The following is a 98,950-nucleotide window of genomic DNA, read 5'->3' on the forward strand; positions in this document are numbered from 1 at the left end:
GGGGGGGGTGGGGGGGGGGGGGATGCATCGCGTGCCTTCCCAAAAGTCCCGCCACGCATCCCCCTCACCCTCCCCACCGCTTTGCGGCGGGTCCCCTCCCTCTCCCCGGGGGAGAGCGGGCGATCCGGGGGAAGAGGGCCCCTCAACTCCCCGGCGCCCGCGGCGCGCTCCAGTTGCGCAGAACGCTGACGACGCGCAGCACGAACACGGCGAGCGCGCCGGCCACCGCGACCGGCACCGGCGGCAGATCCAGACGATTGCCGGCGATCACCACCGCGGCCCCCAGCAGCGAGGCCATGGCATAGATCTCCTCGCGCAGCACCCGCGGCACCTCGGCGACCAGCAGGTCGCGCACCGCCCCGCCGCCGCAGGCGGTCATCACGCCCAAGAGGGCGGCCGGCAGCGGGCTGAGGCCATAGGCCAGCGCCTTGCCGCAGCCGGCGACGGTGAACAGCCCGAGCCCGGCGGCATCCAGCACCATCACCGGCTTGCCCAGCCGGTTGATCGGGCCGTGGAACAGGAAGGCGGCCATCCCGGCGGCGAGCGCCACCATCAGATAGCGGTCGTCCTGTAGGCTGGCCGGCGGCAGCGCGCCGATCAGCAGGTCGCGGACCACGCCGCCCGCCAGCGCCGCCGCCAGCGACAGCACCATCACCCCGAACAGGTCCAGCCGCTTGCGCACCGCCAGCGTGCCGCCGCTGAGCCCGAAGACGAACACGCCGATGAAATCCATCACCGTCAGTAGGGCGGAGAGGTCGGTCGGCATCGGAATGGGAAGCGGCGGCATGGTCGGGCTCTGCTGAGAACGTCTGCCCACCGATTGAGCACAGCCGCCCCCACCGCGCCAAGCGAAACCTCCGCTACACCGTGTCGGGCGCTGACAGCCGGATGCCCATCCGGCGCGCTTCCAGCATGAAGGCGCGGGTCATCTGCAGCAGGTCCGTGCGCCAATAGAGCTGGGTCAGCGGTTCGTCCAGGAAGCCTTCCGGCAGCATGGCATAGCAATAGGTCTCCACCACCCGCAGGTCATGGTCCCAGGGATCGACGCCGTCGCGCCAGCCGATGGTCCAGCCGGCATGGCCGGCGCCGATGGCCCAGCGTTCGAAATGCGGGGCGATGGTGTTGCTGTCGATCGGGTCCTTCACCGGCACCTGATAGATGGCGACGAACCGCCAGACATTCAGCTGAAGCCGCATCAGCAGCGAATCGCCGAAGGCGCCGATGCGGTACAGGCAGTCGGGCGAGCCGGGGGCGTGGCTGAAGCTGACCTCCGCCCGCCGCAATTCGGCCAATGGCGTGGCGGACGGGGCATCGGCCAGCGGCGGCGTCTCATACTCCACGGCACGCAGATCTTCGACCACGTCATGGGTCAGCATATGGGAAACGCGGCTCTGCGCCTCGGCGATGGTCAGGCGGGTCAAGGGGGCGGTCCCTTTCTGCTGGTGGCTGACGGTCAGGACACGAACGCCCCGTCGGCTGTTTTGTTCATGGGGCACGACTATGCGTCGATTGGGCCCTTGACCTTCCAATGACTGGAAGCCCCATATCACTCCATGCCGAGCGGAATCGAAGGAGAACCGGCATGACCACGACCCAGCACAGCATCAGCCCAACGACGGCCCCCGTCGGTGCCCCGGCCGAACTCGACCTCGGCGTATCGGGCATGACCTGCGCCTCCTGCGTCCGCCGGGTGGAGAAGGCGCTGGGCCGGGTGCCGGGCGTCACCGCCGTCTCGGTCAATCTGGCGACGGAGCGGGCGCGCCTGACCTTCGCCGGTCCGCTGGACGTCAAGGCCGCGGCGGACGCGGTCGAGGCCGCCGGCTACCATGCCGAGAAGCGGGAGTTCGACCTGTCGGTCACCGGCATGACCTGCGCCTCCTGTTCCGGCCGGGTGGAGAAGGCGCTGAGCCGGCTTCCGGGCGTGGAGTCGGCTTCGGTCAATCTGGCGACCGAGCGCGCCCATGTCGTCGCCTTCGCCGGCAGCGTCGACACTGCCGATCTGATCGCGGCGGTGGAGAAGGTCGGCTATGGCGCCGCTCCCGTCGGCCAGGGCGGCGAACAGGCGGAGGAGGAGGCGCGGGCCGACCGCAGCCGGCGCGAGCTGCACCATGTATTGATCGCCGCGGCTCTGTCGCTGCCGCTGCTGGCCGGCATGGTCGGCGACCTGTTCGGGGCGGACTGGATGCTGCCGGGCTGGGTCCAGCTGATCCTCGCCAGCATCGTGCAGTTCTGGCTCGGCGCCCGCTTCTACCGCGCCGGCTGGAACGCGGTGCGGGCAGGGGCCGGCAACATGGATTTGCTGGTGGCGCTCGGCACCTCGGCGGCCTGGGGGCTCAGCCTCTACCTGATGCTGACCGCGCATGACGGGCACGAGCCGCACCTCTATTTCGAAGCCTCCTCGGTCCTCATCACCTTCGTGCTGTTCGGCAAATGGCTGGAGGCGCGGGCCAAGGGCCAGACCGCGGCGGCGATCCGCGCGCTGATGGATTTGCGCCCGGCCACCGCCCGCCTGCGCCGCGACGGGGTGGAGACCGAGGTGCCGGTGGAGCGTGTCCATGTCGGCGACCATGTGGTGGTCCGCCCCGGCGAGCGGGTGCCGGTCGACGGCCGGGTGGTCGAGGGCAGCGGCGGCGTCGACGAATCGATGCTGACCGGCGAGAGCCTGCCGGTGGACAAGGAGCCGGGCGCCCGCGTCACCGGCGGTTCGATCAACGGCGACGGCCTGCTGGTGGTGGAGACCACGGCAGTCGGCACCGAAACCATGCTGGCGCAGATCGTCCGCATGGTGGAGGGCGCCCAGGCGTCGAAGGCGCCGATCCAGCGGCTGGTCGACCGGGTCAGCGCGGTCTTCGTCCCGGCGGTGCTGGCGGTGGCGGCGCTGACGCTCATCGGCTGGTGGATCGTCGGCGGCGACCTGGAGGTGGCCATCGTCGCCGCCGTTTCGGTTCTGGTCATCGCCTGCCCCTGTGCGTTGGGTCTGGCGACGCCGACCGCCATCATGGTCGGCACCGGCGTCGCCGCCCGCCACGGCATCCTCATCAAGGACGCCGAGGCGCTGGAGCGCGCCCATGCCCTGACCGCCGTCGCCTTCGACAAGACCGGCACGCTGACGGAGGGCAAGCCCCGCGTCACCGACCTGATCCCCGCCGAGGATACCGATGGCGAGACCCTGCTCCGCCTCGCCGCCGCGCTCCAGGCCGGCAGCGAGCATCCGCTCGCCCATGCGCTGCGCGACCGCGCCAAGGCGGCGGGCATGGCGGCGGAGGCGGTCACGGACTTCCGTGCTCTGGCCGGCCGTGGCGTTTCCGGCACGGTGGCGGGGCGCCGCCTGCAACTCGGCAACGCCCGTGCGGTGGAAGAGGCCGGCCTGCAGCCGGGTCCGCTGGCCGAACCGGCCGAGGCGCTGGCGGCGACCGGCCGCACCCTGTCCTGGCTGATCGAACTCGGGGAGACGCCGCATCTGCTCGGACTCGTCGCCTTCGGCGATACGGTGAAGGACAGCGCGATCACCGCCGTCGCCTCGTTGAAGGCGCAGGGGGTGGAGCCGGTGATGGTGACCGGTGACGGCCAGGGCGCCGCCCGCTCCGTCGCCGCAGCGCTGGGCATCGAGCGGGTGTTCGCCGAGGTGCTGCCCGGCGACAAGGCTGCCGTCGTCGCGACGCTGAAGGGGGAGGGCAAGGTCGTCGGCATGGTCGGCGACGGCATCAACGACGCACCGGCGCTGGCCGCCGCCGATGTCGGCATCGCCATGGCGACCGGCACCGACGTGGCGATGCACAGCGCCGGCGTCACCCTGATGCGCGGCGATCCGCGTCTGGTCGCCGGGTCCATCGACGTGTCGCGCCGGACCTATTCGAAGATCCGGCAGGGGCTGTTCTGGGCCTTCGCCTACAACGTGGTCGGCATTCCGCTGGCGGCGTCGGGCAATCTCAGCCCGGTGCTGGCGGGAGCGGCGATGGCGCTCAGTTCGGTCAGCGTGGTGGTGAACGCCCTGACCCTGCGCGGCTGGGCTCCGCCGAAGAACGGAGACGCATGATGAAGGACGGCATGACCATCGGCGACGCCGCCAAGGCGTCGGGCGTCAACGCCAAGCTGATCCGCTATTACGAATCCATCGGTTTGATTCCGGAGGCCGGGCGGACGGCGTCGGGCTATCGCGTCTACAGCGACCGCGACGTGAATGTGCTGCGCTTCGTCAAGCGGGCGCGGACGCTGGGCTTCGGGATCGAACGGATCCAGAAGCTGGTCGGGCTGTGGCAGGACCGCTCCCGCTGCAGTTCGGAGGTGAAGCGGATCGCCATGCAGCACATCGACGAGCTGGAGGCGAAGATCTCCGAGTTGCAGGCGATGCGCGACACCCTGCACGAGCTTGCCGACGCCTGCCACGGCGACCACCGCCCGGACTGCCCGATCTTGAAGGATTTGGCGTCGTGAAGTGAACTCTCCCACGCACGTTGTCCCCTCTCCCCCCCGGGGAGAGGGTTAGGGTGAGGGGGGAGCGCGGCGAGGATTTTCAAAAGCCGCGCACTTCCGTCTCCGAGTGACTCCACCCCATGCATCCCCCTCACCCCGACCCTCTCCCCGGGGGGGAGAGGGGGAGATCCCGGGGTTGGAAGGGAGGGACGGGAGAGGGCGCTACAACGCCCCTACCGCTTCGTCTTCGGGTCGTGCGTGTGGTGGAGGTCGCGTTCGCCGCCGCCGCTGGAGCTGCCGGAGTGGCGGGTGTTGGTGGGTTCGCCCGGATGCGGGTGCTTTTCCGGACTGGCCGCCGGCTTGTCGGCGTTCTGCTGGCTGCTGCCGGGGCCGCCATGGTGGCGGTCGGTCGCGTCACTATGCTTGCTCATGCCTCACCGATCCTGCTGATAGCCCTGGTGGGTGGTGTTCTGCCGGGTGTTGCCCTGCTGGCCCTGTTCCTTGGTGTTCGGGGCGCCGCGGTTGCTGACGCCGTCGTCGGGGGTCGCGCTGGTCGCCGGTTCGCCGGGACCCTTGTCGCTGCGGCCCTCGGGCGGGACGGGCGGGATGTGCTTGGTCATGGTGGCGCTCCTTGCTGTTGGCTCGCGTTTTCTTCCAACAGGAGGGCGGGGGAGGGGTTCCGGTTGGATAGAGACCCAGCCCTGCGCTCGGCTGTCGCAATGCTTTCATGCGAAATTGCTGCGACCGCACAGAGTGGATCGGACTCTATGCTGATCCCCATGCCAGATCTTCCCGTCCAGTCTCTCGCCTCCGCAGCATCCGCCGTTCGCCAGCCGCCCGTCGCGGCGTCGGACGGGCTGCCGACCCCGCAGCGCTATTGGGCGATGGCGGCGATGACCGTCGCGCTGATCATGGCGGTGCTGGACGGGGTGGTCGCAAACATCGCCCTGCCGACGATCCAGCGCGAGTTCGCGGTCGATGCCGCCGGTGCCATCTGGGTGGTCAACGCCTATCAGCTGGCGGTCACCGTCGCGCTCTTCCCGCTGGCCTCGCTGGGCGACATCATCGGCTACCGCAAGGTCTACTGGTTTGGTCTGGCGGTCTTCACCGCGGCCTCGCTCGCCTGCGCGCTGTCGCCGAACCTGCCGGTTCTCACCGCCGCCCGCGTGTTGCAGGGCATCGGCGGCGCCGGGATCATGAGCGTCAATCTGGCGCTGGTCCGCCACATCTACCCCTCCACCCATCTCGGGCGCGGCGTCGGCTACAACGCGATGATCGTCGCGGTGTCCTCGGCGGCGGGACCGAGCCTTGCGGCGCTGATCCTGTCGGTGGCCTCCTGGCCCTGGCTGTTCGCGGTCAATGTGCCGCTGGGGCTGGCGGCGCTGGCGGTGGCGGCGCGGTCGATGCCGGTGTCCAACCCGGCCGGGCACCGCTTCGACTGGCTGAGCGCGGCGCTGAACGCCGCCACGCTCGGCCTGCTGATCGTCGGCTTCAAGGGGGTGGACGGCAGCCAGCCCATTTGGCAGGTCGGGGTGGAACTGGCGGCGGCCCTGGCGCTCGGCGCGACGCTGGTGCGGCGCGAACTGGCGCAGGCCGCCCCCTTGCTGCCGGTGGATCTGCTGCGCCGGCCGGTCTTCGCCCTGTCGGTGGTGACCTCGGTCTGCTCCTTCGCGTCGCAGAACATCGTGTTCGTCGCCATGCCCTTCTTTTTCGAGGACGTGCTGCACCGCTCGCTGGCCGAATCTGGTCTGTTGATGACGCCCTGGCCGCTGGTGGTGGCGTTGGTCGCCCCGATTTCCGGCCGGCTGGCCGACCGTTACGAGCCGACGCGGCTGGCGGCGGCCGGGCTGGCGCTGTTCGCCACCGGCCTTGCCCTGATGGCGCTGTTGCCGCCCGATCCGTCGACGTTGGATATGGTCTGGCGGATGGCGCTGGCCGGCTTCGGCTTCGGCCTGTTCCAGACCCCGAACAACAAGGTGCTCGTCAGCAGCGCGCCGAAGGAGCGCAGCGGCGGTGCCAGCGGCATCCAGGCGACCGGTCGCCTGCTGGGCCAGACGCTGGGCGCCGCCACCGTCGGTCTGGTCTTCACCGCCATCGGCAAGGCGGACGGCAGCGTCGTGGTGCTGTGGCTGGGCGCCGGTCTGTGCCTCGTCGCCTGCCTGACCGGCATCTTCCGCCGCCGCCCGGCCGCCGCCTGACCGGCTTGTTGCCTGACCGGTCTATTGCTTGTCGGGCTGCTGGCTTTCGGGCCGGGTCAGCGTCGGCTCGTCGCCGTAGGCGAAGGTCGGCGCCTTGGCGAAATCCGCCTGTCCGATGTTCAGCACCGGCCCGCTCGGACCATTGCCCAGCATGTCGGCCGGAAGCGCCACCAGCTTCTCGCCCAGCCCCAGCACCTCGTTCGGTGCCACGACGATGCGATCCACCCGGTCGCCGGTCTGGTCCATGGTGAAGTCGAGGATGCGGCCGGCCGGCTGGCCGTCATTGGTGCGCAACTCATTCCCCACCATCGCCCGCGCCTGATCGGGGTTGAGCGCGGCCGGCGGCAGGGCCGCCACCGGCGGCGACGAGCCCTGTCCACCGGTTACCGGTGGCGCGGGGTTCTGCACCTCGTGAGAGGGAGCCTCGCCGCTGACCCCCGGCGGGGAGGTGATCGCTCCGGTCGCCGGCTGGTCGTCCGGCCGCGGCGCGGTCATCAGCGGCGGCGAGGCGGTGGCGCCCGGTGCCGGTGTGGTCTGGGCAATGGCGGTGCCGGTCAGCAGCAGCGCCGCGGCCGGCAGGAGCAACAGGGGGCGGAGCATAAGGGCGACCCTTCCGTTCGGATTCGGTATCGCCCTGATTAACAGCGGAACATGCCCAGGGGTTGCCGGCGGGGTTTTGCATATGACTCCCTCTCCCGTCCCGGGAGAGGGAAGGGGCCCACCGCAAAGCGGTGGGAAGGGTGAGGGGTTATACAAGGAACCATGCGCTTCAGGATTCTTGGATCACCCCTCACCCTCCCCGCTTCGCGGGTCCCCTCCCTCTCCCGGGGCGGGAGAGTGCGCATATCCCTACCCCCTTACTTCCCGCGCCCGGTCTTGTCCTGCAGTGCGTCGATCCGCTTCGACGCTTCCGCCTTGGACAGCCCGTCGTCGAAGGACTCGCCGGCTTCCTCGCTCAGCGTCTTCAGGTAGGACGCCTGGGCGCCGGTCATCGGCTCGTCGCCGGTGGTCCAGTCGTCGGGGTTCTTGTCGCGGTTGGAGTGGTCCTCGCCGGTCTTCGGGTTCTCGTGCTCGGAATGGGTCCGGCGGTCGTCGGTGTGCTTGCTGGTCATGATCCGTGCCTCTTAAAAAGGAACGTATCAAGAACAGGCTAGGAGGCGGGAAGTTCCCGCCCTCACCGGAAAACCGTCACCCGCCGTTGCCGCGCAGCAGGAAGACGCCCTGTTCGCCCAGCAGGTTGGCGAGGCCGGAATGGGCATGGCTGGTCACCCGGCCGGCGCGGTCGATGATGCGGGTCTGCTCGATGGTGATGCCCATCTCTTCCGTCAGCACGACGAAGTCGCGCAGCGTGCAGAAATGGATGTTGGGCGTTTCCCACCACTGGTAGCCCAGCTTTTCCGTCACCGGCATGCGGCCGGTCAGCATCAGCTGCAACCGCACCCGCCAATAGCCGAAATTCGGGACGGACACGATGGCGCGGCGGCCGATGCGGCACATCATCTGCAGCACGTCGCGCGGCTGCCGCATCGCCTGCAGGGTCTGGCCCAGGATGACGTAGTCGAAGGCGCCGGCGGGATAGTCCTTCAGGTCGGTCTCGGCATCGCCCTGGATCACCGACAGGCCGTGCGCCACGCATTGCCGCACGCCGTCCATGCTGAGTTCGATGCCGCGCCCGTCGACGTTCTTGGCATGGGTCAGATAGTCCAGCAGGGCACCGTCGCCGCAGCCGACGTCCAGCACGCGGCTGTTCGGCTCCACCATCTCGGCGATCAGCTTCAGGTCGTCGCGAATGTCCACCATGGTCGGTCGTTCTGTCCCAATCAGCGCGCGCGGCGGCGGGCGGACAGGCCGCGATGCTCGGCGCAGCCCTCCAGGAAGCCGTGGATGACCTGATGGAACTCCGGCTCGTCCAGCAGGAAGGCGTCGTGGCCCTTGTCGGTCTCGATCTCCACGAAGCTGACATTGGCGGCGACGGCGTTCAGCGCATGCACGATGGCCCGCGATTCCGAGGTCGGGAACAGCCAGTCGCTGGAGAAGCTGGCAAGGCAGAAGCGCACCGGCGTCGTCTTGCCCCCCGGCCGGAAGGCGTTGGCCAGCGTGCCCCCGGCATCGGCGGCGAGGTCGAAATAATCCATCGCCCGCGTGATGTAGAGGTAGGAGTTGGCGTCGAACCGCTCGACGAAGGCCGCCCCCTGGTAGCGCAGATAGCTTTCCACCTGGAAATCGGCGTCGAAGCCGTAGGTGACCGCCTTGCGGTCCTGCAGGTTGCGGCCGAACTTGCGGTGCAGCGCCGCTTCCGACAGGTAGGTGATGTGGGCGGCCATGCGGGCGACGGCCAGACCGGCCTCCGGCTTGGTGCCTTCCAGCAGATAGTTGCCGCCGCGCCAGTTCGGGTCGGCCATGATCGCCTGGCGCCCGACCTCGTGGAAGGCGATGTTCTGCGCCGAATGGCGGGCGGCGGTGGCGATGGGCACCGCGGCGAACACCGATTCGGGATAGGCCACCGCCCATTGCAGAACCTGCATCCCGCCCATCGAGCCGCCGACGACGCAGAACAGCTTGTCGATGCCGAGATGCTCGACCAGCAGCTTCTGCGCCCGCACCATGTCGCCGATGGTCACCACCGGGAAGGACAGGCCATAGGGCTGGCCGGTGGCCGGGTCGATGTCCTTCGGCCCGGTGCTGCCCAGGCAGCCGCCCAGCACGTTGGAGCAGATGACGAAATAGCGGTCGGTGTCCACCGGCTTGCCGGGGCCGACCAGCATTTCCCACCAGCCGGGCTTGCCGGTGACGGGATGCTTCTCCACCACGAAATGGTCGCCGGTCAGCGCGTGGCAGATCATGATGGCGTTGGATTTGTCGGCGTTCAGCGTGCCGTAGGTCTGGTAGGCGATCTGGAAGCCGCCGATCTCCACCCCGCTGTCCAGCCGCATCGGCTGGTCCACCGCCAGACGCACGCGCTTGCCCGGCATGACTTGGTCATTGGGGGCCGCACTGTCGGCGGCCGGGGTGACCAGGGGAGATTGCGGCGCGGAGGTGGGCGCGGACATGTCGTTTCGTGCCTTGAAAGCGGTTCTGGCCTTCGGGATTTCCAGCCTCGCGGCGCCTTGGCGGAGACCGTCAGAGAGCTGTGGCGGAACGGGAGGGTATAGCTACGAAGCCGGCCTCAAGAGTGTCAATGTTTTCTTTGATTTCAGGGCGCATGCGGACTACTACTAACCGGCTTTGCATTCGATGGTTTTCTGACCCATGGCCGCCGCCCGGACCCCGCTAGACGATTTGCGCCGCGAGATCGACCAGATCGACGACGCGATCCATGACCTGCTGATGCGCCGCGCCGCCGTGGTGGAACGCATCGGGGCGGCGAAGGGCAATGGCGCGGCCGAAAACGGCACGCAGCCGATCATTCTGCGCCCGGCGCGGGAGGCGACGATCCTGCGCCGCCTGATGGCCCGCCATGCCGGCTCCTTCCCCGCCCAGGTCGTCGTGCGCATCTGGCGGGAGATGATCACCGCCTTCACCCGCATGCAGGGACCCTTCGCCGTCGCCGTCTATGCGCCGGAGGACCGCCGCGGATTCTGGGACGTCGCCCGCGACCATTTCGGTGGATTCGTGCCGATGACCGCCGTCAACACTCCGGCCGCCGCGCTCCGCGCCGTGTCGGAAGGGACCGCGACCGTCGCCGTGGTGCCCTATCCGGCCGAGGACGATTCGGATCCCTGGTGGCGCTTCCTGGTGTCGGCCGACGCCGGCCGGCCGCAGGTGGTGGCGCGCCTGCCCTTCGGCGGGCGCGGCAATGCCCGCGGCGAGAATCGCGACGCGCTGGCCATCGCCGCCGTCCCGCACGAGCCGACCGGCGACGACCGCACGCTGCTGAGCATCGAGATCGGCGGCGACCTCAGCCGCGGCCGGCTGAAGGATCTGCTGGAGGCCTGCGGCCTGCCGCCGGTCGGTTTCTGCACCTGGCACCCGGCCGGCCATGCCACCGGGATGAGCGGCGGCGGCCCGTCGGTCCATCTGGTCGAGATCGCCGACTTCGTCGGGCAGGCCGACCCCCGCCTCGCCAAGCTGCTGGAACGGTCGGGCGACATCCCGGTGCGGGTCAACGTCGTCGGCGGCTATGCCGTGCCGCTGCATCTGGGCTGATGCGCGCTTTTGGGGCGAGCCGCCGGGGCGGCTCCTGCCTTATCCTGCCTCCCCATTTCCTGCGATGGAACACCAGCGCTGGTTCTGTTCCATCCTGTTCCAACCCATCCCACTCTGTCGGAAGGTAAGCAGACCATGACCCAGCCGAACGGCCCGCAGCCGCGTCCGGGGATTCTCGACATCGCCGCCTATGTCGGCGGCGAGCATCAGGGTCATATCCGTCTCGCCTCCAACGAAGGGGCGCTGGGACCGAGCCCGAAGGCGATGGAGGCCTATACGGCGGCGGCGTCCACCCTGCATCGCTATCCGGACGGCGCCTCGGCGGCCCTGCGCGGCGCCATCGCCAAGCGCTTCAACCTGGATGCCGACCGCATCGTTTGCGGCGCCGGGTCCGACGAGATCATCAGCCTGCTGATCCGCTCCTATGCCGGGCCGGGCGACGAGGTGCTGTATTCGCAGTACGGCTTCCTGATGTACCCGATCGGCGCCAAGTCGGTGGGCGCCACCCCGGTTACCGCGCCCGAGGACGGGCTGACCGCCAGCGTCGACAACCTGCTTGCCCGCGTCACCCCGCGCACCCGTCTGGTCTTCCTCGCCAACCCGAACAACCCGACAGGTACCTATCTGCCCGCATCGGAGGTGGCGCGGCTGCATGCCGGCCTGCCCTCCGACGTCATCCTGGTCATCGACGCGGCTTATGCCGAATACATGAACAAGGACGACTACACCGCCGGGGAGGAATTGGTGGAGAAGTTCCCGAACGTGGTGATGACCCGCACCTTCTCGAAGATCTTCGCGCTGGGCTCGCTGCGCATCGGCTGGTGCTATGGCCCGGCCGGGATCGTCGACGTGCTGAACCGCGTGCGCGGTCCCTTCAACGTGTCGACCGCCGCCCATGTCGCCGGCATCGCCGCGGTGGAGGACGCCGAGTTCCTCGACCGCTCCCGCCGCCACAATGAGCAGTGGCGCGAGTGGTTTTCCGCCACCGTGCGGGAGTTGGGCCTGACGGTGCATCCCAGCGTCACCAACTTCGTCCTGGTCGATTTCAAGGGCCAGCCCGCCGGCAAGGACGACGCCGAGGCCGCGCGCCAGTTCCTGAAGGCCCGCGGCATCCTGGTCCGCCAGATGCCGTCCTACGGCCTGCCGAGCTGCCTGCGCGTCACCATCGGCACCGAACAGGAAATGCGCACGGTGGCCGACGCGCTGCGAGACTTTTTGAAGGCGTAACAGAGTGCGGCGTAAATCTCCCTCTCCCGCCCCGGGAGAGGGAAGGGGCCCAAGCGAAGCTTGGGAAGGGTGAGGGATTGGGCACGAAGCCATGCGCTTCGGGGCCAAGCGCTTCAGGATTCTTGGATCACCCCTCACCCTCCCCACGCCTTCGGCGCGGGTCCCCTCCCTCTCCCGGGACGGGAGAGGGCCTATTTCTACGCCTCACCCCCGGTTCAGCAGGAAATCGACCGTTTGCGGCCGGCCCGGCAGGTCGAGCTTCGCCTGCACCGGCTCGCAGCGGCTGACGATCCGGCCACGGCGCAGGACGAACAGGCGGGCGGCGCGGGTGCGGATCGCCTCCACGGCACTGCCAGCCTGGAGCACCACGAGATCGGCGTTGCAGCCGGGTTCCAACCCGTAGCCGTCCAGATGCAGCAGGCGGGCCGGGTTGACCGTCACCGCGTCGAAGGCGGCCTTGATGCCGTCCTGGCCGGTCATCTGCCCGACATGCAGGCCCATATGCGCCACCTCCAGCATGTCGCCTGAGCCCAGCGGATACCAGGGGTCCATCACGCAATCATGGCCGAAGGCGACCGTCAGCCCGGCGGCCATCAGCTCCGGCACGCGGGTCATGCCGCGGCGCTTGGGATAGGTGTCGTGGCGACCCTGGAGGACGATGTTGATCAACGGGTTGGCGATCACTCCCAGCCGAGCCTCCGCCATCAGCGGGATCAGCTTGGAGACATAGTAATTATCCATGGAATGCATGGAAGTCAGGTGCGACCCCGTCACCCGGCCGTGCAGCCCCAGCCGCTGAGTCTCGTAGGCCAGCGTCTCGACATGGCGGGACAGCGGGTCGTCGCTCTCGTCGCAATGCATGTCGACCAGCAGCCCGCGCTCCGCCGCGATCTCGCAGAGCAGGCGGACCGACGCGGCGCCGTCGGCCATGGTGCGCTCGAAATGCGGGATGCCGCCGACCACGTCGACGCCCATGTCCAGCGCGCGGCGCAGCAGTTCCTCGGTGCCGGCTGAGCGCAGGACGCCGTCCTGCGGGAAGGCGACCAACTGCAGGTCGAGATAGGGGGAGACGCGCTTCTTGACGTCCAGCAGCGCTTCGACCGCCAGGAGGCGCGGATCGCAGACGTCGACATGGCTGCGCACCGCCAGTAACCCGCGCCCGACCGCCCAGTCGCAGTAGGCGAGCGCCCGCTCGACGATGGCGTCCTGCACCAGCTGCGGCTTCAGCTCGCCCCACAGCGCGATGCCCTCCAGCAGGGTGCCGCTCTGGTTCACGCGCGGCAGGCCGTAGCTGAGCGTGCTGTCCATGTGGAAATGGGAATCGACGAAGGGCGGCGTGACCAGCCGGCCGGTGGCGTCGATTTCGGAGGCGGCCTCGCCAGCCAGATTGGCTTCCACAGCGGCGATGCGGCCACCCCGGATGCCGATGTCGATGCCGCTGCGGCCATCCGGAAGGGTGGCGCGGCGCAGGATCAGGTCGAACATCAGCGTTCTCCTTTGCGGTACGGGATCATCAGGGCGCGCGGGTAGGAGGCCCGGCGGGCCACCAGAACCAGCGCCAGGATGCTCAGCAGATAGGGCATCATCAGGAACAGCTGGTAGGGGAGGACGCCGCCGCTCGCCTGCTGCAACCGCAGTTGCAGCGCATCGAACACCGCGAACAGCATGGCGCCCAGCAGAGCCTTGCCCGGCCGCCAGGAGGCGAAGACCACCAGCGCGATGCAGATCCAGCCGCGGCCGTTGACCATGTTGAAAAAGAAGGCGTTGAAGGCCGACAGGGTCAGGAAGGCGCCGGCCAGCGCCATCAGCGCACTGCCCGCCACCACCGCGCCGATGCGGATGGCGGTGACGTTCAGCCCCTGCGCCTCGGCGGCGGCCGGATTCTCGCCGACCATCCGCACCGCCAGCCCGACCGGCGTGCGGTAGAGGACATAGGCGACGACCGCGACGAGCAGAAAGGCGAGGTAGGTCAGCGGCGTCTGGGCCAGGGCGCCGGGCAGGGCCAGTGGCTGGAACGGCTCGATGGTCGGCGGGGTGCTGGCCTGCGGCAGGACGAGGCGGTAGACGAAATAGGACAGGCTGGTGCCGAGCAGGGTCACGCCGATGCCCGTCACATGTTGCGACAGCCCGAGCGGCACGGCCAGCGCCGCATGCAGCAGGCCGAGCAGCGCGCCGCAGGCGGCAGCAGCCAGCACGCCGGTCCACAGATCGGCTCCCTGGTAGACCGCCATCCAGCCGGCCATGGCGCCCAGCGTCATGATGCCTTCGATGCCGAGATTCAGCACGCCGGCCCGCTCGCACACGAGTTCGCCCAGCGTGCCCAGCACATAGGGGGTGGCGATGCGCAGCACCGCGGTCCAGAAGGCGGCGGACAGCAGGATGTCGAGGATGGTCGACAGGAAATCCATAACCCCTTACCCCCGCCGCAGCCGGTAGCGCGCCAGCAGCCCGGCGACCAGCATGCACAGCAGGCTGGCGGCGACCAGGACGTCGGCGATGTAGTTGGGAACCGGCATGGCCCGGCTCATGGCGTCGGCACCGACGAAGATGCCGGCGATGAACAGCGCGGCCCCGACCACGCCGATGGGGTGCAACTGCGCCAGCATGGCGACGACGATGCCGCTGTAGCCGAAGCCCGGCGACAGGTCGAGCGTCAGGTAGCCCTTCAGGCCGCAGACCTCCGCGGCGCCGGCCAGCCCGGCGAGGCCACCCGACAGCAAGGCGGTGCGCAGCATCACCCGCGTCACCGGCATGCCGGCGAAGGCGGCGGCGCGCGGGTTGGCGCCGACCGCCCGGTTCTCGTAGCCCCAGATGGTCCGGGTATCGACCAGCCACAGCAGGACCGACAGGCCGAGCGCGATGGCGAACCCGGCATGCAGCCGGGTGCGCGCCACCAGCTTGGGCAGCTCCGCCGCTTCCACGACCGGCGCCGACTGCGGCCAGCCCATGCCCATCGGGTCCTTCAAGGCCCCTTCCAGCAGCATCGACACCAGCAGAAGCACGACGAAATTCAGCAGCAGGGTGGTCACCACCTCGTCGACGCCGAAGCGGACCTTCAGCACGGCGGGACCGAGCAGGGTGACGCCGCCTGCCGCCATGCCGGCGATCATCACCAGGGGGATCAGCGCCCAGGCCGGCAGGTCGAGCATGCCGCCGCCGACCACCACGGCGGCCAGGGCGCCCATATAGAGCTGGCCCTCCGCTCCGATGTTCCACAGCTTGGCGCGAAAGGCGACGGCGGCGGCGAGGCCGGTCAGGATCAGCGGGGTGGCGCGGGTCAGCGTCTCGGTCAGGGCGAAGCGGGAACCGACCGCCCCCTCGAACAGCAGGCCGTAGGCGCGCAGCACCGGGGCGCCGGTCCAGGCGACCAGCAAAGCGCAGAGCGCCAGCGCCGCGACCACGGCGCCCACCGGGGCCAGCAGCCGCAGGGCGAGCGGGGTATCGGTGCGCGGTTCAAGCCGCATTAACTGTCTCCGGCAGGATGTCGCGCAAAACGTCCCAATGCCCGGCCATCAGCAGGCCGAGTTGGCTGACCGACACCCGGTCATGCGGCAGAAGCGGGGTGAGACGCCCGTGATAGGCGACGGTGACGCAGTCGGCGAGCGCCAGGATCTCGTCCAGATCCTCGGAGATCAGCAGGACGCCGGCTCCGGCGGCACGGGCGTCGAGCAGCCGGCTGTGGACGTAGGACACCGCGCCGATGTCGAGGCCGCGCGTCGGCTGGCTCGCCAGGATCAGGTCCGGCCCGTGGGCCAGCGTGCGGCCCAGGATCAGCTTCTGCATGTTGCCGCCCGACAGCAGCTGCGTCCGGGCATCGGGGCCGGGGCAGCGGACGTCGAACTCCTCGATCACTTTGCGGGCGTAGGCCCTTGCGGCCCCGCGCCGCAGCACGCCGAAACGGGAGAAGGCGGAATCGTGATAGCGCTCGGCGATCAGGTTCTCCCACACCGCCATGGCGCCGACCAGACCGGCGCTGTGGCGATCCTCCGGGATGCGGGCGACGCCGCGCCGGACCATGTCGGCGGGGTCGCCATGCTCCACCACGCTGCCCTTCAAGGACAGCCGGCCCGAATCCGGACGGATCAACCCGCTGACCAGCTCAGCCAGCGCCGTCTGGCCGTTGCCGGACACGCCGGCGATGCCGACCACCTGATGGCGCCGCACCGTCAGGTCCACCCCGTCCAGCAGCGGGCGGCCATGGCCGGAGGCGACCGTGACGCCCGACAGCTCCAGCACCGGCTCGCCGGGGCTGAGCGGGGTGGGGGCCGGCGGCTTGACGCTGCGGCCGACCATCAGCTCGGCCAGCTTGGCGCGGTCGGTGGAGGCGGTGGCGTGGGTGGCGACCAGCTTTCCCGCGCGCAGAACGGCGACGGTGTCGCTGGCGGCGAAGACCTCGTTCATCTTGTGGCTGATGAAGACGACGGCGAGCCCATCGGCGGTCAGCCGGCGCAGCGTGTCGAACAGCCCCGCCGATTCCTGCGGCGTCAGCACCGCGGTCGGCTCGTCCAGGATCAGGATGCGGGCGTCGCGGTAGAGCGCCTTCAGAATTTCCACCCGCTGGCGCTCGCCGACCGACAGGTCGCCGACCAGCGCGTCCGGCCGGACCTCCAGCCCGAAGCGTTGCGACAGGTCGAGCAGGCGGCGGCGGGCGGCGCCCCGGTCGGAGCGCCAGCGCCACAGCGATTCGGTGCCGACGGCGATGTTGTCCAGCACCGACAGATTGTCCGCCAGCGTGAAATGCTGGTGGACCATGCCGATGCCGGCCTCCAGCGCGGCGCGGGGCGAACCCGGCGGCAAGGGACGGCCGAATGCCTCGATGGTGCCCTCGTCGGCGACGTAATGACCGAAGAGGATGTTCATCAGGGTGGTCTTGCCGGCCCCGTTCTCGCCCAGCAGCGCCAGCACCTCGCCGGCGCGCAGCGTCAGCGAGATGTCGTCGTTGGCGAGCAGCGGACCAAACCGCTTCGAAATGCCGGCGAGCCGGAGGACGACCTCCGGCCCGCCTTTCACGGGTGATGACATTGCAGATACGCCGGGCGTCACATCGTCGACTTCGGCTCGGCGTCGTTGACCTTGACGGTGAACTTGCCGTCGCGGATCTGCTGCTCGCGCTCCTTGACCTTCGCCTTGATGGCGTCGGGGACCTTCGACTCGAAGGTGCCGAGCGGCGCAAGGCTGGAGCCCTTGTGCGCCATCATGCTGTAGGGGCCGTAATCCTCGGCCTTGTAGCTGCCGGCCTTCACCGCGGCGATGGCGCGCTCCACCGACGGTTCCATGTGCCACAGGGCGCTGGCGACGACGGTCTCCGGATATTGCGGCTGGGTGTCGATGACGTTGCCGATGGCCAGAACCTTGCGCTCCTTGGCCGCATCCGACACGCCGAAGCGCTCGGCGTACATCACGTCGGCGCCGCGGTCGATCATGGCGAAGGCGGCTTCCTTGGCCTTGGGCGGGTCGAACCAGGAGCCGATGAAGCTGACCGAGAACTTGACCTGCGGGTTGACCTCCTTGGCGCCCTCCATGAAGGCATTCATCAGGCGGTTGACCTCGGGGATCGGATAGCCGCCGACCATGCCGATCACGTTCGACTTGGTCATGCCGCCGGCGACCATGCCGGACAGGTAGGCCGGCTCCTGGATGTAGTTGTCGAAGACCGAGAAGTTGGGCTCCTGCGGCTTGAAGCTGGAGCCCATGACGAAGGCGGTCTTCGGATAGTCCTTGGCGACGGCGCGGGCGGCGCGCTCCACGCCGAACACCTCGCCGAAGACCAACTGCTGGCCGGCCTCGGCATACTGGCGCATCACGCGCTCATAGTCGGTGTTGGCGACCGACTCGGCCCAGACATACTCGATGTCGCCACGGTCGGCGGCGGCCTTCAGCGCGACATGGATGCGGCTGACCCACTGCTGCTCGATCGGCACGGTGTAGATGCCGGCGACCTTCAGCTTGCCTTCCGCGAATGCCGGCAGGGAGCTGCCGGCCACCGCCGCGAAGGCCACCGCGGCGACGCCGCACAGCACCGCACGGCGCGTCATTCCCAAAACTGTCATCGCCCGATCCCCCATCCCCCGAACCGACATCGTGAGCCCCCTTTGTCGCTGAGTATCGTTGGCTGCATTTTGCTGGCAGCAGAGCGGTCGACCCGCCGGGGAATGAATACCCGGGAATGCTTCCCCAAATCCATGGACCCGTGCGAGCCGTGCATGCAAATGCAACGGAAATGCCATCGGCCGGAACCGCCGCCCGTCACACGGGCGCGGTCATCCTGCCGGTCAGAATGCTGGCATGTGATTGAAAAAGGGGCAACTCTTCTTGGCGATCCGGTCAGGATCGGGGCGTCACGTCCTCCGGCCGTTCACCGCGCCTGCGGGCGTCGCCGCGGCAGCGGTCGGAGCAGTATTTCACCTCGTCCCACACCCGCTCCCATTTCTTGCGCCAAGTGAAGGGACGGTTGCAGACCGGGCAGGTCTTGGTCGGCAGGTCGGCCTTCTTTACGCCCCTCATGCCGGGCCCCCTCCCAGAATTGCGGCGGGACGGCGCAGGACGGGGTCGAAGGGGTTCAACTGGCGGCTGATCGCAGCGGATTCGCGTTTCAGGATGTCGACCACCACCGGCAGCCGCTCCTCGTTCAGCCGCTCGCTGATCGTGCCGACGCTGAGTGCCGCCACCGCATGGCCGTCGCGGTCCAGCACCGGAACCGCCACGCCGGACATTCCCGGCAGCAGGCCGGTGGAGCGGCTGGCATAGCCCACCTCCCGCACCCGCGCGATCTCCGTGCGCAGATAGACCTCGTCGATGATGCCGACACCCTGCATGCGCGGCAGGTTGAAGCGGATGACTTCCTCCCGCTCCTCCGCATGCAGGAAGGCCATGATGGCAAGGCTGCCCTGGCCGACGCCCAGCGTCACCCGGCCGCCGATGTCGCCGGTGAAGGAGCGGATGGGGAAGGGCCCCTCGCTGCGGTCCAGGCACACCGCGTCGAAGCCGCTACGCACCAGCAGGAAGATGGTGTCGCGCAGGGTCGCCGACAGGCGCAGCAGGATCGGCCGGCAGATGTCGCGAAGGTTGTTCGGGTTTCCGGCCTGCGCCGCCAAACCGAACAGGTCGATGCCCAGCCGGTAGCGCTTGGTCGCCTTGTCCGCCTCCGCCATGCCTTCTTCCACCAGGATCTTCAGCAGTCGGTGGACGGTCGGCGGGGTGAGGTCGAGGGCGCGCGCGATGTCGGTCAGCCGAGCCCCCGTCTCGTTGGAGGAGGCCAGCAGGCGCAGGATCGCCAACCCGCGCTGCAGGCTGGATTTGCCGCCCGCCTCCTCATTGCCGGTGCCCTCGCCACCGGTGCTCTTGTCGGTCTTGCTGCGGGTGTCGGCGCTCATTTCCAGCCTCTTCCTGAAAATCGAAGAATGTTTGTTGGTCCATCTATTCCGCATATCGGAAGCTTTTGCAAAATCTTTTCTGCCAATGGAAAAAGCGGATTGACGCGACCGGGGGTGCGGCGGAACCATCGGGCAACAGGTGAGGCCCGGAGACCGAGGCCAATTGTCGCAAGAGGGAGAATTCCCCCCGTGTCGTTCCTCGAATTGAAAAACATCACCAAGCGTTACGGCCCGCTGACCGCGGTCGGCGATGTCTCGCTGTCGGTGGAAAAGGGGGAGTTCGTCTCTCTGCTCGGCCCCTCGGGCTGCGGCAAGACCACGACCCTGCAGATGATCGCCGGTTTCGTGGAACCGTCGGCCGGCACCATCCGGCTGGACGGACGCGACATCACGCGGGCCAAGGCGAACAGCCGCGGGCTGGGCATCGTGTTCCAGAGCTACGCGCTGTTCCCGCATATGACCGTGTTCGACAATGTCAGCTTCGGCCTGGAGATGCAGCGCGTGCCCAAGGGCGAGCGCAAGCCCCGCGTCGAAGAGGCGCTGTCGCTGGTCCACCTGTCCCCCTATGCCAAGCGCTATCCGCGCGAACTGTCGGGCGGCCAGCGCCAGCGCGTGGCGCTGGCCCGCGCCCTGGTCATCCGCCCGCCGGTCCTGCTGCTGGACGAGCCGCTGTCGAACCTGGACGCCAAGCTGCGCGAGGCGATGCAGTTCGAACTGCGCGAGATTCAGCGCAAGGTCGGCACCACCACGGTCATGGTCACCCACGATCAGGCCGAGGCCTTCTCGATCAGCGACCGCGTCGTGGTGATGGAGGCCGGGCGCATCACCCAGATCGACCAGCCCTATCGCATCTACGAGCATCCGGAGACGGAGTTCATCTCCCGCTTCGTCGGCAAGACCAACCTGCTGCCGGGCAAGGTGACCACGGCCACCGGTGCGGGCGCCACGGTGTCTTTGGCCGGCATCGCCGTGCCGGTCGAAGCCGCCGGCCTGTCGGTGGGCGAGACGGTGACGCTGTGCATCCGGCCGGAGAAACTGCACCTGACCGCCCCGGCGAACGGGCTGCTGACCGGCCGTGTCGCCGACCGCTTCTTCCTGGGCAGCCAGTGGCTCTATCACATCGACGGGCCGCTCGGCACGCTGATGGTGGTGACGCCGAATGACGGCTCCACCCCGGCGGAGCCGGGTGCGAGCGTTGGGCTGGACTGGTCGCCGTCGGTCGTGCGCGTCCATCGCGGCGCCATGGCGGAGGCGCCCGACGTGGCGCTCGAGGTGACGGGATGAGCGCAACCCTTCCCGATGCCGCCCCGGCCTCGCCGGGCGAGGAAACGCCTGAACGCAGTTTCCCCACCGCGCCGCTGTTCCTGTCGGCGCCGGCTGTCCTGCTGTTCTCGGCGCTGGTGCTGATTCCGCTGTTCCTGACGGCTTTGCTGTCCTTCAACCAGTTCGACTATGCGACCGGGCGCACCGGCGGCTTCACGCTGGAGCATTACCTGTCGGTCCTGACCGACGAGTATTACCTGGAAATCTTCCTGCGCACCTTCCGGATATCGGCGCTGGCGACCGCCATCTGCGTGGTAATCGGCGTGCCGGAGGCCTACATCCTCAGCCGGATGACCAACCCCTGGCGCTCGATCTTCCTGCTGGTGATCCTGGCGCCGCTGCTGGTCTCCGTCGTGGTGCGCGCCTTCGGCTGGAGCATGCTGCTGGGGCCGGAAGGGCCGGTGAACGCCGCGCTGATGGCGTTCGGCATCGGCCGCATGCGGTTGCTCTACACCGAAGGCACGGTGATCGTGGCCCTGGTCCACGTCATGCTGCCCTTCATGGTCATCCCGGTCTGGACCTCGCTGCAGAAGCTGGATCCGGCGGTGGAGCAGGCGGCGCTGTCCTTTGGCGCCTCGCGCGGCACGGCCATCGTCCGGGTGGTGGCGCCGCAGATCCTCCCCGGCATCCTGTCGGGAAGCCTGATCGTCTTCGGCCTCAGCGCCAGCGCCTTCGCCATTCCCGGCCTGCTCGGCGGGCGGCGGCTGAAGATGGTCGCGACGGTGGTCTACGACCAGTATCTCAGCGACCTGAACTGGCCGATGGGGGCCGCGGTCGCCGCATTGCTGCTGATCGCCAACCTGATCGTCATGCTGACCTACCACCGTCTGGTGGAAGGCCATTACCGCCGCCGGCTGGGGTGAGGACGCCATGACCCGCAACGGACCCGTCGCCCTGATCTTCCACACTCTGGTCGTCATCTTCATGCTGGCGCCGCTGGCGATCGTCTGCCTCGTCGCCTTCACGCCCGAGAATACGCTGTCGCTGCCGACCAACGGCTTCTCGCTGCGCTGGTTCGACGCGGTGTTCCATCACCCGGACTTCGTCCAGTCCTTCTGGAACAGCCTGTGGCTGGCGGTGCTGTCGGCGACGCTGGCGGTGGTGCTGGCGGTTCCGGCCTCCCTCGCCATCACGCGCTGGGAGTTTCCCGGCCGCGGCTTCCTCAATGCGCTGTTCCTGTCGCCGCTGATCATCCCGCATCTGGTGCTGGGCGTCGCCATGCTGCGGCTGTTCGCCATCGTCGGCGCCACGGGCAGCTTCGGCTGGCTGGTTGCGGCGCACATCGTGATCGTTACGCCCTATGTCATGCGCCTGCTGATCGCCGCGATTTCCGGCTTCGACCGCAGCGTGGAGCAGGCCGCCTTCTCGCTCGGGGCCAGCGAGGCCACCGTGTTCCGCCGCGTCACCCTGCCGATGATCCTGCCCGGCGTCACCGGCGGCTGGCTGATCGCCTTCATCAACAGCTTCGACGAGCTGACCATGTCCATCTTCATCACCTCGCCGTCCACGGTGACGCTGCCGGTGCGGATGTACATGTACGCCACCGAATCCATCGACCCGATGATGGCGGCGGTTTCGGCGCTGATCATCGGCATCACCGCGGTCGCCGTGCTTCTGCTCGACCGCGTCTATGGGTTGGACCGCATCCTGGTCGGCCAGCACTGAGTTCCCGTTCCGGCCGTCCTTTCTCTTCGGAGACCAGTCATCATGGCTTTGCTGCAGCGTGTGGCCGAACAGGGCCGGCGCGTGGTCCGATTTACCCTCGACGGGCGCCCGGTCGAGGCGCTGGAGGGCGACACCGTCATGACCGCCATGCTCACCAATGGCGAGCGGCTGCGCCGGACGGAGTTTGCCGACAGCCCGCGTGCCGGCTTCTGCATGATGGGCGCCTGCCAGGATTGCTGGGTGCGGACGGAGGAGGGCGAGCGCCTGCGCGCCTGCGGCACCTTCATCGCCGACGGCATGCGCCTTGTGAGCGGCGGGGAGTGGACGTCGTGAGCGAAACTCTCCCTCCCGTCATCGTCGGCGCCGGCCCGGCCGGCATCCGCGCCGCGGAGCGGCTGGTCGCCGCCGGACTGCGTCCGGTGGTGGTCGACGAGGCGGCGCGCTGGGGCGGCCAGATCTATCGCCAGCCACCGGATGGCGGCTTCACCCGGCCGAAGAAGGCTCTGTACGGCTTCGAAGCGGGCAAGGCCGACGCGGTCCACCGCGCCATGGCGGCCATCCGTGACCGCGTCGACTACCGCCCGCGCACGCTGGTTTGGAACTGCGAGGCGGGTGCGCTCGACCTGCTGTGCGACGGGGCGAGCGAGGCCTTGCCCTTCAGTCACCTGATCCTGGCGACGGGCGCCACCGACCGCGTGCTGCCCTTCCCCGGCTGGACGCTGCCCGGCGTCTTCACGCTGGGCGGCTCGCAGGTGGCGTTGAAGTTCCAGGGCTGCGCCGTCGGCCGGCGGGTGGCCTTCCTCGGCACCGGGCCGCTGCTCTATCTGGTCGCCTACCAGTATCTGAAGGCCGGGGTCGAGGTGGCGGGGGTGTTCGACACCACGCCCTTCGCCGTCCAGGCCCGCGCCACCGCCGGCATGCTGCGCGATGCGGCCACGCTGGCGAAGGGGCTGCTGTATGTCGGCTGGCTGCGCGCCCATGGCGTGCCGATCCACAACGGCGTCCGCCCGGTGCGTGCGGAGGGAGCCGAACGGGTCAATGCGCTGGTCTGGCGCGATGCACAGGGGCAGGAGCGGCGCACGCCCTGCGACGCCGTCGCCTTTGGCCTTGGACTGCGGTCGGAGACCCAGCTGGCTGACCTTGCCGGCTGCCGGTTCCGTTTTGATGAAGCCGACCGCGCGTGGCTGCCGGAGCGGGACGGGGCAGGGCGTAGCTCGGTTCCCGGTGTCTATCTGGCCGGTGACGGCAGCGGCATTTCCGGTGCCGATGCGGCGGAACTGGCGGGAGAGCGCGCGGCGCTGGCCGTGCTGGAGGATCTCGGCCGCCCGGTGGACGGCAAACGGGTGAAGGAGTTGGACGTTCGGCTCTTCCGCATCGCCGCCTTCCGCCGCAGCCTGTCGGCGGCCTTCCCCTTCCCGGCGGACTGGGCCGACGCCATCGCCGACGACACGATGATCTGCCGTTGCGAAGGCGTGACCGCCGGCGCCGTGCGCGAGGTCGCCCGCAGCGGACAAGCCCGCGAGATGAACCGCGCCAAGGCGCTGACCCGCGCCGGCATGGGCCGCTGTCAGGGACGCATGTGCAGCGCCACCACGGCGGAACTGCTGTCCCGCACGCTCGGCACCGGTCCTGACGGGGTGGGGCGCCTGCGGGCGCAGCCCCCGATCAAGCCTCTCCCCATCGCGGCGACCATCCCCTCTCCCCCCCGCTCACGCGCAAACGAAGTTTGCGCTGACGCGACAGGCGGACCAGAGGTCCGCCGAAAGCGGGGAGAGGGTCAGGGTGAGGGGGATGCATCGCGAGGCGCCGGTCGGATATCTGCAGCGCCCCAAACCGCCAAAGACGCTCCGCCACGCGTCCCCCTCACCCAACCCTCTCCCCGGGGGGGAGAGGGCTTGTCTGGACGGGAGGTCGCGTGATGCGGGAACGGATCGAGTGCGATGTCGCCATTGTCGGCGGCGGGATCGTCGGCGGGTCGGCGGCGCTGTTCCTGCGGCAGGCTGGCCTGTCGGTGACCTTGCTGGAGCGCGACTGGTGCGGCGCCAAGGCGAGCGGCGTCAATTTCGGCGGTGTGCGCCGACAGGGGCGCCCGCTGGAGCAGCTGCCGCTGTCCCAGCGCGCCCACGCCATCTGGGGCCGCCTGCCGGAGCTGCTGGGCACCGATGCCGAATACATCCGCTCCGGCCATCTGAAGCTGGCCCGTAGCGAGCCCGACCTTGAGTCGCTGATCGCCTATCGCGAGCGCAGCCAGGGCTTCGGCCTGGGGCTGGAGATCATCGTCGGCGAGGAGTTCCGCCGCCGCTGGCCGGCGCTGGGCGACCGCGCCATCGGCGGGTCGCTCTGTCCGGAGGATGGCCACGCCAACCCCCGCCTCGTCTCCCCCGCCTTCGCCCGCGCCGCTGCGGCGCTGGGGGCCGTGGTGCGCGAGCAGACGCCGGTCGACCGGGTGGAGAAGGACGGCGACCGCTTCGTCCTGCTGAGCGGCGATGCCCTGGAAGTCCGCGCCCGCTTCCTGCTGAACACCGCCGGCGCCTGGTCCTGGCGGGTGGCGGAGGCGTTCGGCGAGCCGGTGCCGCTGGAATCGCTCCACCCCAACATGGCGGTGACGGAGCCGCTGCCCCGCTTCCTCGACGTCAACATCGGGGTGGAGGGCGGCGGCGTCTATGGCCGGCAGGTGCCGCGCGGCAACATGGTGGTCGGCGGCGGGCGCGGCTTTGCGCTGGACGCCGACCGCGCCCGGCCGCAGCGCGACGCCGTGCTGACCCTGATGCGCGACGCGGCGGAGTTGTTCCCGCAGCTGCGCCACGCCCACGTCATCCGCTGCTGGACCGGGGTGGAGGGCTATACGCCCGACCGCAACCCGATCATCGGCCCCAGCCGCACCACGCCCGGCCTGTTCCACGCCTTCGGCTTCTCCGGCGCCGGTTTCCAGATCGGACCCGGCGTCGGCCAGACGCTGGCCGAACTGGTCACCAGCGGCGAGACGCCGATGCCGCTGGAGGCTTTCCGCATCGACCGCTTTTCACCGACCGCTTAAGACTTCACCCGAGACTTCACCCCTTGGCCCATTGGAGGACATGCATGCCCAGCTTGCGTACCCTGTCGCTCACCGGTCTCGCCACGGTTGCCATCACGGCGGCCGCCGCGCTCTCCACCCCCGCCGCCGCCCAGACCAAGACGGTCTATATCGGCATGAACGGCGGCACGATGGAGAAGACCTACACCGAGCATGTCTTCCCCGCCTTCGAGAAGGCGACCGGCATCAAGGTGGTGGTGGTTCCCGGCACCTCGTCCGACATCCTGGCCAAGTTGCAGGCGCAGAAGGACAATCCGCAGATGCACGTCGTCTTCCTGGACGACGGGCTGATGTACCGCGCGATCGGCATGGGCCTGTGCCAGAAGATGGACAGCTCGCCGGTGCTGAACGACGTCTATCCGTCGGCGCGCATGAAGGGCGACATGGCCGTCGGCGTGAACATGGGCATGACCGGGCTGGCCTATAACAAGGCGATGTTCGACGAGAAGGGCTGGGCGCCGCCGACCAGCTGGATGGATCTGGCCGATCCCAAGTACAAGGGCAAGGTCGTCGTCCAGTCGGCCGCCAGCAGTTCCTTCGGCCTGCATGCCTTTCTGATGTACAACCGCATCAAGGGCGGCACCGAGGCGAACGTCGATCCGGGCTTCACCACCTGGCGCAAGACCATCGGCCCCAACGTGCTGGAATACATCCCCAGCTCCGCCAAGATCGCCGAGATGGTGCAGACCAACGAGGCGGCGATCTTCCCGCTGACCCCGACCGGCGTCGGCAGCCTGAAGGCCAAGGGCATCCCGGTCGAATATGCCCAGCCGAAGGAAGGCTCGGTCGTGCTGATGGTCGGCGAATGCGTCGTCGCCAAGAACCCGGACAACGAGGCCGCGCAGAAGCTCGCCGCTTATCTGCTGGGGCCGGAGGCGCAGCTCGCCGCCCTGCAGTACGGCGCGCAGATTCCGTCGAACACCAAGGTCACGGCGCCGGCCGACGTCGCCGACGAGATGAACAAGTTCCAGGGCTACATGAAGAACGCCGTCACGGTGGACTGGGACGTCATCAACGAGAAGCGCCCCGACTGGAACCAGCGCTGGAACAAGGAAATCGAACGGTAATCAGGGCATGAAAAAGGGGGGCGCCGAAAGCGCCCCCCGATTTGTATTCCGCAGCTGGTTATTCGGCAGCCATCGCGGCGCGGCGCTGGGCCTCGCGGGTCTGGCGGCCTTCCTTCAGCTTTTCCGACAGCAGGAAGGCCAGTTCCAGCGACTGGCTGGCGTTCAGGCGCGGATCGCAGGCGGTGTGGTAGCGCAGCGCCAGATTGTGGTCGGTGATGGCCTGGGCGCCGCCCGTGCACTCCGTCACATCCTGGCCGGTCAGCTCGAAATGCACGCCGCCGGCATGGGTGCCTTCGGCCTGATGCACCTCGAAGAAGCCGCGCGCCTCGGCCAGCACCCGCTCGACGGGGCGGGTCTTGTAGCCGGTGGTCGACTTGATCGTGTTGCCGTGCATCGGGTCGCAGGACCACACCACGGTGCGGCCTTCGCGCTGGACCTTGCGCAGCAGTGGCGGGAACTTCTCCGCCACCTTGTCGGAGCCCATGCGCACGATCAGCGTCAGGCGCCCGGCCTCGTTGGTCGGGTTCAGGATGTCGATCAGGCGGATCAGCTCGTCCGGGTCGGTGGTCGGGCCGCACTTCAGGCCGATCGGGTTCTTCACGCCGCGCAGGAACTCGACATGGGCGCCGTCGGGCTGGCGGGTGCGGTCGCCGATCCACAGCATGTGGGCCGACACGTCGTACCAGTCGCCGGTGGTGCTGTCGACGCGGGTCAGCGCCTGCTCGAAGGGCAGCAGCAGCGCCTCGTGGCTGGTGAAGAAGTCGGTCTCGCGCAGCTGCGGCGTGGTCTCCGCGGTGATGCCGCAGGCGGCCATGAAGGCCAGCGTCTCGTCCAGGCGGTTGGCCAGCTCCTGGAAATGCTCGCCGGCCGGCGACTTCTCGACGAAGCTCAGCGTCCACTGATGGACCTTGTGCAGGTCGGCGTAACCGCCCTGGGCGAAGGCGCGCAGCAGGTTCAGCGTCGCGGCGGCCTGGGTGTAGGCCTGCATCATGCGCTCCGGATCGGGAACGCGGGCGTCGCTGGTGAAGTCGAAGCCGTTGATGATGTCGCCGCGGTAGGACGGCAGCTCAACCCCGTCGATCGCCTCCATGTCGGCCGAGCGCGGCTTGGCGAACTGGCCGGCCATGCGGCCGACCTTGATGACCGGGATCGAGGCGCCGAAGGTCAGCACCACGGCCATCTGCAGCAGGACGCGGAAGGTGTCGCGGATGTTGTTGGGGTGGAACTCGGCGAAGCTCTCGGCGCAGTCGCCGCCCTGAAGCAGGAAGGCCTGGCCGGCGGCGGCGTCGGCCAGCTTGGCCTTCAGCCGGCGGGCCTCGCCGGCGAAGACGAGCGGCGGATAGGAGGACAGGCGCTGTTCGACCGCCTCGACCTTCGACTGGTCGGGATAAGTCGGCAACTGCTTCGCCGGTTTCGTCCTCCAACTGGCGGGTGTCCAACGCTCGACCATGACGCGCCTGCTCTTCCTTGACGATTGCGGAACGGGGGCCGGGCGGGCGGCGAACGACCGGCGGCGAGACCCGTGGGGGGTACTCTATAGCGCGACTCGCGGTAACTTTTCCACAGTTTCGGCCCGCCTGCCGGCAATGCTGTGCCATCGGGACAGGTCGCCTGCCACCGTGGGTGATTTCAGATGAAAGGAACTTCGCCTCGCCCCTGAAATATATGGGCCGCTGGCGGCGCGTGGCCGCGGCCAGTATACATCGGGGGCAACCGACCACGCCCGAGAGGAGCCTCCCCGGTGAAAGCGACATCCTGGCGGGCAAAGCGCCTGTCCTCCTGGGGGCAGGCCCTGTCCGTCTACCGCGACCCGCGCGTGCTGGCGATCCTGTTCCTGGGCTTCTCCGAAGGGCTGCCGCTGGCGCTGACCGGCGCCACGCTGAATGTCTGGCTGACCGAACAGGGCGTCAGCCGCACCAACATCGGGCTGTTCGCGCTGGTCACCATGCCCTATGCGCTGAAGTTCCTGTGGGCGCCGCTGATCGACCGGTTGCGGTTGCCGGTGGTGACGCGGCTGTTCGGGCGGCGGCGCGGCTGGGCGTTGACGGCGCAGGCGGCGCTGATCGCGGCGCTGCTGGGGCTGGGCACCACCGATCCGGGGCAGGACCTGTGGTGGACGGCGATGTGCGCCGTGCTGGTCGCCTTCTGCTCGGCCAGCCAGGACATCGTCGTCGATGCCTATCGGGTCGAGGTGCTGGAGGAGCATCAGCAGGCCGCCGGTGCCGCGGTGCTGGTGCTGGGCTATCGCTTCGGCATGATGGCGGCGGGGGCGGGCGCGCTCTACATCGCGCAGTATCACGGCTGGCGCACGGCCTACGAGGTGATGGCGGCGCTGGTTCTGGTCGGCATGGCCACCATCCTGCTGTGCCGCGAGCCGAAGGAGCCGCCGCCCAGCGCCCGCGAAAGGCTGATCGCGGAGTGGCTGGGTCACCGGCCGCATCTGTCGGGCCGCAGCGCCGTCGTGCTCGCCTGGATTTACGGAGCGGTGGTGGCGCCCTTCGCCCAATTCATGGAGCGGCGCGGCTGGGTGGTGATCCTGGCCTTCATCGCCAGCTACAAGCTGGGGGAGGTGCTGGCCGGGCAGATGTCCTCGACCTTCTACATCAGCCTGGGCTTCACCAAGGTGGAGATCGCCAACGTCAGCAAGCTGTTCGGGCTGTGGGCGACCATCGCCGGCGGGTTGCTGGGCGGGTTGCTGGTGGGCAAGGTCGGGGTTCTGCGCGGCCTGATGATCGGCGGCATCCTGCAGATGGTGTCGAACCTGGGCTATGTCGTGCTGGCCTGGAACGGCAACGACGTGTCGACCCTGGCGATGACGGTGGCGGTGGAGAATGTCTGTGCCGGCATCGCGACGGCGGCCTTCGTCGCCTATCTGTCCAGCCTGTGCAACGTCGCCTACACCGCGACCCAGTACGCGCTGCTGTCCAGCCTTTACAAGCTGGGTGGCGACCTGTTCGGCGCCTCCTCCGGCTGGCTGGCGGAGCGGATGGACTGGGTCAGCTTCTTCCTGTTGTCGATGGCCGGCGCCGTTCCGGCCCTGTGCCTGCTGATCTGGCTGATGGGCCTGCACCGCCGCGAAGAAGAGGCGGCCGTCCCCGCCCAGTGACGGGGACGGCGATGCCGGAGCCGCTTAGCGGCTGCCGGTGGTCGTCTTGGTCTTGCCGGCGCCCGGGCCCGCGCCCAGGTCGGCGCCGGTGGTCGGATCGGAGTCCGGCTTCGACATGGTGCGGGCGGCCACGGCGTTGACCGCCGCCAGTTCCGACGCGGCGAGCTTGACCGTCGGGTTGCCGTCGCCGCCATTGACCGGGGCGTCGCCCATCTTGACGTCGACGAACTCCCACTGGGCGCCCTGGTTCCAGGGGCCGCGCATGTCGCCTTCGCCCTGGCTCATGTTGTAATACTTGTCGGTGTATTCCGGCTTGCCCGGCAGCTTGCCCGGCGGGAAGTTGTTGTCGATCGCGTAAAGCGCCTTCTCGAAGCTCTTCTGGTGGGCGATCTCGCGGGTCATCAGGAAGCCCAGCGCATCCTTCACGCCCGGATCGTCGGTGACGTTGATGAGGCGCTCGTAAATGATCTTGGCGCGCGCTTCCGCGGCGACGTTGGAGCGCAGGTCGGCCGTCGGCTCGCCGATGCTGTCGATGTAGCCGCCGGTCCACAGCTGCCCGGCCGAATTCACCAGCGCCGGACCGCCGCCATACAGCAGCGACAGGGTGTGGCTGCCGTTGCCCTGGGTGATGTTGGCGTACAGGTCGGCGGTCGCCTCCGCACCTTCGGCCAGCTTGCCCTTGGCGCCCTTGGTCAGCATGGCGACGATGGAGCCGATGACCTCCAGGTGGCTCAACTCCTCGGTCGCGATGTCGATCAGCATGTCCTTGCGGCCCGGATCCTCGTCGGCCAGACCCTGGGTGAAGTAGCGCATGGCCGCGGCAAGCTCGCCCTGCGGGCCGCCGAACTGCTCAAGCATGAGGCTAGCGAGCACCGGGTTCGGCTCCGACACGCGAACCGTGTACATGAGCTTTTTGTTATGCATGAACATGCGAGGGACTCCTCCTGCGTCTGATGGCCCGCTATGCAGGGGCCGCGGATCGGCGCGACCGGGTCCGGACCGGATCGCTCCCTGTCCTCAACCGAGGATCTTTAGAAGCGTTCCAGGACGAATGCCTGTTTCGGAGTGCTATGCCGGATGGATCCCAAGCGCGGCAGGAAGGACTGTCTTCCGTATAGAAGGCGGCTGTGGTGCAAGGCGCCCATCCCGGTTTTCACGTCCGGGTGGGCGCCTTGGCCGATGAATGCTGCAGAGGCTTACTGCGCCTGGGCGCGGCAGGCTTCCAGAGCGGAGATCGCCTTGCGGGTATCGTCGAGGTAATAGGTGTAGGCGTAATCGTCGCTCTTGCCGTCGATCTCCATGTAAAGCTCGCGGCCGTTCATCAGGGCCTCGATCGCCTTGGAGGTTGCCGGAATACCGACGACGGCCATCGTCTTGTCGATGGCAGCGCCCGGAACCTTGTCGCTCCACTTCTTATCGACCGACAGGGAGACGGTGAGATCTTCCTTCTCCTTCAGCTTCCAGGCGGAATCACCGAAGATCAGCACCATCGCCTGACCCTTGTTCGTGTAGGCCAGGGCGATGGTGGCGGTGTCCTTGGAATCGGTCTTCCATTCCTGGCTAATGGCGCAGTCCTTGTCGATCTTGACGTCCCACACGCCGATCTTGGTCTGAGCGTGTGCAGTACCGATCGAGGCGAATGCCGCAACGCAGGCAGCCGCTGCAAAAATTCCGCGCATGTTCACAGTCATTCCCTGGGAAAATTGTTCGTACCACCATGGTAGGTACTACAATCGGGGTAGGTCCAGGGATTTCCTGTCCTTACACTGGAATGTAACGGGGCCATGAGCGGAGGAGTCCGATCATGGCCCGTTGCGGATAGCCCGCCACTGCGTTTCGGTACGGTTGACCGCTCAGATCTTCTTTTCCGGCTCCGCCTTCTCGCGCATCAGCACGAATTCCTCCGACGTGGAGGGGTGCAGCGCGATGGTGCGGTCGAAGTCGCGCTTGGTGGCGCCGCAGTTCATGGCGATTGCCATCGGCTGCATCATCTCCGGCGCATCCATGCCCATCATGTGGCAGCCCAGCACGCGCTGGCTTTCGCCGTCCACCACCAGCTTCATCAGCACCCGCTCATCGCGGCCGGACAGGGTGTGCTTCATCGGGCGGAAGCCGGCCTTGTAGATGTCGACCTGCGGGTATTTGGCACGGGCCTGCATCTCGGTCAGGCCGACGGTGCCCAGCGGCGGCAACGAGAACACCGCGGTCGGCACGTTGTCGTAGCCGATGTGCATCGGGTTGTCGTTGTACAGCGTTTCTGCCAGTGCCCGGCCCTCGGCGATGGCGATGGGGGTCAGCGCCATGCGGTCGGTGACGTCGCCGATGGCATAGATGCTGTCGACCGAGGTCCGCGACCACTCGTCCACCGGGATCGCGCCGGCCTCGTTCAGGGTGATGCCGACCTCTTCCAGGCCGAGATTCTTGGTGTTCGGGCGACGACCGGTGGCGGCCATCACCAGACCAGCGGAATGCTCGCGGCCCATATGGTCGGTCAGGGTATAGCCGCCGGGACCCTTTTCCAGCTTCGCCGGCTTGCAGCGCGAGATGATGTTGATGCCGCGCTTGCGCATCTCCTGCGCCAGCGCGACGCGGATGTCGTCGTCGAAGCCGTTCAGCAGGTCGTCGCCGCGGATCATCAGCGTCACTTCAGCGCCCAGCCCGCGGAAAATGCTGGCGAACTCCACGGCGATGTAGCCGCCGCCGATGATCAGGACGGAGTGGGGAAGCGTTTCCAGATGCAGCGCCTCGTTGGAGGTCGCAGCATGCTCCATCCCTTCCACCTGCGGCAGGGTCGGCCAGCCGCCGGTGGCGATCAGGATGTTGCGGGCGGTGTAGCGCTTGCCGTCCACCTCGACCGTGTGGGGGTCGATGATCCGGCCGAACCCTTCATACAGGGTGACGCCGGAGTTCTTCAGCATATTGATGTAGATGCCGTTCAGCCGGTCGATCTCGCGGTCCTTGCGCGCGATCAGCGTTTCCCAGTCGAAGGTCGGCGTGTGCGAGTTCCAGCCATAGCCGCAGGAATCCTCGAAGCCGTCGCGGAACTGCGCGGCGTAGACCAGCAGCTTCTTCGGCACGCAGCCGCGGATCACGCAGGTGCCGCCGACGCGGCTGCCCTCGCAGATCGCCACCTTGGCGCCGTAGGACGCCGCGCGCCGGCTGGCGGCGACGCCCCCGGACCCCGCCCCGATGGTGAAGAGGTCGAAATCGAACTCGGCCACGGCCGTCTCCTTCCGCAACTGGACCTTTAACCCACGAACGAATGTCGTCGGGCAGGATATGGGGTCGGGGCAGGCGTTGGGAAGCGCGCCCTCAGCGCAGCAGCATGTCCTGGATCAGCACTTGCCGAAGCTTCAGCGGACGCATGGTCTTGTTGGCGACGTAGCGCAGCGCGTCCTTGACATAGACCTGCCCCTCCGCCCCACGCAGTTCGGCCGGGTCGACCTCCAGCAGGCGCCGTTCGATGGCGTCCGCGATGCGCGGCAGATGCGGCGTGACCGTCTCCATCGGGGTCGACGGGTCGAATTCCAAGACGGCGCGCAGCCGCAGTTCCTGCAGCCGGCGACCGTCGTTGAGCGTGACCGTCAGGGTGGGCAGGGCGGCATAGACGGCCGGTGCCGCCTCGATGCGGGCAGGGGAATAGGCGCCCTGGGCGGGGGCCGGGCGCAGAAGCAGCGCACTGCCGATCCCGGCGCCGGCGAAAGCCAGCATCAGCCCCAGCAATGCCAGGACGATCCTGTTTCCGGTTCCATCGAAGGAGGGCAGGCTGCCTTGGCCGGCTTCGGCAGAGACTGATGTCTTGGTCATTCCGCCCTGCTGAGTTGCTGCCGCCGAACCGGTTCGAAAACTCTAGAAGCGCGGAAGTGGTAGGTCAAATAAAGGTATTTTATCTGGTTTTTTCTTTGATTGCCGACAGATGGACGGTGATTGACTGTGGGATTGCAGGGCAGCTTTCAAAAGCATTTGAGATTTTTCCCGGAGACCGGCCGCTGAATCCCCGCCGAAAAACGCAACGCAGCCATCCGCCGCGGGTTGATAGGGTGGGAAGCCTCTTCCCCCGACCGACCGGGGCGTATAATGCTGGGATTCCAACACAACCGGCCGGCTGCCCTGTCCGGTGGCCGGACCATCCATAACGAAGCACTGCAAAGCCATGCGCAGACACAGGCGCGGACACGGGCATAGACAGGGGCGGAAGGCGAGGGTGACGGGTATGAGCGACACCGATAACCGATCAGTTGGCAGCCGGTCAGTCGATGGACGGCCGACGGCCCTCCATCCGTCCTCCGCGGCGGTGCCCGACTGGACGGACACCTATTTCCGCCGCACCAAGGAGGCGGTCGGCAAGTTCGGCGACAAGACCGTCACCTATGCGATCTTCATGCGGCGTCCGGTGGTCTGCGCCCCGCGCCTTGCGGTGGAATGGCTGGAGTCGGTGGCGCGGGAACGCAACACCAGCTTCCAGATCGAACTGAACTACCCCGAGGGCAAGTGGGTCGGCGCCGGCGAGCCGATCATGTACATCACCGGCTCCTTCTACCATCTGGTCGATTGCGAAACGATCCTGCTGCAGAAGCTGGGCCCGGCCAGCGTCGCCGCCTACAACGCCTTCACCATGTGCGCCGACCTGCCGAAGGTCGCCTTCCTCGCCATGGACGCCCGCCACTGCGCCGGGACGGAGATGGCGGAGATGATGGCCTATGCCGCCTCCGTCGGGTCCGACCGGGCCAAGCGCAAGGTCGGCGCCAAGGGCTTCGTCGGCAACGCCACCGACGCCACCGCCTTCTACTTCGGGCAGGAACGGGGCATGGGCACCATGCCGCACGCCCTGATCGGCTATGCCGGATCGACCGTGCGCGCGGCGGAGATGTTCCACGAGACCTTCCCCGATCTGCCGCTGACCGTCCTGGTCGATTATTTCGGCCGCGAGATCACCGACGGGCTGGAGGTCTGCCGCCGCTTCCCGCAGCTGGCCGCCCAAGGCAAGCTGTCGCTGCGGCTCGATACCCCCGGCGGCCGTTTCGTCGAGGGGCTGGACCCGCCCGGCTCCTACGCCGTGCTGGAGCGCCATGCGCCGCATGCCATCCGCGGCTATCGCGACGAGACGCAACTGCGTTACCTGATCGGCACCGGCGTGTCTGCCGCCGCGATCCACTATGTGCGCGAACGGCTGGACGAGGCCGGCTTCCCGGCGGTGAAGATCGTTGCCAGCAGCGGCTTCGGCCCGGCCAAGTGCCGGCTGATGGCGGAGGCCAATGCCCCGGTGGACGTGATCGGCACCGGCAGCTACCTGCCCGAACGCTGGACCGAGACCTACGCGACCGCCGACATCATCGAGTATGACGGCGAACGCCGTGTGAAGGTCGGCCGCGAGTTCCTGTTTCGGCGGTAACCTCCGGCTAACGCCCGGGATCCCCTCTCCCCCCCGGGAGAGGGTTAGGGTGAGGGGGATCCGCTTCGTGGCTCTCTTCGGCTCCGCCGAACCCCCTCATCCCAACCTTCTCCCCAGGGGGGAGAAGGAGTGGGGAGAAGGGGTTAAGCGCTTCTCACCCCAAGCGTTTCGCGATCAGCGGGCCACGCTCCGGTGCCGCATCCCTCACCGTGACCGACGCGCGCAGGCGGCGTTCGGCTTCGTCGGCCTGCGCCTCCGTGCGGGCGTGCAGGATCGCCAGCGGACGTTCCGTCGGACCCACCGCGTCGCCCAACCCGGCCACCTCGTCGAAGCCGACGGCGAAGTCGATGGCGTCGGTCGTCCTGGTTCGGCCGCCGCCCAGCGCCACCACCGCCATGCCGACGCCGCGGGTGTCGATCGCGCCGACGAAGCCGGCCCGCTCGGCGAACACCGGGCGGACGATGGGCGCGCGTTCCAGATGGCGGTCCGGCTGCTCCAGCAGGTCGGCCGGCCCGCCGAGCGCTTCGACCATGCGGGCGAAACGCTCCGCCGCCGCGCCGCTGGCGATGGAGCGGTCGGCCATGGCGCGCCCGGCCGCCGCGTCCGGCGCCAGACCGGCAAGTGCCAGCAGTTCCGCCGCCAGCGCCGCCGTCACCTCGTAGAGTCGCGGTTCGGCCGGTTCGCCGCGCAGGATGGCGAGGCATTCCCGCATCTCCAGCGCATTGCCGGCGCTGCGGCCCAGCACCTCGTTCATGTCGGTCAGCAGGGCCACCGCCGGCAGGCCCGCGCCTTTGGAGACGGTGACGATGCTCTCGGCCAGCGCCTCGGCATCCTGGAGGCGCTGCATGAAGGCGCCGCTGCCGAACTTCACGTCCATCACCAGCGCGTCCAGTCCGGCGGCGAGCTTCTTCGACAGGATCGACGCGGTGATGAGGTCGAGCGATTCGACCGTCGCCGTCACGTCGCGAATGGCATAGAGCCGCTTGTCGGCCGGGGCGATGTCGTCGGTGGCGCCGATCACCGCGCAGCCGACCTGCTTCACCACCCGGCGCAGCAGGTCGTTGTCGGGCTTGGCGCGATAGCCGGGGATGCTCTCGAACTTGTCGAGCGTACCGCCGGTGTGGCCCAACCCGCGCCCCGACACCATCGGCACGAAGCCGCCGCAGGCCGCCAGCATCGGCGCCAGGATCAGGCTGACTTTGTCGCCGACACCGCCGGTCGAATGCTTGTCGATCACCGGGCCGGGCAGGTTCAGCGACCGCCATTCCATCACCGTGCCCGAATCGCGCATGGCGCGGGTCAGCGCCACCCGTTCGTCCAGGCTCATGCCGCGGAAGAAGACGGCCATGGCGAAGGCCGCCGCCTGGGCCTCCGACACGCTGCCGTCGGTGATGCCGCGCACGAAATCCTGGATGGTGGCGGCGTCGAGCAGCTGGCCATCGCGCTTGGCGCGGACGATCTCCTGCGGAAGCATGCTTCAGTACCCTCCCGCCGGGGCCGGTTCGCGTTCGCCTTCCCGTTCTCCATGTCCGGCCGCCACCAGCAGCGAGTCGAGCAGGCTGGAGGCGCCGAAGCGGAAGGTCTGCGGCGTCGCCCAGCCTTCCCCCAGGATATGGTCGGCGAGCGCCAGATAGCGCGCCGCCTCCGCCGCGTCGCGGATGCCGCCGGACGCCTTGAAGCCGACCGGCTTGCCCGACTCATAGATGCAGTCCAGCATCACCGCCGCCGCCGGCAGGGTGGCGGCCGGCTGGGTCTTGCCGGTGGAGGTCTTCAGGAAATCGGCCCCGGCGGCGATGGCGTCGCGGGCTGCCCAGGCGAGCAGGTCGGCGTCGGGGAAGGCGCCCGATTCCAGGATCACCTTCATCAGTGCCTTGTCGCCGCAGGCCTCGCGGCAGGCCTTCACCACATTCATCGGCTGGGTGCGGGCGCCGTCGATGAAGGCCTTGTAGGGCAGCACGACGTCGATCTCGTCGGCGCCGTCGGCAATGGCGCGCCGGGTTTCCGCCGCCACCGAGGAGGCGTCCGCCTCGCCGGTCGGGAAATTCACCACGGTGGCGACCTTTACCGCCGTTCCCTCCAGCGCCTTGCGGGCGGTGGGGACGAAGCGCGCCCAGACGCAGACGGCGGCGACCGGCCCGACGGGCGTGACGGCGCGGGTGCAGAGATCCTGCACCACCCGGTCGCTGTCGTCGCCGTTCAGGCTGGTGAGGTCGAGCATGCCCACGGCACGGCGCGCCAGATCGGCGTCGGACGGGGCGTTGGCGCTGGCATCGAGCGCGCTTTGCAGGTCGGCAGACAGTTTCATGACCGGGACCCGTCCTTTTCATGCAGGCGTTCGAGAAAACCGACCAGCAGGCGCTCCAGGTCGGCGGCTGCCGCCGACGCGGCGGTCAGGGTCTGGTGGTGGTCGACCGGCCCGTCGCCGAGCCCGACCCCCAGGTTGGTGACGACGGCGCAGCCGACGACCCGCAGGCCGCAATGGCGGGCGATGATGCATTCCGGAACGGTGGACATGCCGACCGCGTCGGCACCCAGCAGCTTCATCATCCGCACCTCGGCCGGCGTCTCGAAGGATGGGCCGGGATAGGCGGCATAGACGCCCTCCGCCAGATCGATGGACAAGCCGGCCGCCACCTCCTTCAGGAGGCTGCGCAGAGCCGGATCCCAGGCGTCGGTCATGCTGGGGAAGCGCTCGCCGAAAGCCTCGTCGTTCGGGCCGGTCAGCGGGTTGGCGCCCAGCAGGTTCAGATGGTCGCTGATCGCCATCAGCCGGCCCGGCCCGACCTCCAGTCGGAGCGAGCCGACGGCGGCGGTCAGCACCAGCGTGTCGCAGCCGGCCAGTTTCAGCGCCCGCACTGCGGTCTTCAGCGCATCGAAGCCGTTGCCTTCATAGGCATGGACGCGGCCCTGCATGCAGGCGACCTCGACCCCGCCGAGCTGCCCAACGACCAGCCGTCCGGCATGGCCGGACACGCTGGGGATGGGGAAGCCGGCAATGTCGGTGTAGGGGATGACGACCGCGTCGGCGATGCGGTCGGCGATGCCGCCCAGGCCGGAACCCAGCACGATGCCGACCCGCGGCCGGTGGCCGGAGGCACGGTGAAGGATGTCCGCGGCGGCGCGGGCTGCCGTCATGTCGGGAAACTCCGCTCAGAAGGCTAAATTGGTGGGGCCGAACGATTCGGGCAACAGGATCTCCAGCGAAAAGGTCCGCCGCAGACCGGCCGGGTCGCAGATGTGGATCGGGGTTTCCGGCGTGGCGAATTCGCGGATGCGCTGGCGGCAGCCGCCGCAGGGTGTGCAGATTTCCTCCGCCCCCGCCTCGCCGCCCATGACGACGATGGCGCGGATGCGGCGGTCGCCGGCGGTGACCATGGCGCCGATGGCGCTCGATTCGGCGCACTGGCCTTGCGGGTAGGCGGCATTCTCCACATTGCAGCCGGCGAAGATGCGCCCCGATTCGCCGAGGATGGCGGCGCCGACCTTGAATTTGGAATAGGGGGCGTGGGCGTTCTCGCGCGCGGCACGGGCCGCTTCGATCATCCGGGACAGCTCCGCCGGGTCGGTCATGGCGTCAGCGCTCCTTGACATAGGGGATGCCGCTCGCCTTCGGGGCGATGGCCTTGCCGACGAAGCCGGCCAGCAGCAGGACGGTCAGCACATAGGGCAGCATCTGGATGAACTGCACCGGGATGACGCCGATGCCCGGCAGTTCCACCCCCTGCAGGCGCACCTGCACCGCGTCGGTGAAGGCGAAGAGCAGGCAGGCGAACAGGGTCGGTCCCGGCCGCCATTTGCCGAAGATCAGTGCCGCCAGCGCCAGATAGCCCTTGCCGGCGGTCATGTCGCGGACGAAGCCGGCGCCATGGCCGGTGGAGAGATACGAGCCGGCCATCCCCGTCAGCGCACCGGTCACCAGCAGCGCCTGATAGCGCAGCTTCGTCACCGACAGGCCGGCGGTGTCGACCGCCGCCGGATTCTCGCCCACCGCCCGCAGCCGCAGCCCGAAGCGTGAGCGGTAAAGCACCCATTGGGTGGCGATCACCAGGACCAGCGTCACCCAGATCAGCACGTTGTTGCCGTTCAGCAATTCGCGGTAGACCGGCCCCAGAACCGGCACGCCGGCCAGCGCGTCGACCCCCGGCAACTCCACCGCGGGAATGCGCGCCTGATTGGGCAGAAGCGGGGTCTGGCCGCCCTGCTGGAACCAGGCATAGGCCAACGTCGGCGCCAGCCCGGCGACCAGGATGTTGATCGCCATGCCCGACACCACCTGATTGCCGTTGTGGGTGATGCAGGCGAAACCATGGACCAGCGCCAGCGCCACTCCGGCGGCGATGCCGGCCAGCAGCCCCAGCCAGGGGTTCAGCGTCGTCGACGCGACGGCGGCGGAGAAGAAGGCGCCGGCCAGCATCTTGCCTTCCAGCCCGATGTCGACCACGCCCGACCGCTCGCAATACATGCCGGCGAAAGCGGCCAGCACCAGCGGCGTCGCCACCCGGATGGTGGCGCCCAGCAGCTGCAAGGTCAGGAGAAGCGCGTCCTCCATCGCTCAGCCCCTCCCCGTATCGGCGGTGGCGGTGGTGCCGCGGCGGCGGAACAGTGCCTCCACCTGTGGCTTGAACAGGTTCTCCATCGCGCCGGCAAACAGGATGACCAGACCCTGGATGACCATCACCAGCTCGCGGTTGATCGTGGGGTAGTCGAAGGACAGCTGGCCGCCGCCCTGCGCCAGAACCCCGAACAGCAAGGCGGCCAGAATGATCCCGACCGGGTGGTTGCGCCCCATCAGCGCCACGGCGATGCCGACGAAGCCGACGCCGCCGGTGAAGTTCAGGATCACCCGGTGCTGCACGCCCAGGATCTCGTTCACGCCGACGAAGCCGGCCAGCGCACCGGAGAGCAGCATGGCAATGATGATGTTCCGCGAAGGCGAGATGCCGGCATAAACCGCCGCCCGCTCATTCCGGCCCACCGTGCGCAGCTCGTAGCCCCAGCGGGTCCGGCGCAGGAAGATGTGGAACAGCAAGCAGCAGGCCAGCGCCCACAGGAAGGACAGGTTCAGCGGCGAGGCCGGGATGGTGATGCCGAACCAGCCCAGCGCCCGGTCCATCGACGGCAGCCAGACGCCGGGATCGAACTCGCGGGTTTCCGGCGACTGGCTGCCGGGGCGGATCAGCACGTCCACCAGCAGCCAGGTCATGATCGACGCGGCGATGAAGTTGAACATGATCGTCGTGATGACGATGTGGCTGCCGCGCTTGGCCTGCAGCCAGGCTGGGATGAAGGCCCAGGCGGCGCCGAACAGGGCGGACGCCAATACCGCCAGCAGCGCCACCACCGGCCAGGGCCAGCCGGTCAGCGCCAGCGCCACCAGCCCGGCGCCGAGCCCGCCGAGATAGGCCTGCCCCTCGCCGCCGATGTTGAACAGCCCGCAATGGAAGGCGATGGCGACCGCCAGCCCGGTGAAGATGTAGTCGGTGGTGTAATAAAGGGTGTAGCCGATGGCCTCCGGGTAGCCCAGAGCCTCCGACAGCAGCAGCGACAGCACGTCGACCGGATTCTCGCCGATCACCAGGATCACCAGCCCCGACAGCACGAAGGCCGCGACGAGGTTGAGAACCGGAAGCAGCGCATACCCGACCCAGCCCGGCACGGCGCCCGGCTGGCCCTTCCCCGATCCGCTCAGCAGCACCGGCGTCTCCTGGATTGCCCCTTGCCGCGGATTCTTAACCGCCAATGCTCTGCCGACCAAGCATTTCATCGCGCCGGAATCACTGCGGCTGCCGTGGGTTAGAAGGATTTCAAAAACTCTTGCCGCAGCGCAGCAATCTGGCATGCTTCTAAACCATAGGAATTTTATGGTTATGGAGCATGCCCGATGCCGTTCGACATTCCTCAGACCTTTCGCCACCACGTCTTTTGCTGCGCCCAGCAGCGCCCGCCCGGCCATCCGCGCGGCAGCTGTGCCGCCAAGGGCGCCCACCCGCTGTGGCAGCGGCTCGACCAGAAAATCCAGGCGAAGGGTCTGGCCGATGTCGGCATGGCGATAACGGGCTGCCTCGGCTTCTGCTCCGCCGGGCCGCTGATGGTGGTCTATCCGGAGGGCATCTGGTACCGGCCGGAAACGGTGGAGGACATCGACGAGATCGTCGAGTCGCATCTGGTGAGCGATGCACCGGTGGAGCGGCTGGTGATGGTGCTGACAAGGTGAGGCATCGCCAGCCATCACTTCCAAAACCCCACGCCTACCAGACCTGCGGTTGCGGCATTGGGACGCAGAAGCGTTTGCCCATAATGTGGGCAACCTCCGCCATTGCCCTTCCGAACCAACTCCATGACCGACGCCGAGACCGCCGACCTGCTGCCAGCCGAGGCCGATTCGGTCCCCTATGCCGTCGGCTGCTTCCTGGGTGCGATCCTGCTGTTCGCGGCGATGGACACGCTCATCAAGTTCCTGACCGCCGATTACCCGGTGCCGCAGCTGATGTTCGTGCGCTCGCTGGTCGCCTTCCTGCTGGTGGGCGGCTACACGCTGTGGCGCGGCGGCGGAATCGCGGCGATGCGGACGCGACGGCCCTGGGGACATGTCTGGCGGGCCTTCGCCGGGCTGATCTCGATGGGATGCTTCTTCTATGCGTTCCGCGAACTGCCGCTGGCCGACGTCTATGTGCTGAGCTTCGCCGGTCCGCTGTTCATCACCGCATTGTCTGCCCCGCTGCTGGGGGAGCCCGTTGGCTGGCGCCGTTGGGCGGCGGTGGTGATCGGGTTCGGCGGCGTCGTGGTGATGGCGCAGCCGTCGGCCGGGGCGCCGCTGGTGCCGGTGCTGGTCGGGCTTTGCGCCGCGCTGTTCTATGCGCTGGCGGCGCTGGCCGTGCGCGGCCTGTCGCGGACGGAGACCAGCGCGTCCATCGTGCTCTATCTGCTGCTGACGACGACGGTGGTCAGTGGGGCGCTGGCGGTGCCGGTGTGGACGGCGCCGACCGGTTTCGCGCTGGGGCTGATGGCGCTGGTCGGCGCGATCGGCGCCGGCGCGCAGGTGCTGCTGACCCAGGCCTTCCGTCGCGCGCCGCCGGCGGTGGTGGCGCCCTTCGAATATACCGGCATGGTCTGGGCCAGCCTGTTCGGCTGGCTGGTGTTTGGCGATTTGCCGACCGCGCCGGTGATCGCCGGCGCCATGGTCATCATCGGCAGCGGGCTCTACATCCTGCATCGTGAAACGCTGGTGGCGCGTCGCCGGCTGGGTTCTTGACAGGATGGGGCCGGCGGCGACACTCTCGCCGCCTGTTCACGGCTGGGGTGCCCCTGCCTTTCGCCGGATCGGCGGATGCGGGGGCTGAGACAACACCCATCGAACCTGATCCGGGTCATGCCGGCGAAGGGAGCCGACCGGAACCCGACGGATCAGCCGCAAACGCCCCGTCCCCTCCGCGTCGCTCCGGTTGCCGGCGCGAGTTGAGGAGTTTTCGGTCATGCGGCGCGCACTTCCCCTTCTGATCGGCCTGCTGGCGGCCACCTCCTGCCTGTCTCCGGCGGCGCGGGCCGACGACACGCTGTCCTTCCCGGTGCTGGTTCCGCTGACCGGATTCCTGTCGCTGGAGGGCACCAGCCAGCGGAACGGCGCGGTCCTGGCGCTGAAGCAGACGCCGGCCGGCGTCGCCATCGTGTCGGAAGTCGTCGACACCGGCACGTCGCCCGAGGCGGCGGTGACGGCGCTGGAGCGGGCGGCCGGCAGTGGAACCGTCGGGGCGGTCGCCGCCAGCATGCTCGGCACCCAGATGCTGGCGATGCTGCCGCTGGCGCAGGAGTTGAAGCTGCCGCTGGTCACCGTGTCGGGCACCGCGTCGATCACCGAGCAGGGCAACCCCTGGGTCTTCCGCTTCTTCCCCGGCGACGCCGTGACCAAGTCCGCCCACGCCCGCTATGTGGTGGAGGAATTGGGCAAGCGGCAGCCGGCGATCATCTACCAGACCACCGCCTATGGGCAGAGCGGCAAGACCCATCTCGACGCCGCCTTCAAGGCGCTGGGCGTGACCCCGGTGTTCGAGGAGGGGGTGGACCCGGCGGCCAAGGACCTGCTGCCGGTGCTGACCAAGGCGTTGGCCGCCAAGCCGGACGTGCTGGTGCTGCATCTGCATTCCGGCCCGACGGCGCTGCTGCTGCGGCAGGCGGCATCCAGCGGCGTGACCCTGCCGATCGTCGCCGGTTCCGCCATGCATCAGCCGAGCACCGCGGCCCTGCTGGAACCGGCGGAGTTGAAGGGCGTCTGCGCCGAAACCGCGGCCTCGCCGATTTCCGGCGATACGCCGGAGGTCAAGGCCTTCACCGACGCCTACCGGACCGCCTTCGGCAAGGAGCCGGACGCCTTCGCGCTCGGCCAGTATGACGGCATGACGATGGTGCTGGAGGCGGTGAAGGCCGGCGCCCGGACGCCGGACGCGATCCGAAAAGCATTGTCGGCGGAGACCTTCAAGGGACTCGCCATGACCTACAAGTCCGACGGCAAGGGCAACATGGCCCATTCCGCCGTCATCGTCTGCTATGACGGGACCAGCCGCGTGCCGAAGCTGGTGAAGCGGTACGACGACCCGACGCTCGCGGCGAAGTGAGCGGATGGCGGCGTTTCAACTGCTGGTCAACGGGGTGGCGCTGGGGGCGGCTTACGCCCTGGTGGCGCTTGGCTTCGTGCTGGTGCTGAACGCCACCTCGGCGGTGAATTTCGCCCAGGGCGACCTCGTGATGGCCGGCGGGCTGCTGGCGGTGGCGCTGGCGCCGCTGATCCCGTTGCCGGGCATCGTCCTGCTGCCGGTGGTGCTGGTGCTGATGGCGGCGCTGGGTCTGCTGCTGGCCCTGGCCGCCTATCTGCCGCTGCGCCGCCGGCCGCCGGTTTCGGTCTTCATCAGCACCATCGCGGTCGGCATCATCCTGCAGAACGGGGCCGCCATCCTGTTTGGGCCGGAGCCGCGCGCCGCACCGCCGCTGTTCGGGGACGAAACGCTGCACATCGCCGGGCTGGCGGTGCCGGAGCAGTCGCTCGCCATCGTCGCGGTGGCGGCCCTGCTGATCGGGGTGCAGCAATGGGTTTTTGCCCGCACGCAGTTGGGCCGCCGGCTGCGGGCGACGGCGCAGGATCCGGAGATGGCGCGCGCCTGCGGAGTGCCGGTCACCGCCATGATCCTGGTGACCTTCGCCATCGGCGCGGCCTGCGCCGGGGCGGCGGGGCTGCTGCTGGCCAACCGATATTTCGTCACGCCGACCTCGGGTGGAGATCTGATCCTGAAGGCCTACATTGCGGTGACGGTGGGGGGCTGGGGGTCCGTTCCGGGGGCGGTGGTGGGAGCGCTGCTGATCGCGCTGTTCGAGGTGGGGGTGTCGTCGGTGCTGTCCTACCCGGTGGCGCTGGGGGCCTTGTACCTGACGCTGCTGGCGATTCTGGTGCTGCGGCCACAAGGGCTGTTCGGCGAAGCGGTGCGCCGCCGTGGTTGAGCGTCGGTCGGTCGTCATTCTCACCGCCGGCGCCCTCGCCCTGCTGGTTTACGCGCTGGCCTTTGCCTCGCCTTATGGCCTGCGCGTCCTGACCGTCGCAGGTGTGTATGCGCTGGCGACCTTCGGCTTCCAGATCGTCTTCGGCCTGGGTGGTGCGCTGTCGCTGGCGCAAGGCGCCTTCTTCGGCGTCGGCGCCTATGTGACCGGCATCCTCGGCAGCCGCTACGGCCTCGGCTTCGAGGCGACCTTTCCGCTGTCGATGCTGGTTCCGCTGCTGCTGGCGCTGCCGGTCGGGCTGGCGGTGCTGCGGCTGGAATCGCATTACTTCGCCCTGGCGACGCTGGGGATCGCGCAGGTGCTCCATCTGCTGGCGGTGAATCTGCCGGAACTGACCGGCGGCTCCAACGGGCTCGCCGGGGTGCCGGCGGTGGTGCTGTTCGGCTGGGCGGTGCCGCGCGGGCTGCCGATGGCCGGGTTGGTCTGGGGGCTGGTGGCGCTCGGTGGGTTGAGCGGCTGGCGGCTGGCGCGCGGACGGCTTGGCCGGTCGCTGACCATGCTGCGCGACGATCCGCTGGCTGCGGGAACGCTGGGGCTGGATGTCGGCCGGCTGCGGCTGGTGGCCTTCGGCATCAGCGCGGTTTTCGCCGGGGCGGCCGGAGCGCTGGCCGTCCATACCCAGCGCGTCGTCTCGCCGGAGGTGCTGGAATTCCCGGTCATGGTCTCCATCCTCACCATCGCCATCGTCGGCGGTCGGGGGCGGATGGCCGGGGCGGTGCTGGGTGCCGTGCTGCTGCTGCATCTGCCGGAATGGTTCCGCTTCCTGGAGCGTGGCTATCTGGTCATCTACGGCGCCGCCCTGCTGCTGACCGTCGTGCTGGCGCCGGACGGGCTGACCGGGCTCCTCCACCGCCTCACAGCCCGCCTGTACGGCGGCAAGCCCTGTTCGCCGGTGGAGGCGAGGGAGCCGCCGCCGCCCGCCCTGCTGGAGGGGCTGGCGGTCGAGGGCTTGCGGAAGTCCTTCGGCGGCGTGCGGGCGGTGGACCGTGTGTCGCTGGACCTGCGGCCGGGCACCATCACCGGGCTGATCGGGCCGAACGGGTCGGGCAAATCCACGGTCATCAACCTGCTGTCGGGGCTGGAGCGGCCGGATGCCGGGCGGGTGCGGCTCGGCGGGCAGGACGTCACCGGCGCCCGCGCCGACCGGCTGGCCCGTGCCGGACTGGCCCGCAGTTTCCAGGCGGCCCTGCTTCCCACCGGAGCGGGGGTGCTTGAGGCGGTGGCCGCCGCCCGTCTCGCCTTCGATCCGGACGCCGCGACGGCCGAGGCGCACGCGCGCTGGGCGCTCGACCGGCTGGGCGTCGGCGATCTTGCCGGGCAATCCTGCGACGGGCTGCCGGCGGCACTGCGGCGGCGGGTGGAATTGGCCCGCGCCCTGGTCCGCCGCCCGTCGGTCCTGCTGCTGGACGAGCCCGCCGCCGGACTGACCGACGGCGAAAAGGCCGAACTGGCGGTTTTGCTGCGCGATCTGGCTGGGGAAGGGATGGCGATCCTGCTGGTGGAGCATGACATGGGATTCCTGCTGCCGCTCGCCGGCCGGGTGCTGTGCCTCGACCGTGGGCGGGTGATCTATGACGGCCCGGCCGGTGGCGTGCGCCGGGACCTGGCGGTCGCAACCGCATACTTGGGCCGGGCGGGATCGGCATGAGCCCGCTGCTGTCCATCCGCGACCTGACCGCCGGCTATGGCGGCGCCACTGCGCTCGACGGCGTGTCGCTGACCGTCGCGGCCGGGGAGACGGTGGCGCTGCTCGGCGCCAACGGGGCGGGGAAGTCGACGCTGCTGAAGGCGCTGCTCGGCCTCGTGCAGGCACGGGGGGAACTGCGGTTCGACGGCGCCGATCTCGGCCCGCTGGCGACCGAGGCGCGGGTGAGGCGCGGCATCGGCTATGTGCCGGAGGGGCGGCGGGTCTTCCCCGGCATGAGCGTGCGCGACAATCTGGAGGTCGCCGGCCTGCCCGCCGCCCGCGACCGCGCGCAAGATGTCGAGCGCGTCTTCACCCTGTTCCCCGACCTCGCCGTCAAGAGCGGCGAGAGCGCCTGGCGATTGTCCGGTGGTCAGCAACAGATGCTGAGCCTGGGCCGCGCGCTGATGGGCCGGCCACGCCTGCTGCTGCTCGATGAGCCGTCGCTCGGCCTGTCGCCCAAGCTGGCCGACGAGGTCTTTTCCGCCGTCGGCCGCATCGCCGCCGCGGGCACCGCGGTGCTGCTGGCCGAGCAGAGCGCGGCACGCGCGCTGGCGGTCGCGCCGCGCGCCGTCCTGCTGCGGCTGGGCCGCGTGGTCGGCGATGGGCCGGTCGCGTCGCTGTCCGACGAGGCGCTGCGGGGGGCGTTCTTCGGGGGGTAGGAGCATCCCCCTGCGTGTCCCGTGCAACAGGTGTCAGCCTCCCGCAACAGGAAGGGCGGTTGGGCTTGCGGAAGGGGGCGGTCGCGGATAGCTTCGCCGCCACAACCATCTATGGATTACCTCGTGATGACCGCCCGCCTTGCCGCTTCGCTGTCCGCGCTCCTCCTGCTGGGGGTGGCGTCGACTCCGGCGGTGGCGGATCTGGTGCCGGTCGAACCGAACATGCCGCCGGCCGCCTATTACGGGCTGCCCGAGCCGGAAGAGGAAATCCTGACTCCTGCCGCGCCGCAGCAGGGCGCCAAGCCGGCCAATCCGTCCGCCGCCGGCACCCCTGGCAGCGACAAGGCCGCCGCTCCGCCGAAGCCGGAGGGGCCGGGCGAACTGATCGAGAGCTGGGACGGCGGCGCCGCCAAGAAGAAGGACGGCAGCTTCGCCTATTGCGTGGCGGAGGGGGAATTCACCTCCGGCCATGTGCTGATGTTCGCCCGCAGCCCGAAGGGGGAGACCAACATCGGCATCGGCATTCCCGGTGCCGACCTGCCCAAGGGCGGCGAATGGCCGGTGACCATCGAGGTCGACAAGAAGCTGAAGCGGGAACGGGTCGCCATCGCTTCCCAGCCGGACATGCTGGTGGTCTCCAACGGCAAGGACGAGGAGCTGGTCAACGCCCTGATGGGCGGGAACGAACTGGTGGTTTCGTCGGCCTCGGACCGCATCGCCTTCAAGCTGGACGGCACGAAGAAGGTGCTGGGCGACCTGAAGACCTGCGTCGACAAGGGCGGCAACGTCCCGCCGATCAAGGTCGCCGCCGGCCGCCCGGCGGAGAAGAAGAACCGCCTGCCGGAAGGGCTGGACAGCCTGCTGACGGCGGCCGGGGTGCATGACGCCGAACTGGTGCCGATGGACAAGGTCCCGCAGGAGCGCCGCCCGGCCGATGTCGCCTGGCGCTTCGGGCCCATCGTCGGCGGCATCCGCGAGCGCGCGGTGGGCGAGGGGGCGAAGATCGACGAACTGTCGGACAGCTTCGCCGACGCCATGAAGCAGCGCTGCGAAGGCACGCCGACGGTCAGCCTGAACCCGTCCGAACAGGCCGGTGCCGTCTGGCTGCGCACGGGATCGGTCGATTGCGCGATGCCGCAGGGCAAGCTGCACGTCACGCTGAATTTCCTGCTGTCGCAGCGCCGGCTGTTCACCGTGATCTTCCACGAGGCCGGCGAACCCGACGTCGCGCTGGCCGACAAGGTGCGCGACAACCTCGCCCAGGTGCTGCGCCGCGCCGGAACCGCGCCGTCGCCCACCACCACCGACGCGGCTCCGGTTCAGCCTTCGCCCGTTCAGCCGGCACCTGCGGCGCAGGCCCCGGCAGCATCGCCCTCAGCATCCCCCGCACCGGCCCCATCCGCTCCGTCGGCGCCCGCGCCGGCGACAGTGAAGCCGCAATCAAAACCGCAGCAAGCCAAGCCCTGACGGATTCCCTGCTTGCTGATCATGCTGACGGTGCTTCGGCAGCTACACTTCGACATTTCTTTGGAATGGGCTTCCGAAACTCCGTCATAACCTGCGCATGGCTTCAAGACGAGTTATGTTCGAGTCTTGGGCGCATCGGCCGTGTGGAGCACTTTGCGGATTTCATTGATCACAGGCAGCGAAACTGTCCTTCTCGAAGGTTGGAGATTCCATGCGATTGTAACTTTTGATATGGATTGGTCCCGCCTTTTGCCGGTAGCCTTTATCAAGTCCTGCGGCATATGCGGCTAGTGGCGAATTCTTTGGCAGGGATGTTGACTCTCATTCTTATCGATCCTAAAAATGCGTCATTGGAATGGATGCTCATGGGGCTACTGGGTATGTCCTTTTTGGACCTCGTTGGATCGGACGACGCATTGGGGGAAATTGCATCCAACGTCGCGCATCGTGCCCTGAACATCGAATTTGCGCCGGTGACCAATAGTGGAGTCACTCCGGATCGATTGCTTCAGCGCATTCGCTCGTCGACGATTCCGCGCGTTGCTGAAGAGGCCGATATATCCGGGGATCTCACACACAGCTTGGTACAAGCAGTGGATGACCTGGGGCTTTAGCAGTCCAACTCAGAAATTTTGCGGATCATAACCGGGGAGTTTCCGCTCTCTCGGTGGAGATTTCATTGTGTCTGCTGAAAAAGATTTGCCGAGTTTCCTGACTGAGGAAATGCTCAAGGAACTCACGAAGCAATTTTATAAGACGGTGAAGCTCGTCGTCCGCCAGATACAGGCGTTTTCGGCCAAATCCGGTCGGACGACGGACCTCCATTTCGATCGCATATGGATATCGGAACCCGAATTGGAATCTGCCTTTCGGGAGGCTGAGAACGATCTCCGGTTTTTGATGCTGCGCCGCGGCTTCCGGGCGGAGGACGTTCGGACCAAAGGTATTGCCGAGGGCAAGATTGCCGGCATGATCGCCTTCCGCCTGCTGCGTCACCGGATTATACACATCGGACATACCGGCCCACGGATTACCGACAGATATTTCGGCCGTGTCCAGGAACTGGTGGTTCTGAGATTGGTGTCGGAGGCTATTCTGGATATCGATCTGGAAAAGGCGCCATTCGTTCAGCCGGGTCCAGGCGGTGCGACCAAGCCTTGGCTTCTGCATGAACTGCTTTTTCTGATCGCGCGCCGCCATTTCAATCAGGAAACGCTGGCATTAATCTTCGATACAGCCGTCCATCTGCATCGGGCGACAAGCTACGCCCGGTAGGAACACACCGTTTTCTCCAAGCTGTTTTGGGCGGCGGTCGTGTAGGATGCACCTCCCCGCCGTTTTGCGTCAGCGATCCGGCATCAAGCGCGCGGCTTCGTTCGGAGCGAGTGCTTACCACCAACAGCTTCCCCGCGTTCGAAGCGATGGGAACCTGACGACGTTGGCGGACGTATTCCAGTTGGATCGATTTCAATGTTCGCGTGATCATGCCTGACAACTCGGCCTCCCTCGACGGCGTGGGCGAAAACGCCCGCGCCGGCAACGATCCCTATGCGACGCTCGATGCGTCCGCGGCTACAACCGTGTCCGACCGCTGGAGCGTACGCAACAGCGCGCTGGCGGTGGTGGTGCTTGCCGCGCTGGTCGGCGGGGTGGTCGGGCTGGCGGTCGGGCTTCTGCACGAAGCGGTGTTGCTGGCGCAGACGCTGGCCTTCGACCTGCCGGAAGGCGAACGGCTGGGGCAGGGCGTGCCCGACCTGCTGCGGACGCTGGGCGTGCCGGTGGCGGGCGGGCTGCTGCTGGGCATCCTGTCGACGCTGGTGCGGCGCTGGCGCCCCAACGCCATCGTCGATGCGGTGGAGGCGAACGCGCTCTACGGCGGCAAGATGTCGCTGATCGACAGCCTGCGGCTGACGGTGACGACCGCCCTGTCCAACATTTCCGGCGCGTCGGTCGGCATGGAGGCGGCCTATACCCAGGCCGGCGCCGGGATGGCCTCCTCGCTGGGCCAGCGGTTGCGGCTGCGCCGGGCCGATCTGCGCACCATGGTCGGCTGCGGGGCGGCGGCGGCCATCGCCGCGGCCTACCATGCGCCGCTGGCCGGCGCCTTCTATGCGTTCGAATTGGTGCTCGGCGGCTATACGCTGGCAGTGCTGGCCCCAGTCGGGGCGGCTGCGGCGATGGCGGTGGCGGTGTCGGCCCTGCTGACCGGCGGCGAGGCATCGCTGGCGCTCGGCCGGCCGGTGGAGATCGCCGGCTGGGATTACGCCGCCTGCGGCGTCGTCGGCTTCGTGGCCGGCTGGCTCAGCATCCTCGCCATGCAGGCGGTGACGGTGGCGGAGCGCGGATTCAACCGTCTGCCGGTCCCCCGCTGGACGCGGCCGGCCATCGGCGGGCTGACGGTGGGCGCGTTGGCGCTCGCCGTGCCGGCGGTGATGGGCAGTGGCCCCGGCGCCGTTCCGCCGGAACTGGCGGGCGGCGTGCTGGCGCTGGGGGTGACGCTGGTGGTGAAGATTTTGGCATCGGCATTGTCGCTGGGTTCGGGGTTCCGTGGTGGCCTGTTCAGCGCCTCGCTGTTCATCGGTGGGCTGTTCGGCGGCCTGTTGGGGCAGACGACCGCCGCCTTCCTGCCGGGGCTGGGGATCGACAGCGGCCTGCTGCTGCTGGTCGGCATGGGATCGGTCGCCGCCGGCATTGTCGGCGCTCCGGTCACCATGGTGCTGCTGGTGCTGGAGACGACGCAGGATCTGTGGGCGGCGTCGGGCGTGCTGATCGGGGTGGTGCTGTCGACCACGGTGGTGCGTCAGGCCTTCGGCTATTCCTTCGCCACCTGGCGCTTCCACCTGCGCGGCGTGCCGATTCGCGGCGCCTACGACATCGGCTGGCTGTCGGAACTGACGGCCTTCCGGCTGATGCGCCGCGACGCCAAGACGGTGCCCGCCACCCTGACGGTGGAGGCGCTGCGCCGCCTCTACCCGCTGGGGTCGACCAAGGCGGTCTTCGCGGTGGACGAAATGGGGCGCTATGCCGGAATTGTCGACATGTCGATGATCCACGACCCGGACCAGGACGCGGCTGCGACCGAGACGCGGGTCGGATCGCTGGCCTGCAAGGCCGACGCGGTCCTGATGCCGGGGGACGACGCCCGCACCGTGCTGAACCGCTTCGGCAGCGAGGAGGTGGAGGCCTTGCCGGTGCTGTCCTCTCCCACCGACCGGCGGATCATCGGCTATGTGACGGAGTCCTTCGCGCTCCGCCGCTATTCCCAGGCGCTGGAACGGCAGCGCGGCGAGGATCTGGGCGAGCGGGGGCTTTGGGGGCGCGACTGACGGACCCTCAAGGCTCGCTGTAGCCGGTGGGGGCGATGCGCAACTCGTAGCGGGCCGGGTCGTGCTGGAAGATCAGGCCACCGAAGCGTTCGGAATAGGGCGGCAGATAGTCGAACTGCGCCTCCGCCGTCTCCACCACCCGGTCGCCGGACCGCAGTTCACCGCGCACGATCAGCGTTGCGGCGGTCGCGGCGGTCCGGTTGCGGATCTGGAAACGCACGGTGTGGCCCAAGCCGCCGGTCCGCGTTTCCATCACGGTCACCTCCATCTCGCCGGGGACCGAACTGTGCTCCTTGAGAGCGTATTGCACCATGTAGACGATCATCGCGGCGATCAGCAGCGCGCCGAGCCCCGCCACCACCCATTCGAGGGGGGAGGTCGGCGGTGCATGCTCCGCTCCGTTACCCGCCCGTGACCCGTCGTTCACCCGTGAATCGTCGTCGGTCGTCGCCATCGGGCTTTCTCCCCCTTCGCAGGATCAGGGTCACAGGATGAGTCGGGCCGCCGCCGCGCCGATGGCGCAGGGAAAGCCCAGGACCACAGTGGCGCTGATGATCTCGGCCAGCCCGGTGCCGTCGGTTCGGCCGAAGGTCCACAGCAGGTAGAGGCAGATCGCCAGCACGATCACATAGCCGACGACGGTGAAGCGCAGGAACAGGCTCCAGAACCCGACGCCGCCCGGCGGCTTCGACCCGCCGGGGAACTCCACGGCGTAGACGAAGGCGTGCATCAGCACCAGCGACAGCAGCAGCAACGCGATCTCCCGCCACGGATCCATCATGTAGGACAGCAGCACCATCTCCTCCGTCGGGGCGACGTTGAGGCCGAGGAACAGCGCCCCCACCCCCATCAGGAACAGCTCCTGCGGATAGGTCATCGCGGTCTGGCGCTGCATGCTCTCACTGCTCTTCTCGCCCAGCTGATCGCGGGCCAGCATGGCGCCGATGGCGGCGGGGAAGCTCTGCAGCGCGATCTTGCCGATCACCTCGCGCGCCGGCATGTCGACGGACAGCACCTTGAAGATGCCGAGGATGACGACCGACATCATCACCGCCACGGCGATGGCGACGAAGGGGTCGGCAATGTCGTCGCGCAGGCTGGCGGTGGATTTGAAGCCGCTGACGACCGACAGCCCGACCAGCAGCGGGATCAGCAGCACCAGCAGCAGGACCAGCCGCCAGGAGTCCATGGTGAAGCCGATCCACCACATCTCCATCGTCATCAGCATCGGCAGCGAGAAGATCAGCGCCCCGGCAAAGGCCCGCGCCAGTCCGACGAGGAAGGAGCGGTTGTCTTCATAAGCGGGCCTGCCCGGCAACGCCGCCTCCGTCCGGCCTGTGTCGGCGGTCATGCATCGTCTCCCCAAGCACCTTTTCCAACCCCGCCGCGATTGTCGGAGCCGTACTTCCACCTTCAACGCATACGGCCACGCACAGGTTTCGCGATTTCGCATGGGAACTTCGGATTGCCCACGAAACCGTCGAGCCTCGGCTGTGTTGACCCCGAGGGGGAAGATGGGCGTGGCCCGGCGAAGGGGAGGCGATCGACATGAACAGGGCGAGCCGGCGGTCTGCGCGAGCCTCTCTGCGGCCCGGCTTGCCCATTGCGGCGCTCGCCCTTTCAGGATGCGCCCTTCCCGGTGGTGGGGGGCGGCAGTCGGCGCTGGATGCCGCCGGGGTCAGTGCACAGGAAATCCTGGCCACCAGCTGGATCCTGTTCATCGGCGCCGGGGTGATCTTCCTGGCGGTGATGGCGCTGGCGCTCTACGCCGCGCTGGTCCGGCCGGAGCGGTTTCCCGGCCGCCGCGCCTGGGTGATCGGCGGCGGCATCCTGTTCCCGCTCGTCACCCTGACCGCACTCCAGATCCATGAATTCGCCCTTGCCCGCCGGCTGGCGACCCTGACGCCTGAACCGGAGCTGGTGGTCGAGGTCACCGGCTACATGTGGTGGTGGGACGTCCGCTATCATGTGGAGGGGCAGGAGCCGCTGCGCGGCGCCAACGAACTCGTGCTGCCGGCCGGGCGCCAGGTGGAACTGCGGGTCGCCAGCGCCGACGTCATCCACAGCTTCTGGGCGCCGAGCCTCGCCGGCAAGATCGACATGATTCCCGGCCATGTGAACCGGCTGCCGATCGTGGCGCAGCGGCCTGGGCTCTATCGCGGCCAGTGCGCCGAATATTGCGGCGCGCAGCATGCCCTGATGGCCTTCGACATCCGGGTCCTGCCGGCGGACGAGTTCGACGCCTGGATGGCGGCGCAGCGGCGCCCGCCCGCCGAACCGGAGACGCCGCAGCTCGTGCGCGGCCGGGACGCCTTCTTCGCCTTCGGCTGCCAGTCCTGCCACGCCGTGCGCGGGACGGAGGCGGCGGGGCTGGTCGGCCCGGATCTCAGCCGTGTCGGCGCCCGGCCGTCGCTCGCCGCCGGGACGATGCCGACGCGGGTGGAGACCATCGCCGCCTGGATCCAGGGCGCCCAGCACATCAAGCCCGAGAACCGCATGCCGTCCTTCGACGTGATGGACGGCGAGACCCTGGACGCCATGGCCGCCTGGCTGGAGAGCCTGAAATGACGCTGCGCACCGACGAGTCCCGCGACGAGTTCTCCGGCGGCAGGCCAACTCCCAGCCCCGTCCCCCGCCCGGAGGGGGAGGAGGAGAGGCTGCGCCGCCTCTGGCGGCTGCCGCGGGGGATCGCGCTGCTGACCGCGGTGAACAACACCAAGGTCGGCGTCTGGTACATCGGCACGGCGCTGCTGTTCTTCCTGATCGCCGGGCTGCTGGCGCTGGTGATGCGCCTGCAGCTGGCGGTGCCGGACAACGACCTGCTCGACCACAACACCTACAACCAGTTCTTCACCGTCCACGGCACCGGGATGATGTTCCTGTTCGCCGTGCCGATCGTGGAGGCCATCGGCGTCTATCTGCTGCCGTCCTTCCTGGCGGCGCGCGACCTGCCCTTTCCCCGGCTGTCGGCCTTTGCCTTCTGGGCCTATTTCTTCGGCGGCATCGCCTTTTTCTGCTCGCTGATCTTCGGTGCGGCGCCCGACGGCGGCTGGTTCATGTATCCGCCGCTGACCAGCTACGAGCATTCGCCGGGCATCAACGCCGATTTCTGGCTGCTCGGCATCGGCTTCATCGAGATCTCGGCCATCGCCGGCGCCATCGAGATCGTCGTCGGCATCCTGCGCACCCGCCCGCCCGGCATGACGCTGGACAAGCTGCCGGTCTATGCCTGGTCGATGCTGGTGATGGCGGGGATGATCATCTTCGCCTTTCCCGCCGTGATCGTCGCCACCGCCTTGCTGGAGATCGAGCGCGCCTTCCATTGGCCCTTCTTCATCGCGGACAAGGGCGGCGACCCGCTGCTGTGGCAGCACCTGTTCTGGTTCTTCGGCCATCCGGAGGTCTACATCATCTTCCTGCCGGCCGCCGGGCTGGTGTCGATGATGGTGCCGACCCTGGCCCGCCGTCCGCTGATCGGCCACGATTTCGTGGTGCTCGCGCTGGTCGGAACGGGATTCTTCAGTTTCGGGCTGTGGGTCCACCACATGTTCGCCACCGGCATTCCATCGCTGTCGCTCAGCTTCTTCTCCGCCGCCAGCATGGCGGTCGCGGTGCCGAGCGGCATCCAGGTCTTCGCCTGGATCGCCACGCTGGGGGCAGGGCGGGTGCAATGGACGGTTGCGACGCGCTTCCTGTTCGGCTTCCTGTTCATCTTCGTCCTGGGCGGGCTGACCGGCGTGATGGTGGCGGTGGTGCCCTTCGACTGGCAGGCCCATGACAGCTACTTCATCGTCGCGCATCTGCATTACGTGCTGATCGGCGGCATGGTGTTCCCGGTCTTCGCCGGGCTTTACCACTGGTGGCCGACGCTGAACGGCCGGCTGCTGTCGGAGCGGTTGGGAAACTGGGCCTTCTGGCTGATGTTCATCGGCTTCAACGTCGCCTTCTTCCCCATGCACATCAGCGGCCTGCTGGGCATGCCGCGGCGGGTCTACACCTATCCCGGCGATCTCGGCTGGAACCTGCTGAACATGGTGTCGACGGTGGGCGCCTTCGTGCTGGCGCTGGGCGTTCTGCTGGTGCTGGTCGACATGGCGCGCAGCGCGCTGGGCTGGGGGGAGAAGGCGTCCGACAATCCGTGGAATGCCGGGACGCTGGAATGGCTGCCGAACGAGCTGTACGCCGTCCGCAGCATCCCGCACGTCACCAGCCTTTATCCCCTGTGGGACAATCCCGATTTGCCGCGCGAGGTGCGCGAGGGCGCCCATTTCCTGCCCGGCGCGCCTACCGACAGGCGGGAGACCATCGTCACCAGCCCGATCGAGGCGAAGCCGCAATATCTGATGCCGCTGCCGGGGCCGCATTGGGCGCCCTTTCTGGCCGGGCTGTTCACCGCCGCCCATTTCATCTGCCTGACGCTGAAGTTCTATTATTTCTCCCTGGTCCCCGCGGTGCTGGCGGTCGGGCTGGTGATCTGGTGGCTGTGGGGTCTCGACAAGGGGGCGGACCACCCGCCGCAGGATGTCGGCGGCGGCTGGCGCGTGCCGGTCTATGTGCAGGGGCCGAAGAACCATAGCTGGTGGGGGATGGTGGTGCTTCTGCTGGTGGACGGCACCGCCTTCGCCTGTCTGGTCTTCACCTATCTGTTCCTGTGGACGGTCAGCCCGGATGTCTGGCCGACGGATGGATACGGGCTGCCGGGCCTGCCATGGCTGGCCGGCGGGCTGGCGCTGTGGGGGCTGGCGGCGCTGGCCATCGGCTGGGCGCGCTCCGCCGTGGACCGCAACCGGCACGGCCGGGTCCGTCTCGGGCTGATCATGGCCTGGGCGGCGATGGTCGGCGGCATCCTGCTGGACGCCACTGCGCAGATGCAGACCGGCCTCGTCGGCGCGGACAGCGCCTATGGAGCCATCGCCTACATGCTGGTGGCGTGGCAGGGCTTCCACGTCGCGGTGATGACGCTGATGCTGGGTTACACGCTGGCGCGCTCCGCCGCCGGGCTGCTGCATTCGGAGCGGCGGGTGACCTTCGACAACACCATGCTGATGGGCTGGTACAGCGCGGCGCAGGGTGGAACCGCCCTGCTGCTTCTGCACCTGTTCCCGCGTCTTGCGATATGAGGACCGCCATGGCGAGCCGCAGCTTTCCCGCCACCTTCGTCGGAATGCTGGCACCCTTCCTGATCTGGGCGGCGCATTTCGGCGTGGTTTACGGCATCAACGGGATGGTCTGCGCCCGAAAGCCGGAGGGGGCGATGCTGTTCGGCCTGCCGCTGTCGATGGCGCTGGTCGGCATTGCGACTCTTCTCGCCATCGGCTGGGTGGCGATCCTGCTGGTGAAGGCGCTGCGTGGCGCCGGGCCGGCCGGGCATGTCGGCGCCGTCGATCCGCGCCGCTTCGCCCGCTGGTTCGTCGTCGCCGGATCGGGCAGCGCACTGGTCGCGATCCTGTGGGTGGGCATGCCCGCCCTGATCGTCCCCGCCTGCGGCTGAGCGGTCGCCCCAAAAGAACTTCGCCGGTTCCCGGACGCCGCGACGGCCTGAGGTGCCGTCGCGATGCCCCGGAACCGGCATAGAGGACCGGTATTCGGTTGGCTGTTAAGCCGGGGTTATTTGGTGCCGTTCTGGCCCATCGAGCCCTGCGGGGTGGTCTGGTTCTGCGGGGTGTCGCTGGGCATCGCGTTGCCCCGCGGGGTGCCGGTGTTGCCCATGCTGTTGGTGTTGCTGGTCCCGCTGGTGCTGCCGGACGTGCCCGTGGTGTTGCCGCTCAGGTTCAGCGCGGCCATCGTCTGCTGGTCGGCGCGGCCGGTGGCGCGCAGACCGTTGTCGCGCTGGAACTTCATCAGGGCGCTGCGGGTGTTGGCACCCCAGATGCCGTCGACGGTGATGTCGCGGCCGTCGTTGCGATCGTTCAGCGCCTGCTGGATCTCGCGCACCTGCTCATGGCTCATGCTGGTGGTGGAGGCCATGCCGTGGCGGGAGGACGAGCGCTTGGAGGACGAATCGTCCGACACCTCCTCGCGGACTTCGCGGGTGGCGCGGTCGGTCGCGCGGTCGGTCTTCTTGCTCAGGCTTTCGTCCATGCTGTTGCCGGCCACGGCACCGCCGACGCCACCCACAACCGCGCCGACCGGGCCGCCGACGACGGCGCCGGCCACGGCACCCGTGCCGGCGCCGGTCGCGGTCCGCGAGGTTTCCGTGCTGCCGCAGGCACTCAGCGCGAACAGGGCGCCGGCCGCGGTGGCGGTCATGACGATCTTCGAAATCCCACGCATGGTTGCCATCCTTCTCGATTACGATTCGATGTTGGCGACCCGCCGCCCGGTGCGGCCTGTACTGTCCTGCCGCACGGCAAGCGACAGCTGGGTCATGTAATGAACAATCAGCAGCGGGCCTTCTTGTTCCCTGACGTCCCTTCAGGATTTTCCGTCATCGCCCTTCGCCGTGGCGCGTTCGGGGGCGCGGCGGGAGTAATACTCGGCCACGGCGTCGATCTGTTCGTCGGTCATGCGGCGGACGGCGGCCTCCATGATGCGGGACAGCGCCGTGTTGCCGCGCGCCCCGTCACGCCACAGCCGCAACTGGGCGGCGATGTAGGACGCATGTTGGCCGTCCAGGGTCGGGTACCGGAGATCGCGCGCATGCCGGGTGTCGGCCCCGGTTCCTCCATGACAGCCGGAACAGGCGGCGACGCCATCGTCCGGGGCACCGGACTCCGCGATCCGCCGGCCCAGATCGAGCTGCTCCGGTGCCGGATCGGCGGTCTTAACCGTTGCCGTTGCAGGCTTTTGCGCCGCGTAATGCTCGGCCAATCCGCGGATCGCCTCTTCGTCCAACCCGGCCGCCACCGGCTGCATGATGCCGCTGAAGCGGTTGCCGTCGGCGTAGGCCTGCAGCGTCTCGCGCAAATAATCCGCCGATTGTCCGGCGATCCGCGGGAAGGCGCCGATGCTGTCGCCGTTCCCGTCAAAGCCATGGCAGCGGGCGCAATCCTGCAGGGTCTCTCCCAAACCTCTGCTCGTCGGACCGCTGGCGGGGCCGGTCAGCTCGGCCACCCGCGCATGGTCGTCGGCCCGCGCCCGACCGAAAGCGAGGCCGTGATATTCTTCCGCGCTCATCCCTTTGAGTTGCAGGAGAAAGGCGGTAACCGCCCAAGGTTCGTCCTTGCGCTGCTGGGCCGGCCAAGCCGGCATGCCGGCGTACTTGATGCCGTGCAGGGTGATCCAATACAGCTCCCGCGGCTTCCAGTCGGCCACCTTGTCGGGCAGATAGGGCGGCTCCGGCATCATGTGGCGGGAGATCGGGTTGCGCGGCGTGTCGGGGGCGCCGTGGCAGGGAGCGCAGCCATCCTCGTAATGGCCGGCACCGCGGCGGATCAGCGCCGGGTCGTCCAGATCAGGCGGCTCGCCGACGGAAGCGGCATGCGTCTCCACCGAACGGCGCATCGCCATTTCGAAGAACATCTCGACCGGCGTCCAATGCGCCTTGCTCGCCGCCACGCTGTACAGGCCCGACCACGCGAACAGGAGCCCGCCGATCCCGGCCGCCACGCCTGCGATGGCGAGTGTCTTCAGGGTCCGCCACATGCGCTCAACCAGCCTTTCCGCCGGAGAGCTGACCGTCTTCTCCCTGACCAACGTCCCCTTGGCGCAGCCAGCGGGCCGCGCAGGCCAGAACCAGCACCACATAGGCCAGCGACCCGACGACCCCCATGATGAGGCCACCCAGCTGCTGGTCGGCCAGCGGCGACAGGCCCCACGGCGCGGTGGTTGTCAGATGGTAGGGAAACAGCGGTGTCCCGGCGAAGATCAGCAGCGCCGCCAGCATCGCCAGATGGACCGAGGTGCCGAAGGCCGCCAGAAGGCCGCGCAGCCGCATCGCAGTGTCGGTTGGGGCCAGGACCGTCCGCCATGCCGCCACCGCCCCGGCGAACAGCGTGCCGTGCATCAGCCACAGCACGGCGTCGTTCGCCAGCGCCGCCATGTAGGGGCCGGGCAAATGCCAGATCCACAGCGTGATGCCGAACAGACCCCAGGCCAGTTCCGGCTTGCCGAGCGGCCTTGCCATCCTGCGCAGCGGCTCCGGCCACCGCACCGCACCGCTCGGCCAGCCGAGCACGAACAGCGGCGCTGCGACCTGGATGGTCAGCAGATGCTGGGCCACGCGGGCGGAAAACAGGGCGGAGGTCAGGCTGCACAGCGGCGAGACGAAGGCGATGCCCAGCACCAGCCAGCCGGCGGCCAGACACAAGGATCGATGACTGGCGTGCTCCGCGTGGCCGGCCGGACGGCGCGCCACCACCGTCAAGCCGATCGCGGCCAGAGCGAAGGCGGCCAGCAGCACCGGATCGCCGTTCCATGCGGTCGACAGCTCACCCGGCACCGGCGGAACACCGCAGTAGGGAACGAAGGGAAAGCTGTCTGTCGCCATGGCGCGGCCTCGCGGGTTCCGGGGACTCTGCATGCTGTCCAATAACCGGCGTGGCGGGATGTTCCCTGACAAGGCGACGTTTCCGGCGGCAAATGACCCGATGGGCAGGGAGCAGATCGGTCGCCGGGATGTTGATGCGCGCAAGGCCAATCGGAAACGCAGCCGGAGACCGCCATGCCCGCCGCCTCGCCCCGCCGCACCCGCGCCCTTTCCGCCGTCCGCGCGGCCGTGCTGTCGGGGCTGCTCGCCGCCGCGCCGGCGCAGGCGCAGGCGCAAGACCAGAAGACGCCTCCTCCGGCAGTGACCACCGTACCGGTGCAGAGCCGCGACGTCGCCCCCGCGTCGGAGTTCATCGGCAGGATCGAGGCCATCCGCTCCTTCGAGGCGCGTCCCCGGATCGAAGGCACCGTCGAGCAGGTCGCCTTCCAGGAGGGGCAGGACGTCCATGAGGGCGATCTGCTCTATGTGATCGAGCCGGCGCCTTATCAGGCCGCGCTCGACAGCGCCAAGGCCCAGCTCGCCAGCGCCGAAGCCAAGCTGCGGGAGGCGGAGCGTGCCTACAACCGCGCCGAGGAGCTGCGCCAGCGCGGCAACGTCTCACAGGCGCAGCTGGATCAGGCGCTGGCCGACCGCGACGCCGCCCAGGCGGCGGTGATGATGAACCAGGCTCAGGTCCGCACGGCAGAGATCAATCTCGGCTACACCCGCATCACCAGCCCGGTGGATGGTCGTATCGGCGCCACGGCGGTGACTCAGGGGAACCTCGTCAATCCGTCGACCGGCGTGCTGGCGACGGTGGTGCAGCTCGACCCCATCCGCGCCGTCTTCTCGGTCGCCGACCGCGACCTGCTGGCCTTCCAGCGCAAGTTCGACGTCCGCCAGCCGTCGCAGGCGGCGGAGAAGTTCGTGCCGACCCTGGTCCTGCCCGACGGCAGCGACTATGCCGAGGAGGGCCGGATCGAGTTCGCCAACAACCGCGTCGATCCACAGACCGGCACGGTCAGCATCCGCGCCACCTTCGCCAACCCGCAGCGCCTGCTTCTGCCCGGCCAGTATGTGACCGTGCGGGTCCGGCGCGACCAGCCGGAACAGCGCCCGGTGGTGCCCGTCGCCTCGGTCCAGCAGGACCAGCAGGGGCATTATGTGCTGGTGCTGGACGACCAGAACCGGGTGCAGCGCCGTCCGGTCGAGACCGGCGCGCAGGTCGACCAGTCGCTGGTGGTGGAAAAGGGGCTGACCACCGGGGAGACGGTGGTGGTCGGCGGCGTGCAGAAGGTGCGGCCGGGCATGGTCGTGCAGCCCACCCCGGCCGACGAGGTGGCCGAAGGAACCGCAGCAGGGGCCGGCGCCGGTTCGTCCGGTGGTGCCTCTGCGTCCGGTGGCGCCTCCGGTACCGCGAAGGAGTGAGGCGATGTTCTCCGCACTCTTCATCCGCCGGCCGAACCTGGCGATCGTCATCGCCGTCGTCACGCTGATCGCCGGCTTTCTGGCGCTGAACGCCATCCCGGTCGCGCAATATCCCTCGATCACCCCGCCGACCGTGCAGGTGTCGGCAACCTATCCCGGCGCCAACGCCCAGGTGGTGGCCGACAGCGTCGCCGCCCCGATCGAAGCCCAGGTGAACGGCGTGGAAGGCATGCTCTACATGTCGTCCACCAGCACCGACACCGGCAGCTATTCGCTGACCATCACCTTCGCCCCCGGCACCGATCCCGACATTGCCGCGGTCAATGTGCAGAACCGCATGTCGCTCGCCACCGCCAGCCTGCCGTCGGAGGTGACGCGCCAGGGCGTCACGGTGCGCCGGCAATCGTCCAACATGCTGATGGCGGTGAACGTCTATGCCCCCGACGGCAAGTTCGACCCGATCTTCATCTCCAACTACGCCAGCCTGAACCTGCGCGATTCCATCGCCCGTGTCCCCGGCGTCGGCGATGCCCAGGTGCTGGGCGCGCTCGATTACAGCATGCGCATCTGGATGAACCCGGACCGCATGACGGCGCTGGGCATCACCGCTTCGGATGTGATCGGCGCCATCCAGAAGCAGAATGTCCAGGCGCCCGCCGGCCAGATCGGCGCTCCGCCCATCGGCGACGACCAGCAGCAACAGCTGACCATCATCGCCCGCGGCCGGCTGAACGACCCGCAGGACTTCGCCGACATCATCATCCGCAGCAACGAGAATGGGGGCATCGTCCGCCTCGGCGATGTGGCGCGGGTGGAGCTGGGGGCGCAATCCTACACCTCCTCGTCCAAGCTGAACGGCGCGCCGGCGGCGACGCTGGTCGTCTACCAGTCGCCGGGCGCCAACGCGCTGGACGTCGCCGATTCCGTGCGTGGCGAGCTGGAGCGGCTGTCGCAGCGCTTTCCCGAGGGGCTGAATTACGCGGTCGTCTTCAACACCACCAATTTCGTCACCGCCACCATCGAAGAGATCGTGCTGACGCTGGGCATCACCTTCCTGCTGGTGGTGGCGGTCATCTACGTCTTCCTGCAGGACTGGCGGGCGACGCTGATTCCGACGCTGGCGATCCCGGTGTCGATCATCGGCGTCTTCGCCGTGCTGCTGGTTCTCGGCTACAGCGCCAACACCATCACGCTGTTCGCGCTGATCCTCGCCATCGGCCTCGTCGTCGACGACGCCATCGTCGTGGTGGAGAATGTCCGGCGCGTGATGGAGGAGCATCCCGACCTGTCGTCGACCGAGGCGGCGGCCCGGGCGATGGGGCAGGTCAGCGGCGCCATCGTCGCCTCCACCCTGGTGCTGGCGGCGGTGTTCGTGCCGGTGGCCTTCCTGCCGGGCATCACCGGGCAGCTCTACCGGCAGTTCGCGGTGACGATCGCGGCTTCCTTCATCATCTCCGGCATCAATTCCCTGACGCTCAGCCCGGCGCTGTGCGGCCTGCTGCTGCGCAAACCGGGGGAGCCGTGGCGCCCGCTGGCGGCCTTCAACCGCGGGCTCGACCGGGTGCGTGACGGCTACGGACGGCTGGTGCATGGGTTGGGACGGCGGCTGATCGTCGGGCTGCTGCTGTTCGTCGCGATCACCGCCGGCGCCTTCGCCCTGTTGCGCAGTCTTCCCACCGCCTTCCTGCCGGCCGAGGATCAGGGCTATTTCTTCGTCAACGTCCAGCTTCCCAGCGCCGCGTCGGTCACCCGAACCCAGGCCGTGATGGACCGGGTGAGCGAAACCATCAAGGAGGAGCCGGGCGTCGCCGACGTCATCGCCATTTCCGGCTTCAGCATCCTCAGCGGCCAGGGCTCCAACGTCGGGCTCGTCATCGCCGCGCTGAAGCCCTGGGCGGAGCGGGGGAGCGACCAGACGGTAGACGCCATTCTGGGCAGCCTGCGCCCGCGCTTCGGCGCGATGCCGCAGGCGACGGTCACCGCCTTCAACCCGCCCTCCATCCCCGGTCTGGGCGCCACCGGCGGCTTCGACATGCGGGTGCTCGCCACCGGCGGACAAAGCCCGCAGGAGTTGGGATCGGTGCTGCGCGGCCTGCTGGTCGCCGCCAACCAGGATGCGAACCTGCAGGCGGTGTTCAGCACCTACAGCGCCGACGTGCCGCACCTGTATCTGGATGTCGACCGCACCCGCGCCTCCCTGCTGGGGGTGTCGCCGGCCGACATCTTCACCACGCTGCAGGCGCATCTGGGCGCCAGCTACGTCAACGACTTCAATCTGTATGGCCGCGTCTTCCAGGTGAAGGTGCAGGACGCCGCCGGCTTCCGCGATCAGGTGAAGGAGATCGACCAACTCTATGTCCGCAGCCAGTCGGGCGACATGGTGCCGCTGCGCAGCCTCGTGTCGGTGCGCACCACGCTCGCCCCCGACAGCATCACCCGCTACAACCAGTTCATGTCGGCGTCCGTCAACGGGCAGGCGGCGGCCGGCGTCAGCTCCGGCCAGGCGCTGACCGCCATGCAGGACGTGGCGCGGAACACCCTTCCGCAGGGCTATGCCACCGAGTGGAGCGGCTTGTCCTATCAGGAAAGCCAGGTCGGCAATCAGGGGCTGATGGTCTTCGGCCTCGCCCTGTTGTTCGGCTATCTGTTCCTGGTGGCGCAGTATGAAGACTGGCTAATTCCGCTGGCGGTGCTGCTGTCGGTGGCCGTCGCCGTGCTGGGGGCCGGCGTCGGGCTGTGGGTCGCCGGGATTCCCAACGACATCTATGCGCAGATCGGTCTGGTGCTGCTGGTGGGGCTGGCCGCGAAGAACGCCATTCTGATCGTCGAGTTCGCGCGGGAGCAGCGGGCCGACGGCCGGTCGATCGTCGATGCCGCGGTGGCGGGCGCCCGCCAGCGCTTCCGCGCCGTGCTGATGACCGCGCTGGCCTTCATCCTGGGCACGGTGCCGCTGCTGATCTCCACCGGAGCCGGCGCGGCGAGCCGCCGGTCGATCGGCACCACCGTGTTCAGCGGCATGGTCGCGGCGACGGTGATCGGCATCGTCTTCGTCCCGGTGCTGTTCGTCGCCTTCCAGCGTCTGACCGAACGGCTGCGCGGCCGTCCGCGCGCCGTCCAGGCGGAGGGGAAGCGTGCTTGAAGCGCGGCCGGCGGGGGACCACAGCCGCCGGGCATGGCTCAACGCAGTCCCGTGGCTCCAATCGAGACCGTCCGGCTGCGGCGCCCGCCCTTGCGGACGCCCGATAACGGGGTGGTTGCCGCAGCCACCCTGAGAAGGGCTTAACGCTTTTCCCCTCCGTCGCCGCGTTGGAAGGGTTCCCCCATCGCGTTGGACACCCGGCCGGCGAAAATGTCCATGGTGGGCTACATCCGCCGTGGCGGTGCCGAACCTTCGGTGGTCCGGCGCCACCGCGATTCGTCTGCTGACCCCCCTCAGGGCGGCATCCGCCCCCGCCGGGGAGCCCGCCACAGCAGGAGAGGCACGGCTGTATGCAGCAACGTCAGGCACGCGACGCACGTCTCGATCTCTTCAAGGGCGTGGCCCTTCTGATCATCTTCGTCAACCATGTCGGCGGGAACCCGCTGGCAAAGCTGATGCCCGCCCGTTTCGGCCCCTCCGATTCGGCCGAGATCTTCGTCTTCATCTCCGGCTACGCCATCGCGCTGGCCTATGGTCCGGTGCTGGCGGAGCACGGGTTCGCCGCCTGCCAGCGCAAGGCGCTCGGCCGCTGTCGGCAGCTGTGGACGGCCAACATCGTGACCATGCTGGTCAGCGCGCTGGTCGTCGCGCTCGCCGTCCATGTCGGCGATCTGCCGATGGAGGCGTCGAACCGGCTGGAGAGCTTCGAGCCGCTGTTCGAGACCCCGGTGACCGCCATCGCGTGGCATCTGGTGCTGATGTATCTGCCCTTCGCTTTCGACATCCTGGCGCTTTACATCCTGCTGGTGGCGGTGGCGCCGCTGTTCCTGTGGACCTATGCCCGCTTCGGCTATGCGGCGGTCGCGTTGTCGCTCGTGCTCTATCTGGTCGCCCAGGCGGCGCCCGGACTGATTCCGCCCAACCTGTGGGACGAGGACTGGAACTTCAGCCCGCTGGCCTGGCAATGCGTGTTCTTTCTCGGCACCAGTCTGGCGCTGGTGGTGCGCAGCGGCCGGGTCAGGATGCCGCGGTCCCGCTGGCTGCTGGCCGGGTCGCTGGCTCTGCTGGTCGGCATGGCGCTGTGGAAGTTCGCGGCCTCCGACATCGGCCATGCGCTGACGCCTGCGGCACTGCAGAGCTGGCTGCCGGAGCAGACCATCCCCTGGGCCGACAAGGACACGCTGGGGCCGATGCGGCTTCTGCATTTCCTGGCGCTGGCCTGTGCGGCGGCGCTGCTGGTGCCGCGCGATGCGGGGTGGCTGCGCTCCGCCCCCGCCCGGCTGCTGGTCGCCTGCGGCCGGCATTCGCTGCCGGTCTTCTGCGTCGGCGTCGTGCTGTCCATCGCCGGCACCGCCGTTCTGCTGGCCGGGCGGAACTCCGTGACGGTGCTGGCGGTCAATCTGGCGGGGATCGCCGTGCTGCTGGCGATGGCGATGGTGCTGGAGCGGCGGCGGACCCGCCGGCAGCCGGCCAAGTCGGCGGTGCCGCAGGCGGCCGTGCCGGAGACTCCGTGAAAGGGTGGCAAGCCAGGGCTGGGCTTCTTGAATCCTGCGCCGGGTAGGCGCATATTTTGAGAATGCAATTCAACCCGGCCATACCGTCCTACCAGACGCTGAAGCCAACGCCGCAGCTGACGCCCGCGGCGCAGATCGCCATGTCCCCGGCGGTCCAGGCGGCGCAGCAGGTGGCGCCGCCGGTGCGTACCCAGACGGTGGCCGCGCCCCCGGCCATCGGGAAGTCCGACCAGTCCCGCGATACCCGCAGCGGCACCGAGGGCAATCAGGCCGTCGACACCAATGCTGGCGCGCTTGCCGCCCGGGTGAATGCCCAGGGATACCGCCAGCGCGGGTCGCTGCTGGACGTGTCGGTCTAGGAAATCATCGCACCGCCCATGGAAAAGGCGGCGGAGGGTTTTCCCTCCGCCGCCTTTTTTGCGTGCGCGGTCTTAGTGGGACAGCTCGCTCAGCGGACCCTTGCCCTTCACGGTCTCGTAGCGGCCCTTCTGCCACTTCTCCAGACCCTTGAGCTGCTCCTCGGTCATGTTGAGGGTGACCTTGTCGCCCTTCATGTGCAGCTTGTTCAGCGGCAGCACGACGTCCTTGTCGCTGACGTCGACGGTGTGGTCGACGTCGATCACGGCATAGAGCTTGTTGTTGTAGCGGACGACGTCTTCGATCTCCGCCATGTTCTCGCCCTTGGCGCCATAGATGTCCTTACCCTTCAGCTGGTCGACATGCATCTTCATCAGCGCCGGGTCGGCGCTGTCGTCGACCGCTGCGACGGTGGGATTGTTGGACTTGGTCACGCTGTTGTCCGAAGACGCGGCCATGGCCGGCGTGGCGGCGAGAAGCGCGGCAGTGCAGCCCAGGACAAGATAGCGTTTCATCGGTTGGCTCCATCTTATTGGGATGTTGTGGCGGATCAACACCCCTGCCGGCCGATGGGTTTCCTGTTTCCCAAAAGAAATTGGGCCTTCCTCCCATTTGGAGAAAGGCCCAATTTCTTTGGTCTATCGTGGAACCGTTACTTCAGCTCGTCCATCGTGTTGATGACGTGGCTGACGATGCCGTAGTCCTTCGCCTCTTCGGCGAGCATCCAGTAGTTGCGGTCGGTGTCCTTGGCGACCTTTTCGTACGGCTGCCCGGTCTCACGCGCGATGATCTGGTTCAGACGCTCGCGCATGCGGATGATTTCCTTCGCCTCGATGGCGATGTCCGTCGCCCGGCCGCCCGTTCCGCCCAGCGGCTGGTGGATCAGGAAGCGGGTGTTGGGCAGGCAGAAACGGTCTTCCTTCTTCGCCGCCAGATAGATGTGGCAGCCGGCGCTGGCGACCCAGCCCGTGCCCAGCATCTTCACCCGCGGCTTGATGAAGCGGATCATGTCGTGGATGGTGTCGCCCGCCTCGACATGGCCGCCCGGCGAGTTGACCACGACGGTGATGTCGTCGTCGTTCTCATGCGCGAGCGCCAGCAGCTGGGCCGACACGACCTGCGCCAGCTTCATGTCGATCTGGCCGAAGATCAGGACCGTACGCGCCTTGAACAGGCTCTGCTGCACGGCGGCGAACTGCGGCTGGGCGCTTTCCTTCGACTTCTCGTCCGGTTCCTTTTCAGGTTCGTCGTCGAACCGGGTGTATCCGACCTGCGCCATTGATGTTCTTCTCCCTGGTATCGGAAGCGGGGTATCGGGACCGGGATGCGCCGCCGGAGAAATCCCCCGGCTGCCGTCCCGCTGCCGCATGCGCCTTGCCTGCTTCACCACATAGCCCGTCCGGCCTTCATGTTCAACGTCCGGCCGGCCAAAATCGATGGGTAGGGCCATGGGTGGGGGTGGGGCCGAATGGAACGTTTGGAACCGCGTGAAACAGTTTTCCGGGGATGTTCCACTGTTCCATTCACCGAACACGCGGGTGTCCTTCCAGTTGGCGCGGCCCGGTTGGCGCGGCACGATGGTCTTTCCTACCACGAGGCGGCGGCACGGGTAAGGGGCGGCGGAAAACCGGTGGCGCGGCATTGACGCCGTTCGCCCGACGCGGCCAAACTCCGCCCGCCAATTGAACTGGGATGCGACGGAATGGCCGGGACCGGAATGGGGCAGGGTGCCTGCGACGATAGGTCGGCGGGCGTATCGGTCATCATCGCAGCCCACCGCGCCCACGGCACCATCGTCCGGGCGGTGCAGAGCCTGCTGGAGCAGGATTGGACGGCGTGGGAGGCGGTGATCGTCAGCGACGACGGCACCGATTACCGCCCGACTCTGCAGGCCGCCGGGATCGACGACCCGCGGCTGGTCTTCGCAAGCACCGGCAGGGTCGGCGCCGGGGCGCCCGCCGCGCGCAATGCCGGGCTGGATGCTGCGCGGCTGGCGCTGGTGGCGCCGCTGGACGCCGACGACCGCTTCCGCCCCGGCCGGCTGTCCGCGCTGGCTCCGCTGGCGCTGGCCCATGGTGCGGCCTTCGACAATGTCGCCGTGGTGCGCGACGAGGACGATTCGCCGCTGCTGCGCCTGTTTGATGAGCGGCAGGCCCCGGCGCTGCTGGACGGCGAGGGATTCGTGGCGACCTCCGTGCCGATGTTTCCGGTGGTGCGGCGCGCTCTGGTGCCGGGCTGGGACGAGGACGTGAATTTCTGCGACGACGTGGTCTTCAATGTCCGGGTGCTCGACGCCACCGGCCCGGTGCCGCTGGTGGCGACGCCCTTCTATGAATATCGCCAGCGCGCCGGCTCCATCACCTTCTCCGCCGACAGCGGCGAGCGGGCGGAGCGCTGTTACCGCCATGTGCTGGACCGGCTGGCCGGCGACGGGCTGGGCATCCGCGACGACGGGCTTCGCCATCGGTTCACGCAAGCCATCGCCGCCAAGCGCGCCCGCAACGCCGCCTATGAGGCCGCCTTCAAGGCCGGCCGCTGCGCCAATTTCCAGGAGTTCCTGGCGCTGGGGGAGGGGTAAACCCGTAAAGGCCAAGCTCCCGCTGGCTTTGCTTTACCATTTTGTGTCAGCTTTGGTGCGTCGCACATCGCCGGACCGGACACGGGTAAATTCCATGAACGCCCCGACCTGCTGCCTCGCCCGCATTCCCGCCAATGGGAAGTTCTGGCTGAAGAACGCGCGGGTCCATGACGGATTTCGTGACATCCGGATCGAGAATGGCCGCGTCCGCGCGCTGGTGGCGGCCGGCGAATCGCCCTGCTGCGCGCCGGGGCTCGATTTGGAGGGCGGAGAAGTCCGCCGGATGGACGGCGACGAACCGGTAACGGCCGGCGATCCCGCCGATCTGTGGGTGACGCTGTGCGGCGGCCGGACGGTGCCGATGCGGGCCGGCCGGCTAGAGAGCGGAGGGCCTCAGGACGTGGCCGTCACAAACGGACCGGCGGACGGTTCTGATCGCTGAACCTTCTCGACTCCGGATGTGAACTGAACGATATAGTTCAGTTTGCCCGGCGCCCTTTTCGGTTGCGCTGCGGCAAGGTGAAACCCGTCCGGATTCCGGTTCCATGCGCCACACGCTTCGCATCGCTGCACTTCTCGTCCTGGCGGCTCTCGCCGGCGGGGCTTACTGGTATTTCGTGAAGCAGGGCGGGACCGTCGCCGGGCTGACCGCGATGGTGACCGGTGCCGTGTCCGGCGGTGCGCCCGCTCCCGGAGGCGCCTCGGGGGGAGCCTCGGGTGGCGCCAAGCCGCCGGGCGGCGCGCCGCCGATGCCGGTGGAGGCCGTTCCGGTCCGCGTCGGGGTGGTGGAGCGGACGGTGACCGCCGTCGGGTCGCTGCTGTCCAACGAATCGGTGGTGATCCGGCCGGAGATCGCCGGCCGCATCAGCGAGGTCGCCTTCAAGGAGGGGCAGCGCGTCGCCAAGGGCACCGTGCTGGTCCGGCTGGACGACGCCATCGCCCGCGCCACGCTGGCCCAGGCGCAGGCGAGCATCGCCTTTTCCCGCGCCGAGCTGTCGCGCGCCGACCAGCTGGTGCGCCAGAACTCCGGTCCCCTGCGCAACCGCGAACAGGCCTCCGCCAAGCTGCTGGCCGACGAGGCGGCGGTGCAGCTGGCCAAGGCGCAGCTCGACAAGCAGGTCATCACCGCGCCCTTCGACGGCGTGCTGGGCCTGCGCAAGGTGTCGGTCGGCGATTTCGTCCAGGCCGGCAAGGACATCGTGAACCTGGAGGACATCGACACGCTGAAGCTGGACTTTCGCGTGCCGGAGATGTTCCTGCCGGCGGTGAAGGTCGGGCAGACGGTGAAGGTGGCGGTGGATGCCTTCGGCGGACGCAGCTTCGACGGCACCGTCTATGCCATCGACCCGCTGGTGGACGTGAACGGCCGCGCGCTGGCGATCCGCGCCCGCGTGCCCAACCCGGACGGTTCGCTGCGCCCCGGCCTGTTCGCGCGCGTGTCGTTGACGCTGACCACGGTGCCCGACGCGGTGCTGGTGCCGGAACAGGCCATCGTCGCCTTCGGCAAGGACCAGTATGTCTTCAAGGTGGTGGACGGCAAGGTGACGCAGACCCGCGTCACGCTGGGCGAACGCCGCAATGCGGAGGTGGAGATTTCCAAGGGTCTCGCCCCCGGCGACATGGTGGTCACCGCCGGCCAGCTGAAGATCCGCGACGGCGCGCCGGTGGCGGTGGTTCCGAACAAGCCGGCCCCCAACGCATCGTCGGGGAGCTAAGTCGATGATCCTGTCCGAGATTTCGGTCCGCCGTCCCGTCCTGGCGACGGTGATGAGCCTCGCCCTGATGCTGATCGGCATCGTGTCGTACCAGCGCCTGTCGGTGCGCGAATATCCCAAGATCGACGAGCCGGTCGTCACGGTGGAGACGACCTATAAAGGCGCTTCCGCCCAGATCATCGAAAGCCAGGTGACCCAGACGCTGGAGGACAGCCTCGCCGGCATCGAGGGCATCGACGTGATGTCCTCGATCAGCAGGGCGGAGAAGTCGCAGATCACCCTGCGATTCCGTCTGGACCGCAACGTCGATGTCGCCGCCAGCGATGTGCGCGACCGGGTGGGCCGCGTCCGCGCCGCCCTGCCGTCGGAGATCGACGAGCCGGTCATCGCCAAGGTGGAGGCCGACGCCCAGCCGATCATCTATCTCGCCTTTTCCTCCGACCGGCATTCGCCGCTGGAGGTGACGGACTTCGCCGACCGCTACGTCAAGGACCGGCTGCAGAACCTGCCCGGCGTGGCGCAGGTGCGCATCTTCGGCGAGCGCCGCTTCGCCATGCGGCTTTGGCTCGACCCACAGCGGATGGCCGCCTACCGGGTGACGCCGCAGGATGTCGAGAACGCGCTGCGCCGGCAGAATGTCGAGATCCCGGCGGGGCGCGTCGAAAGCGTGGCGCGCGAGTTCACCGTGGTCTCGGAAACCGACCTGCGCAGTCCGGCCGAGTTCGAGAACATCATCCTGCGCGACGACGCGGGCTATCTGGTCCGGCTGCGCGACATCGGCCGGGCGGAGCTGGGCGCGCTGGACGAGCGGGTCAGCGCCCGCTTCAACGGCCGCGGCGCCGTCGCCATCGGCGTGGTGAAGCAATCCACCGCCAACCCGCTGGACGTGTCGAAGGCGGTCAACGAGGCGCTGCCGAAGATCACCGCCGCCCTGCCCGAGGGCATGGGGGTGGATGTCGCCTATGACAGCTCGGTCTTCATCGCCAAGTCGATCGATGCGGTGTTCCACACGATCTTCGAAGCGATCATCCTGGTCGTGCTGGTGATCTTCTTCTTCCTGCGCTCGCTGCGGGCGACGCTGGTGCCGCTGGTGACCATCCCGGTGTCGCTGATCGGCGGCTTCGCCCTGATGTACGCCTTCGGCTTCTCCATCAACACGCTGACCCTGCTGTCGATGGTGCTGGCCATCGGCCTCGTCGTCGACGACGCCATCGTTATGCTGGAGAACATCTTCCGCTATGTGGAAGAGGGGATGAACCCGTTCCAGGCGGCGCTGAAGGGATCGCGCGAGATCGGTTTTGCCGTCATCGCCATGACCATCACGCTGGCGGCCGTGTACGCGCCCATCGGTTTCATGACGGGGCGCACCGGGCGGCTGTTCACCGAATTCGCGCTGACGCTTGCCGGCGCGGTGATCGTGTCGGGCTTCGTGGCGCTGACGCTGTCGCCGATGATGTGCTCCAAGCTGCTGAAGCACGAGACGAAGCACGGCCTGCTCTACCGCGCCATCGAGCGGTTCCTGGAAGGGATGACCAACGGCTACCGAGGGCTGCTGCGCCTGTCCCTGCGGGCCCGGCCGCTGGTGCTGCTGATCGGGCTGGGCGTCGCGGCGGCGAGTTACGTGCTGTTCACCGGGCTGAAATCGGAACTGGCACCGGTCGAGGACCGCGGCACCATTGTCGGCATCGCCATCGCGCCGGAAGGCTCGACGCTCGACTACACCATGGGTTACGCCCAGCGGATGGAGGCGCTGTTCCGCCAGATCCCGGTGCTGGAGAAGTTCTTCGTCGTCGTCGGCTTCCCCGTGGTGAACCAGGGCATCGCCTTCGTCCGCCTGATCGACTGGGACCAGCGCGACGTGAAGCAGCAGGCGATCACCGCCCAGCTGTTCCCCAAGATGTTCGGCATCCCCGGCATCCTGGGCTTCGTCACCAACCCGCCGTCGCTGGGGCAGAGCCCGATCGACAAGCCGGTCAATTTCGTCATCCAGACCTCGCTGCCCTTCGAGGAACTGCAGACGATGGTCAACGCCATGATGGCGGAGGCGCGCAACTTCCCCGGCCTGACCAACATCGACACCGACCTGAAGCTGAACAAGCCGGAATTGCGGGTGTCGCTGGATCGCGACAAGTCGGCCGATCTGGGGGTGGATGTCGACACTGTCGGCCGCACGCTGGAAACGCTGTTGGGCGGACGGCAGGTCACGCGCTTCAAGAAGGACGGCAAGCAGTATGACGTGATCGTCCAGGTCGCCAATGTCGACCGCCGGAATCCGGACGACATCGCCGGCATCTATGTGCGCGGCGGCACCTCGGCTACGGGTGGGCCGGGGCAGATGATCTCGCTCGCCAATCTGGTGAAGGTCGAGGAGCGGGTGGCCCCGAAGGAGCTGAACCACTTCAACAAGCTGCGCTCCGCCACCATCACCGCGACGCTGGCGCCGGGAACCTCGCTGGGCGAGGCGCTGGCGGTGATGCAGGCGGCGGCGAACAAGGTGTTGCCGGCGACCGCCCAGACCGACTATGCCGGGCAGAGCCGCGAGTTCCGTGAATCGGCGACCGGGCTCTATTTCGTCTTCGTGCTGGCGCTGGCCTTCATCTATCTGGTGCTGGCGGCGCAGTTCGAGAGCTTCATCGACCCCTTCGTCATCATGCTGACGGTGCCGCTGTCGATGACCGGCGCGCTGGCCGCCCTGCAGATGAGCGGCGGGACAATGAACGTCTACAGCCAGATCGGTCTCGTCACCCTGGTCGGCCTCATCACCAAGCACGGCATCCTGATCGTGGAGTTCGCCAACCAGCTCCAGCGCGCCGGGACCGACATCCGCAAGGCGGTGGAGGAGGCCGCCGTGCTGCGCCTGCGTCCGATCCTGATGACCACCGGCGCCATGGTGCTGGGCGCGGTGCCGCTGGCCTACGCCAAGGGGGCGGGTGCCGAAAGCCGGCAGGCCATCGGCGCCGTCATCGTCGGCGGCATGACGCTGGGCACGCTGCTGACGCTGTTCGTCGTGCCGACGGTCTACAGCTATCTCGCCCGCAAGAAGCCGATGCGGGACGAGGCTGCGGAGCAGGGCGCCGATGGGGGCGCCGCCCACGGCGTGCCCCATCCGGCGGAGTGAGGAGGGGACCGGCGCCATGGCCAGCGTGCTGATCATCGACGACGACGACGTGGCCCGCGCGGTGCTGCTGCGCACGCTGACGATGGCCGGCCATGAGGCGGTCGGCGCCCGCGACGGGGTGGAGGGGATGTTGCGGTTCCGCGACCGGCCGGCCGGCCATCCCGTCGATCTGGTCATCACCGACATCTTCATGCCGAACCAGGAGGGGCTGGCGACGATTATGGAGTTGCGACGCGGCGCGCCGGCGCTGAAGATCATCGCGATTTCCGGCGGCGGCGCCCGCGCCTCGCTGGACGTGCTGCCGGTGGCGGAGGCGCTGGGCGCGCACCGCACCCTGCGCAAGCCCTTCACCCCGGCCGAGGTGATGGAGGTCGTGCGCGAGGTTCTGGAGGGGTGAGGCACCTTTCCCCGAAGCGCGAAGCGCCGCCCTCCGGTGGGAGGCGGCGCTTCGTTTGAGGTGTTCCAGCCGATTGGCCTGACCGGGCCTTATTCAATGCCTATCCGGAGTCTATCCGGGAGCGTCTCCGACGCTCGGGTCAGGGTGCCCGCAGGTCAGGCGGCGAGCCGTTCTTCCTGTACTCGTCGGCTCCGGCGGAGGCGTTCGAAGAGCTGCTGGACGCTGTCGGGGCTAATCCCATCGCGCGCCATCACGGCGATCACGATCGGATCTTCGAGCAGTTCGGAAAGGGTCGGCGTCGTGCTGCGGTCCATGCGTCCCTCCCTTAGAGTCCGGCTTCCGGGGGCCGTTGCCGTCCCGGAAGGGGGATCGGCGGACGGTCGAAGCCGGCAATGGCGATTGGCCTAATCCCTGCTGCGCGCTCGTCTCGGCTTTCGGTATCCGGATCGCCGCCGGGGATATACCCCGTCCGGCCCGGATTGTGGGTCTAAAATACAATATGGCGACCATAACTCAGATGGGGTGGTAATGTCACCCGTCCTTTTGTCAACAGCCGCTATATCTTTGTTCCATGCAGTAATGATCAGCCGCGCGGCGGTGGCGGGCGCGGTTACGGCTGTCCCGGCCGGCCGCGCGTCAGGCTGGTGCCGGCCGCCGAATCGCCCGAGTCGGCCGCGGGAATGGTGACGTCGACCTGGACCAGGCGCACTTTGGCATGGGACAGGCAGAGGTCCGCGGCGCGATCGGCCAAGTATTCGGCACCCGATACGTTGGATTCGGCACAAAGACGGCGCAAGTCTTCGACGATGTCCTCGTAAGACATCACCGCGGCGATGTCGTCGGGAAAGCCGGGGCCGGGATGGGTGACGGTCAGCGTCAGGTCGAAGCGGACGTCCGGCCGGTCGGTGCGGCCGGCAAGCGCCACGGCGGCGGAGAAGCCGCGCACCAGAATGGTGTAGGTGAGCGGCGCGCCGCCCGGCTGGACCAGCATGGTCCGTTTCACGCTATCGTCCGACAACACACTCTCCCGGCCGGCGGGCGGGCGCCGGCGTTGCGTTCAGGCCGGCACTATAAGCGGTGCGGCCGCCGCATGCCACCGCACTTGGGCCACCGCACTCGGCGAGCCGCCCGTCAAAGCCTGTCGGCGATGCGGACGACGGTCTCGCGGCCGGGAACCTCGTCGCGCAGGGCGTCGATCCGCCGGTTCAGCACCGGGTGGACGATGTCGGCGGCGATGTTGGCCAGCGGGCAGAGCACGAAGGCGCGCTCCGCCATGCGGGGGTGGGGGATTTCCAGATCAGGCTCCGCCACCACGCGGTCGTCGTAGAGCAGGATGTCGATGTCGATGGGGCGCGGACCGAAGCGCAGGCCGCCGAGATCGCGGCCCAGCGTCGCCTCGATCTCCTTCATGAAGCGCAGCAGCTCCACCGGGCCGAGCCGGGTGGTGCCGCGCACCGCCATGTTCAGGAAGGCCGGCTGGTCGGTCACATACATCGGCGCCGTCTCGTACAGGGCGGACTGGGCGTCGATCTCCACCGCCTCGCCCAGCCGCCGGATCGCCTCGGCGAGGTTGGCGGCGCGGTCGCCCATGTTGCCGCCGAGCGCGAGATACACCGTCACGGCAGAGGCGGAGGGAGAAGGGGAGGGCGTAAGCTCGGCCATGGCGTCGGCGGTTCCGATATGCTGGTATGGACAGGGGACGGAACTCCTAGCAAATCCGGGCCCGTCCGTCACTTCCGGGCCGCAAAGACCCTCCCGGGAACGGACGGGCGGCGGCGGGGTTTCAGCACTGTATCAACCGGTTGAGAAGAATCCGGCGATGACACGATATTCTGGTGGAGGACGAGACATGGGCCAAGGGATGGATAAGGCCATGGGTAAGGCAAGGACCGTGGGCGCTGCGATGATCCTTCTCGGCGGCACGGCCGTCCTCCTTGCCGGCTGCGCCACCGGTCCCGATCCGGAGATCGCGCGCCGCGCCCAGACCGCCATGGTCGGCATGCCCAAGGCCGACCTGCTGGCCTGCGCCGGCGTTCCGGACCGTCAGGCGACGGCGGCGGGGCGCGAATACTACACCTACGTCGCCCGCCCGGCGGTGGCCTACAGCCCCGGCAGCAGCATCGGCATCGGCGCCGGCAGCTTCGGCGGCAGCGGCGGGGTTGGGCTCGGCCTCGGCTTCGGGGTGCCGGTCGGCGGCAGCACCTCCACCGGCTGCGAGGCGACGGTGGTGATCGGCCCGCGCGGCACGGTGGAGCAGGTCAGCTACCCGGCCGGGGCCACGCTGTCGGCCTGCACGCCGATCGTCAGCAACTGCATGGCGCCGCGCGGGTGAGGACGTTCACGGGTAAGACTTTGAGATGAGGCGGCCGGGGCTGTCGCAGCGCCCAGTAATGCCATATTCTCGACCGTAACCCCGGCCGCAGCCGGGGCGAGAGACGCCCGCAAAGGGCCGCATCAGGGTTGGCAATTGGGTTGGAGGAACCACGAACCATGGATATGAGCGGAAGCCACCGGATCGAGGCCAGCCGCGACGCGGTGTGGGCGGCGCTGAACGATCCGGAGATCCTGCGGCAGTGCATCCCCGGCTGCGAGGAGGTCGTCCGGCAGTCCGACACCGAGATGACGGCCAAGGTCGTCGCCAAGGTCGGCCCGGTCAGCGCCAAATTCGCCGGCAAGGTCACCCTGTCCGACCTGGACCCGCCCAACGGCTACACCATCACCGGCGAAGGGTCGGGAGGTGCCGCCGGCTTCGGCAAGGGCGGCGCCACCGTGACGCTGGCCGACGATGGCGGCGCCACGCTGCTGACCTACACCGCCAAGGCCCAGGTCGGCGGAAAGCTGGCGCAGATCGGCTCCCGGCTGGTCGACGCCACCGCCCGCAAGATGGCGGAGGAGTTCTTCGCCCGCTTCACCCAGATCGTCGGTCCCGCCCCGGCCGAGGCGGCGCCCGTGGCTGAACCGGTGGCGGCAACCGAAGCGGCCACCGCCCCCCAGCCTGCCGTCCGTCCGGCCGTCTATTCCGAACCGGCGACAGCCGCGGCCTCCAAGCCCGCCACCCGCATGGCGGAACCGCCGCCGGAGATCCCGCTGCCGCTGCCGGTCGGCCGTGGCAAGGGGGGCGGAACGGGCAATTTCTACGTGCCGTGGGCGGCGCTCCTTGTAGTTGTGGTTCTGTTCGCGGCGCTTGCCTGGATGAATTAGCGCGGCAAATTGTTCATTGGTCGTACGGCGGCATCAAAGGGGGTTTGAGCCCCTTACGGAATGTGTATGCTGCCGCGCGATTCCGGCCGGCGCCGTCGGCCGGTGGATCCATCGGAAGGGAAGCCGAAGAATGAAGAAGCTGTTGATGGGCGTTGCCGCCATCGCCGCGGTCGTGATGGGTGCCGGTGCCGCCCAGGCGGCCGACGCCGCCGCCGGCAAGGAAGTCTTCAAGGTCTGCATGGCCTGCCACACCGCCGAGCAGGGCAAGAACAAGGTCGGTCCGTCGCTGTTCGGCGTCGTCGGCCGTCCGGCCGGTTCGATCGAGGGCTTCAAGTACTCGGCCCCGATGAAGGAAAAGGGCGCCGGCGGTCTGGTCTGGACCCCGGAGAACCTGGACGCCTACATCAAGGCGCCGAAGGAAATCGTCCCGGGCGGCACGATGGCCTTCGCCGGCCTGAAGGACGACGCCAAGCGCGCCGACCTGATCGCCTTCCTGTCCGAACAGAAGTAAGACCGCTTTCCCCCGGTCGGGCGCCCGAGGGCATCATGGCCGGGGGATCACGGACGGCGAAAGGGCCGGTGGCGATGCCGCCGGCCCTTCGTTTTTAGGAATCTCTGCTTTTCGGCCTAGTCCTTTGGTCCCGAGTCTCAGCCGGCAGCCTCCAGGCTCTTGCTGGCGACCTCGTAAACGTCGGGCGACAGGCCCGGCGTGGCGACGATCCGCTGCAATTCGGCCTTCATCAGCCCCTGACGGGCCGCGTCATACCGCCGCAGACGGGAGAAGGGTCCCATCAGCCGGGCTGCAACCTGTGGGTTCATCGGGTCCAGACGCAGGACCTGATCGGCCAGGAAGCGATAGCCGGCGCCGCTGGCGTCATGGAAGCGGACCGGGTTGCCATTGGCGAAGCCGCCGATCAGCGCATACACCTTGTTCGGGTTCCGGATCTCGAAGGCCGGATGGCCGAGCAGGGCGGTGACGCGGGCCAGCGTGTCGGCGCGGTGCGACATCGCCTGCACGCTGAACCACTTGTCGACCACCAGCGCCTCGCCCTTCCAGCGCTCGTAGAAGTCGGCCAGCGCCTTCTCTCCTTCCGGCGAGGCGGCGTTGGACAGGAACTGCAGCGCCGCGATCTCGTCGGTCATGCCCTGGGCGGTGCGATACTGGGTCAGGCAAAGGTCCAGCGCCTCCGCGTCCTCCAGCGCCATCAGATAGGCAAGGCACAGGTTCTTCAGCGCCCGCTTGCCGATGGCCTCGGCATCGACGGAGAAGGGCTCCTGGCTGCTGTTGCGGCGGTAGAGGTCGAGGAACTTCGCCCGCAGGCGCCCGGCCAGCGTCTTGCGGGCGAATTCCCGCACCGCGTGGATGGCGTCGGGATCGACCACCGGCATCTGGGTGCCGAGATAGGCCTCCGTCGGCAGCACCAGCGCCTGGGCGGCGAAGGCGGGGTCGCGCTGCGCATCATCCAGGATCTTGGCGAAGGCGTCGGCATAGCCCTCCGGCAGCACCAGATCGCGCCCGGCCTGCTGGTCGGCGACCAGATTCAGCAGGATGCGGGTGCCGAGAATCTGGCCGGCCTCCCACCGGTTGAAGGCGTCGCTGTCATGCGCCATCAGGAAGGTGAGGTCGGCGTCGGTCAGGTCGGTCTTCAGCTTCACCGGGGCCGAGAAGCCGCGCAGCAGCGACGGCACTGGCCGGGCCGGGATGTCGCGGAAGGTGAAGCTCTGGTTTTCCGCCGTCACATGCAGGATGCGGCTGGTGCCGGCGGCGGCGTCCTCACCGTCCAGGCGCAGCGGCAGGTCCTGCCCGTCGGGACCGAGCAGGCCAACCACCAGCGGGATGTGCATCGGCTGCTTGGTCGGCTGGCCCGGCGTCGGCGGCACCGTCTGCTTCACCGTCAGGGTGAAGGTTTTGGCGGCCGAATCGTAGTTGCCGGCAATGTCCAGTTCCGGCGTGCCGGACTGGCGGTACCACAGCTGGAACTGGGTCAGGTCGACGCCACTGGCATCGGCCATGGCGGCGACGAAATCGTCGCAGGTCACCGCCTGTCCGTCATGACGCTGGAAGTAAAGGTCGGTGCCCTTGCGGTACTTCTCCGGCCCCAGCAGGGTGTGGATCATGCGGATGACTTCCGCACCCTTGTTGTAGACGGTGGGGGTGTAGAAGTTGTTGATCTCGACATAGCTGTCCGGGCGCACCGGATGGGCCATGGCGCCGGCATCCTCCTGGAACTGCACGGTGCGCAGCCCCTGGACGTCGGCGATGCGCTTCACCGCGCGGGAATGCATGTCGGACGAGAATTCCTGGTCGCGGAAGACGGTCAGCCCTTCCTTCAGCGACAGCTGGAACCAGTCGCGGCAGGTGACGCGGTTTCCGGTCCAGTTGTGGAAATACTCGTGCGCGACCACCGCCTCGATGTTGAGGAAATCGGTGTCGGTCGCGGTTTCCGGCTTGGCCAGGATGTATTTGGTGTTGAAGACGTTGAGCGACTTGTTTTCCATCGCCCCCATGTTGAAATCGCCGACCGCGACAATGTTGAAGATGTCGAGGTCGTATTCCAGACCATAGACCTCCTCATCCCAGCGCATCGACTTGATCAGCGAGCGCATGGCGTGGTCGATCTTGTCCTCGTTCCCCGGCTCCACATAGATGCGCAGGGTGACGTCACGGCCGGAGGCCGTGCGGAAATGGTCCTCGCCATGGACGAGCTTGCCGGCGACCAGCGCGAACAGGTAGCAGGGCTTGGGGAAGGGGTCCTCCCAGCGCGCCCAGTGGCGCCCGCCCTCAAGATCCCCCGACGCGGCGAGGTTGCCGTTGGAAAGCAGCACCGGATAGCGCGCCTTGTCCGCGGTGATGGTGGTGCTGTAGCGCGCCATCACGTCCGGCCGGTCCATGAAGTAGGTGATCTTGCGGAAGCCTTCCGCCTCGCATTGCGTGCAGAAGTTGCCGGAGGACTTGTAGAGCCCTTCCAGCGCCGTGTTCTCCTGCGGCTTGATGCGGACGATGGTTTCCAGGGTGAAGCTGTCCGGCACCTCCAGCACGATCAGGTGATCGGGGGTGACGGTGAATTCGTCCGGCCCCAGCGTCCGTCCGTCCAGCGCCACCGACACCAGATCCAGCCTCTGCCCGTCGAGCGACAGCGGCTCCGTCGCGGCATCGGGGCGGGCCGGGTTGCGGCGGATCGCGAGCACCGCGCGGACGGTGGTGACATCCTCGCCCAGGTCGACGAACAGGTCGACCGTGTCGATCAGATGCGCCGGCGGGCGATAGTCCTGAAGCCGGATGGCCTTCGGCGTGCCTTTGTCCATGTGCCTTGTCTCTGGTCTGTGTCTGTCTTGCGGATCAAGCCGGTCGGGACAGGTCCGAGGGACAAGGACTGTAGCAAGGCGGGAACGGGCTGTCTTGAGTGGGAATGGGGGAGGGGCGCGGCGCGCGCCCGGTAATGCCCTACCTCTTGACCTGGGCGACCTTCAGCAGGGTGAAGGCGCCCATCTGGTCGATGTATTGCTGATAGAAGAAGCGCCATTTCTTGCCGTTGCGCACGCCCACCAGCGTGACCTTGACCGCGTCGGTGCCCGGCACGTTCATGTATTGCGACTTGTGCAGGGTGGTGCCGTGCATGCGCATGCCCTGGCGCAGTCCGGCCTCGTCGATCCGTCCCTGGGCGGTTTGGAGATTGCCGTGGGAGGCGGAGTAGGTGCCGCCGCCATGATCGCTGAAACCGAAGGAGCAGCCGTCCATCGTCGGCGTGAACATCACGTCGGCCTCATCCTCCAGCACGACGAGATGCTTGAAATCCTGATCGTAGGGCAACCAGTAGGCGTTCCAGCTGCCCGGCCGGTTGCCCTGGTCGTAGCGCACCGACCAGACATCGACGTTCTTGGTCGAGAATTGCGAGACGATGCCGGTGCCCTTGCGGGTGCAGGTCATGCCGTCGTCGCTGAGGCTGAAGCTCTTGACGCCGCCGACGCGGTAGTTGGGCTGGTAGGATTGATACTGGATCCAGATCAGGTTGTTCTTGAGGAAGCTTTCCGGATTCGCGACCAGATCGGCGATGTTCGGCATGTGCGCGACTTTCCTGCGGAATGGATCAGAGGACGCCGAAGACGGGGCGCTTGTATCCGGCCTCCGTCTCGTTGCCGGACAGGAACCAGTAGGCCTTCATCAGCGCGAACTGCTGGTTGTCGTCGCGCAGCAGCACATAGGCGCAATAGACGGTGCCGTCGTCCGGCCGCAGGAAGGCGGCGATCCACGGGTTCTGCCGGGTGCCGATGTGGGCGGCGTGGCCCAGCTTGCGCGTGATGTCGTTGCGGTAGCCGACCAGCGTCGCCGCATGCCCCTGACGGAAGGGCAGAGCCGCAAGTTCCTGATAATTCTGCAGGATGCGCGGGTTGCCGTCGCCTTCCTCGGCATACCACTGCGCCACCTCCATGTACTCGTTGGCCCGCGCGTTCGCACGGTCGTACCGCGCCTGCTTCTGCCGGTCGGTATGACCGGCGGCGGTCTTTTTCAGAAAGCTGATGAGTCCCATGGTCCGCGCCCCTTCCGTAACCCGGATTGGACGCTAGCAGAGCAATCGGGGAGGCGCAAAAGGGTGGGGGTCATATGAAGGTATGCGGTTTGGGGGCTTGTTGAGATCGCGAGTGATTATCGGTTAGCCTTACCTATAGATATCCCAAACAAAAAAGGCGCCTAACGAGGCGCCCTTTTGCTTGTCTAAGTTCAGCTTCAATCATCCAACTCGGGCCAGATTGCCAAAGTCCACGTCATGCTGCAAAGAGGCATAGTGCGGCGGGAACATTCTAGCCAATTCTTTGCTCTCTTTCACGACTTGGGTTTGTCGAGATTTGCTCAATATGATGGCTCGAACCTGCCAGCCGTACATAAGATCTTTATAGGATGCGGCGACAAGAAACAGAGATACTGCCTCAAGGAACTTGTTCTTCTGAGAAAGATCAAGGCGGTCAAGCGAGCGAGAGAACTCATCTTTTCCCTCCTCAGAGGCTTTCAGCTTCTTGACTCCAATAAAATGACGCACTACCGCACGAGCAAGCTTCGGATTATCGACTAGCCTGCCCATTTCAACTAGGAATCCTGTGATTTGTACAGGGAATCTGTCATCCTTAACTATTTCCTCGACGGCATCGACATACTGAGTGGCATACTGCTCAGCAAAACGGACATTGCGAACTAATGTCCGAGCCACCATCGACGCTAGGCCGCCAGCGAATGCAGCGGCGAACCCTAAGAGGAATATGAACATGTCACGTCCTCCTTCGCTCTTTGCTCGTCATACCTCGCTTCCCCTGGCTCCCCTTCGGATTGGTGGGCTTGGGAGGAATAGGAGGTGGGTTCATAGCAGCTAGCTTAGCAGCCAGCATGCGTTCGATAAAGGCTTGTTTAGACTCGCGAGCCTTGCGGGCTTCCCTAATCCGAAACTTCTCAGCCCTCAAGGCCAACCAAGTTAGAGTGATGACTGTTAGAGAAAAGGTGCCGGTGACGTATATCAGAAATGCAGCAGTTGGCCCGACTACCTCCGCTAATTTTGCTAATCCCGGCCAATCAGTCAGGCCGCTAAGTGCATGCGTTGGTTCCGATTGAAGACGTTGTGTCGGACTCGCAGCCATTCAAGTTTAGCTTTGTACATAGAGAGGGGAGTGGGCAGATACACCAAAAAGGTGATATTGTCGACGGGATTTTCAGCCGACCTACATGATTCCATGTTCTATGGTGAAAAATAGATTTAATCCCAATTCATTAGGTGTGGAAATTTCTGTTGGCGAGCATCCCCTGCCATCGAGATTGTCGTGGCACAAGGTGTGAAGTAACCAATTGCTCCAAAGGAGGAAATTGTTGGCGGATGGGGTGGGATTCGAACCCACGGTAGGCTTGCACCTACGCCAGTTTTCAAGACTGGAGCCTTAAACCGCTCGGCCACCCATCCTTCGGCCCACGGGAGTAGCGAATGCGTCGCGGTGGGTCAAGTGTCGCGCGAAGGCTGCAGCGAATTGCCCCTCAATTCCGGATCGGGCGGCCCAAAGTGCGCAGGCGGCGGGTCGGTTTGGGCGGGCTGGGGCTGTCGGAGAAGTCGGGCAGGCTGGGGGCGCGGGCTATCGTCTTGCGGATCAACTCCGCCGTGGCGTCCAGATCCTCCAGAACCTCCGGCGCCACGCGGTCGGCATAGCGGGGGCTCAGCAGGCGGGTGCGGGTCTGGTCGATGCTGCGCAGTTCCGGCTCGAACAACTCGCGGGCGCCGATGGGCAGGACCTGATCCTCGCGCATGCCGGAGAAGTAATTGCGCATCGCCCGCACCAGCATGCGGGTCAGCAGAAGATCCATCCGCTCGAACTCGGTGCGCAGGTCGCTGAGACGCGATTCGTCGACGCCGTGCAGATGCTCCTCGGTCAGGGCGAACAGGGCGCGGATCTCCTCCACCTTGCGGCGGAAGTCGAGGAAGGAGGCGAAGCGGTCGTCGCCCATGTCGCGCTGGGCGCGCTCGGCAAGCTGGGAGGCCTCGGTCGCCTGACGTTCCAAGGCCGCCAGCAGAGACTTCACCCGTTCCCGGCCGTTGTCGCGTCCCCACGCCATGCCCGCCCGTCGCTCCCCCGATGACCGCGCCCACCCGGTTGCCATCAGGGGCGCGCAGTCATCCTAAAAGCGAAAGTTTTAACAAAATGCTTTTTGTCACGCGGATTCCACAGCCGCGGTCAGGCGTCGCGCAGGTCGAGGATGACGGGTGTGTGGTCGGAGGCCTTTTCCAGGCCGCGCGGGCCGCGGTCGATGGTGCAGCCGGCCAGGCGGTCGGCGGCCTGCGGTGACAGCAGGAAATGGTCGATGCGCAGGCCGTTGTCGCGCGGCCAGCTGCCGGCCTGATAATCCCAGAAGGTATAGGCGCGGTCGTCGTCATGCAGGGCGCGGTACGCCTCGGTCAGGCCGAGATTCAGCAGGGCGCGGAACTTGGCGCGCGATTCCGGGCGGAACAGCGCGTCGCCGGCGAAGGCCTGCGGCGAGAAGACGTCGCGTGCTTCGGGGATGATGTTGTAGTCGCCGCCCAGAACCACCGGGATCTCCTGCGCCAGCAGGGTGCGGGCATGGTCGTACAGCCGGTCCATCCAGCGCAGCTTGTAGGCGAATTTCTCGCCCGGCACCGGGTTGCCGTTGGGCAGGTAGAGCGAGGCGATGCGCACGCCCGACACAGTGGCCTCGACATAGCGGGCCTGTTCGTCCTCCGGCTCTCCCGGCAGGCGGGTCAGCAGGTCCTCCGCCGGGGCCTTCGACAGCAATGCCACGCCGTTGTAGGCTTTCTGCCCGACGGCATTGACGTGATAGCCGAGATCCTCGAAGGCCGAGGCCGGGAAGGCGGCGGTCTCGCATTTGATTTCCTGGAAGAGCACGACGTCCGGGGACACCGTGCGCAGCCAGTCGGTGATCAGCGGAAGGCGGGCCTTCGCCGAGTTGACGTTCCAGGTGGCGATCTTCACGAAACAGGCCTGCCTTTTCTTTTCGTTATCCGGCCTTAGACCGCGAACGAGTTGCCGCAGCCGCAGGACGCCGTGGCGTTCGGATTCTTGATCTGGAAGGCGGCGCCCATCAGGTCCTCGACATAATCCAGCGTCGCGCCGGCCAGCAGGTCGAGCGAGGCGTCGTCGGTGACCACCTTGGTGCCGTCCTTCTCGAAGACATGGTCCTCGTCGGTCGCGGTCTCGTCGAAGGTGAAGCCGTACTGGAAGCCGGAGCAGCCGCCGCCGGAGACGGTCAGGCGCAGCATCAGGTTGGGATTGCCCTCCTGCGCGATCAGGAAGGCGACGCGCTTGGCGGCGCTTTCGCTGACGCCGAGGACGCGGGTTTCGGTGGGCAGTGCGGTGTCGGGCATGGGATGGCCCCTCTGGTGCGGTGCGGGAGTTGCGACAAATGTAAGGGGGATCGGGGGCTTCGTCAAAGTATGGGCACCCTTGCGCCAAACCGTTGCGCTTCTGGCACGCTTGTCCGCCGGCAGCGCCAGGGGGCGGGGCATAGCACGCCTTCGCCGTTGCGCCTGCGTTTTCCCGCCGGTAGTGTCCGCCCCATGACGGCGGACTGTTCCCACGATCGGCTGGCTCCCTTTGCCTGCAACCCGGCGGACACGCGCGGGCGGCTGACGGCGGAGCCTGAAAGCCCGACGCGCTCGTGCTTTCAGCGCGACCGCGACCGCATCGTGCATTCCGGGGCCTTCCGCCGGCTGAAGCACAAGACGCAGGTCTTCGTCTATCACGAGGGCGACTATTACCGCACCCGGCTGACCCACAGTCTGGAGGTGGCGCAGATCGCCCGCTCCATCAGCCGCACGCTCGGCCTGAACGAGGATCTGGCGGAGGCGGTGGCGCTGGCCCACGACCTTGGCCACACCCCCTTCGGCCATGCCGGCGAAGACGCGCTGAACGCCTGCATGGAGCCGTTCGGCGGCTTTGCCCACAACGACCAGACCTTGCGTATCCTGACGCGGCTGGAACGGCGCTATGCCGAGTTCGACGGGCTGAACCTGACCTGGGAAGCGGTGGAGGGCGTGGTCAAGCACAACGGCCCGCTGCTGCCGCTGCTGCCCGGACAGCGGCTGCCGACGACGATCGCCGCCTTCCAGGGCGAGTGGGATCTGGAGCTGCACACCAACCCGGGGGCCGAGGCGCAGGTGGCGGCGCTGGCCGACGACATCGCCTACAACAACCACGACATCGACGACGGCCTGCGCGCCGGCCTGTTCACGGTCGAGGAGGTGGCGGAACTGCCGCTGGTCGGCCCGATCATTCGCGAAGTGTGCGACCGCTATCCGGGGCTGGAGCGCCCGCGCCTGATCCACGAGACGGTGCGGCGGATGATCAACGCCATGGTGGTCGATCTGGTGACGGAGACGCGGCGGCGGCTGGCGGAGCACAAGCCGGGAAGCGCCGCCGAGCTGCGCGCCCTGCCGCTGGCGATGGTCAGCTTCTCCGACGGGATGCTGGAGGCGCAGCGGCCGTTGCGCGCCTTCCTGCGCCAGCGCATGTACCGGCACTATCGTGTGAACCGCGAGATGAGCAAGTGCAAGCGCGTGGTGCGCGCCCTGTTCGAGCTGTTCATGGACGAGCCCAACACCCTGCCGACCGAATGGCAGCGCGACATCGCCAAGGCAGGCGGCGACGCCGACCTTGCGGTGCGTGCCCGCCATGTGGCCGACTATATCGCCGGCATGACCGACCGCTACGCGCTGGCCGAACATGACCGGCTGTTCGACCTGCATGTGAAGACCTGACGTGAAGACCTGAGCCGCGAGGCTCCTGTGACCTCCTGAAAAGACGACCTGAGACGATGAATATTTTCAAGGCCTTCGAGACCGATATTCGCAAGCTGCTGGAGGAACTGGCCGCGGAGGGTGCCATCCCCGCCGGGCTGGACAGCAGCCGTCTGACGGTCGAGCCGCCGCGCGAGGCCTCGCATGGCGACCTGTCCACCAACGCCGCCATGATCCTGGCAAAGCCGGCGAAGATGGCGCCGCGTGCCCTGGCGGAGCTGCTGGTCGCCAAGCTGAAGAGCCGCGCCGACGTGGCGTCGGTCGAGATTGCCGGTCCGGGCTTCGTCAACCTGCGCCTGACGCCGGACGTCTGGCGCGACCGCATCCGCGACGTGCTGACCGCCGGCACCGCCTATGGCGACAGCGACCTGGGTGGGAAGACGCCGGTCAATGTGGAGTATGTGTCGGCCAACCCGACAGGCCCGCTGCATGCCGCCCATGGCCGCGGTGCCGTGTTCGGCGACGCGCTGGCTTCGCTGCTGGAAAAGGCCGGCTACGCCGTGAGCCGGGAATATTACATCAACGATGCCGGCGCCCAGGTCGACGTGCTGGGGCGGTCCACCTTCATCCGCTACCGCGAGGCGCTGGGCGAGGAGGTGGGCGAGATCCCGGCCGGCCTCTATCCCGGCGAGTATCTGAAGGAGGTCGGTCAGGCCCTGGCCGAGCGTGACGGCAACCGCTGGGTCGGCACCGACGAGTCCGAATGGCTGCCGGCCTGCCGTGACTTCGCCATCGGCATGATCATGGGCTGGATCAAGGAGGATCTCGGCGTCCTCGGCGTCACCATGGACGTCTACAGCAGCGAGCGCGCGCTGGTGACGGCCGGGGCCGTCGACAAGGCGCTGACGGCGCTGGAGGAACGCGGCCTGATCTACACCGGCGTGCTGGAGCCGCCGAAGGGCAAGAAGCCCGACGATTGGGAGCCGCGCCCGCAGACCCTGTTCAAGTCCACCGATTTCGGCGACGACGTCGACCGGCCGCTGAAGAAGTCGGACGGCTCCTTCACCTACTTCTCGAACGATATCGCCTATCACTTCGACAAGTACAAGCGCGGCTTCGGCAGCCTGATCGACGTGTGGGGCGCCGATCACGGCGGCTACGTCAAGCGCATGCAGTCGGCGACCACCGCGGTGACCGAGGGCAAGGCCTCGCTGGACGTGAAGCTTTGCCAGCTGGTCCATCTGATGCAGAACGGCCAGCCGGTGAAGATGTCCAAGCGCGCCGGCACCTTCGTGACGCTGCGCGACGTCATCGATCAGGTCGGCAAGGACGTGGTCCGCTTCATCATGCTGACCCGCCGCAACGACCAGACGCTGGATTTCGACTTCGCCAAGGTGACGGAGCAGTCGAAGGACAACCCGGTCTTCTACGTGCAGTACGCCCACGCCCGCTGCCGCTCTGTCCTGCGCCATGCCGCGACGGCGCTGCCGCAGCTTGACCAGACGCCGGCGGCTCTAGCGGCTTCGGCGAACCTCGCTCGGCTCGATGCCGAGGAGGAGATGGCGCTGGCCAAGCGCATGGCCACCTGGCCGCGCGTGGTCGAGGCGGCGGCGGAGGCGCATGAGCCGCACCGCATCGCCTTCTTCCTCTACGATCTTGCCAGCGACTTCCACGCTCTGTGGAACCGGGGCCGCGACGATGCCTCGCTGCGCTTCCTGATCGAGGGCGATGCGGAGCTGACGACGGCCCGTCTGGCGCTGATCGCCGCAGTGGCGACGGTCATCGCGTCGGGTCTCAAGGTGATGGGTGTCGAACCTGTGGAGGAACTGCGTTCATGAGGTACGACGGCGACGTCAACTACGCGGCCAATCCCTATGGGATGCCGCCCCGACAGTCCGCGAACAAGCGCGGGCTGCTGGCGCTCGGCTTCGCGGTGGTCGGCGTCGTTGCCTTCGCCGGTGCGGCGGTCGTCGGGCTTCGCGGGCATGACCGGCTGTCCGGCGACGGTCCGCCGCTGCTGGCCGCCGACCCCACCCCGCCCAAGTCGCGTCCCGACCAGCCGGGCGGTATGGAGGTGCCGCACCAGGACATCCTGGCCTATGAGCGGCTGCGCGACCATGACGGCGGGCGCGGCAATCAGGTGGAACGGCTGCTGCCGCCGCCGGAGGTGCCGCTGCCGCGCCCGGTGGTGACGCCGCAGATGCCGGCCGTCGTGCCGCTGCCGTCGGTCCCGTCGGTGGCCCAGCTGCCGCCGGGCGCCACCGCCACCGTGCCGCGCGACAGTGTGGCCGCAGCGGTCGCGGCGGCGGCCCCGCTGACCGCCCCGGAGCCGGCACCCGGCCTGTCCGCCCCGGATCCGGCCGCCGCGCCGCCGGTTCAGACGCAAGCCACCCAGGCGCCGCCCAGCGTGGCCGCCAAGCCGCAGCAGCCGCCCCCCGCTCCGGCCAAGCCGGTTGTCCAGCAGCAGGCCTCCACGGCGAAGCCGCCTGCTCCGCCGTCGGTCCAGCAGAATGCCGCTCCGTCGATGGGACAGCTGATCGCCAAGCTGGAGGCCGCCTCTCTGCCGGCCGCCCCGGCCAAGGCGGCGCCTCAGCCCGCGAAGGCCGCACCCGCCGCCACGCCCGCCCCTACGCCCGCTGTCGTCGGCGGCAGTGGCGGCTGGCGTGTCCAGCTGGCGTCGGTGCGCAGCGAAGGCGAGGCCGCGGCCGAATGGCGCCGTCTGGCCGGGCGCCATTCCGATGCGCTGGGCGGACTGTCGATGCATGTCGCCAAGGTCGATCTCGGGCCGAAGGGCGTTTTCTACCGGGTGCAGGGCGCCGGTGCCGACGAGGCACGGGCCAAGTCCGTCTGCGCCCAGCTGCGCGCACAGAATGTGGGGTGTGTGGTTGTCCGTCCCTGATTCGGTGGGTCGTAACCTAGTGGACCCCGCCACCCCGGTTGCCCGTCCGCGCGCGGTCGTCTTCGGCTGCGCCGGGCTGGAGGTGACGCCCGATGAGGCCGCCTTCTTCCACGACGCCGATCCGCTCGGCTTCATCCTGTTCCGCCGCAACTGCGACAGCCGCGACCAGATGCGCCGGCTGGTGGACGATCTGCGCGCCAGTGTCGGCCGGCCCGACGCCCCGGTGCTGATCGACCAGGAGGGCGGCCGGGTCGCGCGCATGCGCCCGCCGCATTGGCCGGCCCACCCGCCGATGGGCGTGTTCGGCGCGCTCGCCGCACGCGACGCCGCCGGACGCGAGGCCGCCCAAGAGGCCGCTTGGATCAACGGCCGGCTGCTCGCCCACATGCTGACGGAGGTCGGCATCACGGTCGATTGCGCGCCGGTCTGCGACGTTCCGGTGGAGGGTGCGCACGACATCATCGGCGACCGCGCCTTCTCGCGCGACCCCGCCCTGGTGATCGCGCTGGCCCGCGCCACCGCCGACGGGCTGCTGGCCGGTGGCGTGCTGCCGGTGGTCAAGCATATCCCCGGCCACGGACGCGCCTTCGCCGACAGCCATGCCGAGCTGCCGGTGGTGGAGGCCGATCGCGCGACGCTGGAAGCCACCGACTTCGCCCCCTTCCGCGCGCTGGCCGACCTGCCGCTGGCGATGGTGGCCCATGTGGTGTTGAAGGCCATCGACCCGACCGCCCCGGCCAGCACCTCCGCCATCGTGGTGCGCGAGGTGGTGCGGGGGCCGTCCATCGGCTTCGGCGGGCTGCTGTTCAGCGACGATCTGTCGATGAACGCGCTGCAGGGCGACCCGAGGGCACGGGCGGAAGCGGTGCTGGCGGCCGGCATGGATGTCGTGCTCCACTGCAACGGCGACTTGGCCGAGATGCGGTCTCTGGTCGACGCCGTTCCGGTGCTGAGCGGCGCGGCGGCCGAGCGCTGGGCGCGGGCGGAGGCGATGCGCCACGCGCCGGAACCGGCGGACATCGCGGCATTGACGACCCGGCTGGCCGAGCTTCTCGGCACGGCCCAAGCCTGACGGACGGGAGCGGACGATGGAGGAATGGATCTTCCAGGTGACGGCCGTGGCCCTGCCGGCCATCCTCGCCATCACCATGCACGAGGCGGCGCACGGCTTCGTCGCCTGGAGGCTGGGCGACGACACCGCCTATCGGCTGGGGCGCGTCACCTTCAACCCGATCCGCCACATCGACCCGTTCGGGACGGTGCTGCTGCCGGCGCTGATGTATTTCACCACCGGTTTCGTCTTCGGCTGGGCCAAGCCGGTGCCGGTCAATTTCGCCCGGCTGGACCATCCGCGCCGCGACATGGTCTGGGTGGCGCTGGCCGGTCCGGGGACCAACTTCCTGCTGGCGGTGGCGTCGGCGGTGCTCTGGCGGCTGGTCAATCCGGAAAATAGCTATATCGAACTGTGGATCCGCTCCGCCGCCGAGGTTTCGGTGCTCGTCAACGTCATCCTGATGGTGTTCAACCTGATCCCGCTGCCGCCGCTGGACGGCGGACGGGTCGCGGTCGGCATCCTGCCGGATTTTCTGGCGGTTCCGCTGGCGAAGCTGGAGCGCTTCGGGCTGCTGATCCTGATGGCGGCCTTCTTCCTGCTGCCGATGCTGGGGCGGCAGATCGGCATGGACCTCAGCGTCATGCATTGGGTGCTGGGTCCGCCCGTGGACGCGGTGATCGACTTCATCCGCATCCTGACCGGCAACGACTGAAAGCGATCATATGGCTGATCTGGTGGCCGAGCGTCTGGGCGACGCCCCCGCTGCCGCGGAGGCGTCGCCGTCCGAGCAGCTTTTGCTGGTGCTGGACGGCTTCGAAGGACCGCTCGACATGCTGCTGGCGTTGGGGCGTGACCAGAAGGTCGACCTGACGCGCATCTCCATCCTGGAACTGGCCGACCAATATCTCGCCTTCGTGGCGGAGGCGCGGAAGGTGCGGCTGGAGCTGGCTGCCGACTATCTGGTGATGGCGGCGTGGCTGGCCTATCTGAAGTCGCGCCTGCTGCTGCCCGAACCGGAGGGGGAGGAGCCGTCCGGCGAGGATATGGCGGCGGCGCTTGCCTTCCAGCTCCAGCGGCTGGAGGCGATGAAGGGCGTGGCCGAAAAGCTGTTCGCCCGTTCGCGCCTGGGCATCGACGTTCACCCGCGCGGCGCGCCGGAGGACTTGGACCTGCAGCGCAAGTCGGTTTACGAGGTCACGCTGTTCGACCTGCTGCGCGCCTATGGCCAGCAGCGCGCCCGCAAGGACTCCTCGGTCCTGCACATCGCCCCGGTCCGCCTCTATTCGATGGAGGAGGCGGTGCAGCGCCTGTCGTCGCTGCTGGGCCGCATGCCGGACTGGGCGACGCTGGCGAGCTTCCTGCCGGGCGGGGAGGGCGGCGGGCTGCTGACCCGCTCCGCCCTGGCCGCCCATTTCGCGGCGACTCTGGAACTGGCGAAGGCCGGCCGGGTGGAACTGCGCCAGGAGGGCGCCTTCGCCCCGCTTTATGTCCGCGGGCGCTCCGGCGATTCCCAGGGCGGCGACAATTCGGAAGAAGCACAGTCCCATGATTAAGGAAGTCACCGACGCCCACGAGGCGGAGGCCCACATCGGCAGGCTGCGCCTGCTGGAGGCGCTGCTGTTCGCCTCGGCCGAGCCGCTGGACGAGGAGACGCTGGCCGGACGGATCGGGACGGAGATCGGCCCGCTGCTGGAGGAACTGCGTGCCCATTACGCCCCGCGCGGCGTCAATCTGGTGCGCACCGGCGGCGGCTGGGCCTTCCGCACCGCGGTCGATCTGGCACCCGAACTGCGGCGCGAGGAGGAGGTGTCGCGCAAGCTCTCGCGCGCCGCCATCGAAACGCTGGCGATCATCGCCTATCACCAGCCGGTGACCAGGGCCGAGATCGAATCGATCCGCGGCGTCGCCACCAGCAAGGGCACGCTGGACCTGCTGATGGAACATGGCTGGATCCGGCCGGGCAAGCGGCGGGAGACGCCGGGCCGGCCGTTGACCTGGATCACCACCGACCATTTCCTCGATCATTTCGGGCTGGAAAGCCTGCGCGACCTGCCCAGCGTCGATGATCTGCGCGCCGCCGGCCTGCTGGACAGTCGCCCGGTGCTGCTTGGACTGGGGACCACCGGCGACGACAGCGCGTTGGGGACCGACGACGATGCGTGACTTCCGCGCGGGACCGCGTTTTTAGGGGCGCTCGCGCGAATTCCCGTGAAAGCTCAATGACAACCGTTTAAGGATGGTGGGGCGAACGTTGCGGCCCTACGGCCTTTCTGCCATAGTGCCGCCCCGCCGCTAAGGCCGTTCAAACGTGATAGGCGCGCCATGGGTTCTTTCAGCATCTGGCACTGGATCATCGTTCTTCTGATCGTTCTTCTGCTGTTCGGCGCCGGCAAGCTGCCGAAGGTGATGGGCGACCTCGCCAAGGGCGTGAAGTCCTTCAAGGCTGGCCTGCAGGACGACAGCGACGATGCAGCCCCGGGCAGCAACGCCAAGACCATCCCGAACCAGCCGGCCAACACGGCCGAAACCGCGGCCAAGAAGGACGAGGCGGTCCGCAGCTGACCGGCGGGCGCGCGGGCGCCCTTTCGGAACGCCGCGCGCCGACCCTGCCCACCGCATTCGTGAAGCCGGAAGAACATGTTCGACATCGCTTGGTCCGAACTGATGGTGATCGCCGTGATCGCCCTTGTGGTCATCGGACCCAAGGATCTGCCGAAGGCGATCTTCACGCTCGGCAAATGGGTGCGTAAGGCCAGAGGCGTCGCGCGCGAATTCCAGACCCACATCGACGACATGATGCGGGAAACCGAGTTGGACGAGCTTCGCAAGGAAGCGCTGAAGACCCGCGATCTGAACATCAAGAAGATGATGGAAGACACCATCGACCCGAAGGGGGAGATGGGCAAGGCCTTCGATCCCAAGAGCTTCGATGTCGGGCTGAACGGCCATCAGGGCAGTACCCCGGAGCCGGACCTGCCCCAGGCGCCGCCGCCCTCCGCTCCGGCGGTCACCGACAGCGTGGCGCCGTCGGCCGCCCCCTCTCCGATCACCGTTACGCCTAGCACCACCGAACCGCCGCAACCGGTTCCGGCCCCCGCGCCGCAGCCCGCTCCGGCCCCGCGGCCGGATGCCGTGGCCTCCGCCCAGCCGACCGACAAGCAGACCTGAAGATAAAGACGGGCCATGACCGGCGAAACGCAGCAGGACGAACTCGAAGACAGCAAGATGCCGCTGATCGATCACCTGATCGAGCTGCGGAACCGGCTGATGTGGTCGATCGGTGCGATCCTGATCGCCTTCCTGCTGTGTTATGCGGTGTCGGACAAGATCTATAACTTCCTGGTGCAGCCGCTGGCCGACCTGCTGGCGGGGCAGGGGCGGCGGATGATCTACACCGGCCTGACCGAAGCCTTCTTCACCTATGTGAAGGTGGCGTTCTGGGCCGGCTGCTTCATCTCCTTCCCGATCATCGCCAGCCAGATCTGGATGTTCGTTGCGCCGGGGCTGTACAAGCACGAGCGCAAGGCCTTCCTGCCCTTCCTGGTGGCGACCCCGGTGATGTTCCTGACCGGCGCCGGCATCGTCTATTACTTCATCTTCCCGATGGCCTGGCGCTTCTTCCTGGGATTCGAGTTCCATCCCGGCGGCGACGGCAACGCCCTGCCCATCGAGTTCGAGGCGCGCGTCGGCGAATACCTGCATCTGGTGATGTCGCTGATCTTCGCCTTCGGCATCGCCTTCCAGTTGCCGGTCCTGCTGACCCTGCTGGTCCGCGTCGGCATCATCAGCACCGATGCGCTGGCGTCGAAGCGGCGCTATGCCATCGTCGGCGCCTTCATTGCCGCCGCGGTGCTGACCCCGCCGGACGTCATCAGCCAGGTCAGTCTGGCGTTGCCGCTGATCGCGCTCTACGAAATCGCGATCATCATCGGCCGCCGGATCGAAAAGGCGCGGGCCGAGACGGAAGCTCAATAGTCAGACAGGCTTTTTGTCTGCCGTGACGCAGGGTAATAATCCGTCCGTCGTGGACATGCCGCCATTCTCGCGCTAAAAGCACGGTTCGGCCAATGGAAGGCCGCAGCCGCGCACCCGGAGCCTTGACCGTATGCAGACCGCCAACGACATCCGTCGCACGTTCCTGGATTTCTTCGCCAAGCAGGGCCATCAGAAAGTCGATTCGTCGCCGCTCGTGCCGCGCAACGACCCGACGCTGATGTTCACCAACGCCGGCATGGTCCAGTTCAAGAACGTCTTCACCGGTGCCGAGACGCGGCCGTACAAGCGCGCCGTCACCTCGCAGAAATGCGTGCGCGCCGGCGGCAAGCACAACGACCTGGACAATGTCGGCTATACCGCGCGGCACCACACCTTCTTCGAGATGCTGGGGAACTTCTCCTTCGGCGATTATTTCAAGGACGACGCCATCGCGTTCGCCTGGAACCTGATCACCAAGGAATATGGTCTGCCGGCCGACAAGCTGCTGGTGACGGTCCACACCTCCGACGAGGATGCCGCGGCGATCTGGCGCAAGGTCGCCGGCCTGTCGGACGACCGCATCATCCGCATCCCGACCGACGACAATTTCTGGCGCATGGGCGACACCGGCCCCTGCGGCCCGTGCTCCGAGATTTTCTTCGATCACGGCCCGTCGATCGCCGGCGGCCCGCCGGGCAGCCCGGATGAGGATGGCGACCGCTTCATCGAGATCTGGAACCTCGTGTTCATGCAGTATGAACAGCTGGGTCCGGACAATCTGGTGCCGCTGCCCAAGCCGTCGATCGACACCGGCATGGGGCTGGAGCGTCTGGCCGCTGTCCTGCAGGGCAAGCACGACAACTACGACATCGACCTGATGCGGGCGCTGATCATGGCGTCGGCCGAGGCGACCAAGACCTCGCCGGACGGCGCGCATGCCGTGTCGCACCGCGTCATCGCCGACCATCTGCGCTCCACCTCCTTCCTGATCGCCGATGGCGTGCTGCCGTCGAACGAGGGCCGCGGCTATGTGCTGCGCCGCATCATGCGCCGCGCCATGCGCCACGCCCACATGATCGGCGCGCGCGAGCCGCTGATGCACCGTCTGGTCCCGGCGCTGATCCAGCAGATGGGCGATGCCTATCCGGAGCTGAACCGCGCCCGCGCCCTGATCGTCGAGACGCTGAAGCTGGAGGAAACCCGCTTCAAGCAGACGCTGGAGCGCGGCCTGCGCCTGCTGGAGGACGAGGTCGGCCATCTGGGCGAAGGCCAGCCGCTGGCCGGCGACGTCGCCTTCAAGCTGTACGACACCTACGGCTTCCCGCTCGACCTGACCCAGGACGTGCTGCGCGGCCAGGGCCGCGGCGTCGACGAGGCCGGCTTCAAGGCGGCGATGGACGAGCAGCGCCGCAAGGCCCGCGAATCCTGGGCCGGCTCGGGCGAGGTCGGCACCGAGAAGCTGTGGTACGAGATCAAGGACGAGTTGGGCGCCACCGAGTTCTTCGGTTACGACACCGAAGTGGCCGAGGGCAAGGTGACGGCCATCGTCAAGGGCGACGCCCGCGTCGAGGCCGCCGCCATCGGCGATCAGGTGCTGGTCGTCGTCAACCAGACGCCCTTCTACGGTGAATCGGGCGGTCAGGTCGGCGATGCCGGCGTGATCTTCTCCGCCGGTGGGGCCGAGGTCGCGGTGTCCGACACGCTGAAGAAGCTGGGCGCCGTGTGGGCCCATGTCGGGACGGTGACCAAGGGCACGCTCAAGGTCGGCGACGTGGTCGAGCTGCGCGTGGACACCGAGCGCCGCGCCGCCATCCGCGCCAACCACTCCGCCACCCACCTGCTGCACGAGGCGCTGCGCCATCGCCTGGGCGACCATGTCACCCAGAAGGGCTCGCTGGTGGCGCCGGAGCGTCTGCGCTTCGACATCAGCCAGCCGACCGGCCTGTCCGCCGCCGACATCGCCGCCATCGAGGACGAGGTGAACCGCCGCGTCCTCGCCAACAGCGAGGTCATCACCCGCCTGATGTCCCCGGACGAGGCCCGCGCCCAGGGCGCCATGGCCCTGTTCGGTGAGAAGTACGGCGACGAGGTCCGCGTCGTCTCCATGGGCGGCCCGCATGGCGAGATGGACCGCGATTACTCGATCGAGCTGTGCGGCGGCACCCATGTCCGCCGCACCGGCGACATCGGTGTCTTCAAGATCGTCTCCGAAGGCGCCGTCGCCGCCGGTGTCCGCCGCATCGAGGCGCTGACCGGCACCGGCGCCAAGGCGTGGCTGTCCGAACGCGACCATCTGCTGACCGAGGCGGCGAGCGTCCTGAAGGTCAAGCCCGACGAGGTTCCCGCCCGCGTGGCGGTCCTGGTCGATGAGCGCCGCAAGATGGAGCGCGAGCTGGCCGAGCTGCGCCGTCAGGTTGCCCTTAGTGGAGCGATGGGGGGTGGCGGTGCCAAGGCCGAGGGCGGCAGCGAGGCCAAGGACGTCGCCGGCGTGAAATTCGCCGCGCGCGTGGTCGAAGGCCTGCCGGCCAAGGACCTGAAGCCGATGGCGGACGAGCTGAAGAAGCAGGTCGGGTCCGGCGTCGTGGTGCTGATCGCGTCGAATGAGGGCAAGGCCTCCATCGTCATCGGCGTGACCGACGACCTGACCGGCGCCTTGAGCGCCGTCGATCTGGTCCGCGTCGGCGCCGAGGCGCTGGGCGGCAAGGGTGGCGGCGGCCGGCCGGACATGGCCCAGGCCGGTGGCCCCGATGCCTCACTGGCACCGGCGGCGATCGAGGCCATCGAAAAGGCGATCGCGGCCAAGAAGGCCTCCTGATCCCGATGAAACCCGGCCCCCGGTTCGCTCCGGGGGCCGTTTTTATGTTCATGCCGTTTTTGCCGAGGTCCGGCGATGGAACTCCCGACTCTTCCCTTCACCGTGACCGACTGGGCCGCCGTCCCGGTCACCGAGCATCCGGGCGAAACCGGCAAGGCGTTGTGGCGCAGCTTCCAGGCCGGGGAACTGCGGGTGCGGATGGTCGAATACACGCCGGGCTATCTGGCCGATCATTGGTGCGACCGCGGCCATGTGCTGTTCGTGGTCAGCGGTGAGCTGATGACCGAGTTGAAGGACGGCCGTCGTTTCGTCCTAACCGACGGCATGAGCTATCAGGTGTCCGATTTCGGCGATCACCCGCATCGGTCCTCGACCGAAATCGGCGCCACCCTGTTTATCGTGGACTGAAACATCGTCGCTTGAGGGAACAGGCCTATGCGCTTCACCGGCACCGACCGCTATGTCGCCACCGACGACCTGATGGTGGCCGTCAACGCCGCGATCACGCTGGAACGGCCGCTTCTGGTGAAGGGGGAACCCGGCACCGGCAAGACCGTGCTGGCGGTTGAAATCGCCCGCGCTCTGAACAAGCCGCTGCTGTCCTGGCATGTGAAGTCGACCACCAAGGCGCAGCAGGGCCTGTATGAATACGATGCGGTCAGCCGCCTGCGCGACAGCCAGTTGGGCGAGGCGAAGGTCCACGACATCGCCAACTACATCGTCCGCGGCAAGCTGTGGGAGGCCTTCGAGGCGCCGGAGTCTCCGGTCCTGCTGATCGACGAGATCGACAAGGCCGACATCGAGTTCCCCAACGACCTGCTGCTGGAACTCGACCGTATGGAGTTCCACGTTTACGAAACCCGCCAGACGATCAAGGCGGGCAAGCGCCCCATCGTCATCATCACGTCGAACAACGAGAAGGAACTGCCGGACGCCTTCCTGCGCCGCTGCTTCTTCCACTACATCCGCTTTCCCGAGCGCGAGACGATGGAGCGCATCGTCGAGGTCCATTACCCCGGCCTGAAATCCGCGCTGCTGCGCGAGGCGCTGAACCTGTTCTACGACCTGCGCGAGGTTCCGGGGCTGAAGAAGAAGCCCTCGACCTCCGAGCTGTTGGACTGGATCAAGTTGCTGATGGTCGAGGACGTCGATCCCGAGACCCTGCGCGCCAAGGATGCCCGTACGCTGATCCCGCCGCTGTGCGGCGCGCTGCTGAAGAACGAGCAGGACGTCCACACGCTGGAACGGCTGGCGTTTCTGGCCAAGCGGGGGCGGTGAGGGGCGGGCAGCACTTTCCCCCACCCTAACCCTCCCCCGCTGGGCGGGGGAGGGGATTGGACCCTTGTCGGCGTTCAGCGGCAGTCCCTCCCCCGCCCAGCTCTCGCACAAAGCTTCGCTTTGTGCTGACGCGGCAGGCGGACCGCAGGTCCGCTGAGAGCGGGG

At 68.0% G+C, this 98,950-nt stretch carries 95 protein-coding genes, 1 tRNA gene and 1 riboswitch; of the genes, 52 read left to right on the forward strand and 44 right to left on the reverse strand.

The window, feature by feature from the left end:
• Window positions 1-142 precede the first annotated feature (142 nt).
• Both TSH20_RS00865 and TSH20_RS00870 read right to left on the reverse strand, forming a co-directional pair.
• Window positions 143-787 carry a trimeric intracellular cation channel family protein gene (locus tag TSH20_RS00865; protein ID WP_109072945.1) on the reverse strand — a complete coding sequence of 215 codons (645 nt, stop codon included), beginning with the start codon at window positions 785-787 and terminating at the stop codon, window positions 143-145.
• A gap of 73 nt (window positions 788-860) precedes the next feature.
• Window positions 861-1,421, reverse strand: coding sequence for a hypothetical protein (locus TSH20_RS00870; protein ID WP_109072946.1), 561 nt, complete (start codon window positions 1,419-1,421; stop codon window positions 861-863).
• A gap of 161 nt (window positions 1,422-1,582) precedes the next feature.
• Between TSH20_RS00870 and TSH20_RS00875 the strand changes: the two genes are divergently transcribed.
• Both TSH20_RS00875 and cueR read left to right on the forward strand, forming a co-directional pair.
• A complete protein-coding gene (locus TSH20_RS00875) occupies window positions 1,583-4,036 on the forward strand; it encodes a heavy metal translocating P-type ATPase (protein WP_109072947.1) in 2,454 nt (817 codons plus the stop codon).
• A gap of 11 nt (window positions 4,037-4,047) precedes the next feature.
• Window positions 4,048-4,434 carry a Cu(I)-responsive transcriptional regulator gene (gene cueR, locus TSH20_RS00880; protein ID WP_109073033.1) on the forward strand — a complete coding sequence of 129 codons (387 nt, stop codon included), beginning with the start codon at window positions 4,048-4,050 and terminating at the stop codon, window positions 4,432-4,434.
• A gap of 212 nt (window positions 4,435-4,646) precedes the next feature.
• On the opposite strand, the gene TSH20_RS00885 is transcribed toward cueR, so the two are convergent.
• The gene (locus tag TSH20_RS00885; RefSeq protein WP_109072948.1) at window positions 4,647-4,844 is read right to left on the reverse strand and encodes a hypothetical protein; all 198 of its coding nucleotides are present in this window, start codon (window positions 4,842-4,844) and stop codon (window positions 4,647-4,649) included.
• A 3-nt stretch (window positions 4,845-4,847) separates the two neighbouring features.
• Complete coding sequence (locus TSH20_RS00890) at window positions 4,848-5,033, reverse strand: hypothetical protein (RefSeq protein WP_109072949.1); 186 nt, start codon at window positions 5,031-5,033, stop codon at window positions 4,848-4,850.
• 159 nt (window positions 5,034-5,192) lie between these two features.
• On the opposite strand from TSH20_RS00890, the gene TSH20_RS00895 reads away from it, so the two are divergent.
• Window positions 5,193-6,611, forward strand: a complete 1,419-nt coding sequence (locus TSH20_RS00895) for an MFS transporter (protein ID WP_247871205.1) — start codon at window positions 5,193-5,195, stop codon at window positions 6,609-6,611.
• 21 nt (window positions 6,612-6,632) lie between these two features.
• Here TSH20_RS00895 and TSH20_RS00900 read toward each other — a convergent pair whose 3' ends face one another.
• The 4 genes from TSH20_RS00900 to TSH20_RS00915 form a co-directional block, all read right to left on the reverse strand.
• On the reverse strand, window positions 6,633-7,211 hold the full coding sequence (locus tag TSH20_RS00900; protein WP_109072951.1) for a PRC-barrel domain-containing protein: 579 nt from the start codon (window positions 7,209-7,211) through the stop codon (window positions 6,633-6,635).
• Between the two features lie 257 nt (window positions 7,212-7,468).
• Window positions 7,469-7,723 (reverse strand): DUF3072 domain-containing protein, encoded by a 255-nt coding sequence (locus tag TSH20_RS00905; protein ID WP_085083889.1) that lies wholly within the window; start codon window positions 7,721-7,723, stop codon window positions 7,469-7,471.
• 76 nt (window positions 7,724-7,799) lie between these two features.
• Window positions 7,800-8,411, reverse strand: a complete 612-nt coding sequence (gene metW / locus TSH20_RS00910) for a methionine biosynthesis protein MetW (protein WP_109072952.1) — start codon at window positions 8,409-8,411, stop codon at window positions 7,800-7,802.
• A 20-nt stretch (window positions 8,412-8,431) separates the two neighbouring features.
• Window positions 8,432-9,661: a homoserine O-acetyltransferase gene (locus TSH20_RS00915; protein ID WP_109072953.1), complete on the reverse strand. Its 1,230-nt coding sequence runs from the start codon at window positions 9,659-9,661 to the stop codon at window positions 8,432-8,434.
• Between the two features lie 199 nt (window positions 9,662-9,860).
• On the opposite strand from TSH20_RS00915, the gene TSH20_RS00920 reads away from it, so the two are divergent.
• Window positions 9,861-10,757 (forward strand): chorismate mutase, encoded by an 897-nt coding sequence (locus tag TSH20_RS00920; protein ID WP_109072954.1) that lies wholly within the window; start codon window positions 9,861-9,863, stop codon window positions 10,755-10,757.
• Between the two features lie 135 nt (window positions 10,758-10,892).
• Window positions 10,893-11,984, forward strand: coding sequence for a histidinol-phosphate transaminase (gene hisC / locus TSH20_RS00925; RefSeq protein ID WP_109072955.1), 1,092 nt, complete (start codon window positions 10,893-10,895; stop codon window positions 11,982-11,984).
• Between the two features lie 204 nt (window positions 11,985-12,188).
• Here the strand turns inward: hisC and TSH20_RS00935 are convergent, their stop codons facing one another.
• The 7 genes from TSH20_RS00935 to TSH20_RS00965 all read right to left on the reverse strand — a co-directional run bounded on the left by TSH20_RS00935 (window position 12,189) and on the right by TSH20_RS00965 (window position 19,357).
• Window positions 12,189-13,469, reverse strand: a complete 1,281-nt coding sequence (locus TSH20_RS00935) for an amidohydrolase family protein (protein ID WP_109072957.1) — start codon at window positions 13,467-13,469, stop codon at window positions 12,189-12,191.
• Window positions 13,469-14,392, reverse strand: a complete 924-nt coding sequence (locus TSH20_RS00940; protein ID WP_109072958.1) for an ABC transporter permease — start codon at window positions 14,390-14,392, stop codon at window positions 13,469-13,471. Before TSH20_RS00940 ends, TSH20_RS00935 begins: the two co-directional genes overlap by 1 nt.
• Before the next feature lie 6 nt (window positions 14,393-14,398).
• On the reverse strand, window positions 14,399-15,448 hold the full coding sequence (locus TSH20_RS00945; protein WP_109072959.1) for an ABC transporter permease: 1,050 nt from the start codon (window positions 15,446-15,448) through the stop codon (window positions 14,399-14,401).
• Complete coding sequence (locus TSH20_RS00950; RefSeq protein WP_109072960.1) at window positions 15,438-17,006, reverse strand: ABC transporter ATP-binding protein; 1,569 nt, start codon at window positions 17,004-17,006, stop codon at window positions 15,438-15,440. Before TSH20_RS00950 ends, TSH20_RS00945 begins: the two co-directional genes overlap by 11 nt.
• A gap of 17 nt (window positions 17,007-17,023) precedes the next feature.
• The gene (locus tag TSH20_RS00955) at window positions 17,024-18,034 is read right to left on the reverse strand and encodes a BMP family protein (protein ID WP_199231915.1); all 1,011 of its coding nucleotides are present in this window, start codon (window positions 18,032-18,034) and stop codon (window positions 17,024-17,026) included.
• A 274-nt stretch (window positions 18,035-18,308) separates the two neighbouring features.
• Entirely contained in the window at window positions 18,309-18,488 is a 180-nt protein-coding gene (locus tag TSH20_RS00960) for a DUF2256 domain-containing protein (protein ID WP_109072962.1), read from the reverse strand.
• Entirely contained in the window at window positions 18,485-19,357 is an 873-nt protein-coding gene (locus TSH20_RS00965) for an IclR family transcriptional regulator (RefSeq protein WP_199231914.1), read from the reverse strand. The genes TSH20_RS00960 and TSH20_RS00965 overlap by 4 nt, the downstream gene beginning before the upstream one ends.
• Window positions 19,358-19,546: 189 nt before the next feature.
• Between TSH20_RS00965 and TSH20_RS00970 the strand changes: the two genes are divergently transcribed.
• The 7 genes from TSH20_RS00970 to TSH20_RS01000 are packed head-to-tail and all read left to right on the forward strand — an operon-like array spanning window position 19,547 to window position 26,488.
• On the forward strand, window positions 19,547-20,641 hold the full coding sequence (locus TSH20_RS00970) for an ABC transporter ATP-binding protein (RefSeq protein WP_109072963.1): 1,095 nt from the start codon (window positions 19,547-19,549) through the stop codon (window positions 20,639-20,641).
• The gene (locus TSH20_RS00975) at window positions 20,638-21,543 is read left to right on the forward strand and encodes an ABC transporter permease (protein WP_109072964.1); all 906 of its coding nucleotides are present in this window, start codon (window positions 20,638-20,640) and stop codon (window positions 21,541-21,543) included. The genes TSH20_RS00970 and TSH20_RS00975 overlap by 4 nt, the downstream gene beginning before the upstream one ends.
• A 7-nt stretch (window positions 21,544-21,550) precedes the next feature.
• Window positions 21,551-22,345 (forward strand): ABC transporter permease, encoded by a 795-nt coding sequence (locus TSH20_RS00980; RefSeq protein ID WP_109072965.1) that lies wholly within the window; start codon window positions 21,551-21,553, stop codon window positions 22,343-22,345.
• 42 nt (window positions 22,346-22,387) lie between these two features.
• Window positions 22,388-22,678 carry a (2Fe-2S)-binding protein gene (locus TSH20_RS00985; protein WP_109072966.1) on the forward strand — a complete coding sequence of 97 codons (291 nt, stop codon included), beginning with the start codon at window positions 22,388-22,390 and terminating at the stop codon, window positions 22,676-22,678.
• On the forward strand, window positions 22,675-24,264 hold the full coding sequence (locus tag TSH20_RS00990; RefSeq protein ID WP_348770390.1) for an NAD(P)/FAD-dependent oxidoreductase: 1,590 nt from the start codon (window positions 22,675-22,677) through the stop codon (window positions 24,262-24,264). Before TSH20_RS00985 ends, TSH20_RS00990 begins: the two co-directional genes overlap by 4 nt.
• Complete coding sequence (locus TSH20_RS00995; RefSeq protein WP_109072968.1) at window positions 24,264-25,382, forward strand: FAD-binding oxidoreductase; 1,119 nt, start codon at window positions 24,264-24,266, stop codon at window positions 25,380-25,382. The genes TSH20_RS00990 and TSH20_RS00995 overlap by 1 nt, the downstream gene beginning before the upstream one ends.
• Window positions 25,383-25,426: 44 nt before the next feature.
• Window positions 25,427-26,488, forward strand: a complete 1,062-nt coding sequence (locus tag TSH20_RS01000; RefSeq protein ID WP_109072969.1) for an ABC transporter substrate-binding protein — start codon at window positions 25,427-25,429, stop codon at window positions 26,486-26,488.
• Window positions 26,489-26,546: 58 nt separating this feature from the next.
• Here the strand turns inward: TSH20_RS01000 and TSH20_RS01005 are convergent, their stop codons facing one another.
• A complete protein-coding gene (locus TSH20_RS01005; RefSeq protein ID WP_109072970.1) occupies window positions 26,547-27,938 on the reverse strand; it encodes a 3-deoxy-7-phosphoheptulonate synthase class II in 1,392 nt (463 codons plus the stop codon).
• A 291-nt stretch (window positions 27,939-28,229) separates the two neighbouring features.
• Between TSH20_RS01005 and TSH20_RS01010 the strand changes: the two genes are divergently transcribed.
• A complete protein-coding gene (locus tag TSH20_RS01010; RefSeq protein WP_109072971.1) occupies window positions 28,230-29,594 on the forward strand; it encodes an AmpG family muropeptide MFS transporter in 1,365 nt (454 codons plus the stop codon).
• 24 nt (window positions 29,595-29,618) lie between these two features.
• Here TSH20_RS01010 and TSH20_RS01015 read toward each other — a convergent pair whose 3' ends face one another.
• The 4 genes from TSH20_RS01015 to TSH20_RS01030 all read right to left on the reverse strand — a co-directional run bounded on the left by TSH20_RS01015 (window position 29,619) and on the right by TSH20_RS01030 (window position 33,401).
• Window positions 29,619-30,524 (reverse strand): manganese catalase family protein, encoded by a 906-nt coding sequence (locus TSH20_RS01015; protein WP_109072972.1) that lies wholly within the window; start codon window positions 30,522-30,524, stop codon window positions 29,619-29,621.
• 266 nt (window positions 30,525-30,790) lie between these two features.
• Entirely contained in the window at window positions 30,791-31,273 is a 483-nt protein-coding gene (locus TSH20_RS01020) for a hypothetical protein (RefSeq protein ID WP_109072973.1), read from the reverse strand.
• A 174-nt stretch (window positions 31,274-31,447) separates the two neighbouring features.
• Complete coding sequence (gene gor, locus TSH20_RS01025) at window positions 31,448-32,815, reverse strand: glutathione-disulfide reductase (RefSeq protein WP_109072974.1); 1,368 nt, start codon at window positions 32,813-32,815, stop codon at window positions 31,448-31,450.
• Between the two features lie 91 nt (window positions 32,816-32,906).
• Window positions 32,907-33,401, reverse strand: coding sequence for a flagellar basal body-associated FliL family protein (locus TSH20_RS01030; RefSeq protein ID WP_109072975.1), 495 nt, complete (start codon window positions 33,399-33,401; stop codon window positions 32,907-32,909).
• 406 nt (window positions 33,402-33,807) lie between these two features.
• Here TSH20_RS01030 and TSH20_RS01035 point away from each other — a divergent pair, with 406 nt between their 5' ends.
• Entirely contained in the window at window positions 33,808-34,986 is a 1,179-nt protein-coding gene (locus tag TSH20_RS01035; protein ID WP_109072976.1) for a nicotinate phosphoribosyltransferase, read from the forward strand.
• Window positions 34,987-35,140: 154 nt separating this feature from the next.
• On the opposite strand, the gene deoA is transcribed toward TSH20_RS01035, so the two are convergent.
• The 6 genes from deoA to TSH20_RS01065 are packed head-to-tail and all read right to left on the reverse strand — an operon-like array spanning window position 35,141 to window position 40,681.
• Window positions 35,141-36,460, reverse strand: coding sequence for a thymidine phosphorylase (gene deoA, locus TSH20_RS01040; protein WP_109072977.1), 1,320 nt, complete (start codon window positions 36,458-36,460; stop codon window positions 35,141-35,143).
• A 3-nt stretch (window positions 36,461-36,463) separates the two neighbouring features.
• Window positions 36,464-37,291, reverse strand: coding sequence for a deoxyribose-phosphate aldolase (gene deoC / locus TSH20_RS01045; RefSeq protein ID WP_109072978.1), 828 nt, complete (start codon window positions 37,289-37,291; stop codon window positions 36,464-36,466).
• Window positions 37,288-38,121 (reverse strand): purine-nucleoside phosphorylase, encoded by an 834-nt coding sequence (locus TSH20_RS01050; RefSeq protein ID WP_109072979.1) that lies wholly within the window; start codon window positions 38,119-38,121, stop codon window positions 37,288-37,290. The genes deoC and TSH20_RS01050 overlap by 4 nt, the downstream gene beginning before the upstream one ends.
• A 15-nt stretch (window positions 38,122-38,136) precedes the next feature.
• Complete coding sequence (gene cdd, locus TSH20_RS01055) at window positions 38,137-38,556, reverse strand: cytidine deaminase (RefSeq protein WP_109072980.1); 420 nt, start codon at window positions 38,554-38,556, stop codon at window positions 38,137-38,139.
• Between the two features lie 4 nt (window positions 38,557-38,560).
• Window positions 38,561-39,535 carry an ABC transporter permease gene (locus tag TSH20_RS01060; protein WP_109072981.1) on the reverse strand — a complete coding sequence of 325 codons (975 nt, stop codon included), beginning with the start codon at window positions 39,533-39,535 and terminating at the stop codon, window positions 38,561-38,563.
• Window positions 39,536-39,538: 3 nt separating this feature from the next.
• Window positions 39,539-40,681 carry an ABC transporter permease gene (locus TSH20_RS01065; RefSeq protein ID WP_109072982.1) on the reverse strand — a complete coding sequence of 381 codons (1,143 nt, stop codon included), beginning with the start codon at window positions 40,679-40,681 and terminating at the stop codon, window positions 39,539-39,541.
• A gap of 186 nt (window positions 40,682-40,867) precedes the next feature.
• On the opposite strand from TSH20_RS01065, the gene TSH20_RS01070 reads away from it, so the two are divergent.
• The 10 genes from TSH20_RS01070 to TSH20_RS01110 all read left to right on the forward strand — a co-directional run bounded on the left by TSH20_RS01070 (window position 40,868) and on the right by TSH20_RS01110 (window position 51,668).
• Window positions 40,868-41,200 (forward strand): (2Fe-2S) ferredoxin domain-containing protein, encoded by a 333-nt coding sequence (locus TSH20_RS01070; RefSeq protein ID WP_109072983.1) that lies wholly within the window; start codon window positions 40,868-40,870, stop codon window positions 41,198-41,200.
• Window positions 41,201-41,323: 123 nt separating this feature from the next.
• Complete coding sequence (locus TSH20_RS01075) at window positions 41,324-42,238, forward strand: DMT family transporter (protein ID WP_109072984.1); 915 nt, start codon at window positions 41,324-41,326, stop codon at window positions 42,236-42,238.
• A gap of 33 nt (window positions 42,239-42,271) precedes the next feature.
• Window positions 42,272-42,387, forward strand: a riboswitch (TPP riboswitch).
• Window positions 42,388-42,458: 71 nt separating this feature from the next.
• Entirely contained in the window at window positions 42,459-43,595 is a 1,137-nt protein-coding gene (locus tag TSH20_RS01080) for an ABC transporter substrate-binding protein (protein WP_109072985.1), read from the forward strand.
• A 4-nt stretch (window positions 43,596-43,599) separates the two neighbouring features.
• Window positions 43,600-44,472 carry a branched-chain amino acid ABC transporter permease gene (locus TSH20_RS01085; RefSeq protein WP_109072986.1) on the forward strand — a complete coding sequence of 291 codons (873 nt, stop codon included), beginning with the start codon at window positions 43,600-43,602 and terminating at the stop codon, window positions 44,470-44,472.
• Window positions 44,465-46,177: an ATP-binding cassette domain-containing protein gene (locus TSH20_RS01090; protein ID WP_109072987.1), complete on the forward strand. Its 1,713-nt coding sequence runs from the start codon at window positions 44,465-44,467 to the stop codon at window positions 46,175-46,177. The genes TSH20_RS01085 and TSH20_RS01090 overlap by 8 nt, the downstream gene beginning before the upstream one ends.
• The gene (locus TSH20_RS01095; RefSeq protein ID WP_109072988.1) at window positions 46,174-46,875 is read left to right on the forward strand and encodes an ABC transporter ATP-binding protein; all 702 of its coding nucleotides are present in this window, start codon (window positions 46,174-46,176) and stop codon (window positions 46,873-46,875) included. Before TSH20_RS01090 ends, TSH20_RS01095 begins: the two co-directional genes overlap by 4 nt.
• 126 nt (window positions 46,876-47,001) lie before the next feature.
• Window positions 47,002-48,342 carry a hypothetical protein gene (locus TSH20_RS01100; RefSeq protein ID WP_109073035.1) on the forward strand — a complete coding sequence of 447 codons (1,341 nt, stop codon included), beginning with the start codon at window positions 47,002-47,004 and terminating at the stop codon, window positions 48,340-48,342.
• A 311-nt stretch (window positions 48,343-48,653) separates the two neighbouring features.
• Window positions 48,654-48,956, forward strand: coding sequence for a hypothetical protein (locus tag TSH20_RS34495; RefSeq protein ID WP_146205342.1), 303 nt, complete (start codon window positions 48,654-48,656; stop codon window positions 48,954-48,956).
• A gap of 67 nt (window positions 48,957-49,023) precedes the next feature.
• The gene (locus TSH20_RS01105) at window positions 49,024-49,617 is read left to right on the forward strand and encodes a hypothetical protein (protein ID WP_146205341.1); all 594 of its coding nucleotides are present in this window, start codon (window positions 49,024-49,026) and stop codon (window positions 49,615-49,617) included.
• A gap of 209 nt (window positions 49,618-49,826) precedes the next feature.
• Window positions 49,827-51,668 carry a chloride channel protein gene (locus TSH20_RS01110; protein ID WP_109073036.1) on the forward strand — a complete coding sequence of 614 codons (1,842 nt, stop codon included), beginning with the start codon at window positions 49,827-49,829 and terminating at the stop codon, window positions 51,666-51,668.
• A 7-nt stretch (window positions 51,669-51,675) separates the two neighbouring features.
• Here the strand turns inward: TSH20_RS01110 and TSH20_RS01115 are convergent, their stop codons facing one another.
• Window positions 51,676-52,122, reverse strand: a complete 447-nt coding sequence (locus TSH20_RS01115) for a TIGR02588 family protein (RefSeq protein WP_109072990.1) — start codon at window positions 52,120-52,122, stop codon at window positions 51,676-51,678.
• A gap of 30 nt (window positions 52,123-52,152) precedes the next feature.
• On the reverse strand, window positions 52,153-53,019 hold the full coding sequence (locus TSH20_RS01120; RefSeq protein ID WP_109072991.1) for a TIGR02587 family membrane protein: 867 nt from the start codon (window positions 53,017-53,019) through the stop codon (window positions 52,153-52,155).
• A gap of 197 nt (window positions 53,020-53,216) precedes the next feature.
• On the opposite strand from TSH20_RS01120, the gene coxB reads away from it, so the two are divergent.
• The 3 genes from coxB to TSH20_RS01135 are packed head-to-tail and all read left to right on the forward strand — an operon-like array spanning window position 53,217 to window position 57,159.
• A complete protein-coding gene (coxB, locus tag TSH20_RS01125) occupies window positions 53,217-54,236 on the forward strand; it encodes a cytochrome c oxidase subunit II (protein WP_109072992.1) in 1,020 nt (339 codons plus the stop codon).
• Entirely contained in the window at window positions 54,233-56,788 is a 2,556-nt protein-coding gene (gene ctaD / locus TSH20_RS01130) for a cytochrome c oxidase subunit I (protein WP_109072993.1), read from the forward strand. Before coxB ends, ctaD begins: the two co-directional genes overlap by 4 nt.
• 8 nt (window positions 56,789-56,796) lie before the next feature.
• A complete protein-coding gene (locus TSH20_RS01135; RefSeq protein ID WP_109072994.1) occupies window positions 56,797-57,159 on the forward strand; it encodes a hypothetical protein in 363 nt (120 codons plus the stop codon).
• A gap of 116 nt (window positions 57,160-57,275) precedes the next feature.
• Here the strand turns inward: TSH20_RS01135 and TSH20_RS01140 are convergent, their stop codons facing one another.
• The 3 genes from TSH20_RS01140 to TSH20_RS01150 all read right to left on the reverse strand — a co-directional run bounded on the left by TSH20_RS01140 (window position 57,276) and on the right by TSH20_RS01150 (window position 60,096).
• Window positions 57,276-57,941 carry a peptidoglycan-binding domain-containing protein gene (locus TSH20_RS01140; protein ID WP_109072995.1) on the reverse strand — a complete coding sequence of 222 codons (666 nt, stop codon included), beginning with the start codon at window positions 57,939-57,941 and terminating at the stop codon, window positions 57,276-57,278.
• A 141-nt stretch (window positions 57,942-58,082) separates the two neighbouring features.
• Window positions 58,083-59,252 (reverse strand): c-type cytochrome, encoded by a 1,170-nt coding sequence (locus tag TSH20_RS01145; RefSeq protein WP_109072996.1) that lies wholly within the window; start codon window positions 59,250-59,252, stop codon window positions 58,083-58,085.
• 4 nt (window positions 59,253-59,256) lie between these two features.
• A complete protein-coding gene (locus TSH20_RS01150; RefSeq protein WP_109072997.1) occupies window positions 59,257-60,096 on the reverse strand; it encodes a cytochrome c oxidase assembly protein in 840 nt (279 codons plus the stop codon).
• 174 nt (window positions 60,097-60,270) lie between these two features.
• Between TSH20_RS01150 and TSH20_RS01155 the strand changes: the two genes are divergently transcribed.
• The 4 genes from TSH20_RS01155 to TSH20_RS01170 all read left to right on the forward strand — a co-directional run bounded on the left by TSH20_RS01155 (window position 60,271) and on the right by TSH20_RS01170 (window position 66,515).
• On the forward strand, window positions 60,271-61,503 hold the full coding sequence (locus tag TSH20_RS01155) for an efflux RND transporter periplasmic adaptor subunit (protein ID WP_109072998.1): 1,233 nt from the start codon (window positions 60,271-60,273) through the stop codon (window positions 61,501-61,503).
• A 4-nt stretch (window positions 61,504-61,507) separates the two neighbouring features.
• The gene (locus TSH20_RS01160; RefSeq protein WP_109072999.1) at window positions 61,508-64,642 is read left to right on the forward strand and encodes a multidrug efflux RND transporter permease subunit; all 3,135 of its coding nucleotides are present in this window, start codon (window positions 61,508-61,510) and stop codon (window positions 64,640-64,642) included.
• Between the two features lie 350 nt (window positions 64,643-64,992).
• Window positions 64,993-66,156 (forward strand): OpgC domain-containing protein, encoded by a 1,164-nt coding sequence (locus tag TSH20_RS01165; RefSeq protein ID WP_109073000.1) that lies wholly within the window; start codon window positions 64,993-64,995, stop codon window positions 66,154-66,156.
• 62 nt (window positions 66,157-66,218) lie between these two features.
• Window positions 66,219-66,515: a hypothetical protein gene (locus TSH20_RS01170; protein WP_109073001.1), complete on the forward strand. Its 297-nt coding sequence runs from the start codon at window positions 66,219-66,221 to the stop codon at window positions 66,513-66,515.
• A 72-nt stretch (window positions 66,516-66,587) separates the two neighbouring features.
• On the opposite strand, the gene TSH20_RS01175 is transcribed toward TSH20_RS01170, so the two are convergent.
• Together TSH20_RS01175 and TSH20_RS01180 are read right to left on the reverse strand one after the other, a co-directional pair.
• The gene (locus TSH20_RS01175; RefSeq protein ID WP_109073002.1) at window positions 66,588-67,028 is read right to left on the reverse strand and encodes a PRC-barrel domain-containing protein; all 441 of its coding nucleotides are present in this window, start codon (window positions 67,026-67,028) and stop codon (window positions 66,588-66,590) included.
• Window positions 67,029-67,165: 137 nt separating this feature from the next.
• Window positions 67,166-67,792 (reverse strand): ATP-dependent Clp protease proteolytic subunit, encoded by a 627-nt coding sequence (locus TSH20_RS01180; RefSeq protein WP_109073003.1) that lies wholly within the window; start codon window positions 67,790-67,792, stop codon window positions 67,166-67,168.
• A 423-nt stretch (window positions 67,793-68,215) separates the two neighbouring features.
• Here TSH20_RS01180 and TSH20_RS01185 point away from each other — a divergent pair, with 423 nt between their 5' ends.
• The 5 genes from TSH20_RS01185 (at window position 68,216) to TSH20_RS01205 (ending at window position 74,321) form a co-directional block, all read left to right on the forward strand.
• Window positions 68,216-69,091, forward strand: a complete 876-nt coding sequence (locus TSH20_RS01185; RefSeq protein ID WP_247871204.1) for a glycosyltransferase — start codon at window positions 68,216-68,218, stop codon at window positions 69,089-69,091.
• Between the two features lie 94 nt (window positions 69,092-69,185).
• The gene (locus TSH20_RS01190; RefSeq protein ID WP_109073005.1) at window positions 69,186-69,533 is read left to right on the forward strand and encodes a hypothetical protein; all 348 of its coding nucleotides are present in this window, start codon (window positions 69,186-69,188) and stop codon (window positions 69,531-69,533) included.
• 103 nt (window positions 69,534-69,636) lie between these two features.
• Entirely contained in the window at window positions 69,637-70,806 is a 1,170-nt protein-coding gene (locus TSH20_RS01195; protein WP_109073006.1) for an efflux RND transporter periplasmic adaptor subunit, read from the forward strand.
• A 4-nt stretch (window positions 70,807-70,810) separates the two neighbouring features.
• Entirely contained in the window at window positions 70,811-73,924 is a 3,114-nt protein-coding gene (locus TSH20_RS01200) for an efflux RND transporter permease subunit (protein ID WP_109073007.1), read from the forward strand.
• Window positions 73,925-73,940: 16 nt separating this feature from the next.
• The gene (locus TSH20_RS01205; RefSeq protein WP_109073008.1) at window positions 73,941-74,321 is read left to right on the forward strand and encodes a response regulator; all 381 of its coding nucleotides are present in this window, start codon (window positions 73,941-73,943) and stop codon (window positions 74,319-74,321) included.
• Between the two features lie 155 nt (window positions 74,322-74,476).
• Here the strand turns inward: TSH20_RS01205 and TSH20_RS35210 are convergent, their stop codons facing one another.
• The 3 genes from TSH20_RS35210 to folK all read right to left on the reverse strand — a co-directional run bounded on the left by TSH20_RS35210 (window position 74,477) and on the right by folK (window position 75,983).
• On the reverse strand, window positions 74,477-74,635 hold the full coding sequence (locus TSH20_RS35210) for a hypothetical protein (protein WP_167393189.1): 159 nt from the start codon (window positions 74,633-74,635) through the stop codon (window positions 74,477-74,479).
• A gap of 296 nt (window positions 74,636-74,931) precedes the next feature.
• Window positions 74,932-75,339 carry a dihydroneopterin aldolase gene (locus tag TSH20_RS01210; protein WP_247874412.1) on the reverse strand — a complete coding sequence of 136 codons (408 nt, stop codon included), beginning with the start codon at window positions 75,337-75,339 and terminating at the stop codon, window positions 74,932-74,934.
• A gap of 113 nt (window positions 75,340-75,452) precedes the next feature.
• Complete coding sequence (folK, locus tag TSH20_RS01215) at window positions 75,453-75,983, reverse strand: 2-amino-4-hydroxy-6-hydroxymethyldihydropteridine diphosphokinase (protein ID WP_109073010.1); 531 nt, start codon at window positions 75,981-75,983, stop codon at window positions 75,453-75,455.
• A gap of 211 nt (window positions 75,984-76,194) precedes the next feature.
• Here folK and TSH20_RS01220 point away from each other — a divergent pair, with 211 nt between their 5' ends.
• The 3 genes from TSH20_RS01220 (at window position 76,195) to TSH20_RS01230 (ending at window position 78,033) form a co-directional block, all read left to right on the forward strand.
• Complete coding sequence (locus tag TSH20_RS01220) at window positions 76,195-76,653, forward strand: hypothetical protein (protein ID WP_109073011.1); 459 nt, start codon at window positions 76,195-76,197, stop codon at window positions 76,651-76,653.
• 158 nt (window positions 76,654-76,811) lie between these two features.
• Window positions 76,812-77,522, forward strand: a complete 711-nt coding sequence (locus TSH20_RS01225) for a carbon monoxide dehydrogenase subunit G (RefSeq protein WP_109073012.1) — start codon at window positions 76,812-76,814, stop codon at window positions 77,520-77,522.
• A 130-nt stretch (window positions 77,523-77,652) separates the two neighbouring features.
• A complete protein-coding gene (locus tag TSH20_RS01230; protein ID WP_109073013.1) occupies window positions 77,653-78,033 on the forward strand; it encodes a cytochrome c family protein in 381 nt (126 codons plus the stop codon).
• Between the two features lie 137 nt (window positions 78,034-78,170).
• Here TSH20_RS01230 and pepN read toward each other — a convergent pair whose 3' ends face one another.
• The 8 genes from pepN to erpA form a co-directional block, all read right to left on the reverse strand.
• Window positions 78,171-80,828 (reverse strand): aminopeptidase N, encoded by a 2,658-nt coding sequence (gene pepN / locus TSH20_RS01235; RefSeq protein ID WP_109073014.1) that lies wholly within the window; start codon window positions 80,826-80,828, stop codon window positions 78,171-78,173.
• 139 nt (window positions 80,829-80,967) lie between these two features.
• Window positions 80,968-81,585: a hypothetical protein gene (locus tag TSH20_RS01240; protein ID WP_109073015.1), complete on the reverse strand. Its 618-nt coding sequence runs from the start codon at window positions 81,583-81,585 to the stop codon at window positions 80,968-80,970.
• Between the two features lie 25 nt (window positions 81,586-81,610).
• Window positions 81,611-82,051 (reverse strand): hypothetical protein, encoded by a 441-nt coding sequence (locus TSH20_RS01245; RefSeq protein WP_109073016.1) that lies wholly within the window; start codon window positions 82,049-82,051, stop codon window positions 81,611-81,613.
• Window positions 82,052-82,252: 201 nt separating this feature from the next.
• Window positions 82,253-82,783: a hypothetical protein gene (locus TSH20_RS01250; protein WP_109073017.1), complete on the reverse strand. Its 531-nt coding sequence runs from the start codon at window positions 82,781-82,783 to the stop codon at window positions 82,253-82,255.
• Between the two features lie 591 nt (window positions 82,784-83,374).
• Window positions 83,375-83,464, reverse strand: a tRNA-Ser gene (locus tag TSH20_RS01255).
• Window positions 83,465-83,535: 71 nt separating this feature from the next.
• Window positions 83,536-84,108, reverse strand: coding sequence for a hypothetical protein (locus TSH20_RS01260; RefSeq protein WP_109073018.1), 573 nt, complete (start codon window positions 84,106-84,108; stop codon window positions 83,536-83,538).
• Between the two features lie 119 nt (window positions 84,109-84,227).
• Window positions 84,228-85,001 (reverse strand): exodeoxyribonuclease III, encoded by a 774-nt coding sequence (gene xth / locus TSH20_RS01265; RefSeq protein WP_109073019.1) that lies wholly within the window; start codon window positions 84,999-85,001, stop codon window positions 84,228-84,230.
• 35 nt (window positions 85,002-85,036) lie between these two features.
• Entirely contained in the window at window positions 85,037-85,393 is a 357-nt protein-coding gene (gene erpA, locus TSH20_RS01270; RefSeq protein ID WP_109073020.1) for an iron-sulfur cluster insertion protein ErpA, read from the reverse strand.
• Window positions 85,394-85,585: 192 nt separating this feature from the next.
• On the opposite strand from erpA, the gene TSH20_RS01275 reads away from it, so the two are divergent.
• The 13 genes from TSH20_RS01275 to TSH20_RS01335 all read left to right on the forward strand — a co-directional run bounded on the left by TSH20_RS01275 (window position 85,586) and on the right by TSH20_RS01335 (window position 98,785).
• Window positions 85,586-86,785, forward strand: coding sequence for a deoxyguanosinetriphosphate triphosphohydrolase (locus tag TSH20_RS01275; protein ID WP_109073021.1), 1,200 nt, complete (start codon window positions 85,586-85,588; stop codon window positions 86,783-86,785).
• A 56-nt stretch (window positions 86,786-86,841) separates the two neighbouring features.
• Window positions 86,842-88,602 (forward strand): arginine--tRNA ligase, encoded by a 1,761-nt coding sequence (gene argS / locus TSH20_RS01280; protein WP_109073022.1) that lies wholly within the window; start codon window positions 86,842-86,844, stop codon window positions 88,600-88,602.
• Window positions 88,599-89,663, forward strand: coding sequence for an SPOR domain-containing protein (locus TSH20_RS36075; protein WP_109073023.1), 1,065 nt, complete (start codon window positions 88,599-88,601; stop codon window positions 89,661-89,663). The genes argS and TSH20_RS36075 overlap by 4 nt, the downstream gene beginning before the upstream one ends.
• 19 nt (window positions 89,664-89,682) lie before the next feature.
• Window positions 89,683-90,735, forward strand: coding sequence for a beta-N-acetylhexosaminidase (gene nagZ / locus TSH20_RS01290; RefSeq protein WP_247871732.1), 1,053 nt, complete (start codon window positions 89,683-89,685; stop codon window positions 90,733-90,735).
• A gap of 16 nt (window positions 90,736-90,751) precedes the next feature.
• Window positions 90,752-91,429: a site-2 protease family protein gene (locus TSH20_RS01295; RefSeq protein ID WP_109073025.1), complete on the forward strand. Its 678-nt coding sequence runs from the start codon at window positions 90,752-90,754 to the stop codon at window positions 91,427-91,429.
• 10 nt (window positions 91,430-91,439) lie between these two features.
• Window positions 91,440-92,270, forward strand: coding sequence for a ScpA family protein (locus TSH20_RS01300; RefSeq protein WP_109073026.1), 831 nt, complete (start codon window positions 91,440-91,442; stop codon window positions 92,268-92,270).
• Window positions 92,263-92,880, forward strand: coding sequence for an SMC-Scp complex subunit ScpB (gene scpB, locus TSH20_RS01305; protein ID WP_109073027.1), 618 nt, complete (start codon window positions 92,263-92,265; stop codon window positions 92,878-92,880). The genes TSH20_RS01300 and scpB overlap by 8 nt, the downstream gene beginning before the upstream one ends.
• A gap of 159 nt (window positions 92,881-93,039) precedes the next feature.
• Complete coding sequence (locus TSH20_RS01310; protein WP_042704372.1) at window positions 93,040-93,279, forward strand: twin-arginine translocase TatA/TatE family subunit; 240 nt, start codon at window positions 93,040-93,042, stop codon at window positions 93,277-93,279.
• A gap of 75 nt (window positions 93,280-93,354) precedes the next feature.
• Window positions 93,355-93,885 (forward strand): Sec-independent protein translocase protein TatB, encoded by a 531-nt coding sequence (gene tatB, locus TSH20_RS01315; RefSeq protein ID WP_109073028.1) that lies wholly within the window; start codon window positions 93,355-93,357, stop codon window positions 93,883-93,885.
• Window positions 93,886-93,900: 15 nt separating this feature from the next.
• A complete protein-coding gene (gene tatC, locus TSH20_RS01320; RefSeq protein WP_109073029.1) occupies window positions 93,901-94,692 on the forward strand; it encodes a twin-arginine translocase subunit TatC in 792 nt (263 codons plus the stop codon).
• A 130-nt stretch (window positions 94,693-94,822) separates the two neighbouring features.
• The gene (alaS, locus tag TSH20_RS01325; RefSeq protein WP_109073030.1) at window positions 94,823-97,507 is read left to right on the forward strand and encodes an alanine--tRNA ligase; all 2,685 of its coding nucleotides are present in this window, start codon (window positions 94,823-94,825) and stop codon (window positions 97,505-97,507) included.
• Between the two features lie 75 nt (window positions 97,508-97,582).
• Window positions 97,583-97,915, forward strand: coding sequence for a DHCW motif cupin fold protein (locus tag TSH20_RS01330; RefSeq protein ID WP_109073031.1), 333 nt, complete (start codon window positions 97,583-97,585; stop codon window positions 97,913-97,915).
• Between the two features lie 27 nt (window positions 97,916-97,942).
• Entirely contained in the window at window positions 97,943-98,785 is an 843-nt protein-coding gene (locus TSH20_RS01335) for a MoxR family ATPase (RefSeq protein ID WP_109073032.1), read from the forward strand.
• Window positions 98,786-98,950 lie beyond the last annotated feature (165 nt).

Source organism: Azospirillum sp. TSH20, from assembly GCF_003115935.1.
Classification (GTDB): Bacteria; Pseudomonadota; Alphaproteobacteria; order Azospirillales; family Azospirillaceae; genus Azospirillum.

What these genes read in the sequence shown, in the direction of transcription:
- TSH20_RS00920 (WP_109072954.1), top strand. Translation starts at nt 9,861, where the DNA reads ATGGCCGCCGCCCGGACCCCGCTAGACGATTTGCGCCGCGAGATCGAC.
- TSH20_RS01120 (WP_109072991.1), bottom strand. Translation starts at nt 53,019, where the DNA reads ATGACCGCCGACACAGGCCGGACGGAGGCGGCGTTGCCGGGCAGGCCC.
- tatC (WP_109073029.1), top strand. Translation starts at nt 93,901, where the DNA reads ATGACCGGCGAAACGCAGCAGGACGAACTCGAAGACAGCAAGATGCCG.
- alaS (WP_109073030.1), top strand. Translation starts at nt 94,823, where the DNA reads ATGCAGACCGCCAACGACATCCGTCGCACGTTCCTGGATTTCTTCGCC.
- TSH20_RS00890 (WP_109072949.1), bottom strand. Translation starts at nt 5,033, where the DNA reads ATGACCAAGCACATCCCGCCCGTCCCGCCCGAGGGCCGCAGCGACAAG.
- TSH20_RS01030 (WP_109072975.1), bottom strand. Translation starts at nt 33,401, where the DNA reads ATGACCAAGACATCAGTCTCTGCCGAAGCCGGCCAAGGCAGCCTGCCC.
- TSH20_RS01300 (WP_109073026.1), top strand. Translation starts at nt 91,440, where the DNA reads ATGGCTGATCTGGTGGCCGAGCGTCTGGGCGACGCCCCCGCTGCCGCG.
- TSH20_RS01180 (WP_109073003.1), bottom strand. Translation starts at nt 67,792, where the DNA reads ATGGCGCAGGTCGGATACACCCGGTTCGACGACGAACCTGAAAAGGAA.
- TSH20_RS01140 (WP_109072995.1), bottom strand. Translation starts at nt 57,941, where the DNA reads ATGCGTGGGATTTCGAAGATCGTCATGACCGCCACCGCGGCCGGCGCC.
- TSH20_RS01175 (WP_109073002.1), bottom strand. Translation starts at nt 67,028, where the DNA reads ATGAAACGCTATCTTGTCCTGGGCTGCACTGCCGCGCTTCTCGCCGCC.
- cdd (WP_109072980.1), bottom strand. Translation starts at nt 38,556, where the DNA reads ATGACCGACCCGGCGGAGCTGTCCCGGATGATCGAAGCGGCCCGTGCC.
- TSH20_RS01115 (WP_109072990.1), bottom strand. Translation starts at nt 52,122, where the DNA reads ATGGCGACGACCGACGACGATTCACGGGTGAACGACGGGTCACGGGCG.
- TSH20_RS34495 (WP_146205342.1), top strand. Translation starts at nt 48,654, where the DNA reads ATGTTGACTCTCATTCTTATCGATCCTAAAAATGCGTCATTGGAATGG.
- hisC (WP_109072955.1), top strand. Translation starts at nt 10,893, where the DNA reads ATGACCCAGCCGAACGGCCCGCAGCCGCGTCCGGGGATTCTCGACATC.
- erpA (WP_109073020.1), bottom strand. Translation starts at nt 85,393, where the DNA reads ATGCCCGACACCGCACTGCCCACCGAAACCCGCGTCCTCGGCGTCAGC.
- TSH20_RS35210 (WP_167393189.1), bottom strand. Translation starts at nt 74,635, where the DNA reads ATGGACCGCAGCACGACGCCGACCCTTTCCGAACTGCTCGAAGATCCG.
- TSH20_RS01170 (WP_109073001.1), top strand. Translation starts at nt 66,219, where the DNA reads ATGCAATTCAACCCGGCCATACCGTCCTACCAGACGCTGAAGCCAACG.
- TSH20_RS01145 (WP_109072996.1), bottom strand. Translation starts at nt 59,252, where the DNA reads ATGTGGCGGACCCTGAAGACACTCGCCATCGCAGGCGTGGCGGCCGGG.
- TSH20_RS00940 (WP_109072958.1), bottom strand. Translation starts at nt 14,392, where the DNA reads ATGGATTTCCTGTCGACCATCCTCGACATCCTGCTGTCCGCCGCCTTC.
- TSH20_RS00945 (WP_109072959.1), bottom strand. Translation starts at nt 15,448, where the DNA reads ATGCGGCTTGAACCGCGCACCGATACCCCGCTCGCCCTGCGGCTGCTG.
- TSH20_RS01200 (WP_109073007.1), top strand. Translation starts at nt 70,811, where the DNA reads ATGATCCTGTCCGAGATTTCGGTCCGCCGTCCCGTCCTGGCGACGGTG.
- TSH20_RS01335 (WP_109073032.1), top strand. Translation starts at nt 97,943, where the DNA reads ATGCGCTTCACCGGCACCGACCGCTATGTCGCCACCGACGACCTGATG.
- TSH20_RS01240 (WP_109073015.1), bottom strand. Translation starts at nt 81,585, where the DNA reads ATGCCGAACATCGCCGATCTGGTCGCGAATCCGGAAAGCTTCCTCAAG.
- TSH20_RS01155 (WP_109072998.1), top strand. Translation starts at nt 60,271, where the DNA reads ATGCCCGCCGCCTCGCCCCGCCGCACCCGCGCCCTTTCCGCCGTCCGC.
- TSH20_RS00905 (WP_085083889.1), bottom strand. Translation starts at nt 7,723, where the DNA reads ATGACCAGCAAGCACACCGACGACCGCCGGACCCATTCCGAGCACGAG.
- TSH20_RS01110 (WP_109073036.1), top strand. Translation starts at nt 49,827, where the DNA reads ATGCCTGACAACTCGGCCTCCCTCGACGGCGTGGGCGAAAACGCCCGC.
- TSH20_RS01075 (WP_109072984.1), top strand. Translation starts at nt 41,324, where the DNA reads ATGACCGACGCCGAGACCGCCGACCTGCTGCCAGCCGAGGCCGATTCG.
- TSH20_RS01190 (WP_109073005.1), top strand. Translation starts at nt 69,186, where the DNA reads ATGAACGCCCCGACCTGCTGCCTCGCCCGCATTCCCGCCAATGGGAAG.
- TSH20_RS01245 (WP_109073016.1), bottom strand. Translation starts at nt 82,051, where the DNA reads ATGGGACTCATCAGCTTTCTGAAAAAGACCGCCGCCGGTCATACCGAC.
- TSH20_RS00895 (WP_247871205.1), top strand. Translation starts at nt 5,193, where the DNA reads ATGCCAGATCTTCCCGTCCAGTCTCTCGCCTCCGCAGCATCCGCCGTT.
- TSH20_RS01225 (WP_109073012.1), top strand. Translation starts at nt 76,812, where the DNA reads ATGGATATGAGCGGAAGCCACCGGATCGAGGCCAGCCGCGACGCGGTG.
- deoA (WP_109072977.1), bottom strand. Translation starts at nt 36,460, where the DNA reads ATGCTTCCGCAGGAGATCGTCCGCGCCAAGCGCGATGGCCAGCTGCTC.
- TSH20_RS01220 (WP_109073011.1), top strand. Translation starts at nt 76,195, where the DNA reads ATGGGTAAGGCAAGGACCGTGGGCGCTGCGATGATCCTTCTCGGCGGC.
- metW (WP_109072952.1), bottom strand. Translation starts at nt 8,411, where the DNA reads ATGGTGGACATTCGCGACGACCTGAAGCTGATCGCCGAGATGGTGGAG.
- TSH20_RS00875 (WP_109072947.1), top strand. Translation starts at nt 1,583, where the DNA reads ATGACCACGACCCAGCACAGCATCAGCCCAACGACGGCCCCCGTCGGT.
- TSH20_RS00885 (WP_109072948.1), bottom strand. Translation starts at nt 4,844, where the DNA reads ATGAGCAAGCATAGTGACGCGACCGACCGCCACCATGGCGGCCCCGGC.
- TSH20_RS01080 (WP_109072985.1), top strand. Translation starts at nt 42,459, where the DNA reads ATGCGGCGCGCACTTCCCCTTCTGATCGGCCTGCTGGCGGCCACCTCC.
- TSH20_RS01005 (WP_109072970.1), bottom strand. Translation starts at nt 27,938, where the DNA reads ATGGTCGAGCGTTGGACACCCGCCAGTTGGAGGACGAAACCGGCGAAG.
- TSH20_RS01250 (WP_109073017.1), bottom strand. Translation starts at nt 82,783, where the DNA reads ATGTTCATATTCCTCTTAGGGTTCGCCGCTGCATTCGCTGGCGGCCTA.
- TSH20_RS00900 (WP_109072951.1), bottom strand. Translation starts at nt 7,211, where the DNA reads ATGCTCCGCCCCCTGTTGCTCCTGCCGGCCGCGGCGCTGCTGCTGACC.
- TSH20_RS01260 (WP_109073018.1), bottom strand. Translation starts at nt 84,108, where the DNA reads ATGGCGTGGGGACGCGACAACGGCCGGGAACGGGTGAAGTCTCTGCTG.
- TSH20_RS01230 (WP_109073013.1), top strand. Translation starts at nt 77,653, where the DNA reads ATGAAGAAGCTGTTGATGGGCGTTGCCGCCATCGCCGCGGTCGTGATG.
- TSH20_RS01165 (WP_109073000.1), top strand. Translation starts at nt 64,993, where the DNA reads ATGCAGCAACGTCAGGCACGCGACGCACGTCTCGATCTCTTCAAGGGC.
- TSH20_RS00975 (WP_109072964.1), top strand. Translation starts at nt 20,638, where the DNA reads ATGAGCGCAACCCTTCCCGATGCCGCCCCGGCCTCGCCGGGCGAGGAA.
- ctaD (WP_109072993.1), top strand. Translation starts at nt 54,233, where the DNA reads ATGACGCTGCGCACCGACGAGTCCCGCGACGAGTTCTCCGGCGGCAGG.
- TSH20_RS01295 (WP_109073025.1), top strand. Translation starts at nt 90,752, where the DNA reads ATGGAGGAATGGATCTTCCAGGTGACGGCCGTGGCCCTGCCGGCCATC.
- TSH20_RS00950 (WP_109072960.1), bottom strand. Translation starts at nt 17,006, where the DNA reads ATGTCATCACCCGTGAAAGGCGGGCCGGAGGTCGTCCTCCGGCTCGCC.
- TSH20_RS01160 (WP_109072999.1), top strand. Translation starts at nt 61,508, where the DNA reads ATGTTCTCCGCACTCTTCATCCGCCGGCCGAACCTGGCGATCGTCATC.
- TSH20_RS01095 (WP_109072988.1), top strand. Translation starts at nt 46,174, where the DNA reads ATGAGCCCGCTGCTGTCCATCCGCGACCTGACCGCCGGCTATGGCGGC.
- TSH20_RS00960 (WP_109072962.1), bottom strand. Translation starts at nt 18,488, where the DNA reads ATGAGGGGCGTAAAGAAGGCCGACCTGCCGACCAAGACCTGCCCGGTC.
- TSH20_RS00980 (WP_109072965.1), top strand. Translation starts at nt 21,551, where the DNA reads ATGACCCGCAACGGACCCGTCGCCCTGATCTTCCACACTCTGGTCGTC.
- TSH20_RS01185 (WP_247871204.1), top strand. Translation starts at nt 68,216, where the DNA reads ATGGCCGGGACCGGAATGGGGCAGGGTGCCTGCGACGATAGGTCGGCG.
- coxB (WP_109072992.1), top strand. Translation starts at nt 53,217, where the DNA reads ATGAACAGGGCGAGCCGGCGGTCTGCGCGAGCCTCTCTGCGGCCCGGC.
- TSH20_RS01135 (WP_109072994.1), top strand. Translation starts at nt 56,797, where the DNA reads ATGGCGAGCCGCAGCTTTCCCGCCACCTTCGTCGGAATGCTGGCACCC.
- TSH20_RS00985 (WP_109072966.1), top strand. Translation starts at nt 22,388, where the DNA reads ATGGCTTTGCTGCAGCGTGTGGCCGAACAGGGCCGGCGCGTGGTCCGA.
- TSH20_RS01150 (WP_109072997.1), bottom strand. Translation starts at nt 60,096, where the DNA reads ATGGCGACAGACAGCTTTCCCTTCGTTCCCTACTGCGGTGTTCCGCCG.
- tatB (WP_109073028.1), top strand. Translation starts at nt 93,355, where the DNA reads ATGTTCGACATCGCTTGGTCCGAACTGATGGTGATCGCCGTGATCGCC.
- TSH20_RS01085 (WP_109072986.1), top strand. Translation starts at nt 43,600, where the DNA reads ATGGCGGCGTTTCAACTGCTGGTCAACGGGGTGGCGCTGGGGGCGGCT.
- TSH20_RS01070 (WP_109072983.1), top strand. Translation starts at nt 40,868, where the DNA reads ATGCCGTTCGACATTCCTCAGACCTTTCGCCACCACGTCTTTTGCTGC.
- TSH20_RS01035 (WP_109072976.1), top strand. Translation starts at nt 33,808, where the DNA reads ATGAGCGACACCGATAACCGATCAGTTGGCAGCCGGTCAGTCGATGGA.
- TSH20_RS00995 (WP_109072968.1), top strand. Translation starts at nt 24,264, where the DNA reads ATGCGGGAACGGATCGAGTGCGATGTCGCCATTGTCGGCGGCGGGATC.
- deoC (WP_109072978.1), bottom strand. Translation starts at nt 37,291, where the DNA reads ATGAAACTGTCTGCCGACCTGCAAAGCGCGCTCGATGCCAGCGCCAAC.
- TSH20_RS01205 (WP_109073008.1), top strand. Translation starts at nt 73,941, where the DNA reads ATGGCCAGCGTGCTGATCATCGACGACGACGACGTGGCCCGCGCGGTG.
- folK (WP_109073010.1), bottom strand. Translation starts at nt 75,983, where the DNA reads ATGGCCGAGCTTACGCCCTCCCCTTCTCCCTCCGCCTCTGCCGTGACG.
- TSH20_RS01330 (WP_109073031.1), top strand. Translation starts at nt 97,583, where the DNA reads ATGGAACTCCCGACTCTTCCCTTCACCGTGACCGACTGGGCCGCCGTC.
- TSH20_RS01195 (WP_109073006.1), top strand. Translation starts at nt 69,637, where the DNA reads ATGCGCCACACGCTTCGCATCGCTGCACTTCTCGTCCTGGCGGCTCTC.
- TSH20_RS00935 (WP_109072957.1), bottom strand. Translation starts at nt 13,469, where the DNA reads ATGTTCGACCTGATCCTGCGCCGCGCCACCCTTCCGGATGGCCGCAGC.
- TSH20_RS01310 (WP_042704372.1), top strand. Translation starts at nt 93,040, where the DNA reads ATGGGTTCTTTCAGCATCTGGCACTGGATCATCGTTCTTCTGATCGTT.
- TSH20_RS00965 (WP_199231914.1), bottom strand. Translation starts at nt 19,357, where the DNA reads ATGAGCGCCGACACCCGCAGCAAGACCGACAAGAGCACCGGTGGCGAG.
- scpB (WP_109073027.1), top strand. Translation starts at nt 92,263, where the DNA reads ATGATTAAGGAAGTCACCGACGCCCACGAGGCGGAGGCCCACATCGGC.
- cueR (WP_109073033.1), top strand. Translation starts at nt 4,048, where the DNA reads ATGACCATCGGCGACGCCGCCAAGGCGTCGGGCGTCAACGCCAAGCTG.
- TSH20_RS01275 (WP_109073021.1), top strand. Translation starts at nt 85,586, where the DNA reads ATGACGGCGGACTGTTCCCACGATCGGCTGGCTCCCTTTGCCTGCAAC.
- TSH20_RS00865 (WP_109072945.1), bottom strand. Translation starts at nt 787, where the DNA reads ATGCCGCCGCTTCCCATTCCGATGCCGACCGACCTCTCCGCCCTACTG.
- pepN (WP_109073014.1), bottom strand. Translation starts at nt 80,828, where the DNA reads ATGGACAAAGGCACGCCGAAGGCCATCCGGCTTCAGGACTATCGCCCG.
- TSH20_RS01050 (WP_109072979.1), bottom strand. Translation starts at nt 38,121, where the DNA reads ATGACGGCAGCCCGCGCCGCCGCGGACATCCTTCACCGTGCCTCCGGC.
- TSH20_RS01020 (WP_109072973.1), bottom strand. Translation starts at nt 31,273, where the DNA reads ATGCGCGGAATTTTTGCAGCGGCTGCCTGCGTTGCGGCATTCGCCTCG.
- TSH20_RS01015 (WP_109072972.1), bottom strand. Translation starts at nt 30,524, where the DNA reads ATGTTCATGCATAACAAAAAGCTCATGTACACGGTTCGCGTGTCGGAG.
- TSH20_RS36075 (WP_109073023.1), top strand. Translation starts at nt 88,599, where the DNA reads ATGAGGTACGACGGCGACGTCAACTACGCGGCCAATCCCTATGGGATG.
- TSH20_RS00915 (WP_109072953.1), bottom strand. Translation starts at nt 9,661, where the DNA reads ATGTCCGCGCCCACCTCCGCGCCGCAATCTCCCCTGGTCACCCCGGCC.
- TSH20_RS01060 (WP_109072981.1), bottom strand. Translation starts at nt 39,535, where the DNA reads ATGGAGGACGCGCTTCTCCTGACCTTGCAGCTGCTGGGCGCCACCATC.
- TSH20_RS01100 (WP_109073035.1), top strand. Translation starts at nt 47,002, where the DNA reads ATGACCGCCCGCCTTGCCGCTTCGCTGTCCGCGCTCCTCCTGCTGGGG.
- TSH20_RS00955 (WP_199231915.1), bottom strand. Translation starts at nt 18,034, where the DNA reads ATGACAGTTTTGGGAATGACGCGCCGTGCGGTGCTGTGCGGCGTCGCC.
- TSH20_RS01000 (WP_109072969.1), top strand. Translation starts at nt 25,427, where the DNA reads ATGCCCAGCTTGCGTACCCTGTCGCTCACCGGTCTCGCCACGGTTGCC.
- argS (WP_109073022.1), top strand. Translation starts at nt 86,842, where the DNA reads ATGAATATTTTCAAGGCCTTCGAGACCGATATTCGCAAGCTGCTGGAG.